Source organism: Bifidobacterium callitrichidarum, assembly GCF_003129905.1.
Taxonomy (GTDB): Bacteria; Actinomycetota; Actinomycetes; order Actinomycetales; family Bifidobacteriaceae; genus Bifidobacterium; species Bifidobacterium callitrichidarum.
In genome coordinates, this window is record NZ_QFFM01000015.1 from 1 (window position 1) to 82,333 (window position 82,333).

The following is an 82,333-nucleotide window of genomic DNA, read 5'->3' on the forward strand; positions in this document are numbered from 1 at the left end:
CCTCGGTGGACTCGGGCTCGTTGTAGGTCTCGTCGAACGCCATCAGGCGGCGCACTCCTCACACACCGGCTGGCCGTCCTCGTCCGTGTAGGCGAGCTGGCTGCGGTGCTTGACCAGGAAGCACTGGGAGCAGACGAACTCGTCACCCTGCATGGGGATCACGGTGACGGAGGAGTCCTCGTTGCTTAGATCGGCGCCCGGCAGCTCGTAATCCTCGGCGATGGCGTTCTCATCATCATCGATGTCGCTTGAGGAGTTCTGCGCGGACTTGCCCAGAGCCTGCAGCGATTCCTCGTCCTCATCCTTGTTGCGGGGGGAATCATAATCCTGAGCCATGATGGTCCTTTCGTAGGTGTTCGCAATTGTCGCGACGCTAAGGTAGCGCCCGTACTCGCCCATAGGGTACACGATTTGAAATACATGTAAAGTTCGACACGTGGGGCATACTTAAAAGAAGTATTGGTTTTGGTACGGAAAGCGGTGTGACTATGCCTGGTGAGCAGCCCGAAAAGGCCGGTTTCGTGCGCGTCAACGACTCCGGAGACCTCGTGTTTTCCGTGGGCGGACGACAGTTCTCCATCAGCGTGGACGACACGCTCGAACGCGCGATCCTGGAGGCCAAGCAGGTCAGGAGCGAAAAGCAGCGTGCGCCGCAGCCGCATCAGCAGGCCACGCTGCCCATCTCCCAGATCCAGTCGCTGATTCGCGCCGGCGCCGACCCCGCGCGCGTGGCCGAACGCTATCATCTCAGCGAAACTTTGGTGCGTCGTTTCTCCGCGGCCGTGGAGACCGAGAAGCAGTACGCCATCGAGCAGTTCCTCACCGTGCCCGCGCCGAAGGACAGCCGTGTACGCACGATCAGCGAATTGGTGGAACGCACGCTGGCCTCCGCGTCGATCGGCATGGAGTCGGTGACGTGGAAGTCCACACGCCGTGGTCTGGAACCGTGGCGCATCGTGGCGATCTTCACGTCCGCGGGGCGCGAGATCCACGCCGAATGGACGTGGAACATGCATGACAATTCCGTGGTGTGCCTCAACAACGCGGCACGCAAGCTGCTGGGCGAGCAGAACCCCGGCTCCCCCGCCGCCGATTCCGGACTGCGCCCCGTGACGGCCGAGCTGCCCGGCGATTCGGTGCGTTCGGCACGCATCGAACGGGCCGTGTCCGCATGGGCCGCGCCGATCGGTACGACGCCCGCCTCGCATCCGGCGGACGCTGCGGCCGGCACCGCAGAGACTCCGGGAGCCGCCGGCAGCGGCACAGTTCCTACGACCGGCGGCACTTCAGGCAGCACGACACCGGCATCGGCACCGTCCACCGGTTCGATGCCTCCCATCGATTTCACCACGACCGGATCGATGCCCGCCATCTCCCCCGCCACCGTTGGAGCCGCCAACGAAAGCGCCGTGGTACCGACCGGCACCACGGCAGGCACGGCTGCGGGCGTCCCGCCCACTGGCGAATCCGATGGAACCCGGACTGCCGAGAACACGACTCCGGCTAAACCCGCCAAGCGCCGCTCCGGCCGTTCCGCCGTCCCCAGCTGGGACGAAATCCTCTTCGGCGACTGAGTTTGTCGCTGTTCGACCGGTTCGTTTGCCGATCAATATTGCAACGTCGCGACACTCATCTTCTGGCTCCCCTCTCCGAGGGGAGCTGTCGTCGTTAGACGACTGAGGGGAGCACTACCGTCCGACGCTTAGGAGCGGCGATCAACGCAACTGCGAGCTGGAGGCCCGGGGTATGTGCTGTCAGACCGTAGGCTTGGCCGAACGGCCTTGAGTGTGTCGGACAGCACATACCCCGGGCCTCCAGCGGTCAGCTCAAATTAACAGGTCAGTCAGCCCAATCAGGCCAATCGATCCAATCACACCAAGTCAATCAGGCAAGGAATGTCCATCTCCAGCATGGTCTGCGATCCATGCACGCTCGGCAGACGGGTGGCCTTGTCGCTCTGCGTGCGCGAATCCACGAATGTCGCGGCACCGGCGGCCTGCACGATCACATCGCCGATCATCGGCTTCACACGGTCGGCCACCGGACCGAACAGTCCGCCCGCGAACGCCCGCTCGCGCGTACGGACCAGGGCCGTATCTCCCAGACGATCACGCCAACGTCCGGCGATCGCCTCGGCGCTCTCTCCGGGCGAAGCGTACAGCATCAGCGAACGCGGTTCCCCGCCGACCAGTTCCACGCCTTGGGCGAGTTCGGGTTCGGCCGCGATGTCCACGCGGCCGTCCGGGTCGGTCTGGACCATGCCATGATCGGCCACGATCACGATGAGCGTGCCGGCCGGGGCGCTGCGGTGCAAGAGGGCGAGCTGCGCGTCGATGTGTTCGAACGTGGCCACCCAGTTCTCGGAATCCCAGCCGTAGTTGTGCCCCACCTTGTCCGCGTCACGAATGTAGAGATAGGTCAGACCCGGCTGGCGGGCGGCGCGGGCGGCGGCGAGCACACGGTCACGCGGGGTCACGTTGGGCTGGTAGTCGGTGCCGCGCAACGCCGCCTCGGTCAGGGGCGAGCCGGCGAACTTGGGCAGGCCGGAGCTGGTGACGCGCACGCCCTGGGCGGCGAGCTTCTCGAACACCGTCTCCTCCTGTTGCAGGGAGTGCGGGTCGATCATGGGCGGCACCGGAATGTGCGGGTTGGCGGGCTTGGGGGCGAGCGCGTCCTTGAATTGGATGAGCTGGATGAGCTTGTGGCTGGCGGGTTCGAGCTGCGTGTATCCGGCCATGCCGGTCAGGCCCGGGCAGGTGCCGGTGCCGAACGCGGCCATGGCGGCGACCGTCGTGCTGGGCGCGCAGGTGGTGATGGGGCGCTGGTTGACGGTCTCGTTCATGAGCGAACGCAGGTAGGGTGCGTGGCCGAGCCGCATGGCGAGGTTCCAGTATCCCAGTCCGTCCACGAGCACCACGATGGCGGAGGTGACGGAAGGTAGGCCGAGCGCGTCCTGACAGGCCTTGGGGTCGGTGTGGACCTTAGTGGGGGTCGGGTGGCCGATGGCGGCGGACAGTGCGGGCAGTACGGCGGACAGGTGCAGCGCTCCCCCGCGCCCGCCTGCGGCATGGTCGGGCAGACCATCCCCGTAGGTCGCGGTAGGCACCAGTCGCAGCAGTTCGTCCATATCCGGCGTCTCAACACTCATAGTCTGCTATTCAAGTAGCACCCCTCAACCTCCGTCCCGCCGGACGTCCGCGTCGCCTCCCCCGTCCCATTCCATGCGGCACGCTAAACTGGGGCGCGTTCGAAAGGGAGTTTCATGGCATCACACCGCAAACCGTCCGTGCAGACCTATGACCCGCGTACGGTCAAGGAGCATATCGTCGAGACGCCGTTGAACGAGGAGATGAGCAAGTCCTTCCTCGAATACGCCTACTCGGTGATCTACGCGCGAGCCCTGCCGGATGCGCGCGACGGTCTGAAGCCGGTGCAACGACGCATCGTCTATCAGATGGGCCAAATGAACCTGAACCCGGACCGTCCGTACATGAAGTCCGCCCGCGTGGTGGGCGAGGTGATGGGCAAGCTCCACCCGCACGGCGATTCCGCGATCTATGAGGCCATGGTGCGTCTGGCCCAGCCGTTCGCGATGCGTCTGCCGCTGGTGGACGGCCACGGCAACTTCGGCTCGCTGGACGACGGCCCGGCCGCCTCCCGTTACACCGAGGCCCGTCTGGCCCCGGCGGCGCTCGGCATGAACGCGGACATCGACGAGGACACGGTCGATTTCACGCCGAACTACGACAACAAGCTCAAGGAGCCGACCGCGCTGCCGGCCGCCATCCCGAACCTTCTGGTCAACGGCGGCTCCGGCATCGCCGTGGGCATGGCCACGAACCTGGCCACGCACAACCTGGGCGAAGTGGTCAACGCCGCGAAGTTCCTCATGGCGCATCCCGAAGCCTCGCTCGAACAGCTCATGCGCTACGTGCCGGGCCCGGACTGGCCCACCGGCGGCACGATCATCGGCCGCGACGGCATCCGTGAGGCCTATGAGACGGGCCGCGGCACGCTCACCACGCGCGCGGCCACGCACGTGGAGCACATCACCGCCCGCAAGCAGGCGATCGTGGTGACCGAGCTGCCGTACATGGTGGGCCCGGAGAAGGTGATCGAACGCATCTCAGACGGTGTGAAGAACCGCAAGCTGGAGGGCATTTCGGGCGCGTTCGACCTGACGGACCGCCATAACGGCACGCGCCTGGTCATCGAAATCAAAACCGGGTTCGATCCGCACGCCGTGCTGGTGCAGCTGTTCAAGCACACGCCGTTGCAGGACAACTTCGCCATGAACAACGTGGCGCTGGTGAACGGCCGGCCGCACACCATGGGCTTGAAGGAGATGCTCCAGGTGTGGATCGACCACCGCCGCGTGGTGATCCGCCGCCGGTCCGAATACCGCAAGAAGAAGGCGCAGGAGCGTCTGCACCTGGTCGAGGGCCTGCTGCTGGCCATGCTGGACATCGACGAGGTGATCCAGGTGATCCGCACCTCGGATGATGCGGACGCCGCCAAAACCCGACTGATGGCCGTGTTCGACCTGGACGAGGTCCAGTCCCAGTACATCCTGGATCTGCGTCTGCGCAGACTGACCAAGATGAACCGCATCGAACTCGAGGCCGAACGCGACGATCTGAAGAAGAGCATCGAGGAGCTCACCCGTATCTTGGCCTCCGCCGAGGCGCTGGACCAGGTGGTCACCGACGAGATGGACCAGGCCGTGGCCAAGTGGGGTTCGCCGCGCCGCACGGTGCTGCTGGACGTGGATCCGGACGGCACGCTCACCCCGGTGGCCGCGCATGGCGCCGGCGCTTCCGGCGTCTCGCAGTCCGCGCTTGAGGCCGTCAAGGCCGCCAACACGATCTCCTCCGCCCAGGCCGATGTGGAGGCCGCCACCAAGGCCGCGAAGAAGAGCGGCGAGGAGAACGCCCTGGCCGGCGCGCTGAAGATCGAGGACGAACCGTGCGTGGTGGTGATGAGCGCCACCGGTCTGATCGCCCGCACCACGCCGAGCGCGATGGACGTGTACCATGCCCGGTCCGCGTCCGACAAGCGGCAGTCGGACGACCAGATCACCACGATCTTCCCCACGTCCACGCAGGCCACGTACGCGCTGATCACGTCGGCGGGCCGACTGGTGCTGGCCCATGTGGTCGACCTGCCGGCATTGCCCGCCTCCGACATCCTGTCCGCCAAGGGCGGGGTCTCCGCCGATGAGCTGGTCGCGATGACCGAATCGACCGACCCGATTCCAGGCGAGCATGTGGTCACGGCGATCGCCATGGAGCGACCGGACGGCTCCGATGGGGACAGCGAATCCGGCTCGAACGACGGCAACGCCGCCCCGCTGCCGTCGCTGGCCATCGGCACCCGCAACGGCGTGGTCAAGCGCTGGAACCGAGAGGCGCCCACCACGATGGATTCCTGGTCGGTCATCGACCTGAAGGACGACGACGAAGTGGTGTTTGCGGCCGTGGCCGAGGACGACGACCGTCTGGTGTTCGTCTCCTCCGATTCCTCGCTGCTCACCTTCGAGGCGAAGAACGTGCGCCCGCAGGGCCGCACCGCGGGCGGCATGGCCGGCATCAAGCTCGCCGACGGCGCCCGTGTGATGGCGTTCAACGTGGTGCCCGCCGGCAAGGTGGCGTGGACCTACGAGGAAGGCGAGAACGGCATGTCCTCCGCCTCGGGCGCGGTGGTGCTCACCGTGGCCGGCGACTCCGACGCCCTGCCCGGCACCGAAAACGGCGCCGCCAAGGTGACCCCGCTGGAGATGTACCCCACCAAGGGCCGTGCGACGGGCGGTGTGCGCTCGCAGCGCTTCCTCAAGGGGCAGAACACGCTGATCCTGGCATGGGTAGGCCTCTACCCGCTGCGTGCCTCGTCCTCCTCCGGCACCCCGGTGGAGCTGCCCAAGCCGGACATGCGCCGCGACGGTTCCGGTGTGGACCTCGCCGCTCCCATCGCCTTCATCGGCTGACTGATCAGACGTTTGCGCCGGGAGCCGCCGGCGCAATATCGACTGAAGTCGGAGCCCGTCCCCCGCGATGGGCTCCGGCTTCACATGCCCCGGCCTACACTGGATTGTTGAGGAGGTGCGCGATGAAGCTGTTGGTCGCCGTATCCAATGACCCGTTGTCCCGTGCGATTCGGGGCACGCTGCTCGGTGCCGGGCATGAGGTGGAATCGGCCGGCACGGGTGGTGCCGCGCTGGACGTGTTCCGGGAGGAACGGTTCGACGCGGTCGTGCTGGATGAGGGGCTGTTGGGCGACCCGATCGCACAGGTCATCGAATCGATGCACGACGCGCAACCGGACACCCGGATCCTGCTGCTCACCTCGACGCCGATGAGCAGGGCGACCGGCGAAGGCAACCGGTGGCGTGCTCTGCCGGATGAATACGCGCCCATTGAGCATGAGGTGCCGGTGGCGCGTGGCACAAGGACGAACGCCAGCGCGGACCCATCCCCCACTGTCCCGGATGCGGATACGGATGCAGGTCCCGATACGAACGCGGCGCGCACCGCATCGGCCCAGCTGCCGGATGCGGTGCTCAGGAAGCCATTCTCCGATACGGAGCTGCTTTCCTATGTCTCAGCCCTTGCCGCGGACTCCCCCAATCTGATCATCCGCGGCAATCTCACGCTGGACACCACCAATCGCAGGGCATACTACGCCTCCACGCACAGTCCGATCACGCTCTCACGTCTGGAATTCAGCCTACTGGAGGCGCTGGTGAAGGCCAACGGCGAGTTCGTGAACACCCGTGAGCTGGTCAAGTTCGTGGGTGGCCCGTATTTCGAGCAGCAGGGATTGCTGCGCAACGCGCTGTACACGCTCGATCAGAAGCTCACGCGCGCCGGGCTCATCATGACCCAGCGCGGCTCCAATTGGCGTATCCGGTAGCACATCAAGGAAATTCACCGTCACGTAACTTGTTTCCGATACGGAAAGTAGTATTGTTTTCCGTATTGGAAAAAGGTTTGGGTCGAGGCATAGGCCCATGGCCCGACTACGACCCTATGAAGGAGGTCATCGTGACGGATTCACGGGTTATGCAATCGGACACCGCCGATGAGGCACATGGGTCCCACTGGCACGGCGGCGATGTCCCACGAGCGCATGGCACCCCGGCCGCGCGGGACGGGCACGACATGTCAGAGGCATTGCAAGCCTTGGCATCGTTGGACACGGACCGTTCGAAGCTCGCTTCCTCCTATGACCGGACGCGCCCCACGACCGTCATCTGGGTGGCCATGGTGTATGGGCTGCTTACCCTGACGTATTGGATGATTCCGCAGGCCTACCTCAACCGGTTCCATCTGCCATGGAATCCCGCGTGGATCGTATTCGCTCTGCTGGCGGTTTCCGTACTGCTGGCGTGCGTCGCGATGACGCTCACCGCACACGCACAGGGCATCGCCGTGCGATGGATGCCGCCTGCACCCGTGACCGCGGACCGTCGGTACCGAATCGTGCTGGCCGCGCATTTCGCGGTCAATTTCATTCCACCCATTCTTGCCTTGGTCGTCGGCTATGTCACCGACGCATGGTGGTCCGCACTGGCCGTCGCCGCGTTTGGCGCCGCGATCAACGGGCTGGCGACGTATTGGGAGCTTGATGCGATGGTCCGCACGCTGAAACGACGCACGATCCCGCAGCAGGACACGGAGGCCCCTCATGGCATCGGATAGCCCGGAACCGGTATTCAACGAGGTGATCCACGCTCCGGTGCGGCTGCGCATCTGTGGACTGCTGGACACCTACGGCACGGTGCGGTTCGACGTTCTGCGCGATACGCTCGGCGTGAGCGACGCCACCTGCTCCAAGCATCTCAAGACCCTCGCCGACCACGATTACATCCGGCTCGACAAGAAGGCTGGCGACGGCGGCAAGGCGTATAAGGTCACCTGGGTCAGGTTGACCAGTGAAGGCAAGGCCGCGTTTCAATCGCATGTGGCCGCGCTGCGGCAGATCGTCGCCGGTCAGGCGGCAGGATAGCGGCCGTTTCGCGCTAGCCAACAGCTCGGCCTAGCGAATTTCGGACGCTCCGGACTTCGATAATCACGTATCCCTTGCGTAAGCCATGCCGGAAATCACGTTTCATGCATGGCCTGGCGCGAGCTTACCCAAAAATCACCCATCAATCCCGAATCGAGGCTTGATATGAAAGCCGTGCTCTACAAGGACCTGCAACAAATCCGCCATAACGGCGCGATGCTCGCCGTCACCATCATCGGCATCACGATGCCCGTGCTGCTCATCGCCTTCATCTCACCGATAGGGCTGGGCGCAAAGACGGCCGGCACCGTACTGCAATTCGCCATCCTGTCGTTCACGATGGGGCTTGCGCCAACGTTGTCGCTCGACGCGATCCGCGATGACCTGGGCAACGGCACCATCGTTACGGTGCGCGCCTGCGGACGGCCGCTCCGACAGTATCTGGCGATGCAACTAGCGTACGCAATCATCCCCGTCACCGTGCTCTCGCTGGCATTGATGACGTTCGCATACCTCGACGTTCCCATACTGCGCCCGACCATCGCGGGACCGCAGGGCATCGCCCTGGCCTTCACGCCGACGCTGGCCGCGCTGGCCCTGTATCTCTGGTCGATATTCGTCAAAGGAAAGGCATTGATCATGACCACAAACACACTCACTTCCGGCATCCCCGCCGGTGGTTTTTCCGATACCTGGACCGGCGCCGACACCGATTCGACTACGGCATCAGACACCGCCCGAACGGCCACGACATTCTCGCGCATGCCGCTCGCCGTCCGAGTCACCGACATGACCTTCGGATACAAGCGCAACAAACCCGTGCTCGAGCATATCAATCTCGATGTGCCGGCGGGCCAGTCGCTGGGCATCCTCGGCTACAACGGCGTGGGCAAGACCACCTTGTTCGGCGTCATCACCGGTCTGCTGCGACCGCAGGAGGGCTCCGCCGCCATCAACGCCGACGTATTCCATTCCATGCGCGAGGTGTTCCAGCTCACCGATTCGGGCAACCTCTCCCCTACGATGACCATCCGCGAGAACCTGAAGTTCCGCGCGATGCTCTATGCCACGCACGACGACCCACACCCTTTGGATCTGCAGCATCTCGACCAGCTGCCGATGATTCAGGCCTTCGAGCTCGGCGAGCATCTGGATAAGAAAGTCAAGGACCTTTCCAGCGGCCTCAAGAAGCGGGCGGGTATCGTGGCGGGCATGTTGTTCGATCCACGGCTCATCCTGCTGGACGAGCCGACCAACGCGGTGGATCCGGTCACCCGCCAGCTACTTATCGACCTGATGAGGCAACTCAAGGCGGATGGCCGCACGATCCTGACCATCACGCATGACCTCGATTACTGCTGGGAGGTGACCGACCGCGTGATCATTCTGAACGACAGGTATCTCATCAAGGACTGCAGGCTCGCGGATTTCGCCGGCATCGACGATTTCAAGCGGGCCGCCACGCTTGGTCGCGGGCGCGCTCATATCGATTTCGGATTGGGAAGGTAGGAGAGGTCATGAAGGCGATATTGTGGAAAGACTGGACGCTGCTGCGTACAAGCCGGCTGTACATGGCGTTCGCCGTGGGAATGTGGCTGTTCATACCGATTATGGTTGCCGTGCTGGCCGTCAGCTCACCGCAGGATGCCGCCACGGCCAGCGGCGCATGGTCCTTCGGGGAGTCACTGGCCGGGTGGTACGGATACATCGCCTCGATACTGGCGTTGGGCACACTGTTTTCCAACTCCACCACCATGGATTTCAACGCCGCGCCGCAGTCCGATGGCACGTTGGAGAACTGGCGAAGCTCCGGCCGACCGATGCTGTGGTACTGCGTGGCCAAGAGCCTGCTGCCGGTGATCATCGCGGAGTTCATGACCCTCACCAACGTGGGGTACCTGATCTGGGCGGGGCTTGACGCCTCGACCAACGTGATGCAGGTGATCTATGTCGTGGCAACCCCGGCCTTGCTGGCGTTCGCCGCCGAACAGCTGTATCTCGCCCTGCATGCCGGTTCGATGGGCTCACTGTCGTTGGCGACAATACTGGCGTCCGTGCCCATGCTCATCCTCACTATGCTGACGTTCTTGGTTTCCCGATTCTGGTCGCTGACGGCGCTGCTCATCTTCGCCCTGGCCGTCATGGGTGCGACCGTGATCTCCTGCAACCGCCGCTACCCGACCGTGCTGAGGCCGATTGGTTAACGCCAATCGATTGAGAACGATCACATGTCGTCGCTATTGCGTAACGGCTGACCAAAGACGGGGCTACAGATCCACGGGAATGCGGCGGTCACGCCAGTAGTACTCGTTGTCGTGCTCGTTGATCTCGCGCATGACGCGGCAGGGACTGCCTACCGCCACCGAGTTCGCGGGGATGTCCTTGGTGACCAGGCTGCATGCGCCGATGACGGCGTTGTCACCGATGGTGACTCCCGGCAGCACGGTCACGTTCGCGCCGATCCACACGTTGCGTCCGATATGGATGGGTTCGGAGAATTGCGCAAGCCGTTCGCGCAGGTCCGGCCGAATCGGATGCCCGGTGGTCACGAGCGTGACGTTGGGGCCGATCATGGTGTGGTCACCGATGAAGATCTCGCCGTCGTCCACGAGCGTCAGATTGAAGTTCGCGTACACCTGATTGCCCAGATGGGTCGAGCATCCCCAGTTGGCATGCAACGGCGGTTCGACCCACGTGTTCTCACCCATTTCGGCGAAGTACGTGCGCAGCAGCCGCTCACGCTCCGGGTCCACAGCGGGCAGTTCGTTGGTCCTGCGCAGGATGTCCCTCTGCTCCTGTTGGGCGACGTCCATCAGCTCGCCGTCCCAGAGATACACGTCGCCCGAATGCAGTACGTCAAGCACCTGCTGCGGTACGGTCATCATCGCTCCTTTACCTCGATGGATTTTTTGCTAGTCAGCCAAATCGATACAGCTCTTTTTCTTGACTCCCCTTGTCAGGGGAGCTGGCGACAAAGTCGACTGAGGGGTAGTTCGGTATGATTCATACCAACCTTGATGAGTCAAACCAAAATGAAATCAGGTTGATTGCAACATTGGCAGTTTCCGGTTCTCCAGCGTTGCGGAGAACCGGAAACGACACGTTCATGTCCAAGCCTGATTGAATCGTTGACGAACTTTAGCCGGTCCATCACCGTGGTGCCCGCTTAGGTATCCACGTGAGCACCCGCATCCGCGATTACAGTTCGGGCACGACCTCGATCTTGAGTCCCTGCATGCTCAGCGCGTATTCCATGGCCTCGTTGATCTGGTCGAGCGGGAATACGTTGGTGACCAGGTCCATGACGGGCAGGCCGCGGTCCTTGGCTTCCTTGAGGAATTCCTGTGCCTCGAGCCAGTCGCCGGCCTGGTACGTCCAGGAGCCGGTGAGCTTGATCTCCTTCTGGCACACGTCCAGATGCGGGTTATAGGTGGCGTCGCCGGTGTTGGTGAAGAAGCCGACCTCGCAGTAGGAGCCGCCACGACGGATGTACTTGAACAGGGCGGCGGCAGCGGCGGGCGAACCCGTGCACTGGAAGCCCATCTCCGCGCCGAGGCCTTCGGTGACCTCGCGCACGGCGTCGGCCGCGGCGTCGACCGAATTGTAGTCGGAGAAGTTCACGGTTGCCGTAGCACCGAGTCTCTTGGCCATCTCCAGTCGGGCCTCCTTGGCATCCACTGCCACGATGTTGCGGATGCCATATGTCTTGAGGAGCGCGACCAGCAGCAGTCCGATCGGGCCGCAGCCCTGGACCAGCACGTGGGAGCCGTGCTTGAAGTCGTAGATCTTCTTGGCTTCCTCCACGGCGTGCACAATCACGGCCGCCGGCTCGATGAGGATGCGCAGGTCGCGGTCGGGCATGTCGTTGACGTTGAAGATCACCGCGCCCGGATTGCACTTCATGTAGTCGGAATACCAGCCGTTAAAGAAATGGTTCTCGCCGGGCATCAGTCCGTGGATCTCGCCGTTCTCGCACAGGTGGATCATGTCCGCGCGGCGCTTGCAGATGGCACAGTGGCCGCAGGGGCGCAGGCCGGTGACGATCTTGTCGCCCACCTTGAGCGGTTTGCCGGAGTAATCAGTGGTCACGTTCTTGCCGATCTTGACGACCTCGCCGGTGGCCTCATGACCGAGCACGATGGGCGCGTAGCCGAACGGGTCGGCGCGGTACTCGGACTGGTCGGTGCCGCAGATGCCGCAGCCCTCGACCCGGACGAGCACTTCGTCGTCGTTGATTTCCGGCAACGGCAGCGTGCGCACGTCGATGTGCCTCGGCTCCGTCAGAACGGCGACGCGACCTTCCGCGGGGATGGTTGGTTCAGTGGTTTCGGACATTGTCATGACTCCTTTGTGATGAGGGAATGCCTTCATCACTTACGATAGCCCGCCCGACCTCCGATTCGTCGCATCGACACCGCGGCGTTGTTATCGACTTATCGAGCACGCCGGGCCGGGCGGCCGCCCTGGAACTGCCGCGCCACATGTGCGACCAGCGGCAACATCACAACAGCCAGCACGAACGTAATCGCTAGGACCGTTCCCGCCGGGCAGACGCTGTACAACCAGCCGTACACGATCTGCCCGAGAGGCTGGGCGCACATGCTCGTGGAGAGCGCGAGCGACATCACCTTGCCGGTCATGTCCTCGGGGCAGCCCATCTGGATCGCCGGCACGGCGATGAGGTTCGAGAAGATGATAGTGACCATGGTTCCGCAGGTGCTCGCCGTGAGCACCACAAGTCGCAGTTCCCCGCTTGCGGGAAGCATCATGACGAGCGTCTGAGGCAGGACGGTGAGCGAGAAGACGGCAATCGCCACCGGGAAGTGCCGCATGCACAGCGACCTCGCGGCCCGCCCTCCGACGAGCGCTCCGAACAGGCCGGATGCTCCCACGAAACCGTATGCAAAACCGTACGCCGTGGAGCCGAACCCCAGCACGGTCCGCACCATGTAGGGGAAGCCGACTTCCGCGTATCCCGTCACCAGAAAGTTGAGCGCGGCGCAGATCAGCACCAGATGCAGCATGTGGGGACGTTCGCAAATAAGGAAACGTCCAGCCGCGCGCAGGTCATCGAGTGCGGAGGCGCTCCCATCGTCACCGCGTTCGGGCGCGCCGAGCCGGATGAAGCATTCCGCGACGGCGGCCACGCCGAATCCCGCGATCGTGATGCCCATCATGGGCATCGCGCCCACCGCCGCGTAGAGCACACCGCCGAGCACGGCGGGCACGAGCGTGCTCGTCTGGTTCACCACGTTCACCACGGCCATGGCGCGGCGCATCACATCCTCGCCGTGGGAACGGAACATCTGCGGCAGCGCTGCCTGCACCGTGGGCGTCTCCATGGCATCGAGCACGGCGAGCATCACCTGCATCACGGCGATCGCCGCCAGGTTGAAGCCGGTGACCGAGAGGATCGCGGCGCAGACGAGCACCGTCGCGGCGGAGAGCGCGTCGAGCGCTACCATGACGGTCCGTCGGTTCGTACGGTCCGCCACCACGCCGCCGAGGGGCGAGAGCAGGATCGTGGGCAGGATGCTCGCCGTGAGGATGGAGGCGAACGCCGCCGCCGACCCGGTCTCGTCAAGCACCCACATGGACATGGCGAACCGCAGCATGAGATTGGCGAAGAGCGATATGCCGAGACCTGCGACGAGCAGGTGGAAATCGCGTACGTGAAGAGGGTCCGCGGCTTGGTTCATTCGTGGTTGTGCCGTGTATTCGGATGTGTTCGTCATCGTGGGATTCCTTTCCTTCCATTCAGACCGACCGTCGGTCTGGTATGGTGATAAAAAAATGCGCCAAAGCAAGGCACACACAAACGTCCTGTCACTTGGGCGCCAAAAACTACGAGCTGGTGTGCCCGGAGCATGGCCTATGCGGACACGGCTTCCCCCTCATGCGTCAAAGCCGTGAGCCCTTCGGCCACTCGCGGGATAAGAGTCTCGTCGAACACCGGCACGCCGATGGCGTCGAGCATCGTGGCGAGGCAGCGGATGCGGTGTTCCATGTCGGCATGGTCGGCGGGATAGAAGCAGGGCATGAGCCAGTAATTGCCGAGGAGCGCGAGCAGTTGCGCCGCCTCCTCGGGATACGTCGTGGGGATGGAACCATCCTGCACGCCCATATCGATGAGCGAGCGGAAGGACTCCGGCAGCCTCGTCGACCAGAAGCGCATGTTCGCGGTAAAGAACGCTGGATCCTTGAGAAGCGCAAGCTGGGAGCGGACAAGGTCCAAGTGGTCGGGGGCGTCCACGGCGGAAATGATGAGTGCGCGCAACTTCTCCAACGCGCTCATATCCTTGCGCCCGATGAGCTCGTCAAGGAGACGCGCGGTGACGGCCCACTCGTCGGCGTTCAGTTGGTCGAGGATCGCCTCCTTCGACTTGAAATGGTGGTAGAGCCCGCCCTTGGACAGTCCCAGGTCGTTCAGGATGTCTTGGATGGATGTCTTCTCATAGCCCTTTTCGGCGAAGAGCCTGCGGGCGGAATCGAGGATCCGCCGTTCGGTCTCCTCGGGATGCATATTGTGCGCCATGTGCCTGCCTTTCATACTCTGTCTCCGACAGGTTACAGACCGTCGGTCGGTTTGTCAAATAGTCGAAGACGCCGCTAAGCAATCACCTTAGATGCATCCACAGGGCTACGGCGGATACGGAAAGACCATGCGGATGATGGATTGCGATAGCATGCAGATATACGTGGTTAGAGCATGGAGGTTTGATATGGCTATGCTGACTGTCCCTGTGGATACCTTGGTCCCCATCAGCCGGTTCGCCCGTAGCACCGCAAGCGCCGAGCTCGCAAAGGTCGCGGACAACACGCCCGTCACCGTGCTGCGCAACAACGAGCCCGTATATTTCATCATCAACGAACACGGCTACCGTCATTTCCGTGAATTGGAGGATGAGGTCAAGGAGCTGCGCAACGCGGAGGCACGACGTCAGGCGTTGAATGGAGAATACACGCATCCCTTCAAGTCCGTCGATGACATGGATGAGTATTTCGATGCGCTCTGAACCGTTGTGCATCGAAACCATCAGGGCGTTCGATCAGGATGCGAAAGTCCTGAAGAAGAAGCATGTCGACTTCAAGCGAATGAAACCTGCAATCCGTGCGCTGGCGAACGGCGACACCGATGTGTTGAAGACGAAGTATCGCGATCACGCACTGACTGGGCAATAGAGCGGATTCCGGGAACTGCATATCGACGGCGATTGGATGCTTATCTACTTCATCGACGGGGACGAGCTGGCGCTCGTCCTGCCCCGCACCGGCACGCACGACGAGCTTTATTCGTCGACGACCCCGAAGACCTTCATGAGAGGGTACAAGGAAGCAGACAGACACGAGTTTGGAAACTGATGAACAAACAGCTGGCCATGGGAGCACTTATGAGTATCGGGAACTTCCGCAAGCAGGCGCAGGGGAAGCTCATCAAATTCGCCACGCGCATCCCGATCTTCATGTACCTGACCGACTACCGCGAGCAGACGCTCAAGGACGTCATCACGAAGCTGGAGCCGGAACCGTTCAAGAAGGTCACGGGTCTGACCAAAGATGATTTCGAGCTGCTGCTGAGTCTGAACGTGTTCAACCCGGCACGTATGAACGACGCCGTGTACAAGTTCAAGCGCTACGAGGACGACAGCTTCTCGTACGCCGGCATCGACAAGCACCAGCAGGATACGCAGGCCGGCCTGTTTGGCACCGCCATCCCGGCGTAAGAGTTCGAGGAGATATGAGCATGGCGAACGAAAAACAGCTTGACCCCAAAGATCTGAGCGATGCAAAGTCAATTTTGCACACTTTCGTCATTCGAGCGCGCCGTGTTCAAGAGCATTCCATGGTGAAGGATCATTCGGTTTACAAGTATCAGAAGCCGCAGCTCAAATGGGTGGCAACATCTACACGTGTATCGGTGGAGGTAAATCTTCCCGATAATGAAGAGGTCATGGAATCCTTGGTGAGTAGATTGCGGCCTTACATCCTAAGTAGTGAATCGATATTCCTTCCTAAGGTATTCACCAGTGTTCATACAGTCCTCAAAAATCAGGAAATATCCGAAGATGATTGGTCTTCGCTTCAGCGCTTCGAGGACGCTTTCAATCATGCCTACACGAGCAGTGACAGGATCCTTTACAAGAGTTTTGTCTCAAAGGACGACAGCGTCACAGAGCTGACCGACCATTGGCTAGCGGAAAGTTGGCTGTACATTGATTCGGTACACTCCGACCCTCATAAAGAGAAGAAACAGGGCTTGGCTTTTACCTATGCCCATCGGTATTTCGCCGCGACATCGTTTTTCTCATACTTGGCCATTCTGGTGGTCAAGTTCCTTGATTTCCTGAAGCATCTTTCCGCATCCCATGATCTAGGTATCCGACCTGATGCATGGACCGTGCCTGTGATTGTCACTAACTCAATCCTTTTTGAAGGAAATCCCGGGCAGCTTCGCATATATACCGGAGAGCCGGGGACACCCATGCCTTCGCTGGAAAACTTGGATCCCGAGAACATTCCAGGATTCCATGAGCTTGAAAAAACTGACGTAGCGGTCGGACCATCACCGGTGCCGGTCAATGTGAGACTTCTCGACAAGAACGGGAAACTGCTCGCAACAGTGCCGGCAAAAGGCCAAGCAAGCAACGGCATCTTAAGGGTTCTGCTTCAAGAATCTCTACTTATAGAGTTGGATGTCCTTTTTGGGGATGCTGATGCTGCAGGACAGAAGCCAATCAGCGTTTCGGGCGGTCGCATAATCATCCCTAAGGAAGGTGATGACGGTTCTAGCAACAATCTACTTCAGGCAATCCAGAAGTCCGATTCATTGAAAGTGACCTTGCTAAATGGCCCCGATGGAAGTCAACCGACATTATTAACGATTGGGAATATTGGAGCTTTGACCCAGAATCTGAATGGATAACTGTTCCTCAGTCATCCGGTAGCTTCAGCCGTTGGAATGATGCTCGTCATCGTGTCTGTGGCTCAGACACGATTCAGACACGATGACCCCTGAAAACAGGGAATACAACGATAATCAACGAAACTTGCGAGGGACGAACAATCCCTGTAATATCAGCGACATTGAAGCTAATGAAGTTCGGGAAGACCAGCGAAGCAACCTCTCAAAAGAACAAGGGGTTACTCAGTCGCTCCGCATGGATGAATGAACGACCGATTGAAGAAGCCGACTAAGAATTCCTAGCAGAGCGTAATCAGGGTAACCAACGTGACGAAAAACCGATGACGATCGCAAGGATGTGTCTTGTAATCGCAACGTGGTCCACAAGCGAACAAGCCAGCAATTAGTACTGCGCCCGCCATTGATGCATTCTGATGCAGTTCTCCCAAGTTCGTTTGATTTGATGTCCAGCGCATTACCTGAAGAACAATGATGGACGATACGACCACACCATTTGCGCTCGCCTGTCTGATTTTGCGGCAAAACAAGCAGGCTTATCGATCAGATTTATTTACCAAAAATCTGATCGATAGAAGCTTCTTGCCCAATGCCGACATGGAGCTATATTCATACGGACATTACGGCACCACGTTCTTCGACCCCTGCGATGGGACACAGGTAGCCACTCTTATCTGCGATGAATGTATGGAGGAACGCAGCAGCCGTCTTCTCTATATCGACAAGCAACGTCGTCTCAAACCATTCAATGCGGCAATGAGGGAGCTTTCGGAAACAATGGAAAGCCGAACGTGCCGGGCATATGCGCCACAGATATTGGCCGCTTCCCCGCAACGCATCGGCGATAAAACAACAGACGTCCAGGCACCGCAACATCGCGGACATGAAGTGGGGTTAGCATCGGGCGCGATATCCGAACATCGTCCGGTAACACGACACAGCGGCACGGCAATGCAGCGTAACAGACGCGGTATTGCGAGCGCGAGCCGGCACCGGACGCAAACAAACAACACAACGGAGGAATCGCACCATGAAGATGCTCACCGTAGGACCGAAGGACATCTATCAGTTCGCCACGGTCAAGGAATTTGCCGAAGCATTCAAGCTTGGCCCCACGGACCTGGTGGTCAGCATCGGCATGATTCATGACGCATTCCTGAAGCCGTATCTCAATGGCGCGAACGTGCTGCTGGTGGACAAGTACGGCAACCAGGAGCCGACCGACGTGATGATCGACGCCATCATCCAGGACGCCGGCCAGTTCGATTACGACCGCATCGTCGCCATCGGCGGCGGCGCGGTGATGGACATGTCGAAGATCGTGGCCGTGGCCGGTGGCGCCAGCATCGATGACGTGATCGACCATCTGCCCGATTTCAAGCGCAAGGTCGGTCTGGTGCTGGTGCCCACCACCTGCGGCACCGGCAGCGAGGTCACCGAGATCGCGGCCATCAACCGCACGCGCCTTGGCTGCAAGGCGGGCATCGCCGGACCGGAGATGTTCGCCGACCACGCGGTGCTCATCCCCGAGCTGCTGTACGGACTGCCCGATCACGTGTTCATGACCAGCTCCCTGGATGCGCTCGTGCATTCGGTCGAGTCCACGCTCTCCCCCAACTCCACGCCGTACACGCGCCTGTTCGGCTATGAGGCCATGAAGATGATCGTCAACGGTTATAAGGCGATTGTCGCCGCGGGCCCGGCCGGCAGCAGCGAACGCCGCGCCAAGCGCAACGAGCTGATGAACGACTTCCTCATCGCCTCCGATTACGCGGGCATCAGCTTCGATACGGGCGGCTGCGCCGCCGTGCACGCGCTGAGCTACCAGCTGGGCGGCAAGTACCATGTGCCGCACGGCGAATCGAACTACGCGATGTTCACCGGCGTACTGCGCAACTACATGGAGATCAAGTCGGACGGCGAGATCGCCAAGCTCAACGCCGTGCTCGCCGAGCTGCTTGGCTGCGATGTGGCCGACGTGTACGACGAGCTGGAGGCGCTCATCAACCAGCTGCTGCCGAAGAAGGCGCTGCACGAGTATGGCGTGACGCGCGAGGATCTGCCGGAGTTCACGGAGCGCGTGATGACCACGCAGGCGCGACTGATGCGCAACAACTTCGTGCCACTCGACGCCGCCCGCGTGCGCAAGATCTTCGAAGAGCTGTACTGAGTAATCGGATGCCTCCGAAGGTACTAGACCAGGGTCTTTCCCCCAATTCCTTTTTCGGGGGAAGACCCTTTTGTTTTATGCGACGACATCAGTACAGGCGCATGCCTTGGGGAACGGGGACGAAGCCTGCCTGGTGGAGGATACGGGCGAAGGGATGGCGGGCGTTCAGGGGCTCGCCGTTCACGTCGGAGAAGGTGATTGAGTCGGTGCCATCGCGTTTCAGGGCATAGGCCAGTTCCGCGCCGGCCTTGCGCAGATGCTCGTCCATATCGCCGGAAGACGGATGATCGAACACGGTCAGATGCTTGGACTTGACGGCCGCATACATCATCGGGCCTTGAGCTCCCAGCACCACCAGGGCTCCGGTGCGTCTGACCGGTTTGGTGGCGCTGGGAGCGACGGGCGGCCATGCGATTGCCGAGCCGGACAGATTCGCCGGGTCGAGGACGCTCAACGCCACCGCCGACCGGCCATGATGTTCCAACGGGTGACGCAGGGCGTCCACGGTCTCGCGCTCGGCGAACTGCGCCGCTCCGAATCCTCGGACGAACATGCCGCGGACCAATCTGCCGTGCTCCTCCATACGTTTGAGCACGGGATACAGCGCCGAGTATCCGCCCGGGACGTTCTCCCGGTCGATCAGCGGCTGGGCGATGATGCCATACCGGTCCAGTAGCACCTCCACTATGGCGAGGGCGTGTTCGGCTTCCCTTTGCGCCTGCATTTGCGCACGTGCCGATTGCGCGGCTGCCGATGAGTTCCGGCCAGTACCGTCATGCTTCATGCCGGCATCGTCATACCCTGTGCCATACGACTCGTTGTCGGCATACGTATCGGTCGCGTCAACGCCGTCCGCACCGTAGCCGGCGCCACTGATATCCGCAGCCGCCAATGACCACAGACCGGACAGCGACGTATCCGTGGTTGCACGGCGAATCGGCGCGACCCGGCCACGTCTGCGAGACACCGTCGTGGTTCGGCGACTCCCCTGCCCTGCCATCGCCAGCGAACGGACGGGCGCGAAACTCGAATTGGTGATCTTGCCTTGCCAGACCAGACTCCAGAGGGCGTCCCTAAACTGCTGCTCGCTCCACTCCTGCGGGATAATCTCGCCAGTGTCCGGATTGATATCCGGCTCGGCGGTCTCATTCCAGATACGCTTCGCCGTATCCATGAGCTGGCGTGCATGGAATGCTCCGCCGGATTGCAAGGCGGTAAGAATCGCCTCGGGCATGGTAGTGGAAGACATCCGCCCATCTGACGCCGTGTTTCCCGCACGGCGACGCGACCGCGCGGATCGATCGCCGTCACGCACCTGCGATGACGTGGATGCCGGGCCATCGGCCCTGTCATCCATTCCAACGACCAGTACCGAATCCGCCGGATGGAAGGCCACTTCCCCGGCTTCCAACGCACCGGTGGCCCCGGCTTTGGAGCCACCCCAGATCACGTCGCCCGAGGTGAGCAGTTCGTCCAGCAAGGAGGGCTGGTAGGCGCGTACACGGGCCGGGAATATGGCCGATTCCCAGAGTGCGGCCGGCAACGCCACGCCTTCCAGTTGTTCGATGACGCGCATGAGACCGTCCGCACCCTCGTACCGTTCTCCACCCACCGGCCCGACGCCCTGCCGATCGAGCAGGAACATCTGGTAGGCGTTCGGTTCCACCGGTTTGACGGCTTTCCGGGCCTTGGCCAGCGAGCGCGAGCGGATGCGTCGGAACACGTCCTTGTGCAGCCATTGTTCGGCGGATTGTTCGGCGGACTGCTCATCAGCGGGTTCGACGGCATCGATGAAATGGCCGTGGAGCAGTTCGCCTTGTGCGGCGAGCGTATCCAAAGTACGCACGGCGTCCGTGACGTTGATGCCGAGGTCGGCGATGAGCTGTTCGGCGGTGAATGGGCCGTGTGTTTTGGCGTATCGGGTCACACGGCCGGTCACGTCATCGGCAGCGAGTTCGTTCCAGAAGGTGCGCTCCCCCAGTTCCCGTTCGACTTCATGGATGACGTCGGGGTCCAGCACCTGGGCCATGTCCGTGGTGCCAAGCAACCGTTCGAGCACCTGCGGGTCGAGTGAGAGCAGTTGTGCGCTGCGTTCGGCCTGCGGCTGGTCGTACTGGTACATGACCGCGCCCACGAAGCCGAACAGGATGTTCTCGGCGAACGGCGAGGGTGATTCGGTCTCCACGTCCCTGACCGTGATGGTTCCGGTTTCGAGCCTGGTCATCACCTCGTTCAGAGCAGGCATGTCATAGACGGCCTGAAGGCATTCGCGTGCGGTTTCCAGCAGCAGCGGGAAGTTCCTGGCGGTGCGGGCGGATTGCAGGAGTTGTGCGGCGCGTAGTCGTTGCTGCCAGAGGGGTACGCGGCGTCCGGGGTCGGAGCGCGGCATGAACAGGGAGCGGGCGGCGCATTCGCGGAATCGGGCGGCGAACAGCACGGATTCGCCCACCTGACATTCCACGTCCGCCTTAAGGTCTTCGGGGTCGAAGAGGAACAGGTCGGCGGCGGGGATATGTCCTTCGCCGTCCGGTAGTTGGATCACGATGCCATCGTCCGCCGCATAGGCTTGACCATCGAAGCCGTACCTGGTGTTGAGCCGCCGGCTGATGGCCATGGCCCACGGTTCGTGCACACGGCGACCGAAAGGGCTCAGAAGCACGATGCGCCAGCCGCCGTCCTCGTCTCGCGTGCGTTCCACCACGAGGGTGCGATCATCCGGCACCACGCCGGTGACGGCTTGTTGTTCGGAGAGGAGACGGGCAAGGTTGGTGATGGCGTTGTCGTCGAGACCGTCGTGGCGGAGGCGGTGCTCGATTGTTGCAGTGAACCTTCCCTCAACCGAAAGTCCTGCGGTGGTCTCCCTTAGGAAGCGGCCGATGGTGCGGCTGAAACCGTAGTCACGTCCGGCTCCTTCGCCATGCCAGAACGGCAGACGGGCCGTCCGTCCGGGGGCCGGGGTCACCACCACGCGGTCTCGGGTGATCTCCTGAATCTGCCAAGTGGAGGTGCCGAGCGTGATCACATCCCCCACTCGGGACTCGTAAACCATCTCCTCGTCCAGTTCGCCCACACGCCGTTGTCCCTTGCCGGCGTCGGCTTCGGGAAGCACCACGGTGTACAGCCCGCGGTCGGGAATCGTGCCTCCGGATGTCACCGCGATCTTCTGCGCGCCAGGACGGGCGGAGATGACTCCTTCCCCCCGATCCCACATGAGCCGTGGCCGAAATGCGGAGAAGTCCTCGGTATTGTATGCGCCGGACATCATGCCGACCACCGCGTCGAACATGTCGCGCGGCAGTTCGGCGAACGGTGCGGAACGGCGGACGGTGGCATACCATTCGTCCGCATCGAGGTTGTGCATGGATGCGGCCGCCACGGTCTGTTGGGCCAGGATGTCCAACGGATTGCGCGGGACGGCAAGCGGTTCGATGTCCCCGGCGATCATCGATTCCAGGCTTGCCGCGCCGGTGACGATCTGCATTCGGGTCAGCGGATAGAACAGGGCGTGCGAGACGCCGCCCACCTGATGGTCGGCACGGCCCACGCGCTGCAATCCGGAGGACACGGATAGCGGCGTATCTATTTGGATCACCAGATCCACCGAGCCCATATCGATGCCCAGTTCGAGGCTGGATGTGGCCACCACGCAGCGCAGTTCGCCGCGTTTGAGCCGTTCCTCGATCATCTTGCGTCGGTCCTTGGAGACCGAGCCGTGATGGGCCATGGCGATGACGTCGTCACCCTCGTGGGAGCCGACCAGCATGGTGGTCGAGCCGACCACGGCATCGTAATGCGCAGAGAAACCCTCACGTCCTTCCGGCGAACCGGGACCGACCCCATCGCCGCCGGCCAGGAGCGCATCACCAGAACCGATACCGTCAACGACATCCTTCCCCGTCCCAAGACCTGCACCGTGGCTTGCGGAGCCATGCCGGTTTTCGGCGTACATGTCGTTGAGACGTGCGGTGAGTTTTTCGGCCACGCCACGCGAGTTCACGAATACCAGCGTGGTGTGGTGGGTCAGAATCTCATCCAGGATGCTGCGCTCCACCACTGGCCAGATGGAGCCTGACGTACGGCCCCCACGTGCGCCGACGATCGCGGAGGAATCGACATCACCTGCATTCCCACGCACAGACCAATCGACGTCGTCCGGAGACGAATCCCCGGCGAGCCCGGACCTTGCGGCCATGCCGGCGTCAGGGCGAACATCGGCGGGCACGATTCCCTTGCGTTCGGCGAGCCGTTGCATGGCCGGCGTGACGCCGCTGATGTGCGGCATGGCACGCGATTCGGCATCCACCCCGCCCGCACGTTGTCTGACGTTGACGGATTGCAGATCGCGCATGTTCTCCAGCGGTTCGACCATGCGCAGATCCATCGCCGGATGTCCGCCCGGATTGACGATGGTGACGGGCCGGCCGCCGCCCAGGAACCGGGCGGCCTCTTCGGGCGGGTTCACCGTGGCGGACAGGCCGATGCGTTGCAGACGGAAGGCCACGGCATCCACGTCTGCCCCTCGGTCCGAGGAGACTTTCCGATGGTCTTCGGCGATCAGCTCCTCCAACCGTTCGAGGCTCAACGCCAGATGCGCGCCGCGCTTCGTGCCTGCCACGGCGTGGATCTCGTCCACGATGACCGTGTCCACGGTGGAGAGGATCCGCCCGGCCTTCGAGGTGAGCAGCAGGTACAGCGACTCCGGCGTGGTGACGAGGATATCCGGCGGATGCGAGGCGATATGCCGCCGCTCCTGTGCGGTGGTGTCCCCCGATCGGGTGGCGATGGCGATGTTCGGGACCGACAGCCCCCGCACCTCGCATTGTGCGGCGATGCCCGCCAGCGGCCGCTCGAGGTTCTTGGCCACGTCCACAGCCAGGGCCTTCAATGGCGAGATGTAGAGCACCCGTACGCCCTTACGGCCGCGAGCCGAATGCGGGGCGGCCAATAGTCGGTCGATGGCGGAGAGGAACGCCGCAAGCGTTTTGCCGGAACCGGTGGGTGCAATGACGAGCACGTTGCTGCCGGAACGAATCGCCGGCCAGGCCTGCGCCTGCGCTTCGGTGGGCTCACCGAAGGCACGCTCGAACCACGCGCGGGTGGGTTCGGCGAACAGACGCAAACTTTCGTACATATGTTCGATTGTAGCGGGATGGGCGAACAAACGAAAGGCCCGGTTCGCGGATACGAACCAGGGCCTCGAAACCGGCAATCGGAGCCGGGAAAACCGGAAGGGCTCAGCTGAAGTAGGCGATGACCTCGTCGGCGGTGCCGTACGCGGACTGCGCGCCAAGCTTGGTGGCGGCGTACGCAGAGACGTAGGAGCCGATCTGAGCGGACTGCAACAGGGTGTAGCCGGCGGCGAGGCTGGCGAGCACGGTGCCCATGAACGAGTCGCCACAGCCGGTGGTATCCACGGCGTCCACCTGCACGGCGGAGACGCGGTGCCAGCGGCCGTCCTCAATCACAATGGATCCGGAGGCGCCGAGCGTCACGATGGCGCGGCCGAAGCCGTAGTCGGTGAATCGGGAGACGATCTCATACCAGTCGAATTCGTCGACGTTCTCGTCAGGCATGCCGAGCAGCTGGGCCACCTCATGCTGGTTGACGAGCAGGATGTCCGTGGCCTCGACCAGTTCGTGGGGCAGTTCGTCCATGAACGGCGAATCGTTGAGCAGCACGGTCACGCCGGCGTCATGCGCGGTCTGCGCGGCGGCGATGACGGTGGAGATCGGGCTTTCGAGGCACAGGCCCAGCACCGAGCATTCGGCGATGGTGGTGCGGTGGGACTGCACGTATCCCGCGGAAGCCTTGGCGTTGGAGCCGGGCGAGTAGACGATGGTGTTCTCGCCTTCGCTGCTGACGGTGATGAGCGTGGTGCCGCTGGGGCCTTCCACATGCAGGATGTCCGCCGTGTCCACACCGGCCTCGTCCAGCTTGCTCAGCAGGAAGTCCGCGTTCGCGTCATCGCCCACAGCACCCAGCAGCTGGACGTTTGCGCCGAGCTTCGCGGCGGCGGAGGCCTGGTTGGCGCCCTTGCCGCCGGGCAGCACCTTCAGTGCGCCGCCGTTGACGGTTTCGCCCGGGCCGGGCAGTCTTTTGGTGGTCACGGTGTAGTCGGCGTTCATGGATCCGACCACGATCACGGAACCGGTCGCCTTCTTCAGTGCTTCCAATCGATCGCGCACCGGTTCAGGCATCTGTTCATGCTCTTCACTGTTCTCCATGGTTGCCCAGCATAGTAGGCGGATGGGCCAAAGGCCGAATCCGCTTGGAATTCCAAGGCTTTCGGCACCCGTTCAAAGCCGGTCGAAAACCACTCGAAGACCATTTGGAAAGGCTCTGTTAAACCAAAATTGACATGAATCCCATTGGACTACCCCTCAGTCGGCTTCGCCGCCAGCTCGTCCCGCAATTAAGGACGAACTTCGTTCGCGTTCTGTTGGCTCGACTGTCGTCTCGCACATTGCCTGCAAACAGCTTTGCTGTTTGCTTTGCGGCAATGTCCTGACAAGGGGAGCCAAGAATAAGGGGCATGTCAATCTTGGTTTAACAGAGCCTTTGGAAAACCCGCCGACGATCACCAGGCACCCCACCGGAAGCCACCCGAAATCAACCGCGCAGCTTGCGCAGCCGCTCGTGCATGACCGTCATGAGCACCAGGAACAGCAGCAGGTACCACGGGTAGAGCGCGATGGAAACGTACTGCGCGATGAGACCGAACACGGGTGGCATGACCAGCGAGCCCATGTAGGCGCAGGCCATCTGCACGCCCACGATGGCCTGGGAATTCTCCTCGCCGAAGTACGTGGGCGTGGAATGGATGACGCACGGGTAGATCGGCGCGCAGCCGAGGCCTACCACCACCAGGCCGACCACGATGCCGAGGTGGTGCGGCAGCGGGATGAGCATGGTGACGATGCCGGCGAGCACCAGCACCTGACCGAGGCGGATCATCGCCGGGTCGGCGAGCTTCATGGTCAGGAATCCGGAAAGCGCGCGCCCCACGGTGATGCCCACGTAGAACAGGCTGGCCCAGCTGGCCGCGGTGATCTTGTCCACGCCGCCGTGGAGCACCATGTAGCTGGAGGCCCACAGGCCCGCGGTGGTTTCGATGGCGCAGTAGCAGAAGAACATGATGAGGATCTCCTTGGCACCGCGGATGGCGAGCACGCCGGCCACACCCAAAGGCCTGCGCTCCTTCTCGACGGCATCCCCCGGCGCTACCCCCGTCGTGTCATCGGCCGCCGCTTCCGCAGCCGTGCGTTTGCGGGACTTCCATAGCGGCAGGCTCAGCACCAGAATCACGGTCAGGATGACCTGCAGGATGGCGATGTACCGGTAGCCCCACGGCCAACCCTGACCACCCGAAAGCGCGAAGCCCATGATGTACGGGCCGATGGAGGCGCCCACGCCCCACATGCAGTGCAGCCAACTCATGTGGCGGCTTTCGTAATGCACGGCCACGTAGTTGTTGAGGGCCGCGTCCACGCCGCCCGCGCCAAGACCGTAGGGAACGGCGATGAGGATGAGCACCCAGTAGTTCGGGGCCACGGAGAAGCCGGCAAGCGCCATGGCGGTCAACGCCACCGAAACGGCGGTGACGCGGCCTGCACCGAACTTCAGTGTCATGCGGTCGGAGAGCAGTGCGGAGACGATGGTGAACATGGATATCACCGCGGAGATGCCGCCCGCCCAGGAGACGGGTACGGCAAGATCCTGACTCATGGTCGGCCATGCCGCGCCGAGCAGGGCATCAGGCAATCCCAAACTGATGAACGCCACATAGATCACGGCAAGCAGCAGACTGGCCATGGTTCAGTTCCTCCGATTTCAACTTCGTAGAGACGATCGCAAAACGACGTTGTGATAACGATGTCATCAGATTACCAAACGGTCACCAGCAACACGCGGACGAACGTACATATCCCCCGTCGCAAGCACGCACCACCCGTGATATCCAGTCCGTTCCACAGCCGACATGAGAACCCGCCAGGTGTAATCAATCCGCAATCAATCCGCAGTCAACCTGCAATCAATCCGGAACCGGGGAAATCCCGATACGCAAGGCTAGACTAGATATATGAGCACCCCACAGCAGCCGCAATATCCTCCATATGATCCAGGGCGGCATGCACAGCCGCAACGGCAGTATCCAGCCGGACCGGGCACCCCGTATGGCACTCCCCCGGGCTATGTCCCGCAGGAAGGTCCCGTTCCGCAATTGCCACCGATGCAGGGGATGCCGCCGAACCGGCCGCGCAGGAAGATGCCCACATGGCTGGTCATCACGATCGCGTTGCTGGTGGCGGTCGCACTTAACATCGCCATAATCTTCGGCATCACCAAAGGTGTGGCGCAGCTCATCCGTTCGGCCGGTGAATACGGCTCCACCAATAACGGCTTCACCGTGCACAGCGCCACTCCACCGCCGGAGCCGGCGGCCCGCCCCGATTCCGTAAGCGCCGCATTCGACAAGTACTACACGCAGCAGTACGTGTGGAAATCCTGCGATCAGGGCGACGGCTGCGCCACGTTCACGGCGCCGTCCGACTGGTCGGACCCGGATTCGAAACCCATCGAGCTGCACGCCGCCATCCATTTCGCCGAGGATTACGCGATGGGCACCCTGTTCATCAACCCGGGTGGACCCGGCGCCTCAGGCGCGGACTGGCTGAACGACTTCGTCGAATACACAGCCACCGATGACCTGCGCGAGCATTACGACATCATCGGCTTCGACCCGCGCGGCGTCGCCGACTCCACTCCCATCACCTGCGGCACCGATACGACGCTGCTCGACGACTATTTCCTCGCCGATCCGATTACCGCGGACAACCTCGACCAGAGCCGCGCGATCGCGCAACGGTTCGCCGACGCCTGCCGCACCTCGAGCGGCGACATCATCGACCATGTGGATACGCAGTCCGTGGCCCGCGACCTCGACATGCTGCGCGCCTTGGCGGGACAGACCAGACTGAACTACCTGGGATTCTCCTATGGCACGTACATCGGCTCCACCTATGCGGCCCTGTTCCCCAAGCAGACGGGCCGGATCGTGCTGGACGGCGCCATCAACCCCACCGAGGACTCAGCCACCTCGACCATCGAGCAGGCCGTGGGATTCGAAAAAGCGCTTGCCACCTATCTCAACGACTGCATCAAGAACGATGGTTCCTGCCCGTTCAAGGGCATGGATACCAATCAGGCGACCAAGGAGATCCAATCGTGGCTCGCGACGGCGGACACCAAGCCATGGCCCACGTCAAGCGGGAAGAGGGTGAACGGCATCACGATGATGTACGGCATCATTCTGCCCCTGTACTCCGAAGACAACTGGACGTACCTGACCCAGGCATTCAAGGAGCTCAAGGACACTGGCAAGGCGGACACCCTGTTGCTCCTGGCGGACACGTATCTCGGTCGTAATGAGAACGGCAAGTACACCGACAATTCAATGGAGGCCAATCTGGCCGTCAACTGCCTGGACGACCCGCCCACGTCGGATATGGCCAGGCAGGAGGCCATCGCCAAGGAACTGGGCGAGAAGGCACCCACGTTCGGCCGGTTCATGACGTACGGCAACATCGGGTGCGAGGCGTTGAAGCAGGACCGTTCGGGAATCGGGAAGCTCGATTATTCCGCTCCCGGAGCCTCCCCGATACTGGTGGTGGGTACCACGGGAGACCCGGCCACGCCTTACCAGGCGGCAGTGAATCTGGCGAAGCTGCTTGAGTCCGGCGTGCTGCTGACGTACAAGGGCGAAGGGCACACCGCGTATACGTATACGAACTCCTGCGTGGCCGAAACCGTGGACGATTTCCTCATCCACGGCAAGGTGCCGAGCAGCGATGTGACGTGTGGATAGCGAATCGGGCCGCGCTCATGCACGGCCCGATTCTTTCATACCTGGGATATCAGGTATCGATCTTGGAGCGGTCGAAGTCGTCCGCGTTGTCCACGATGAACTGCTTGCGCGGCGGCACGTCGTCTCCCATGAGCAGGCTGAAGATCTCGGAGGCCTGCGCGGCGTCCTCCATTCGGATGCGACGCAGCATGCGCGTGCGCGGGTCCATGGTGGTGTCTGCCAACTGGTCGGCGTCCATCTCGCCCAGACCCTTGTATCGCTGGATGTCGTCCGCGTAGCCGATGTGCTTGCGGTCGAGATCCGCGAGCTTGGTGGCCAGTTCGTCGTCCGAATACGTGTACAGGTATTCGCCCTTGTGCGAGCCGGTCAGCGCGATGCGGTGCAGCGGCGGCACGGCGGCGTACACGTACCCGTGTTCGATGAGCGGGCGCATGTACCGGTAGAACAACGTGAGCAGCAGGATGCGGATGTGCGCGCCGTCCACATCGGCATCGGTCATCATGATGATCTTGTGGTAGCGCGACTGTTCGATGTCGAAGCTCTGGCCGGAACCGGCGCCCACCACCTGGATGATGGCCGCGCATTCCTTGTTGGAAAGCATCTGCGTGATGGAGGCCTTCTGCACGTTGAGGATCTTGCCTCGGATCGGCAGGAGCGCCTGGAAGCCGGCGTTGCGCGCGGCCTTGGCGGTGCCGAGTGCGGAGTCGCCCTCCACGATGAACAGTTCGGCGATGTCGTCGTTGCCGGGCTGGCAATCGGACAGTTTGGCCGGCATCGACGCGGATTCGAGCGCGTTCTTGCGGCGCGTGACCTCCTTGGCCTTACGTGATTGGATGCGGGCGTGCATCTCGCCCACAATCTTCTCCAGCACGCGGCCGGACTGCTCCTTGTAGCCGCGCTTGGCACCGGTGATCATCTCGCCGAACTGCCTGTCCGTGAGCCTGGTGACGATCGGCTTGACCTGCGCGGTGCCGAGCACATCCTTGGTCTGGCCCTGGAACTGCGGTTCGGCCACGCGGGCGGTCACCACGGCCACCAGACCGGCTTGGATGTCGTCACGCTCGACCCTCATGGCGTTGTCCTTGAGGTTCACCTTGAGCTTGCGGGCGTTATCCTCCACGGCCTTGCGGATCTGCTTGGTGATGGCGTTCATGAAGCCGTCCACGTGCGTGCCGCCGCCGGGCGTCTCCACGATGTTCACGAAGCTGCGAATGGTGGTGTCGTAGCCGTTGACCCATCTGAGGGCGATGTCAATGCCGCAGGTGCGTTCGATCTCCTGGGCGTGCAGTTCGCCGCCCTCGCCCACGGCCTGGGTCTCCTCCTTGTAGGTGCCCTCGCCCTGGATACGCCAGATGTCCGAGATCGGCTCGCCTTTGGACAGGAAGTCCACGAAGTCCTTCACGCCGCCGGTGTGGCGGAATTCCACGACGCGCGGGTGGGCCGGCTGTTCGCCGAACGCGCCGTCCGCGATCTCGCCGGCAGGATCGAAGGAGAAGTCCTCGTCGCCGTTTTCGGTGGTGCCGGCTTCGTGGGCGTCGGTCTCGATATCGTCGGCCGCACCATCGGTCTCGGCGATGCCGTCGGATGCGGTCACCTCAGCGGCGACGTCGCGCACCTCGGCGGACACCGGCGCACCGGCATCGTCCGTAGGCTCGGCCGCGGCCGTTTCCGGTACGTTCTCGTCCACGATGGTGATCTTCAGGCCCGGTACCAGAAAGCTGGTCTGGCGTACGCGGTCCACGAGCTGTTCGTAGGAGAACTCCGCGGTTTTGTTGAAGATCTCGGGGTCGGCCCAGTAGCGGATGCGCGTACCCGTGGTCTTCGGGGAGACCTTGCCGATGATCTCCAGTTCGGTGGGACGGTTCTTGCGGGTGCGCTTGAACGGCGAGTCCGGTGACGGGTTGGCCGGGTCGGCGTCCGTGTACACGCCGGGATGGCCCTGATGGAAGGCCATGTGATGGGTTTTGCCGTCGCGGTCCACTTCGACGTCGAGTCGCGAGCTCAGGGCGTTGACCACCGAGGAGCCCACGCCGTGCAAGCCGCCGACCGCGTTGTAGGAGGAGTTGCCGAACTTGGCGCCGGCGTGCAGCTTGGTGAGCACCACTTCCACGCCGGACAGGCCGGTCTTCGGCTCCTTGTCCACCGGGATGCCTCGACCGTTGTCCGCCACCTCCACCGAGCCATCGGTGTGCAGGGTGACGGTGATGTCCGTGCAGAAACCGGCCAGAGCCTCATCGACCGAGTTGTCGATGATCTCCCACAGGCAGTGCATGAGGCCCTGCGAGTCGGTGGTGCCGATGTACATGCCCGGACGCTTGCGCACCGCGTCGAGGCCTTCGAGGACGGCAAGGTCCTTCGCGCCGTATTCTTCTGTGGCCATAGGTCCTTTTGTTTCCGAGTTCTATATGGCTGTGGCTTCCCGTTGAGGGGGAAGCCACAGCTAACGATCACTGATCCAGGAAGTCGCGCAGCGTCTGCGAACGGGACGGGTGGCGCAGCTTGGACATGGTCTTGGATTCGATCTGGCGGATGCGCTCACGGGTCACGCCGTACACGCGGCCGATGTCGTCCAGGGTCTTGGGCTGGCCGTCCTCAAGGCCGTAACGCATCTTGATGACGCCGGCCTCACGCGGGGACAGGGTCTCCAGCACCTGCTTGAACTGCTCCTGCAGCAGGGAGAAGGCGACCGCGTCGGACGGGGCGATGGCGTCGGTGTCCTCGATGAGATCGCCGAACTCGGAATCGCCGTCCTCGCCGAGCGGAGTGTGCAGGGAAATGGGCTCGCGGCCGTACTTCTGCACCTCCTGCACCTTCTCGACCGGCATGTCGAGCTCGCGGGCCAGCTCGTCCGGCGTGGGCTCGCGGCCGAGATCCTGCAGCATCTGACGCTGAACGCGGGAAAGCTTGTTGATGACCTCCACCATGTGCACGGGCACGCGGATGGTGCGGGCCTGGTCGGCCATGGCTCGGGTGATGGCCTGGCGAATCCACCACGTGGCGTAGGTGGAGAACTTGAAGCCCTTCTTCCAGTCGAACTTCTCGACGGCGCGGATGAGGCCCAGGTTGCCTTCCTGGATCAGATCGAGGAAGAGCATGCCGCGGCCGGTGTAACGCTTGGCGAGGGAGACCACAAGTCGCAGGTTGGCCTCCAGCAGGTGATCCTTGGCCTTCTTGCCATCGGCGGCGGCCCACTTGAGCTCACGCTTGCGCTTGAACTCCATGCCCTCGCCCTCGGTGTCCAGCAGGTGCTGGGCGTACAGGCCAGCCTCGATACGCTCGGAGAGGTCCACCTCCTGTTCGGCGTTCAACAGGCTCACGCGGCCAATCTGCTTCAAGTAGTCCTTGACCGGATCGGCGGTGGCGCCGGCGGCGATCACACGGCGCTTCGGGTTGCCCGCGGGGATGATGTTCTCGTCATCGTCGTCCGTGTCGGAAACCACGTAGGCGCCCTTTTCCTTGGGCGCTTCGGGGGTCTTGGGCTGGGATTCCTCTTCGTCCTCGTCGTCCTCGTCCTCAAGGTCCTCGTCCGCGTCGTCGCCGTCCTCATCGAGGTCGTCGTCATCGGCGTCGACGTCGTCCAGATCCTCGTCCAGATCGTCCACGTCAAGGTCGGCGTCATCCACGTCGGCGTCGGCGTCAAGCTCGTCGTCGTTCTGGGTGTCCTCGTCCTTGATGATGTCCTCGTCCTTCGCCTTCTTGGCGGCGGACTTGCGCGTGGTCTTCTTGGCCGGGCCGTTGGCGGCCTCAGTCTTGGTGGACTTCCTCCTGGTGGAGGGCTTGCGCGCGGCGGTCTTGGAGCTGGCCTTCTTTCCGGTGTCTTCGCTGGATTCGGTTGCCTGCTTGGTTGCCGTCGTTTCCTTCGTGGCCAAAACTTGCTCCTCCTGATCTCTCGCCGTGAAGCGCATATACCACATGGGCACACTTCTGGCAAGGGCAAATCGTCAACTATGTGAGTAAACCACCCTCCACGGACGATTATTCCCGCCGACACGGTTCACGACGTGTTGTTTCCGCCGCGCGCACACGCCCGTCACTGACCGTCCGGGATGCTACCGGCGGCCTGCCGCAAGGGCTCGCGCCTTGCACCATGCGGGTGCGATGCCCCGGTCCGAGGCTGAGAAGATCATCGCCGCCAGCGAACAATCCTCATCCAGCAACAGGCATTGCAGTGCGAACGCCGCTGCCTTGGGGTCCCCGAGCCACCCCAGCACGTACGCCACCACGGCCAGCGGTTGGATGCAGTACGGCACGGGCGAGGCCGCGGCCATCTCAAGCAGGATGTCCACCCCGGTGCGGCATCGATCCTCGTCCGGCACCAGTCCTTCGTCTTCGAACGCCCAAGTCAGCAGACGACCCATCGCCTTCTTGGTGCGCGCCCGGTGCGGTCTGGCGGCGAATTCCATGAGCTGACTCTTGGGGCAATGCCGCTCATCCACCACGAGCGAAAGGATGAGCGCGTCCCTGATCGCCAGCGTCTCGTGCATGCCGGCCACGAAGGCCATCAGTGTGGCGCGCCCCGGGCACCGCTCGCCGTCGAGCCCTTCGAGCCATTCGTCCAGCGGGCCGGCCACCCAATCGGCGTTGGCCTCCTGGATACCGCGTACCCTGCGATCCTCGCGGAACCGAAGGGCGAGCTCCTCCAGTTCGTCGTAGTCGAACGGTGGGATGCCGTCGCCTTCGTCGTTCTCCAGAACGAATCCCGCATCGCATGGTTCGCGATATCGCTCGTCGTGTTCGTCGTCGTGCCGTTCATCCGGCATCGGTGCCGGACGGCATTCGCAGGTGTGCGGATCGTGCGTCTCGTGCGGGCGCGTCCGTCGTCGTGTTCGTATCGTATGCGTGGGCATGGTGATTCGTCCTCCCTGACTATGGCGGCCTCCGGTGGCCGCAAGGTGATGGATGGTTGCGCGGATACGAACGGCCGTCGATAATTCGTCTGCGATTCGCCGGTGAAGCTCGCATCCGCCCGCCCGGCTGGGCGTGACCTCCACTATGCGCGATGACGGGCGCGCCGCACCGCGAAAAACGGTTCATGTGGTTCCGGGTTCCGCTCCCCCGGTTTTCAGCGGTTCTTGTGTTCTCCATACCCTGTGGATAAGTTAGAGGCATGTGGACAACCGATCATGACCTTGCCATCATCGAACCGCGCATCGCCGAACTGGTGCGTGAACTGACGGACGCGCCCGCCACCGGCGAAGTGGCCGACGCACTGCGACCGGTGATGGGACAGGTCGTCGATCAGGCCGTTGCCTCCAGCGAGGGAGGTAAACGACTGCGCGCGCTGCTCACACTCGCCGCGTTCGACGCGCTGCGAACCGACTTCCCCGGCTCGTTCGATGCCGAAGCCGATGACGACGCACGCCGTTCGATGGTGGATCTCGCCTGCGCCATCGAGGTGTTCCAGACGGCCGCGCTGGTGCATGACGACATCATCGACGAATCCGATCTGCGCCGTGGCAAACCCTCCGCCCACCGCGCGCTCGAACAGGCCGTGCACAGCGGCGTCATCGGCCGTGGTCTCGGTCTGATGCTCGGCGACATCCTGGCCACCGCGTGCATTGAGATCGCACGCCGGGCTTCGCGGGGTCTCGCCAACGCGGATGCCATCGACGAGGCCTTCCTTACCATGCAGCGCGAGGTCGAGATCGGGCAGGTTCTGGATCTGGGCGTGGAAATGACGCCGTTGGACGATCCGGCAGGTCTGGCGGATGCCTCGTTGAACGTGTTCCGTTGGAAGACGGCCAGCTACACCACCATCGCTCCGCTGCTGTTCGCTTTCCTTGCCGCAGGGTTCAAACCGGATGAGGCGCGCGGCCATGCGCTGGCCATCGGGCATCCGCTTGGCGTGGCGTTCCAGCTGGCGGACGATCTTCTGGATGTCATCGGTTCCAGCCGCAACACCGGAAAGCCGGTGGGCGGCGACATCCGCGAGGGCAAGCGTACGGTGCTGTTGGCGGATGCGTTGGGCGGTGCCGGAGCGGACGAACGTGGCGAACTCGTCGCCATGTTTTCAGCCGATCATCGTGATGAAGCTCAGGTGGCCAGCGCCATCGGATTGTTCGGTTCGACCGGCGCCATCGATCGTTCCCGCGAGCGCATCCATGCGCTTTGGCTCGCCTCGCGCGAGGCCATCGCCGGGCTCGGTCTCGACGACGAATGCGAGCGCCGATTAGCGGAGGCGTGCGCCAGGTTCATCCCCGAACAGCTGCGCTGACGCCATCCCCGGCGTAGTGCATCCGCCACGTCATACCTGATTTCCCTCGCCTGAATCCGCGTGAATTCTTTGCAACCGCAATCGTTCCGCGTAGCCCTGCCCATGTAGACTGAACGGTGTTCAGCAGTGACCGAAGGAACCGTGCAGCACAATATGAGTGAGAACGAGCCCGTACAGATGATCGAGGGACGCTACCGCATCGTGCGCAACATCGCCGAGGGCGGTATGGCGACCGTCTATGAAGCCGTCGATGAGCGCTTGGGACGCACCGTGGCGATCAAGGTCATGCACATGCAGCTCGCCAAGGGCCCCCACCGGGACCAGTTCGTGGAGCGGTTCCGCCGCGAGGCCAATTCGGCCGCGGCCATCGCCAACCCGCACGTGGTGCAGGTGTACGACACCGGCGAATACAACGGTCTTGATTTTCTGGTCATGGAGTACGTGCATGGCGTGAACCTGCGCCATGAGATGAACACGCAGGGCACCTTCTCCGTACGCGAGACCCTGCGCGTGGTGGCCGAGACGCTGGACGGTTTGGCGGCCGCGCACCGCATCGGCGTGGTGCATCGCGACATCAAACCGGAGAACATTCTGCTCAACGACCGAGGCCACGTGCAGATCACCGATTTCGGTCTGGCCAAGGCCGCCAGCCAAGCCACGCTGAGCTCCACCGGCATGCTGCTGGGCACGGCCGCCTATCTGGCACCGGAGATGATCGAGAAGAACCAGGCCACCGCTCAGGGCGACCTGTATTCCGTGGGCATCATGGCATGGGAGATGCTCGCCGGCAAGGTGCCGTTCGATTCCGACAATCCCGTGACCCTCGTTTTCAAGCACGTCCATGAGGATGTGCCGTCCATCGCAACCGTGTGCCCCGGCATCGACCCCGCCGTGGCGGCGTTCATCTCCCATCTGACCGCCCGCGCGGTGGACGCGCGCCCGTCCGACGGCATGGCGGCCGCGGAGGAGCTGCGTAGGATGGCTGCCAAGCTGCCGTTGGAAGCATGGCAGTACCGCCTGCACGCCGAACCGACGGACGGCAACCGCACCGACTTCACCGCTCCGGCCCTCGTGGGTACCGTGGCCGAACCAGCCGTTCCCGGCGAGCGGCCCTCCGCCGCCAGTGCCGCTACTAACACATCCGCGGCTCCGGTACCGACCACCGCGATGCCGGCCAATGGCGGTTCCGGCACGGCCAGCGGCACATCGGCACCGACCGGCATGCCATCCCCGGCCCTTCCCGCGCCGCCGGCACCACCTGTGGCGCGTACCACGGCCATCGATTCGAGCATGACGCAGGCCATGCCGCAACCGGGCAGCGAAACCCAGGTGCTCTCCCCCGTCGATGATCAGTTCACGCAGGCCATCGCCATGACAGACGGCGCACAGGATTCAGGCGGCGCCGCCCAGCATACGGACGGCATGGCCCCCGCCAAGAAGCCGTGGTGGAAGCGACCGCCGTTCATCATCACCATCGTCGTGGTGCTGGTATTGGCTCTCGTAGCCTCGGGCGGCGGCTGGTGGTGGTTCGCCGGTCCCGGCAGCTATTGGAGCGTGCCTCAGGCCGAGGACGTGACCTGCGCGGCGGATGAGTCGCAATGCTCGCTCACCGGCGCCGATTGGTCCACGTACGAAAGCACGTTGAAGGCGCTCGGCATCCCCTATGAGACCAAACAGGAATACAGCGACGACGTGGCCGAAGGCAAGATCATCGCCACGTCCGTGAACGGTTCGGATGCATTCGTCAACAGCCGCATCAGCAAGCGGCAGAATCAGAAGCTCACGGTCACGATCTCCCGCGGCGTGAAAATGGCCACCATCCCGGCCGACATCACGGACGTGAATTCCGCCAATGGCAAGAGCCCGCTCGCCGCGTTGAAGAAGGCCGGTTTCACCAACATCAAGCATGATTCGTCCAAGGACGAGTATTCGCTGGACAAGCCCGAGGGCACGCTGCTGACCATCTCCCCGGATCCCGGCACCACGGCTAAGCACAACGCCGAAGTGACCGTGACCCTGAGCAAGGGCCCGATGCCGGTGAGCATGCCGGACATCGTGGGCAAGACGAAGGACGAGATGCAGGCCGCGTTCGACGAGCTGAAGCTCACGGCCAACGTCACCGAACAGTACGACGACAAGGTGGCCGCGGGCGACGTCATCTCGGCCTCGCAGCAGGCCGGCGCGCAGCTCAAGTGGGGCGATAGCGTGGACGTGGTGATTTCCAAGGGTCCGGAGACCACGGTGCTGCCGAACGTGGTAGGCATGAAGTACGATGCCGCCGCAGCCCAGCTGGAAAAGCTCGGCTTCACGGTGAAGAAGTCCGCGCCGTTGGGCGACATCACCCATGAAGTGCGCGTCCAGAGCCCCAAGGCCGGAGAGACCGTGCGCATCCGCGACGAGAACGGCACCCCCACCGTCGTCACCCTGACCGTGGTGTGATAACAAATTGGCTCCCCTCTCTGAGGGGAGCCAATTATCTCTCGACTATTTCCTACTCAGCCTTGCCTTCGGCCTCTTCAGCGGCCTTCTGGGCCTTGAGCTGTTCCTTGACCTTCTGGGCGTATTCGTCCACGTACTCCTGGCCGCTCATGGCCTGGATCGCAGCGGACACGCGGTCGGTCAGCGAGCGCAGATCCTCATGCGTGATCTCGTCGGCGGCCTTCTTCTGCACCTCGATGGGCTTGCCGTACATCACCTGCGTGCGGCCCTTCTTCGGAATGGAGGTGCCGATGGGCTGCAGCTTGTCCGTGCCGATGATGGCGGTGGGTACGATCGGGCAGCCGGTCTCCAGCGCCAGTCGCGCCACGCCCGTATGGCCCTTGTACATGCGACCGTCGGGGCTGCGGGTGCCCTCGATATGGATGCCGAACAGGTGGCCGTCCTCGATGATCTCACGCGCATGCTCCAGCGCGCCGAGCGACTTGGAACCACCGGAACGATCCACCGGGAACACGCCCACGGACGTGAACCACCACTTCTTGAACTTGCCCTTCAGGCCCTTGCCCTCGAAATACTCGGCCTTGCCCATGAAATGCACCATGCGCGGGCAGGTGATCGGGATGAGCGCGTCGTCGATCACGGCCAGATGGTTCGCGGCGATGATGGCGCCGCCCTTGCGCGGCACATTATTGAGTCCGGTGGCGGTGGGGCCAAGACGATGGCGGGCGATGGGACCGAAGACCTTGACGAAGAACCAGTACAGCACTTGGCGTTTCCCTCCCTGCGCGGTTTGGGGCGACAGATTACAGTGGTATGTATGACTGACCTCAACAATACCAATGCGGCAGACGAGCCGACAGTCCCCACGCCGGATGATGGAGCAAAGCACGACGATTCGACTGGCGCCTCCGCCGGCAAGTCCTCCGGCAAGCCGTCGTCCGATCAGCAGTCCACCCCCGCTGACCTCGGCAATCTCGATGCGGCATGGGCCGCGTTCCAAGCCGAGCATGAGGCCGACCTCAACGATGTGGCGTCCTCGCGTCAGGCCAGGAAGTTCGAGAAGCAGGCGCAACGCCGTGAGAAGGAGGCGCTGCTGTCCGTCAACGATTTGGATCTGGGCACGTTCACCGACGATGCGCGCCCGTTGGGTGGTGGGTTGCGTGACCGTCTGCGCGGCGGCAAGCGCACGTCCCGCAACCGTCATGAGATTCCCAACGATCCGAAGAACGCCGGCAGCACGTGGGGCGATGGCGATGCCGCCCGTTCGGGTCCGCGCGACTTCACCGGCCGCAGCTGGCTCGACACCGATGATGTGATGGACGAGCAGGACGACGGCGGCTTCACTCCCCCGAACCCGGAGATCGGCCCGGTGCATGCCTCGACAGTGCTGTTGCTGGCGTTGCTCGTCATTGGTGTGGCGGGCACGGTGGTGATGGTGCTGGTCCCCTCGCTCTATGGGATTCCGGTGATCAGCGCGCTGCTCAACATCGTATTCGGCATCTGCACGGTGCTTGGTCTGGGCGGACTTGTCGTCAAGGTGCTTAACCGCAAGAACCGCCCCGGCGACAAGGGCGGCTATTTCGACGACGGCGCACGGGTGTAAGCGTACCCTAGCTCCCTCTGACGAGGGAGCTGTCGAACGAAGTGAGACTGAGGGAGAGAAGCCGGCGTCAGCCGTATGAAAAGGCATCGGCCATCGGCCGATTCGATTTTTCTAGCGACTGCGTCGCGCTTCTCTCCCTCAGTCAGCTTCGCTGACAGCTCCCTCATCAGAGGGAGCCAAGATATTTCATGACGCGAAGTCGATGGATTCCTGGAGTTCGGCGATCATGTCTTTGGCGGCGTCCAAGGCCTTGCGCTTGCCGAAGACCACATCCTGCTGATAGCGCACGATGATCTTGTCCAGTTCCGAGGCGCCGTTGGGTGTGATCGACGGCGGGTTCCCCAACGTCGGCTGGATCTTGTCCATGAAGTCCAGCGACGTACGGTCGGTTCCGGTCGCGTCCTTGGCGAGCATCCTGCGGATGTCGTTGTTGGCGGGGATGCCACGCTCGGTGCCCAGAATCGCGCCGGCGTTCTTGTCATTGACCAGGTAATCGACCAGCATGGCCGCCTCGGCCGGGTGCTGGCTGCCGGAGGATACCGCCCAATACATGCCGGGCTTCAGATACATGGTCTTCTCCCCCGGCGTGACCTGAGGCACCGGTGCCAACGTCATGTTGTCCGTGCCGGCCGCCTGCGCGTAGGGGGTGATCTGCGTGGCCTGCGTGATCATCATCGCCTGCTTGCCTTTGCCGAAGTCGGTGTCGTTCAGGGTGGCGGCGGTGTTCTCGCTCCAGCGCTCGGCGTTGCCTTCGATGCCGTTTTTGGCCCAATCCGCAGGCAGTTGGAGGAACGAGGCCAACGTCTCGGGCGAGATGGTGACGGCATTGCCCTTGAACAGGTTCTCCCCATGTTGGCGGGCCCACAATTGCAGACCGTAGCCGTTGTTCGGTGCGATGGCGCCTATCGTCTTGCCGCCCGATTTCTCGGTGACCTGCTTGGCGAAGTCCGAGAACTCGTCCCAGGTCCAGGTGTCGGTGTCCGGCAGCGTAAGCCCCAAGCTGTCCAACACGTCATTGTTGATGATGACGCCATACTGCGAGGTCGTCATCGGCGCGGCAACCTGCTTGCCGTCCACCTGGCCCATGGCCTTCAATGACGGGTCCATCGTGCTGAGATCCAGGTAGTCCGATGCCTTGTTGAGGTCGAGCAACGCATCCATCGACCCGTAGAACGCCAGATACAGCTCATCCATCTGCATGACGTCCGGCGCGTTGCCGCCGGCGGATTGCACGGCGAGCTTGTCCCAGTAACCGGTCCAGTCGGAGTATTCGGTCTCCACATGGATGTTGGGATGTTCCTTCTCGAACCCGGCGATCGCCTCCTCCGTGGCCTTGATGCGGGCGTCGCCGCCCCACCAGCTCAGACGAATCGTCACGTCGCCATTGGCGGGCACAACCGGCACGTTGGCAGCGCCGACCGAGCTGCCGCATGCGGTGGTCGCCAGTAATGTCACGGCTGCCAGGCCGGTCGCCACATATTTCTTCCACATACGCTTCATTGTCTACTCCTATACGGAGGCAGGGAACATGGATGTGTGCGGTATCAAGGCGCGTCGACGAAGGCGTACGAAGGTACGTCGAGGAGACGGCAACGCAGATAACGCTCCATCCATGTTTTCTGCCATCACTTTCCTCCGGTGGTGGCGATCCCCTGAACCAAATATTTCTGTCCGAACGTGAATACCAGGAACAGCGGAATCAACGAGACCACGCTCATCGCGAACATCGGGCCGTAGCTGGACTGGGACTGCGCATCGATGAAGGTGCGCAGGGCGATTGGCACGGTGGCCATGTCCGGCTTGGTCAGGTAGAGCAGCTGGCTAAAGAAGTCGTTCCACGTCCAGATGAACGTGAACACCGCACAGGTGCCGATGGCCGGCTTCATCAGGGGCAGCAGGATCTGGAAGAAGATGCGCACGTGGCCGGCGCCGTCCAGTTTGGCGGCCTCGTCGAGGTCATGCGGCAGGCCGCGCAGGAACTGGTAGAACAGGAAGGTGAAGAACCCGTCCATCGCGAGGAACTTCGGCACGATCAGCGGCACGAAGGTGTTGATCATATGGAGTGAATTCCACATGATGTACTGCGGGATCACGATCACGTGGATCGGGATCATCAGCATCAGGAGCATGAAGCCGAACAGCACCCCGCGGAACCGGAAGTTGAGTCGCGCGAAGGCGTAGGCGGCCATCGAGCAGGTGAGGATGTTGCCGATGATGGCGAACACCACGATGATCAGCGAGTTGAGGATGTACCGGCCGAACGGGTAGCTCAGCGCGTTCCATCCGGCCACGTAGTTCTGCCAGACCGGATGGGTGACCACGAGCCCCATGTTGGTGAAGATCTCGCTTTGCGGACGCAGGGAGCTGGCGATCATCCACAGAATCGGGTAGAGCATGATGATGGCGAGCAGCAGCACCACGATCTGCTTGATGACGGAACCCACCGTGCGTGCGACCGCGCGGCCTCGGCTGCCGTTCATGCCGGCGCCGGATCCCAGGTCGACCGCGGACCGCAGATTGGACTGCATCCTTGCCTGCTGTGCGCCGGAACGGAGCCGTGCGCGACGTTTCATAACCAATGCTCGTACGTCAGTCATCGTAATGCACCCAGAACTTGGAAAGAGCGAAGTTGATACCGGTGAGCACGGCCACGATCACCACCATGATCCATGCCAGCGCGGAGGCGTATCCCATGCGCAGGGAAGCGAAGCCCTGCTGGTAGAGATACAGCGTGTAGAACAGTGTGGAGTCGGATGGGCCGCCGGTGCCGCCGGAGACCACGTAGGCCTGCGTGAACGTCTGGAAGGAGTTGATCACGCTCATCACGAGGTTGAAGAAGATGATTGGCGAAAGCATCGGCAGGGTGATGGAGCGGAACTGACGCCATTTGCCGGCACCGTCCACACTGGCCGCCTCGTACAGTTCGCGCGGGATCTGGCGCAGGCCGGCGAGGAAGATGACCATCGGCGAGCCGAACTGCCAGATGTGCAGGGCCATCAACGTCCAATTGGCAGTGTCCGGGTTGGCTATCCAAGACATCGAGGTGTCGATGCCGAACAGGCCGAGGAAGGCGTTGAACAGGCCGTCCGAGCCGAAGACCATCTTCCACAGCACCGCCACGGCCACCGAACCGCCCAGCATGGAGGGCAGGTAGAACGCCGAGCGGTAGAACGCGAGTCCCCTCATGCCGCGATCGAGCAGCACCGCCAGCGCCAGGGCCGCCACCAGCTGCAGTGGCACGGAGATGACCACATACGTCAACGTGACCGTGAGCGAGTTCAGGAAGCGCGGATCGGCGAGCATGTGCCGGTAGTTCATGAGTCCGACGAACTGCGGCGGCTTGATCATGTTGTATTTGGTGAACGAGATTCCCAGCGAGTACAGCATCGGGATCAGACTCAGGAAAATCGCGCCGATCAGCCACGGCGCGAGGAATCCCAACGCCACCTTGGTGTCTTTCGGCTTGTCTTTCGGCTTGTGCCGGTTTTTGACCAGCGTGCCGAATTCCGCAAACGAACTCACAATGTTCCTCCCACGAATCTAAGCCGTCATCGGCCGAATCTGCGTCATAGCCTACTGCCGCAACATCCAGCGTTGCCACTTGTTGCCAAAGTTGCACTCATAGAGTCATGCCAATGACGCCACAACCCCTCTCATGGAATCACGGCATCATTGGCAATGCAATCCGGAGTGACTTCGCGATGCCGCTCAGGACCGGATACCGTCGAATACGACGTTCCGGGTGTGGCGAAGGCGGATGCTCATATGGTCCTCATCCGACGTCTTGCGGTCCGGTGCGATGGTGAAGCCGATGTTATGGAACGCCACATTCCGCACCTCGTATCCGGGCACGTCGAAGCCCTGCACATCGATGTCGCAGTCGATATCGCCGATCGAACCACCGGACACCGTGCTCGGGTCGAACCGGTCGAGGAGATGGACATCGCGGAATTCCATGTTCTCGAACACCGGCGGCACATCGGAACCCTCGCCGTCGTCGTTGTACCCCACCGAATGAATCATGATGCGAGAGGTCCTGCACTGGCGCATGCGCACGCCGCGCACATATCCGCCGCGCTTCTTCGTGGCCTTGACCTCCAGACCATAGGCGGTGCGGGACATGTCGCAGTCCCAGACCTCCACGTCGCTCACGCCTCCCGACATCTCGCTGCCGATGGCGATGCCCCAGCCGAACAACGAATTGCAGTCGAAGATTCGCACGTGTTCGGTGGGACGGTTGATGACGTTTCCCTCCGGGTTGCGACCTGATTTGATGGCCACCATGTCATCGCCGGTTTCGAACGCGCAGCCGAACACCGCGACGTTCGTGGAGGAGTCGGGATCGCAGCCATCACCGTTCCACACGGCGCGGGAGACGAAGGTGCAGTCGGAGACCGTGACGTGGTCGCTGTACACGAAGTGCAGATTCCAGGCCGGGCCCATACCGACGGTCAGGCCGCTGATGACGATGTTGCGTCCGTTGGACACGTTGATCAGGCGACCGCGTACTCGGCCGGCCAATGTGGTGGGTTTCTCGAACTCCGCGATCCTGTCGCCCAAGGCGATCAGCTGGTCCTTCAGCCGTTCCATTTCCTGGTCGATGGTGGACTGCATGAGTTCCACGCCGCCTCCGAGAATCGAGCCATGGCCGCGGATGACGATGTTCTCGCAGTTGTACGACGAGGAATGGTCGAGCACGCCGATGTTGAGCAGGCTGGAATACCGCTCCCCCTCGATACCTTCGAATCGGCTCCAGATGCGCGGCTCATAGTCGGCCGGGTTGGAGCTTCCCTGCAGCACGCCGCCATGTTCGATGACCAGTTCAGTGTTCGAATGCAGGCGCAGGGCGCCGGAGAGGAAAACGCCTTTGGGAATGATCACCTGATGCTCGGCGTCGCAGTCGTCCAGCGCGCGCTGGATGGCGGCGGTGTTGAGCGTGGCGCCGTCGCCCACGGCGTTGTACGGCGGCAGGCTCACGTCGAGGCGCTGCTTCACGGGGGCGGTGACGGCATGCTCCGTCAGCAGCGGCACGAATCGCCCGGAGCCGTCGGCATCATAGCCGACCTCCACCGTATGCGCGCTGGCGGGCTCGAGATCCTCGAAGGTGTAGTGCGTCAGGGCGAGTTCCACCGGTTCGCCGCCGTCGAGGGACACATGGAAGCGACGGTCGGGCGTCGCGTCGTCGGGCAACAGCCACCACACGGTCAGCGTGGTGTCCGTGACCAGTATGTCGTGGTCGAATTCATGGGTATCGGTTGTCATGATTTCATTCCTTCATCACGATGAGTCAATGATATGAAAAAGGTGGCGGAACCATTCCGTCCGCGGGATGCACCGCCAGGACTCACGGTCCCGCCACCTGGGTATCAGGTCAGGCCTGTGCCTGCGGCCAGCACTTCTCGTACGGCACGCCGGTGAGGCTTTCCACGACCTGCTTGGTCTCGCTGGTCACATCGGCCTTGCTGCCGCCGTTTTTGAGACGGTTGATCTCGTTGTTCAGGATGCCGTCGGTGCGCTTGTCGAGCTTGAAGGTCAGGGCGATAATCCAGGAGAGCACCAGACCAATGACCGTCCAGCCGATCATCACGAACACGATGCCGTTCTGCACGCCGGCGCTGGCGGTGGCGGCCTTGGAATCGAAGCCGACATACGCCAGGTAACCGCCGATGGCCATGGACACGAAGCCCTTCAGGATGCGGGCGATGAAGTAGGTGGAACCGGTGAAGATGGAGGTGCGGTTCTTGCCGGAGACGATCTCGTCGACGTCCGGGATGAACGGGAAGACCGTCCAGCAGGGGAACCAGATGAGGCCGCGGGCGATGAACCAGAAGATGCAGGCCGCGATCGCCACCACGACGAACTGTCCGTCATCCATCGTGGGCTGCAGCTTCCATGTGGCGAACAGGCCGCCGAGTGCGACGATGCCCAGTCCGAAGGCGAGCTGGAAGATGTTGCGGGGGCCGATCTTGGCGAACAGCAGGCCCCACACCGGCTTGAAGAACTCGGCGATGACGGCGAACGACAGCAGCATGGAGGCGAAGGCCGTGTTCTTGTCCCAGCAGAAGATCGCGAAGAACACGAAGGTCTGGCCGAAGATGTCCATCATGCAGTGGCTCAGCAGGTAGATGCCCATGAACTTGCGGAACGAGGAGATACGGAAGGTCGAGATGTAGTCCACGGCGAGCTTGCCGACGTTCCTGCACCAGCGGGAGAAGCTGAACGGCTGCTTCTGTTCCGCCTCGATCTTGGTCACGTCGTATCCGGCCTCTTCCGGCGTCATCTCCCATGTGGTGCGGGAGACGATGAACAAGACGATGGCGAACAGCACCGTGATACCGATGGCGAAGGTCTGGTAGGAGATGGCCTTGTCCTCGCCGATCGTCGACAGCATCCAGCCGCCGACCGCGGGAATGGCCACCGTGGAGACGCCCGACACGATCATGCGCACGGTGGACAGCAGCGTACGTCCGTTGTAATCGCTGGTCATTTCGGTGGGCAGCGAGGAGTAGGAGACCAGGAACATCTGCAGCACGACGATGAACAGCGTGTACAGCGCGAAGTAGGCCACGAACGGCAGGCTCGGGATCCACATCAGCGAGGTGATGAGCACCAGCGGGGAGGCCAGCAGCAGGAAGAAGCGACGACGGCCGAACTGGCGGCCGAGCTTGTAGCGATAGAAATTGTCGGACAGGGAGCCGAAGATGATGGACGACACGGCGCTGACGATGGTGGCGACGCCGATGATGCTCTGCGCCTGGGCGATGTCCAGTCCGGCGAACGTAGTCCAGAACAGGGCCAGATACGTGCCCGTCAGGGTGGTGGAACCGCCGCCGTAGAAATCACCGATGGCGTAGCCGAGCGCGCTGCCGATGGTGACCTTGCGCGTTCGCGGCAAGGTCGCACTGATTGCCTGAGACATGATTGCTTCTTTCTCTTTCGATTCCCCACAACTTCATTGACACTGTGTGGAATCCTCTGTGAACCAGAACACGATCAGTCTCGCAAGAATCGCGCGCCCGCATTTTTTGTTGCAAAAAGTTTCATTACGACTCATAATCAACCGGTGATGCACAAGAAAGTGACAATCTACGACATCGCCAAGGAGGCCGGTGTCAGTCCGGCAACGGTGTCACGGGCACTGTCCCGGCCGGGACTCGTGTCCTCCGTCACCATCGCCAACGTCCGGTCCGTCGCGGAACGGCTCGGATACGACATGCCTAGACGAATCCGGCAACTCGACGATGCGGCGGCAGCGACCATATCGGCGCAACGCACCGGTCTGGTCGCGGTCGTCGCGCCGGATATAGCCAACCCGTTCCAATCGATCTGCATCAAGGTGGTGCAGAACGTGATGGCCGCTCATGGGTACACGGTCATCGTCTCGGACACCATGGAGAACATGCTTGCGCATAAGTTGCTGAGCAACGTGTGGATGCAACAGATTGACGGAGCCGTGCTCATCGCCCCCAGGACCGGAGAGGTGGAGCTGCGCAAAATTGCCGATACCATGCCGCTGGCGATTATCAACCGCGCCGTGCCGGGCATCGATCAGGTGCTTTCCGACACGCGGAACGCCGTACGTCAGGCACTGCTCTCGCTGCAGGTTGCAGGTGTGTCCACCATCACGTATCTGGCCGGACCGTCATCATCCTGGTCCGACAGTAACCGGCACACCATCATCGTGCACGAGGCGCAACGGCTGGGCATGTCGGTCACGCAGATCCGTGCGACCCAGCCCACGATGGAAAACGGGTTCAAGGCCATCGGCAAATTCCTCAGACATCCCACGGACGCGCTGTTCGCCTTCAACGACATCATGGCCATCGGTTTCATGGCGGCAGCGCAACGCAATGACATCAATATACCGGCCGATGTGAAGGTGATCGGTTTCGATGATATTCCCATGTCCGCATTCACCAATCCGACGCTGTCCACGATTCATCTGCCGGTGGAACAGAACGCCCGCAACGCCGCCCGGTTGCTCCTGCAGCGAATCCGACGCTTCAATACGGGTGAGGCCCGGACTGTGATGGAGCAGGCGATGTTCATCGAACGCGGCAGCATCCACGCCACGAAGCCGCAAGCAGACTCAGCCGAATCGGTACCGACGGCGTGACGCAGCCGCATCGCAGGATTACGAAACAAAAACTCTGTTAAACCAGGATTGACATGAATCCATGCCTGACTACCCCTCAGTCGGCTTTGCCGACAGCTCCCCTGACAAGGGGAGCCAAGATAAGGGGCATGTCAATCTTGGCTTAACAGAGCCAAACATGACGGGCTCTTTCCCGCATTGATACGTGGGAAAGAGCCCGTCAGACCATAGACGAATCAATCACGCCTTGGACTTGGCGGTCTCGATCCACTTGTCGAGCAGGGCCTGGGCCTTGCCAGAGTCGACCGCGTCCTCGGCGATCTTGTACGCCTCACGGAAGCGCTCGGCGAGCGTGCCCTCGCCGACCAGATGACCGTCGGCCACGATGGCGGAGGCGGCGTTGAGCAGCGCGGTGGAGCGGGACGGCACGTCCTTGCCGGCCAGGAAGTCACGGAAGGCGGCGGCGTTGACCTCGGGTTCGCCACCCTTGAGGTCGGCGACGTCGATCTTGGCGAGACCCAGATCCACGGTCGGGTCGAAATCGGTTTCGGTGACCTTACCATCGCGGATCTCCCACACGGAGACCGGGCCGGTGGGCGCGAGCTCGTCCATGCCCTCGTGCGAGGTGTAGACCATGCCGGACTGGCCGGCTGCGGCGTAGGCGGCGGCCATGATCGGGCTCATGGCGCGGTTGGCGCAGCCGATGGCCACGTGCGCCGGCTTGGCCGGGTTGGTCAGCGGGCCGAGCACGTTGAACACGCACGGGATGCCGAGCGCGGCGCGCACGGGACCCACGAAGCGCATGGCCGGGTGGAAGGTGCGGGCGAACGCGAAGGTGATGCCCACCTCGTCGCCGACCTCGCCCACGGCTTCGGGCTTGAGGTCCAGCGGCAGGCCGAGCGCCTCGAGCACATCGGCGGCGCCGCACTTCGAGGAGGCGGCGCGGTTGCCGTGCTTGACGATCTTCACGCCGGCCGCGGCGGCCACCACGGAACCCATGGTGGACAGGTTCACCGTGGCGAAGCCGTCGCCGCCGGTGCCCACGATGTCCGTGGTCTCACCAGAGACCTTGAGCGGAATGGCGTGCGAGACCATGGCCTTGGCGGCGCCGGACACCTCCTCGGCGGTCAGGCCCAGCTGCTGCTGCATGGCGAGCGCGGCACCCACGGCGGCCGGGTTCGCGTTGCCCTTCATCAGATCGTCCACGAACCATTCGGATTCCTCGGCGCTCAGGTGGTCTCCCCCGACCAGCTTGGTGAGAATCGACTTCCATGTGATCTCTGCCATTGTTCCTCCTTGACGCACGTAGCGTCCGATAGCTAGTAACGCGGCTCATTGTAATGGCCATACGTTTCTCGAGACGCAAACTTCCATATTGCAAAATGCGGCAAAGGCTCTCCTCCGGTGGAGAGGAGAGCCTCATTCAGCGATTGTCTAGCAATCAGCAGTCATCGAAATTCACTCGGTGGTCTGCGGCCAGCACTGCTCGTACTTGATGCCGGTGAGCTGCTCGACGACCTTCTTGGTGTCGGGGTCCACATCCTTCTTCTTGCCGCCGGCCTTGAGACGGTCGATTTCGGCGAGCAGGACGGCGTCGGTCTTCTTGTCGAGCTTCATCGTGAAGGAGATGATCCAAGCCACGGCGAGGCCGGCGATGATCCACCAGACCAGCACGGTTCCGATGGCGTTCACGGCCTGCTCGGGCTGCGGCTTACCGGCCTTGAAGGCGGTCTCGACGAAGCCGTTGGCGCCAAGGTACCAGCCCCAGGCCATGGCGGACAGGCCGGCGGTGATCTTGCGGGCGAACTGCTGGAAGCCGATGTACAGGCCGCCGCGGTTCTCGCCGGCCATGATCATGTCGACGTCCGGGATGAACGGGAACACGTTCCACGGGATGAACCAGGTCATGGCGCGGAAGATGAGCCACCAGACCATGACCACGTACAGCGCGGTGTTCCAGGCGGCGGTGTTGTTCTGGGAGGCGGTCTGCCACAGACCCCACAGGCCCAGGAGACCGAGGATGGCACCGGCGAAGTTCAGGGAGAACATCTTGCGCGGACCGAGCTTGGAGAAGATCCAGCCGAACACGGGCTTGAGCGGTTCGCCGATCAGAGCCATGCCGAGCAGGGCGGTGCCAAAGGCGACCGGCTTGTTGAGGTTGTAGAGCACGAAGAACAGCCACACCTGGCCGAAGATGTCCAGGAAGGACTGGCCGAGCAGGTAGATGAGGATGTGCTTGCGGAAGGTCTTGTTACGCAGGGTGGAGAAGTAGCCGACGAAAATGTCGCCCACGCCCTTGAGCCACTTGCCGAAGTTGAACGGCTCCTTCTTTTCGGCCTCGATGGCCGCCTCGTCGAAGTCGGCCTCCTCCGGGGTCAGCTCCCAGGTGGACTTGTAGGCGATGAACACGAACACCGCGAACAGCACGATGAAGAAGCCCATGGCGATGGTGTAGGACGAGCTCTGCTTCTCACCGAGCGCCTTGAGGAACGCGGCGGCGCCCAGCGGAATCACGGCGGTGGAGATGCCGGAGAACAGCATGCGGGTGGTGGAGAGCATCGTGCGGCCGTTGAAGTCGGTGGTCATCTCGTTCGGAAGCACCGAGTACGGGGTCATGATGAGCTGGTTGGCGATGATCCACAGCGCGTACACCACGAAGTATCCCCACACCGGCAGTCCCGGAACGTACATGAGGATGGTAACCAGCAAGACGGGCACGCCCAGCAGAATCAGGAAGCGACGGCGGCCGAACCTGCGGCCGATCTTCCACTTGTACAGGTTGTCGGACAGCGTACCGAAGATGAGGGCGGAAAACGCGGCGAGCATCGTCGCGATACCGACGATGGACTGGGCCTGCGCCACCTTCAGTCCGGCGAATGTGGTCCAGAACAAGGTGAGGAATGTGGCGATCTGGCCGAAGCCGCCGCCGTAGAAATCACCGAACGCATATCCGATCGCGTTGATGAGCTTGATCTTGCGTCCCTGAGGCGCCTTAGCCTCAGGAGCTGCTGTCTGCTGTGCCATTACAGCATTCCTTTCTTTGTCCGGGCTTGGAAGATCAAGCCCGGTTTTCTTTTTCTTTCTTCTTCGGCTCCCCTCGCTGAGGTGAGCTGTCGAACGAAGTGAGACTGAGTGGAACCAGTGGGGGTTACTTGCCCCACTTGGCCTTCATGGCCTCGAAGATCTCGCGGTCGGTCGGGTGGTTCTCCATGTTCATGATGACGTACACGTCCTTCTCCCATTCGGGGTAGGTGAAGTCGCGCAGCCACTGGAAGTAGTGCGGTCCGTCGCCCACGCAGCGCAGGTAGCCCATGAGCTGTTCGGCCACCCAGGCGGACTGCTTGATGTCCGTCAGGCAGTCGTTGCGCCAGAAGCCGGCCCACTTGCCGTGCTCGCGGTCGCGCATCGCATGGTCGCCGGCGGTGAACTCGTCGGACGCCAGACCCGCGTCGTAGAAGGCGTGCTGCCAGTCCTCCTCGTATCCGGCGAGCAGGGCATCGCACACGTGCACGGAAGCGGCCACGCAGTGCTCGTAGATGCCGACCTCCACGCCGATGGAATCGCGGATGAGTTCGGCAGCGTCCTCCTCGCCGCGCAGTTCGGCTGAGATGGCGGCGAGCTCCACCTTGTCGGCGAGGTCGGCGTACCGTTCGACGGCCGGGGCGATGAGTCCGCGGTAGAACTCGATCTGCTCCTTGAGGTTCCTGCCGTCGTGCATCCAGCGCAGATCCTCGGCCGAGGCCTTGTTGTCGCGCAGCCACTGGGTGATGAGCATGCGCGGCACATGGTTGAAGTACTGCTCGCCGGCGTGGTCATCCCAGTTCGGACCGTACTGCACGGCGTCCTTCCAGTACTCCTCGTACAGGTCGAACACGGCGTCCACGTTGTCCTCGCCGTAGTAGTCGGCGATGTACTGCTTGGCCACCTTCTCGAAGTCGATGGTGCCTTCGCGCCAGATCGCGGCGATGAAGTTGAGGAAGTAGACGTGCGGCTTGACGTTGGAGGCGTTGACGATCCACACGTCGTCACCGCCGTTGACGATCACGTCCTCCAGCTCCTTGGCCACGAGCCTCGGGTCGTTGGTGATGTCGGTGGTGTGGTTGGCGGCCTGCAGGTCATAGAAGCTGGCATGGTAATAGATGCCGTTGTCGCCGTCGTTGGTGGGCATGGCGGGCACGCGCGGGTTGTTGTTCTCCTGACGGCGGGAGACCATGCGGCCGAAACCGTTGTCGGCCCAGATCTTGGCCACCTGCTTGGGGTAGGTCAGGACTCCGGCGCGGTAGAGCTCCATGGCCTCGCCGTACAGGTAGATGCAGCACTGGGCGCCCGGATCGGACTCCTGCACCAGGTCGTACTGGCGCTGGATGATCTCGGAGAGCAGCTTGCCGCGGGCCTCGTCGGTGGCGTAGCGCGGGTCGGCGTTCCAGAACGGCTGGTCGCCCTGGCCGCGGAAGCCGAGGGTCCACACGGTGCGCTTGCCCTTCTGGGCCTCGATGGCCTCGCGCCACAGCGCCTCGAACTTCGGCTCCTCCTCGGGCCACTTGGGCTGCACGCCCGGGTAGGCGGCGGCGAACATACGTGCGCCGAGCGGGCAGGCGTGGTGCTGGTTGATATAGAAGCCCATGTCCTGCGCGAGCTTCAGGTGCGGCTCGCCGCGCTGGCCGGAGCCGGGGATCACCATGTTGCCGCCGAGGCGGTACACGGTCTCGAAGGCCAGACGCCACGGCTTGTCCTTGTCGTTGTCGACCTGCCAGTCCTCCAGCAGCACCTCGTCGTTGATGAAGAAGCCCTTGTACTTGACGGCGGTCGGCTTCGAGGTGAGCGCGAAGTCGTCGGCCACTTCGATGGCGGGCACCGGGGTGAAACGCTGGTCGTTCCAGAACCAGAAGTCCTTGACGCCGAGCACCTCGCGGCTGACGGCGTACAGACCGTAGATGAAGCCGAAGTCGTCGCCGGCGTGGATCTCCAGATTGCCGTCGGAGACGCGCACCTCCCAGGTCTCGGGGTTGTGCGGACCCTCGACGAGCACGATGTCGGCGCCGGGCTGCTCGGACGGCGATACCGTGGCTTTGAGGTCGCGCTCGATGTCCTCGACCGCGTACGAGACGGCCTTGGACGGGACCGCACCCGTGACCTTGGTGGCGGCCGTGATGGAAATAGACATGGTTCCTCCAGGTGAACTTGTCCGTTTGCTGTATTTGCTGCGATTCCGGGCGCTTCCACGCTCCCCGCATCGCTGACATGATTCATGTTCGTCCATCGCGACCGGCCCGTTGCGGTTGTTGCCAAAGGTTGCCATAATGTTGTCAGCTCCGCCGATCCACGTCTCGCCGACTTCGACCGGCAACCGGCGGAACGTCCCGAGGAGGCGGCCATGGCACAGGCCAAGCACAAGGCGACCATCTACGACATAGCCAAGGAAGCGGGCGTAAGTCCCTCGACGGTCTCCCGCGCGCTGAGCCAGCCGGGCAGGATCTCGGCCAAGACGGAGTTCCGCATCCGGCGCATCGCCGAACAGCTCGGCTATCTGGCTTCGGACGACGACTCGTCGGACAGCCCGCTGCCGGCCACCGGCATGATCGCGGCCATCGTACCCACGCTGACCAACGTCCTGTACGCCACTGCCATCAACGCCATGCAGCGACGGCTCGAATCCAAGGGCTATGGTCTCATCGCCTTGGACACCGACCAGAAACCGGCGGTCGAGCGTAAGGCCATGTCCTATGTGATGCGCAACGTGGATGGTGTGGCGCTGCTTTCCTCACGGCTGAGCGAGCCGGATATCCGCCGTATCACGCTGGTCCGGCCGGTCATCCTGCTCAATCGCGCCATCCCCGGGCTTTCCAGCGTCACGGTGGATGTGGCGCATGCCATCGACGACGCCGTTCACGCACTCAAGGAGGCCGGCCACTCCTCCATCACCTACCTGGCGGGACCGGCCAGCTCATGGGCGAACGAGTACCGTCGCCGCTGCATCCGAGCCGCCGCGTTCCGTTATGACATGACCTATCGCGTGGTACGAGAATGCGAGCCGAGCGTCGCCGGCGGAGGCAAGGCCGCGGAACAATATCTCATTCGTCCCACGGATGCCGTGTTCGCCTTCAACGACGCGGTGGCGGCCGGCTTCATCGCCGCGGCCAGACGCAATGGGCTGCGCGTGCCCGAGGACGTCTCGGTGATCGGCTTCGATAACACGGAGATGTCCTCGCTGCTCTCCCCCACGCTGAGCACCATCGATATGAAGGCCGCGCAGATGGCCGTGCGCGCCGCGGACGCACTGGTCTCCGCCGTGCGCAATCCGGAAGGCAATCGCCCCGAGCCCATAACATTGACCGCAGAATTCCTGCAGCGCGATTCGGTGAACGGTCACAAGCGGTCCACGATGAAGATCGGCCCGTACGCGGAGATCAGGCGTTCGAGCGACAGCATCGTGCTCACCATGCTGTCCAACGCCTTCAACGAGACGATGCCGCGCATCAACGAATTCATGCGCACCCACCCGCACATCATCATCGATCCCATCGAGGGGCGCACGCAGGAGAATACGCTGTCCCTGTACTGGGAGCGTGTGATCAACCACCGTTCCGTGCCGGACATCATCAACGTGGAACGCACCGCATTGCCGCAGCTGGCCGCATCGGGCGCCCTGCAGGACCTGTCAGGGCCGGACATCGAGCGGGAGCTTGGCGCGAAGGTGGACCGCGCGGCATGGCAGTCGGCCCATTACGCCGGCCGGTTGTATGGCATTCCCGGCGACCAGTCGCAGACCGCCATGTTCTACCGGGCCGACCTGTTCCGCCATTACGGGCTCGAAGTGCCGCAGACGTGGGACGAATTCTATGAGGAGGGCGTGGCGCTGCATGCACGTAACCCGCAGCGCTACATGGGCGTCCTTGACACCACGGATGTGCAGCATTACCTCTCGTTCTTCCGTTCGGCCAGCGTGAGGCCGTGGACGGTTGAGGACGATTCGACCATCACCTTCCATATGCGCGACGATCTGGTACGGTCCGTGGCCGAGTTCATCCAGCAGTGCATCGACGACGGCGCACTCAGGGCGGAACCGATGTGGGACAACCGGTACATGCGCGCCGAGTCCGGCACCTATCTGACGGTGACGTATGCGAACTGGCTGGGCAAGATTCTCGCCGCCTCCTATCCGGCGGACAAGGGGCTGTGGAAGGTGACGCTGCCTCCCGCGTTCTCCGATCCGAGCCGGGTGTCCACGGCCGAGATCGGCGGATCCACCATGGCAATCAGCGCCGGTTTACCACCCGCGCGTCTTCAGGCCGCGATGGCGTTCATCCGTTGGTTCCAGCTCGACCCGGTCTCCGTCGAACTGCGCGCGCCGGGCGGCGTGTCCGCAGCGGCCGGCTATGTGGAGGATCTGACGCGGCGCGGCACGGTGGACCCGTACTTCGATCAGCCGATATACGACGTGTATGCCAAATCCGCGGCATTGGTGAACCGGGATTGGGACAATCTGCCGTTCTTCAGCCAGCTCGACGCCGAGTTCGCCCGTCTGATCGCCCCCTCGCTACGCCCTGGCGGCCGCTCCCCGGACCTGTTCGACGAATGGGAGCGACGTCTCAAGATCTACGCCGTCTCCCAAGGCTTCACCGTGCGGTGACAAATCCGTAAAAACAAATCGGCTCCCCTCTTTGAGGGGAGCTGTCGAACGAAGTGAGACTGAGGGGAGCACCACGGAATATCCCGTCGCCCCCCCCCCAGTCAGCTTCGCTGACAGCTCCCCTCAGAGAGGGGAGCCTTCGCGGCGCATAGCCGCTCACCTCGCCTGTGGAGGCAAGCGACCTGCACCTAACAATGCATCACTTCTCGTTCTGGCCGTGGCACATCTTGTACTTACGACCGGAACCACACGGGCACGGGGCGTTCTTGCCGGTACCCGGGAAGGTACGGCCATCAGCCCACGGCACGCGGAGCTCCTCGCTCTTCGGACGCTTGTTGGCGGGGACCTTGCCTTCGGCGTGGCTGATCGGGGCCGGGCCGGAGATGGCGGAGGTCACTTCGCCGGCCTCGGAGGCCTTGGCGGATTCGGCGATGGCCTGCTTCTCCTCTTCGTCCTCTTCCTCGACCTCGCCGGAAGCGGCTTCGGCCTCGGATTCGCCGTCCTCGTCCGGACCGGCGGCCACGGTGGCGGCGGAGTCGGCGCCCTCGGAGGTGGCGGTGACGCCGGTGGCGGATTCGGCGGCATCGACCGCGGCATCCTCATCGGCGGTGGAGGCGGCCACCTGCTTGACGTCGATGTGGAACAGCAGCTGGACGGACTCCTCCTTGATGGCCTCGATCATGGAGTTGTACATCTGGTAGCCCTCGCGCTGGTACTCGACCAGCGGGTCGCGCTGGCCCATGCCGCGCAGGCCGATGCCGTCCTTGAGGTAATCCATCTCATAGAGGTGCTCACGCCACTTGCGGTCGAGCACGGCGAGCACCACGCGGCGCTCCAGGTCGCGCAGGCCGGATTCGCCGATGGTCTTCTCGAGCTCGGCGTACTTCTCCTTGGCGTCCGCGACGATCAGGTCGCGCACGGCCTCGACGGCCTTCTCGGACTTGAGACCTTCGGCGGCCTTCTTGGCGTCCTCCTCGGTGACCTTGGTGGGTACCACGGCGTTGAGGGCCTTGAACAGGCCTTCCCAATCCCAGTCCTTCGGCTTGTCGGAGCCGTTGTTGGCGCCCTTGATGTAGGACTCCACGGTGTCGGCGATGAAGCGCTCGATGTCCTCGTGGATGTCCTCGCCCTTCAGGACTGCCTGACGCTCGGAGTAGATGACGGTACGCTGCTTGTTCATCACGTCGTCGTACTTGAGCACGTTCTTGCGAATTTCGTAGTTGCGGGATTCGACGGCCTTCTGTGCGGTGCGCACGCCCTTGGTCACGGACTTGGCCTCGATGGGCTGGCCTTCCTCCATGCCCTTGGCCATGACCTGGGCCACGAGCTGGGTGTTGAACAGACGCATCAGATCGTCCTCGAGGGACAGGTAGAAGCGGGACTCACCCGGATCGCCCTGACGGCCGGAACGACCGCGCAGCTGGTTGTCGATACGGCGGGACTCGTGGCGCTCGGTGCCAAGCACGTACAGACCGCCGAGCTCCTTGACTTCCTCGTGCTCGTCCTTGACCTGGGCCTTGATCTCGTTGAGGGTGCCCGGCCAGCGCTTCTCGTACTCCTCCGGGGTGTCCTCCGGGGAGTAGCCCTCGGACTTGAGCTTGGCGTCCGCCAGGAACTCGACGTTGCCGCCGAGCATGATGTCGGTACCACGGCCGGCCATGTTGGTGGCCACGGTCACGGCACCCTTGCGGCCGGCGACGGCCACGACGGCGGCTTCCTTCTCATGCTGCTTGGCGTTGAGCACCTGGTGCGGGATCTTGGCCACGTCGAGCAGGGTGGAGACGACTTCGGAGCTTTCCACGGACGCGGTACCCAGCAGCACCGGCTGGCCCTTGGCGTGACGCTTGGCCACGTCCTTGACGATGGCGGCCAGCTTCTCCTTCTTGGTGCGGAAGATGAGGTCGTCCTGATCCTTGCGGATCATCGGGCGGTTGGTCGGAATCGGCAGCACGCCCAGCTTGTAGGTGTTCATGAACTCGGCGGCCTCGGTCTCGGCCGTACCGGTCATGCCCGCGAGCTTGTCGTACATACGGAAGTAGTTCTGCAGGGTGATGGTGGCGAAGGTCTGGTTCTCGGCCTTGACCTCCACGCCTTCCTTGGCCTCGATGGCCTGGTGCAGACCCTCGTTGTAGCGGCGGCCCGGCAGGATACGGCCGGTGTGCTCGTCGACGATGAGGACCTCGCCGTGGGTGACGACGTAGTCCTTGTCGCGCAGGAACAGTTCCTTGGCCTTGATGGCGTTGTTGAGATAACCGATCAGGGCGGTGTTGGCCGGCTCGTACAGGTTGTCGATGCCGAGGAAGTCCTCGACCTTGGTGATGCCCGGATCCAGGATGCCGACGACCTTCTTCTTCTCGTCGACCTCGTAGTCCTCGTCGCGGGTGAGCTTGAGGACCAGCTTGGCGAACTGGCGGTACCAGCGGGTCACGTCGCCCTCGGCCGGGCCGGAGATGATAAGCGGGGTACGGGCCTCATCGATGAGGATGGAATCGACCTCATCCACGATGGCGTAGTGGTGGCCGCGCTGCACCAGGTCGGCCTTCTCCCAGGCCATGTTGTCGCGCAGGTAGTCGAAGCCGAACTCGTTGTTGGTGCCGTAGGTGATGTCCGCGTTGTACTGCTTGCGGCGCTCCGGCGGCTTCTGCTCGGTGATGATGCAGCCGACGGACATGCCCAGGAAGCGGTAGATGCGGCCCATGAGCTCGCTCTGGTAGCTGGCCAGGTAGTCGTTGACGGTGACCACATGCACGCCCTTGCCCTCGAGGGCGTTGAGGTAGCTCGGCAGGGTGGCCACAAGGGTCTTGCCTTCACCGGTCTTCATTTCGGCGATGTTGCCCCAGTGCAGGGCGGCGCCGCCCATGAGCTGCACGTCGAAGTGGCGCTGGCCCAGGGTGCGCTTGGAGACCTCGCGCACGGTGGCGAACGCCTCGGGCATGATGTCGTCCAGGCTCTTGCCGTTCTCGAGCTGCTGCTTGAACTTCGGGGTCTGCGCCTTGAGTTCCTCGTCGGAGAGGGCGGAGATCTCGTCCTCGAGCGCGTTCACGGCCTTAGCCACGTTCTCCAGCTTCTTGAGCTGGTGGCCCTCGCCCATACGCAGGGCCTTGTCAATAATATCGACCACTGGGTTTCTCCCTTGATTGGTTTCGGTGGTGTCCGCGTACCACGATACCGTCCGGGAGCGTCAGTCGCCGCGTTTTTCGACCATATTACGAAAAATGGGTCGCTCCCCTCGTTTGGGAAGCGACCCATTCATCAGCTATCGATGGTTATCCGGCCTCTGCGGCCGTCGGCATCAGTCCTTCTTGACGTTCTCCGGGGTATCGATCTCGAAGACGCCGTAGCTCCAGCCGTGACGGTGGTAGACCACGGACGGACGGCCGGTCTCCTTGTTGACGAACAGGAAGAAGTCGTGTCCGATCAGCTCCATCTCGTACAGCGCCTCGTCGATGCTCATCGGCTCGGCGATGTGCAGCTTGCGGCGGATGACGATCGGGGTGTCCCCAACCTGGACCTCCACGGATTCGCCGGGGCCGAGATCGGAAGCCACGGCGGCCTCCGGGCTGTTGTTCGGCTCTTCCTCGACCTCTTCGACCTCGGGTTCCGGAGCGGCCACGCCCAGATCCACCGGCACCGGGTTCGTGTAGCCGCGGCGGTGATCCTTGCGGCGGTCACGGGTGCGGCGCAGACGAAGGGTCAGCTTGTCCAGCGCCATATCCAGCGCGCTGAACTCGTCCGTGCTGGAGGCCTCGGCGCGCACCACGGTGCGGCCGGCGATAACGGTGATTTCCACGCGCTTGGCGGTATCGGCCTGGCGCGGGTTGCCCTCATGGGTCAGCACGATCTGCGCGCGCTGTGCGTCCGGGGCGATAGCGGTCACACGATTCATCTTGGTCTCGACGACATCACGGAACCTCTGCTTAACCTGCGTGTGGCGTCCGGTAACGACGATTTCCATGTTGACCTCCTATATGACTCAAGCGGTTTGGCCCGCTATATGCGTCCCGTACAGCATCATTACCGTGCGGGTAAGTTTCATTGTAGACGAACAATGGGTGAATCCTCGGCAACTCGCCCAGAGAAAACTCTTTCTTTCCCGACACGGTTCCGAAACATGCCACGACGTAGCCTGATGGGTCGATTTGTTTTCCCTAGAGGAAAGCCTTATACTTTCCTGTAAGGAAAATAAAATGATCCCGATTGACCAGCTGCCAACGATGACGGGTCTCGGATCAATGGAAAGGAAACCGCGATGAAGCGTTCTATTCCCAATGACGCGCACAAGGTCACCCATGCATCGCCCGGAACCGGCACGCCCATGGTCCTCCCCGACGCGACGGCTCCATTGACGTCCAATGAGGCTGCCCAGATCCTGAGCGACATCGAACGCGACCGTTCGTCATTGGCGTCCCGTCTGTCTCCTCCGCGATGGCTGTACCCGACAATCGCGCTGCTCGTGGCCTTCGATGTGCTGGGTTTCCAGATCAGCAGCGCGTTCGATTCCTGGACGAGCAACCGTCTTGCGGCGCTCCGGGATACGTACGATGCGGCAATCAGCCAGGCCTCATACCGGAACATCCCGGCCGGGGAAATCGATGACCATTTTCAGCCGTTGATTGATGAGATGCTGAGGTACGGCCTGTACAGCCAATGGTGCGCATGGCTATGCCTGGCCATTGATCTGATCTGCCTCGTCGTGGCCTATCAGATGATGCGCTGGCTGGCCAATATGCAAGGGGCGAACGACCGACGCAGCATCGGCATTCCTCTGCTGTGGCCCTGGTTCCTCACCTTCGGGGTGCGGCCGATGAATGTGCGGATGCATGTGCTGCATGCCGCGATGTATGTCATGCTCATTGCCTATGTGGGCTCGCTCGTTTATCTGAATTGGAGCGGCGACGACCCGTTCCGCACCGCATGGTGGACCATGGTGGCCACTTTGCTATGGTCGGTGTTCTTCGTGGCGAGCGAGACCCGTTACGACCGTCTTGCGTCTCAGGCGTTGGCGAAGATATAGCCATGCCATCGAGGAAGTCAAAGCAGGCACCGGTCGAACCGCGTTTCGACCCGGTGATTCACGAACCGATGCGGCTGCGCATCTGCGGCATCCTCGCCACAGTGGACGAGCTCCAGTTCGCCGCGATCAGGGACACATTGGGCATGAACGACGCGGCCTGCTCCAAACATCTGAAGACGCTCGCCGATTGCGGGTACGTCTCCGTGTCCAAACGGGAGGCGGACGACAGCCGCCACATGGTGCGATGGTATGCGATGACGCCGGCCGGACGTGCCGCATTCGACGCTCATCTCGCCGAGATCAAGCGCATCGCCGCCGGCATCGTCGATTAGCCGATGCTGTAGGCTCTGTTAAACCAAGATTGACATACCCCTTATTGGCTCCCCTTGTCAGGGGAGCTGGCGGCGAAGCCGACTGAGGGGTAGTCCAAGGGAGTTCACGTCAATCTTGGTTTAACAGAGCCTACAGAAAACCTCCCGGAATCATCGGAAGAGGCGGAATAGCGATGCATCGAACGAGAGGAATCGCAAAGAAGAAAAGAAAATGAGACCTCTTATACCCCGGGTTCTGTCGTCTGCAGCGCGAACGCCGCAGACGGATGGCCATCCATCTCGACCTGACGTCGCCGTCAGGCTCTAGCAGCCTACCCGATGGCATGGGCGAGCAGCCCTTACCGCCATCTGCTTGGCCTTGCTCCCGATGAGGCTTGCCATGCGGCCCACTGTTACCAGAGGCCCGGTGGTCTCTTACACCGCCGTTTCACCCTTACCCGTCGAGGACGGGCGGTCTGTTCTCTGCTGCGCTATCTCTCAGGTCACCCTGGGCGGACGTTATCCGCCATCGTGCTCTGCGGAGCCCGGAAGTTCCTCAGCCGATCCCAATGAAGATCACGGCCGCGGCCATCAAGAGGTCTCAAGCCGACAATTATACATAGGGCATGGAAAACGAACCCATTACCCCGGCAGGACACACAGGAGACAAGGAAAGCCGGCAGCGCCCCCAGCAGTTCAGTTGAGAAGTTCCGCGGCCACGCGACGGAGGGTTTCGGGACTGTGCCCTTTCCGCCCGCCGGCCGACCAGAAACGCCGTTGGCGTACCTGACGGTCAAGCCCTTTCGTCTTACGCGCCACCCGGCGGCCGAGCTCCCATGCCGCGTCCTCGAACACACCCCGCCGTTCGGCCTCGTCAGCCACCTGCTGCGCCAATGCACGGTCCACACCCTTGCGGGAAAGCTCCATCACGGCGCCGCGACGACCCATCATACGGCCGGCGCAGACCCGAATCACCGATTCGGCGTAGTCCTCGTCGTTCAGCAGCCGCACCGCAATCAGACGTTCGATGACGCACTCAACCGTATCCTCGGCATATCCCTTGCCCAGCAAACGGTCTCGCAATGCGCCGGACGAACGTGGCGCGGCATCCAACAGCCTCAATGCCGCGTCACGGCAGGAATCCTCGTCGTCAGCGTCATCCAAATCATCGGTGTCATGAGCGGCACCCGTCACCGGCCATCGACCGCTTGTTCCGCGATCGGCAGCCGACTCGCCATCAACGGATTCGAACCGTCGTTCCCCGGTAGCTTCAACGGGCGCACCCTCGAACATCCGCATGCGGGACGAGGTATCCGCCCGGTCATCAACACAATCCTGCGGAGCAATCGCGACCGGATTGCTCCGCAGGAACGCTTCGGCATCAATCATTATCAGGCCTGATCCGCGGCATCCTTGGCGGGCGCGGTCTTCGCAGACTTGGCCTGCTGCTTGGCTGCCGCAGCCTTGCTGTCCTTGGCGATGTCGGCGGCTGCGGCCTCGCTGGCGGCTGCGGCCGCGGTGGCTTCCTCATCCTCGGCGAACTGGTCGGAGGGGGCGATGAGGCCGAATTCGGCCTTGACCTTGTTCTCGATCTCCTCGGTGATGGCCGGGTTGTCCTTGAGGAACTGGCGCACCTTCTCGCGGCCTTGGCCGAGCTGGTCGCCTTCGTAGGTGAACCAGGAGCCGGATTTCTTGACCACGCCGACCTGCTGGGCCATGTCGATGACCGAACCTTCACGGGAGATGCCCTCGCCGTAGAGCATGTCGAATTCGGCGGACTTGAAGGGCGGGGCCATCTTGTTCTTGACCACCTTGACGCGGGTGCGGTTGCCCACCGCCTCGTCGCCGTTCTTGATGGTCTGGATGCGGCGGATGTCCATGCGCACGGAGGCATAGAACTTCAGGGCCTTACCACCGGTGGTGGTTTCCGGGCTGCCGAAGAACACGCCGATCTTCTCACGCAGCTGGTTGATGAAGATGGCGGTGGTGCCGGCCTGAGCCAAGGCTCCGGTCATCTTACGCAGGGCCTGGCTCATAAGCCGGGCCTGCAGACCCACGTGGCTGTCTCCCATGTCGCCTTCGATTTCGGCCTTGGGCACCAGTGCGGCCACCGAGTCGATGACGATGACGTCCAGCGCACCGGAACGGATGAGCATGTCGGCGATCTCCAGTGCCTGCTCACCGTTGTCCGGCTGGGAGACGATAAGCGAATCGGTGTCCACGCCGAGCTTGCGGGCGTAGGCCGGATCCAGGGCGTGTTCGGCATCGATGTACGCGGCCACGCCGCCTTTCCTTTGGGCGTTGGCCACCACGTGCAGGGCCAGCGTGGTCTTACCGGAGGATTCGGGACCGTAGATCTCCACGATGCGGCCCTTGGGCAGGCCGCCGATGCCGAGTGCCATATCAAGGGCGAGCGAGCCGGTGGAAATCACCTCCACGTTCTGTTCGGGCCGGTCGCCCAGCCTCATTGCGGAGCCTTTGCCGAAGCTTTTTTCCACCTGCGCCAGCGCGGTGTCCAGCGCGGCCTTGCGCTTGGGATCGATCTCGTGCTTGGCGGGGGCTGCCGGCTCCTTGGCCGTCTTGGTCTCAACTGCCATGATTTCTCCTTGTCGAAGTCGTGTGCGGACAGGTCACCTTCACCGTATGGCCGCATGTCGGAGACCGGACGCCGGACACGGTCCGGTGGTTCCAGCTTGTTCGGCGGTGTCACGCGGATTCGATTGGAACCGCGTGAGCCTTGCCGTTACGGTGTCAGCGAGGCATTCCACCGCACACCGGCGTGGCTGCCTGTCACTGGGGATAACTATAACCCCACAGGCGAACATTTGTTCGATTATGACGGATCTCGCAGCGAAGCAAGGCCCATGAACGCCGGAATCACAACCGACACGCTGATACGCCCGTACGGCACCGGCCGATTACGACAATCGACGATCTATCTCACGTGACTCAAGCCGCGGGCATGGGCGGCGCGTTGTGATCACTACCCCATCGCTTGGAATCCGGAATCTCCATCTGGTCGCACAGCACGTTCCACACCACGCGGGGCTCCTCCCCCGCATCCAACGCTTCGACGACGGTCATGTTCGCCAGTTTGGGCATACGCTGATCGTGCGCAATCGACCGCCCGTAGGTGCGGCCGAACACTTCCTCGAGCAGCTGCCAGAATTCCCGTTCACGCATACCCGCCAGTCTGCCACCACCCGGCGGACAGGCCTTCGGTCACAATCGGCATAAGAAAAAGCCCGCCGAGCCACAATGGCAAGGCGGGCTTGATATCAACTCAATCACTACGCCACAGGCGCCGATCAGGCAGCCTGCACGGAATCGAGGTAATCGGCCACCATGCGCAGCATCTGCGCGGTGGACACGCCGAGCGAGTCGGCGATCGAGCTCAGCAGTTCGGAGCTGGCCTCCTTCTGGCCACGCTCCACCTCGGACAGGTAACCGAGCGACACACCGGCCTTCTCGGACACCTCACGCAGCGTGCGGTGGTCACGTGTGCGCAGATCGCGCAGGACATGGCCGATCGCGCCACGCAGCGACACCTCGCGCGGTTCCTCCGCCACGGGAGCCGATGCGACGGCCGCATGCTGCGGTTTATACGAGGCATCCTCCTCCTGCCACATGCGGTCACGCGCGGCCTGACGCTCGTCCTTGGCCTTCTTGGCGGCCTGGGCCTTGAGCACCTGCTGCTGGGCGAACATCACCGCACGGCGCTGCGCCGGGGTCAGTTCACGCATACGGGCCATGCCCGGCTGCACAGCCATAGGCTTCCTGGCGGCCGTTTCCATCTGCTCGTTCATACGGGTCATTGTTTCGACTGTCATAGCCCCTCCAATAGTCGGTTCGTTATGTCCTACTGGATACAACACCACCCGCACCCGGTTTTATTCCTGAAAACTTGCTGTGAATAGACTCAAGTTTTGCTTGGCATGGTCAATCGTCGGCGCGCCGGCCGACTTCCGAATCGTTCGCCTCGCCGCGCGTGATGAACGGCATGCAGGCCAGTGCCGCGAGGAACAACGCCACGGCATAGACGAACATCCATCGGTATTCGCCCGCCATCTGCTGAATGAAGCCGAAGATGGTGGGGCTGATGGCCGCGCCGAACGAGGTGGCGAGGTAATAGTAAGAGGTCATGGCACCGGTGTGTTCCACGCCGCCGAGCTCGGTGATCCACGGCAGGGCGTTGACGATGACCAGGATCCAGAACACGCCGAACACGAACGCCAGATACGGCACCATGAACGGCCTGCCGACCCATGGCATCGGCGCGAACAGGAGCGCCGACAGCGCCAGCCCCGTACTCATGGTGACCTTGCGTCCGAACCGGCTGCCGATGAATCCGGCGGGGATGGCGAACGCCAGCATGCCCACCGCGTACCAGACCAAGTTGCCTCCCGCGGTACCGGCGTCCATGCCCAGGTCATGCGTGGCGTACAGCGTGAAATAGGTCTCCACGGCGTTGCCGCCCATGGTGTAGAGGAACAGAACCAGCAGGATGAGCGCGAAGCTGCGCCGTCCCTCCCCGTCCAGCTCCAGGCGGGGCGCCACGGCGGTCTTGAATTCCTTCCATGAGACGAACGGCAGCTGTGCACGTTCGCCGGGAGCCGTCACGAATTCCTCGTGTTCACGCACCAGATGCATGAGCGCGGTGATGGCGGCGACCATGATCACGGCACCGGCCACGAACGCGGCGGACATGCCGAACCGCTTGTACAGCAGGCTGCCGCCGGCCAGTGCGATCACGTTGCCGATGGAGCCCATGAAGTTGATGATGCCGTTGGCCTTGCTGCGCAGGCGCGAGTCGGTCACATCCGGCATCAGCGCCACGATGGGCGCGCGGGAGGTGGCCATGATCAGTGCATACGCGACGATGGAGGCCACGGTGAGCGGCACGTTCGGGGCCACGGAGATCAGTACCAGGAACAGCGCGCCGAGCGGTATGGAGACCAATGCGAACGGCAGTCGGCGGCCCCACCGGGTGCGCACCTTGTCCGAAAGGATGCCGAAGAGCGGCTGGATGGTGAAACCGCAGAAGTTGTCGATGCCCATGATCAGGCCCACCACGGCCGTGGGCAGCATGAGGTCCTTCAGCTTGAGCGGCACGTAGGCGTTGTACAGGGCCCAGGCCGCGGAGATGGCGAGGAAGCCAAAGCCGATGGAGAAGGTCTGCGCGTAGTCGAGTTTCGGTTTGGCCGATGCGGCTTCGCTGCCGGTGCCGGTGTTGTGGTTCTTCTGGGTCATTGCATTCACACCTTTGTTCTACTTGCCCGGAGGGCCGGCGTCATTGCCGGCCGGTGACGACGCGGTGAAGCGTCGGAAAACAGTGGAAGCGGACACAAGGCCCGCAAACGGCATCGAACGACCAGACGACCCGATGCGCATGGCCGTCACTGGCTGTCGCGGATTCCCAGTCGGTCGGCCAGGTGACGAAGTACGTTGAGCACGGTCGCGAGCCGCACCTCCTCGCGACTGCCGGTCAGGTGCAGTTCGAAGGCGCGCACCGAGCCGTTGGAGTCATTGCTGGAGCCGCCTTCGTCATCATCATCGGAAGCGCCGGATACAAGCGTGGCGGGCAGGTACAGGCCGATGTACACGAGTCCGGCGGGCTTGTCGCCGTCCGGTCCGGGACCGGCGACCCCGGTGGTGGACAGGCCTATGACGTTGCCCGCGTATTCCGGCTGGTCGTACAGTCGCGCGGTGGTGACGGCCATCTGACGGGCGACTTCGGGATGCACGGCGCCTTCGCGGGCCAGCAGTCCACGGTCCACGCCGAGGATGGAGGCCTTGGCTTTGATGTCGTAGGTGACGGCCGAACCGAGCAGTACGTTGGAGGCTCCGGGGATGCGAACGAAGGCGTCCGCGAGCAGGCCGCCGGTCAGGGATTCGGCGCAGGCGATTTTTGCGCCGTGTGCCTCGCAGGTTTTCAGGATGGCAGCGGCCAGCGCGTCGCAGGACTCGCGCAGGCTGGAGCTTTCGGTATCGGGAATGGTCATGGCGTGGCTCCTTAGTTGGCTACGGGGATATGTGTATATACGCAAATGGGGCGCGGCAATGATGTGCCGCACCCCATGATCAAGGTTTTCTTACACCAAAATCGGCATGAATCCTGTTGGATTACCCCTCAGTCGGCTTCGCCGCCAGCTCATCCGCACAAAAGGACGAACTTCGTTCGCGACCTGCCGGCTCGACTGTCGTCTCGCACATTGCCTGCAAACAGCTCCGCCGTTTGCTTCACGGCAATGTCCTTCAAGGGGAGCCAGGAAAGAAGCCTCAGGCGGTCTTCTTGGAGCCGATGAACGTGTTGTACAGGTACACGCCGCCGGAGTAGAGGCACAGCACGAGCGCCACGTAGATCACGGCATAGGTCAGGAAGTAGTAGGCGGTGAGCCAGAACGGCGTGGTCTGGCCGGCCTCCAGGGACCAGAACGGCAGCAGCAGCATAGACAGGCCGACGCACTGGAACACGGTCTTGAGCTTGCCGGGCCAGGCGGCGGCGATGACCTTGCCGCCCGGGCGTTCCATGACGAAGAAGCGCATCACGGTGATGCCGATCTCACGCACGAGGAACAGGGCCACCACGACCCAACCCCAGATGACGTTGCCGAATTCATGGAAGGCGGCGGCCACGATCAGTGCACCGCAGGTGAGCAGCTTGTCCGCGATCGGGTCCATGAGCTTGCCCATTTCGGTGACCTGGTTGTACTTGCGGGCCATCCAGCCGTCGATCTTATCGGTGCAGGCGGCGATGATGAACAGCACGCCGGCCACCCAACGCAGGGTGAGGTTCTCGGCACCCCACGCGCCGGCCATGATGTCGAGCACGAGGAAGATGATCACCAGCACGATGCGGGAGTAGGTGACGAGGTTCGGCGGGGCGTTCCATCCGTCGAAAATGGACGGTTTGGACGATGACTGCTTGTCCACGGTGTTTTCACTCATAGTGTTCACGTTACCCCCACACTTCTACCTTGGGTGAACGCAGGCTGGGAATCGTCTTGGGAACCGCGGGAAAATCATTCCCCGCCGAGTTCGCCCTGGCTGGGTGCGGAGGGTTCGAGCGAGCTGGTCTCGCCGCGGATGAAAGCGAGCACCTGCGGCAGGTCCTGCGGCTGGACGAGCACCTCACGGGCCTTCGAGCCCTCGGACGGGCCTACCACGCCGCGGGTTTCCAGGAGGTCCATGAGGCGGCCGGCCTTGGCGAAGCCGACCCTCAACTTGCGCTGCAGCATGGAGGTGGAGCCGAATTGCGAGGTGACCACAAGCTCGGCGGCCTGCAGCAGCACGTCCATGTCGTCGCCGATCTCCTCGTCGATATCCTGACTGTCCTTCTTCTCGGCGTCCTTGGCCATCTGCTCGATGTCCTCGCGGTACTTGGGCTTGCGTTGGGTGCGCACGAACTCCACGGCCTTGCGGATCTCGGATTCGGAGACCCACGAGCCTTGCACGCGGATCGGCTTGGCGGAGCCCATCGGCAGGAACAGGGCGTCGCCCTGGCCGATCAGCGTCTCGGCGCCGGTGGTGTCGAGGATGACTCGGGAATCGGTGGCCGAGGAGGTGGCGAACGCGAGGCGGGACGGGATGTTCGCCTTAATCAGGCCCGTCACCACGTCCACGGACGGGCGCTGGGTGGCGAGCACCAAGTGCACGCCTGCGGCTCGCGCGAGCTGGGTGATGCGCTGGATGGAGCTTTCCACGTCGTTCTTGGCCACCATCATGAGGTCGGCCATCTCGTCGACCACCACGAGGATGTATGGATACGGCGCCACCTTGCGCTTGGAGCCGAGGGGCGCGTGCACCTTGCCGGCGCGCACGGCCTCGTTGAAGTCCTTGACGTGGCGGAATCCGAAGTATTCGAGGTCGGAGTAGCGGGCGTCCATCTCCTTGACCACCCATTCGAGGGCTTGCGCGGCCTTCTTCGGGTCGGTGATGATCGGAGTCAGCAGGTGCGGGATGCCGGCGTACGCGGACAGTTCCACGCGCTTGGGGTCCACCATGATCAGGCGCACCTGTTCGGGCGTGGCGCGCATGATGATCGAGGTGAGCATCGAGTTGATGAAGCTGGACTTGCCGGAACCGGTGGCGCCGGCCACCAAGAGATGCGGCATCTTCGTCAGGTCGGCGGTTACGAAGTGGCCCTCCACGTCCTTGCCGATGCCGCTGAGCATCGGGTTCGGATCGTTCATGGCCTTGTCGGAGCGCAGCACGTCGCCCAGGTGCACGATCTCACGATCCTCGTTCGGGATTTCGATGCCGATGGCGGATTTGCCGGGAATCGGCGAAAGGATGCGCACGTCCGAACTGGCCACCGCGTAGGCGATGTTGCGCTGCAGGTTGGTGACCTTCTCCACCTTGACGCCGGGGCCGAGCTCCACCTCGTACTGGGTCACGGAGGGGCCGCGCAGGAAGCCGACCACCTTGGCGTCCACGTTGAACTGTTCGAACGTGGAGGTGAGCGCGCGAATCACACGGTCGTTGGCCGGGGTGCGCATGGCGTGCGGCTGGCCCTTGGCCAGGAGGTTCAGGTCAGGCAGCTGGTAGGGACGGCTGGCGTCGTCGTCCGGGTCGGTCCCGTCCGCTTCTCCCCCGGCCGGGGCGTCGGCGCGGGGCACTCCCTGGCCGACCCCGCTGCCGTCCGCGTCCGCACCGGCATAGGCTCCGGTGGCACCGCCGACGACGGTGACGCGCGTGGCGTCGTCATCATCGTCCGTAACGCCCGGAGCGGCAGGTTCCCCGCCACTCACCACGGACGGTACGACAGTGCCCGCCGCCTGGGCCGCACTGGGCGCCCATGGGTCGTCCGGCAACGCACCGCCCGGCATGGCGACCGTCGAGCCGCCGGAGACGACGCGCGGACGGACCGCAGGCTCCACCGGGGCAGGCTCGCTCACATGGGGGCGTCCGTCATAGGCGGAGGATGCGATGGTGCGACCGACCGATGGCCCGTCGCCGCTGGAGACGGTACGGGCCACACCATCGACCACCGGGGTCTCCGCAGTGGCACCGTGACGGCTGGCTGCCGTATCGAACGGATCATCGGCGGCGTACCGGTCGAGGCGGGAGTCGCCGTCGTCCTTGGACTTGCGGCCGAACAGCTTGGTAAGGAAGCCGAACATGCCCTCGGACTGCTGGCCGTCTTCGGGCTCCTCGTCGGTGCCGTCGTGCGCGGGCACGCCGTCGGCGAAGGAAAGCGTGCCATCCCCCACACGCACCTCGTTCGGGAACTGGCTGTGTTCGGTGTCGCCATCCTCCCCCTTGGACTTCGAGGAGAACGGCTTACCCTGGATCTTGGCGGCGAGCGCACGGGCATTGTCCGGCAGATCGGTGACGTGAGTGCCGGTGATCAGGAGCAGCGAGAACAGCGCCACGATAACGAACACGATGATGGCGAACGCATTGGAAAGGCCCCACGCCAATGGCGAGCCGAGGAAGAAGCCGAACAGGCCGCCGGCGGACTGCAGCACGGTGATGTCGAACTGGGTGTGGTCGGCGGCGAGAGCCACGTCGATGATCGAGCAGATGGACCACAGCAGCAACACCCAGCCAGTGACCACGCGGGGGTTGTTGGATCCATGGCCGGAGTTGCGCATGAGGCGGATGGCCACGCCCGCGAGCAGGACCGGCAGGATCACGCTCATCACGCCGAGGACGCCGGATGCGATGGCGTGCAGGAGTTGGCCGAACGCGCCGTGCACGCGGAACCATTCGGAGGCACAGAAGAGCACGGCGAGCACGAGCATCACGAAGCACAGGCCGTCGCGGCGGTAGACGGGATCGTATTCGCCCACGCCGGAGACCGCCCGCACGCCCGAGCCGAGGGCGCGTGGCACGGCAAGGAGGACCTTCTTCCAAACGGGTTCGAAGTCAAGGTCGGGCTGGACTTTGGTTTCGCCGTCGTGAGGGTCGTCGCCGCCACGTGTTTTGCGGGATTTGGTGTTGTCTGAGGATGCTGTTCGTGCCATAGCGCATCCGATTCTACTAGGACGGGCGTTCATGGCCGCCGTTTGGCCGGTGCGGGCGCGGCGGGCGTGCTTCTGGGTGCGGATATGGGCTGCTCTGCGGCCGTCATGCCTTATCATGGGTTGCATGACACCCGCAGAGCGTGCGAGCGCAGTCGCATTTGCACTCAAGAACTGCGCATTGGAGGCGATGATGCCCGGCGAGGCGACGTTGCGCGCCGCGGTGGCCTACGAGCAGGGCATTGAAGACGTAAGCCATCTCATCGACGTGGCCGATGAACAGACCGCCATGCGATTGCATGTGGCGGAAGGCAAGGGCGGAGATCGCCTGTCGGACGGCAGTCTGGACGACCATGCCACGGACCGGGCGGATGCGGTGTTCGCACGCACGGTGCTGCTGGCCGAACGCCGGTGGAACCCGTCGGGCGACCTGGACGAGCTGGTGGCCATTCACAAGGGCCTGTTCGAGGGCGTGTTCGATGACGCGGGCAAATTGCGCACCGCGAGCACCACGCGCGAGGTGACGAACGACCGTGCCCTGGCGGCCAATCCGGAGGCGTTCTTCCCCGCGGTGCTCATCGAGACCGGCGCGTTGAACATCGCCACCGAGCTGGCGGACAAGCGCAACCTGCATGCGATGGACCGGGACGTGTTCGTGCATGCGTTCTCGGTGATCTACGACGAACTGGGCTATCTGCATCCGTTCCGCGGCGGCAACGCGATGGTGCTGCGCATCTTCGGCTCACGGCTGGCGCATGACGCCGGTTGGGATCTCGATTGGGGCGAGGTGACGCGCGAGGCGTACCGCACGGCCAAGCACACGGCGTATCGCGGTGATCTGAGCGCGTTCGAGCGTCTGTTCGATGGGATGCTGCGGCCGGCGAACCCGACGCGCGTGTTTCTGATCGCCGGCTGGGATCAGGGTCCGGCGCACTGATTGTTCTTCGGGGCCTCTTCGGGCCTTTTAGGGCTCCCCTCAGTCGGCTTTCGCCGCCAGCTCCCCTCAGAGAGGAGAGCCATGACATCAGCGATTCCACACGAGCACAGGAGTTCCTCAACTCCCTCGGGGAGGGGAGCCAATCAATATCTATCGCCGCTTACGCTTCAATGTCGCCGAGGTGGTGCTGCACGTATTCGTCGGCGTGGGCGTCGATGGGATCGTAGTCGCCGGCGTCCGCGTGGGCGATGATGGCCATGGCGTTGTCCACGAGCTTCGGGTTCAGGGCCTGCAGCCAGTGGATGCGCGGGTCGCGGCCGAACCATCCCATCTGCTTGCGGGCCAGCCGCTTGGTCTTCTGCGCGATGTCCGCGAAGGCGTCGTATTCATCCCAGATGCCGTCCAGCAGGTCGATGATCTGCTGGTAGCCGAGCGCGCGCACGGCCGTGGCGCCCAGATGCGGGCGCAGTCGTTCGACCTCCTCGACGAAACCGTTGGTCATCATCTGCTTGGTGCGGATGTCGATGCGTCGGTCCAGGTCGGCGCGATCCAGGTCAAGGCCGATCTGGACGGAGGGGATCACGTAACGGTAGCGCGGCAGGCTTGCGGAATACGGCTTGCCGGTCAGTTCGATGACCTCGAGCGCGCGGATGGTGCGACGCGGATTGCGCGGGTCCATACGGGCGGCGGCCTTGGGATCCTTGGCCCTGAGCTCGTCGAACAGGGCTCCGGCACCTTCGGCCTTCTCGCGTTCCTCCAGACGGCCTCGGACTTCGGGATCGGTGCCGGGGAAGGTGATGTCGTCGATGGCGGCGCGGGCGTACAGACCGGAGCCGCCCACCAGAATCGGACGGATGCCGCGCGACTGCAGGTCGGCGATGGTCTCGCGGGCGAGCTGCTGGAAGCGCGCCACGCTCATCGTGTCCTCGGGATCGATGATGTCGATGAGGTGGTGGGGTACGGCGGCCTGCTCTTCGGCGGTGGGTTTGGCGGTGCCGATGTCCATGCCGCGGTACATCTGGTAGGCGTCCGCGTTGACGATTTCGGCCCGCTCCCCCTGTTCGGCCAGGCGGCGGGCGATGGCGATGCCCAGTCCGGTCTTGCCGGATGCGGTGGGGCCGACGATGGATACGACGCGCTGAGTCACTTCTATTCCTCCCAACATGACTCCCCTTAAGTCCGCCCATACGGCGGCCGGCTCCCCTCAAGACCCTCAAGACCCTCAAGGAGGGGAGCCGAGAATACTTTCAGTGGCGCACGGAGTAGGTCTGTCCGGCGGCGGGATCGGGGTCGGCGAGCAGGTTGTGTCGGCCGGCGTGGGTCACGGTCACGGTCACGAAGTCGCCAATCTCCGGCACCGGATAGCCTTCCGGCACGCCGATGTGAACCAGCACGCCGGTCTTCTCGCGGCCGGTCACGCGGTGTGTGTCACCATCCTTCTTGCCGATCTTGCCGGTGATCATCACCTCGACGTCACGGCCTTCGAACGTGGCGAGGTTCTCCTCGGTGATCTGCTCCTGCAAGGCCACCAAACGGTCGAACCGCTCCTGCACGATGTCGCGCGGAATCTGCGGCATGGATGCGGCCGGCGTGCCGGGGCGCGGCGAGTAGATGAACATGAACGCCGAGGAGAAACGGGCCTCGCGCACCACGTCCAGCGTGGCCTGGAAGTCCTCCTCGGTCTCCCCCGGGAAGCCCACGATGATGTCCGTGGAGATCTGCGCGTCCGGCATGGCCTTGCGGATACGGCCGAGGATGTCGAGGAACTTGGCGGAACGGTAGGAACGGCGCATCGCGCGCAGGATGCGGTCGGAACCGGACTGCAGCGGGAAATGCAGCTGGTGCATGATGTTCGGGGTCTCGGCCATCGCGGCGATCACGTCGTCGGTGAAGGCGGCCGGATGCGGCGAGGTGAAGCGCACGCGCTCCAGTCCTTCGATCTCGCCGCAGGCGCGCAGCAGCTTGCTGAAGGCGTACCGGTCGCCGATGCCGTAGCCGAACGAGTTCACGTTCTGGCCGAGCAGCGTGACCTCCTTGGCACCGTCCGCCACGCACTGTCGAATCTCGGCGAGGATGTCGCCGGGGCGGCGGTCCTTCTCTTTGCCGCGGGTGGTGGGCACGATGCAGAACGTGCAGGTGTTGTTGCAACCCACGGAGATGGCCACCCAGGAGCTCACGCGGGACGCGCGGGCGGCGGGCAGCTGGCTCGGAAACTCCTCAAGCTGGTCGGCCACGCGCACCTGCGGCTTGTTGGTCAGACGGTTCTGTTCGAGAAGCTTGGGCAGGTCCTCGATGTTCTTGGTGCCGAACACGGCCGCCACCCACGGCTTGCGTTTGGCGATGGTTTCGCGGTCGAGCTGGGCCATGCAGCCGCCCACGGCGATCTGCAGGTTCGGGCGCTGCAGCTTGATGCGGTTGAACAGGCCAATGGTGCCGTACATGCGTTCGGCGGCGTTCTCGCGCACCGCGCAGGTGTTGAGCACGATGACATCGAAGTCGTGGCTGTCAATCTGCTCCTGGGTGGCCGGCACGTATCCGTTGGCCTCAAGCACGCCGGCGATGCGCTCGGAATCGTGCACGTTCATCTGGCATCCGAGCGTGTGGATGTGGAACACGCCCTTGCCGCGGTCCCCCACGGCCGGCATGGGGTCGGGGCCGTCGGCGGTAATCGAGGCGCGCTCCGCCTCGGTCATCATGTCTTCGTTCATAAGGCGGCATTGTATAGGCGGGGTTCGTCATGGGCGGCGCGGAGCTGCACGCGCCGCCGTGGACAGAGTCCGTACATCTTGAGGAGATTGTCCGGCGACGTTCAGGTTCGCCTGCTTCCGACGGGTAATATTGGTGGCCGTGATACTTGACCGACATAATCGACTCAACACCGCCGACATGAACGCGCGTCTGAAGATGCTGGATCTGCCGGGCGGACGATTCAACGCAGACGACATCACCGAATTCATCGACATCATGCAGGTCTATGAGGGTGCGATGTACGAGATCAGCACCAAGTTGGAGATCCTCGACGATGAGTTCCAGGTGCGGTTCAGCCACGACCCCATCCACCACATGGAACGCCGGTTGAAGTCGGTGAATTCCATCATCGGCAAGCTGGAGCGCAAGGGCCTGCCCGTCACGGTGAACGCCATCAAAGACAACCTGTTCGACGTGGCCGGCATCCGTGTGATCTGCAACTACCGGGACGACGTGTACTCCGTATCCAACTACCTGTCCTCGCAGTCCGACATCCAGGTGCTGCGCGTCAAGGACTACATCAAGAACCCCAAGCAGAACGGCTACCGTTCGCTGCACGTGATCTACGCGGTGCCGGTGTTCCTCTCCTCGGGCGCGCACTACACGCCGGTGGAGGTGCAGTTCCGCACCATCGCCATGGACTACTGGGCCTCACTCGAGCATGCGCTGCGCTATAAGGCCGATCTGCCGGACAACAAGCTCAACGAGCATTCGCAGACGCTGCTCGACTGCGCGCGTTCGCTGCAAAACATCGAGGTGCAGATGCAGAACATCCACCGCGACATCAACGGCGCGCCACAGGTGGGCGAAGCGCCGAAGACCTCGGACTGATGCCTACGGCCGGCCTCATGGTCGGCCTTTTTCAATCCCGCTTCAGGAATTTCGGCAGTTTGGCCGGTGCCTGCGCGAGCAGGGTGCCGATGAAGATGAGGGCGCAGCCGGCGTAACCGCGCGGGGTCATGACCTCGCCGAGGAAAATCGCGCCACCGACGGCGGAGAAGAACGATTCAAGACTCATCAGGAGGCTGGCTCGGGTCGGCGGCACCCACTGCTGGCCCACCACCTGCAGCGTGTAGGCGATGCCCACCGAGCCGATGCCCGCATAAAGGATCGGCATCCACGAGTGCGAGGCGCCAGCCCAGTCGACCGAACCTTCGATAAGCGAACCGGCCCAGCTCAATACGGCGGTGGTGCAGAACTGTCCGAACGAGAGCTTGATGGCGTCCACCTTGGCGCCCAGTTCGTCGATGATGAGGATGTGCGTGGCGAACAGCACGGCAGTGAACACCAGCAGGATGTCCGCGAGTCCCAGTGAACCGAATCCGTCCGTGATGCACAGCAGATAGAAGCCGGCGATGGACATCACCACGGCCGCTCCTACCAGCACGCCGATGCGGCGGCGCAGGAACACGAACGCCAGCAGCGGCACCATCACGATGTACAGGGCGGTCAGAAATCCGGCACGTCCGGCGGACTTGCCGTAGAGGATGCCGTACTGCTGCAGCGTACTTGCGGTGAAGAGCACCACGCCGCAGATCACGGAGACGATGATGGGATTGGCGAGCCATTCCTTCCATCGCGGGGCGGTACCGGTGGCATCGCCCGAAGTCAGTGCATTCGCAACGGAACCGGCGGCACTGGAAGGTCCCGCTGGTGCCGCACCGCCTCTCCCCCGCTGCCACAGCAGAATCGGCACCAGCGACAGCGCGCCCAACGTGAATCGGGTGGCGTTGAAGAACATCGGCGACATCGAATCCATGCCCTGGACCTGCGCCACAAACGCGAACCCCCAGATCAACGCGGTCAGCAACAGACAGAACATACCCAGGAACTCTTGTCTTCTCATGGTGTCCCAACCTAACCCGCCCGTGTGACGGGCATGAAAAAGCCCGGCCACATTGTGGTCGGGCTGTCGTTGCTGAATCCTGTTGAGAAATCTCGCTGCTAAGAAAGCAACCTCCGGGACTCCCCTCAGTCAGCTGCGCTGGCAGCTCCCATCAAAGAAGGGAGCCTTCGCGGCACAGCCGCTCACTTCGCCTACAAACAGTCCACCGGACTGTTTGCTTTACGGCTCAGCCCTCAGAGAGGGGAGCTGGAATATCGTCAGTCCCTGCTGCCGAGCAACTGGAGGATGTACAGGAACATGTTCACGAAGTCGAGGTACAGGTTGAGGGCGCACAGGATGGACACCTTCTTGACCATCTCGGGTCCATGCGATTCGTACTCGGTGAGCAGCGCGCGCGTGGACTGCGCGTCGTAGATGGTCATGCCGGCGAAGATGACCAGGCCGATGGCGCACACGATGCGGGTCATGCCGTCCACCGGCAGGAACATGAGCACGAGCTGGGAGACGATGAGCACCAGCAGCGCGACCATGAGAATCGGGCCCGCTTTGAGCATGTTGAACTTGGTGGTCAGGCCGAACATGGTGAGCGCGAAGAAGAACGCGGCGGTGATGCCAAGCGCGATGCCGATGGAGCCGAGATCGTAGACCATGAAGATGGAGCTCAGCGTGAAGCCCATGAGCGCGGCGTAGACGTAGAACATCACGCGGGCGGTGGAGGACTTCATCTTCGTCACGCGCATGCCAAGCACCACGGCGAGCGCCACCTGCGCGATGCACAGGCCGACGAGGCCGACCATGCCGGTGGCCATGAGGAAGGAGTAGTAGGCGCCGGTGATCTGGCCGAGCACGGCCACCACGGCGGTGACGATCAGGCCGATGGTCATCTCGCCGTAGACCTTGGTCACGGAGACGCGGCGGGCCTGCTCGTAGTTGTAGGCCATGGTGGTGTCCATGGCGGCGGTGCCGGAGCCGGCCGGCGCGTATTGGTAGCCGGCGTTCTGCGGGGCGTACTGGTAGTTCTGCTGGCCGTACTGTCCGTAGTCGGCCTGCGCATACTGCTGGCCGTATCCCGCCTGCTGCGCGGCGTTGTAGTCGGGGGTGTTGTATTGCGGGTTGTATTGCCCGTTATTGCGGGGCTGCTGACCGAATGTCATGATCGCTCCTTTGATTCGTTCCCGACCATACTAAGGGAACGAAGCTTACGATTTCATGAAAACATCTTCCGAGAGCGTAAAACGTCGTTTGACAATGACGCTTGACCGGCTTTTGCCGGATAACGAAAGGCTCTGTTACACCAAGATTGACATGAATACCATTGGACTACCCCTCAGTCAGCTTCGCCGACAGCTCCCCTGACAAGGGGAGCCAAGAATAAGGGGCATGTCAATCCTGGTTTACAGAGCCTGACGGAAGGCGTTTCGGCGCTTGGCCGGTCCTTGTCAGGGATGGGCCGAGGCAGGCCAGGCGCAATGAACGCGACAACGGCAGTCGCCGGCCTGATGGTGGGCGACTGCCGTTGTCATATGGATGAGGGCCCCACGCGGGTGCACTGGTGGAGGAAAGCGGGCTACTTGGTCAGGTCGTAGATGGTGACACCATCCACGGTCTGAGCCTCGAAGTTCTCGGCCACCCAAGAGGCGATCTCGCTGGCGGCGTCCGAACCGCCCATCTGGTTGCCGCCCATGCCACCACCGGAGATGTAGTAGTGGATGAGTCCCTGCTTGACGTAGCTTTTGAACTGTTCCAGCGTGGGTGCGGGGTCGGAGCCGTTGAAGCCGCCGATGGCCATGACCGCTTCTTCGCTGGCGAGCTGGTAGCTGGCCGCGTTCTGCGATCCGGTGGTGGCCGCGGCCCAACGGTACTTGCCGGCGTTCTTCTGGAGCATGGAGACGATCTCGCTGCTGGCGGTGCCTCCGCCGAGCAGTCCGCCGCCCATGCCGCCGCCGTTGCCGCCGGGGCCATGCTGCAATTGGCTGCCGGACTGGCCGTCGTCGGAGGAAGAGTTCGAGTCGTCGGACTGACCATTGTCACTGTCCGAACCATCGGACTGGCTGCCCGACTGTCCATCGGACTGGGACTGACCGTCACCATCCGAACCGTTCTGCTGGGACTGGCCCGGCATGCTCGGCGGCGCCTGGCCATCGCTCTGGGTGCCGGACTGACTATCGTCGCCCTGGCCATCGGACTGCGACTGGCTATCAGAGGATTGACCATCGGACTGCCCCGGCATGCCCATGCCGCCGGGACCGCCCTGACCGTTCGGTCCGCCACCCATACCACCACCGGGGCCGCCACCCATACCGGTGGAGCTGGTGACGTTTGGGCCGGCCGTGACGATCGAGCCCGTATGTCCGGTGGACACGGTGTATGCGGTCCAGGCCAGCGGGCCGGCGTACAGCGCCACGGCGGCCATCACGATGCCGACCACGCCCATGACGCCGATGACACGGTTCACGCCGGGGGTGCGCAGGAAGCGGAAGTCGCGCATCGGCACCGCGGCCACGGCCGTGCAGGCGAGCAGCAGTCCGGCGATGAAGCCGACGAACAATACCGCCACCTTGAGCCACGGCAGCCAGGTGGACCGGCCGAGCAGTTCCACAGCCCAGAACGTATTCACGAAGACCAACACCGCGGCCACGGCGCGGGCCCAGAACGTGTCTCGCTTGGACCACAGGCCCATGATGACGACGGCCACGAGCGCGGCCACGGCGGGCGCGAGCGCCACGGTGTAGTACTGATGGAAGATGCCGGCCATGAAGCTGAACGTGAGCCAGGTGACCACGAGCCAGGAGCCCCAGGCGAGCACACTGGCGCGGCGCAGATCGGTGCGACGGCTGTGGCGGGCCACGATGAGTCCGATGACGATGCCGGCGAAGGCCAGCGGCGCGAGCCAGGCGATCTGGCCGCCGTACTCGCCGTCGAACAGACGGCTGATGCCGGTCTGTCCCCACATGCCGCCGCCGTTGCCGCCGCCCGAACCGCCGGGCACCACGGCGCCGTTCTCATTGCCGGTGATGCGGCCGAGGCCGTTGTAGCTGAACGTCAGTTCGAGGAAGGAGTCGGTCTGGGAGCCGCCGATGTACGGACGGGAACCGGAGGGCACGATGACCGTCAGGGCGACCCACCAGCCGGCGGAGACGACCAGCGCGGCCACGGCGACGAGGCCGTCCACGATGCGGCGGAGGAACTTGGTGGGCGAGGCTAAGAGGAAGGCGAGCGCGAATCCGGGGACCACCAGGAACACCTGCATCTGCTTGGTAAGGAAGCCGAAGCCGATGCACACGCCGGCGAGCGCCATCCAGAGGGTGCGTTTGCGGTTGCCGGCGCGGGCGTCCGGGTATTCGAGCGAGCGCATCACTGCCGCGGTGGCGCTGGTCATGAGCAGCACGAGCAGGGCGTCCGGGTTGTTGAAGCGGAACATGAGCGCGGCCACAGGCGTGGTGGCCAAGGTGAGTCCGGCGATGATGCCGGCCCAGTTGCCCCACTGGCGTCGGATGGCGGCGTAGAGCACCCAGACGCTGGCCATGCCGCACAACGCCTCAGGCAGCAGGATCGCGAAGGAGCTCAGGCCGAAGACCCGCACGGAGAGGGCCATGAACCAGATGGATGCCGGCGGCTTGTCCACGGTGATGGCGTTGCCGGAGTCGAGCGATCCCCATAGGAATGCCCACCAGTCCTTGGAGCCGGCCTGGGCGGCGGCCGAGTAGAACTCGTTGGCGTAGCCGGAGGCGGTGAGGTTGACGAACATGATGATGGCGGTCAGGCCCATCATGCCGCCGAATCCGATCCAGTCGGCCGTGGTCCGTCGTTCGGCCACGCTGGTGCGGATCGTACGCACGGCGTGCGTGTCCACGAACCGGCCGCCCGGCATGGAGGAGAAGGCGGGGAGTCTGAACCGGCCGCGGGCCCGTGGGGTCGAGGTCGGTATGCTTGCGGTGCTCATAAGGGGTGACGATGTCCTTTCGGTTGTTCGGGCTGTTCAGGCTGTCTGCACTGTTCGCGCCGACTTGGTCTCAGGCCGCGGTGGCCAGGCGCATGCGGTTCAGGGTGCCGTTCATGCGCCACATGCCCTTGAGGTCCTTCTTGACCGTGTCCGGGATGTTGACGGTGGTGCCCGGATCCTCGATCCAGTGGACGGGGAATTCGTACATGCGCATGTTGGTAGCCTGGGCCAGCAGCAGCATTTCGGTGTCGAAGAACCATTCGTTGTCCTGGATGTAGGGCAGCAGGTGACGGGCGGCGTCCGAGGTCATGGCCTTGAAGCCGCATTGCGCGTCGTGGAAGGCGGCGCCGAGCAGGACGCGCAGCATGCCGTTGTAGGTGCGGGAGATGAATTCGCGTTTGGCGGAGCGAACGACCTGCGATTCGTCGAACAGACGGCAGCCGAAGGATACGTCGGCACCGCCGTAGAGCAGGGATCCGATGAGCACGCCGGTCTGTGCGATGTCCGTGGAGAGGTCCACGTCCATGTAGGCCACGGTGCGGGCCACGGACTCGCCCCAGGCGAGCTTCAGTGCGCGGCCGCGGCCCTTGGCGGCGATGCGGATGGCGCGCACGCGGTCCGGGTATTGGGCTGAGAGCCGGGAGGCGATGGACCAGGTGTCGTCCGTGCTGGCGTTGTCCGCGATGACGATCTGCCAGGTGTAGGCCCATCCTTCGATCTGGCTGGTGGCCAGATGGTTCATGAGGGCGAGCACGGAATCGGCGAGCTGCTCCTGCTCGTTGTAGACAGGGATCACGATGTCCGCGTCCACGGTGCGGGGTTGGCCGACGCGCTCGGCGATGGTGGAGGCCGGACCTCCGGTGATCGTGGAGGCGGGGGCCGGGGCGTTGTTCGTAACGGTGAGGAGCTTGTCGTGGCCGTTCGTGGCCAGGGGCTGCGATGTCGCGGCAGCGGGCGTTGCGCTTGCGGTGTTCATGACTCTTATGAAACCGCCGGTTTCCTAGCGCCGTCTTAGCCGTACGTAAAGCTTTTCGGGCAGTCACGGAAAAGCGGGCTCCACGTTTCCTGAATGCTTTCTGGACACGTGGAGCCCGCTACTGCTTTGCGGGACGCCGATGACGTCGTCCGGCAGCTCCCCTCAGCCGGCTTCGCCGCCAGCTCCCCTCAGAGAGGGGAGCCAGAACGATGCCGGCATCCGTTCATATAACGTAACGGGAGTCATGCGTAAATGAAACCGCGAGAACGATCAATCATTGAGATGCTGGACGGCGTAATCGGCTTCCTCGGCGGTGAACTTATCGCCGTATTCGCTGGTGAGCTGGTCGCGGATGGCCTCGGGGGACATGGCCATGGTCTCCTGGTAGCTTTTCGCCTTCGCCAGCGCGTTCGCGTTCCAGTCGGCCTTGACGTTGTCGATGGCGTACTGGGCGGCTTCGGCGGAGAACTTGCCGCCGTATTCGCTGGTGAGCTGGTCGTAGATACCCTGCTTCGACATGTGCATGGTGTCGGAGTAGGACTTCGCCTGGCGCAGGGCGGACTGGTAGTCGGCGGGGACCTGCGGGGTCTGCTGGGTGTCGTTCTGTTCGGTCTTGGTGTCGGCACCGGCATTGGATTGACCGTTATCGGTGGCGGCCTGGTCGTTTTCGGCCTCGGACTTGGGGCCCTGGCTGGTGGTGTTCTGCGCGGACTGGCTGCCGGTGTCGCCGGAGGTGCCACCCATCTGGCTGCCGACGGCGGCGAGCAGGATGACGACGATCACCCAGAACCACCATCGTTTCCATATCGGCTTCTTGGTTTTCCCGGCGGGGACGGGCTGAGGATGCTGGCGGGGCTGCTGGACGGGTTGCTGATCGGTTGGCGCTGTCATGGCTTCTTCTTCCTTCTTGAAGTTCCCGCGGCCACACCCCTGCCTGTGGTCATGGATGCGGACGCGGGACGATTGCCTATCCCCTGCGACGCTACCGAATCGCAGGCCGTCCCGTCAGTGGACGAACGGTCATTCCCCGCTGCCCTTTCGGGCAGGATCGGGCCTCCCAAGGTACCCGCATGTCCAGTAGCGCCCGGATGCGGGCCGCCATACAGTGGGAGGCATGACGAATCCGCAACGCTCCCCCATGCCCGCGTCCGACCGTCCCCGGACGACGCGGCCGAGCCCCGCGCGCCCGACCCCGAATCCCGGAGACGGCGCCGGGCGCTCCGGTCGTATGTTCCGCAATGGCAAGGCCGCGGACATGGACGACGTGCCGGTGAGGACCCAATCCTGGTGCACGGTGGTCATGGTGCCGTTGGCGAGCTTCATGTGCTTGGCGCAGACCTCGTTCTTCGCGCAGAACTTCGAACAGGACTCAGCAGGCTTCATGCTCATGGTGCTGTGTTCGCTGGTGGCGCTGCCGTCCGGCTTCCTGCTGCTTGCCCGGGTCGAGTATCCGGAGCCGACGTTCTGGATCGCCTGTGCCTTGGTAGCGGTGTTCCCCTTCGATTCGCTGGTCGTGCTCATGGCGCTGACCTCGCTGCTGGCCCGTAGATCGGCCCGGAAAATCAGTGTTCGCGCGGCGATTGCGGGCACGCTGGTGACGGTGTGGTCGCAGGTGCGTGACGCCCTGCAGCCGCCGCACGCCTCGATCTGGCA

Annotated in this window: 61 protein-coding genes, 1 other RNA gene and 2 pseudogenes; 24 read left to right on the forward strand and 40 right to left on the reverse strand. The window is 63.1% G+C overall.

Features of this window, described 5'->3' with window-relative positions; translation table 11 throughout:
* Nucleotides 1-42: 42 nt before the first annotated feature.
* On the reverse strand, nucleotides 43-336 hold the full coding sequence (locus DF196_RS08050) for a DUF4193 domain-containing protein (RefSeq protein WP_109057341.1): 294 nt from the start codon (nucleotides 334-336) through the stop codon (nucleotides 43-45).
* A gap of 152 nt (nucleotides 337-488) precedes the next feature.
* On the opposite strand from DF196_RS08050, the gene sepH reads away from it, so the two are divergent.
* Nucleotides 489-1,574, forward strand: a complete 1,086-nt coding sequence (sepH, locus tag DF196_RS08055) for a septation protein SepH (RefSeq protein WP_109057342.1) — start codon at nucleotides 489-491, stop codon at nucleotides 1,572-1,574.
* A 296-nt stretch (nucleotides 1,575-1,870) separates the two neighbouring features.
* Here sepH and DF196_RS08060 read toward each other — a convergent pair whose 3' ends face one another.
* Nucleotides 1,871-3,148: an alkaline phosphatase family protein gene (locus DF196_RS08060; RefSeq protein WP_109057343.1), complete on the reverse strand. Its 1,278-nt coding sequence runs from the start codon at nucleotides 3,146-3,148 to the stop codon at nucleotides 1,871-1,873.
* Between the two features lie 114 nt (nucleotides 3,149-3,262).
* Here DF196_RS08060 and DF196_RS08065 point away from each other — a divergent pair, with 114 nt between their 5' ends.
* The 6 genes from DF196_RS08065 to DF196_RS08090 all read left to right on the forward strand — a co-directional run bounded on the left by DF196_RS08065 (nucleotide 3,263) and on the right by DF196_RS08090 (nucleotide 10,208).
* Nucleotides 3,263-5,983 (forward strand): DNA gyrase/topoisomerase IV subunit A, encoded by a 2,721-nt coding sequence (locus tag DF196_RS08065; protein ID WP_109057344.1) that lies wholly within the window; start codon nucleotides 3,263-3,265, stop codon nucleotides 5,981-5,983.
* A gap of 122 nt (nucleotides 5,984-6,105) precedes the next feature.
* Nucleotides 6,106-6,909: a response regulator transcription factor gene (locus tag DF196_RS08070; protein ID WP_109057345.1), complete on the forward strand. Its 804-nt coding sequence runs from the start codon at nucleotides 6,106-6,108 to the stop codon at nucleotides 6,907-6,909.
* 131 nt (nucleotides 6,910-7,040) lie between these two features.
* Nucleotides 7,041-7,697, forward strand: coding sequence for a hypothetical protein (locus DF196_RS08075; protein ID WP_146194736.1), 657 nt, complete (start codon nucleotides 7,041-7,043; stop codon nucleotides 7,695-7,697).
* On the forward strand, nucleotides 7,684-8,004 hold the full coding sequence (locus tag DF196_RS08080) for a transcriptional regulator (RefSeq protein ID WP_109057347.1): 321 nt from the start codon (nucleotides 7,684-7,686) through the stop codon (nucleotides 8,002-8,004). Before DF196_RS08075 ends, DF196_RS08080 begins: the two co-directional genes overlap by 14 nt.
* 165 nt (nucleotides 8,005-8,169) lie before the next feature.
* The gene (locus DF196_RS13910; RefSeq protein ID WP_241519649.1) at nucleotides 8,170-9,513 is read left to right on the forward strand and encodes an ABC transporter ATP-binding protein; all 1,344 of its coding nucleotides are present in this window, start codon (nucleotides 8,170-8,172) and stop codon (nucleotides 9,511-9,513) included.
* 8 nt (nucleotides 9,514-9,521) lie between these two features.
* Entirely contained in the window at nucleotides 9,522-10,208 is a 687-nt protein-coding gene (locus tag DF196_RS08090; RefSeq protein WP_109057348.1) for a hypothetical protein, read from the forward strand.
* Between the two features lie 63 nt (nucleotides 10,209-10,271).
* Here the strand turns inward: DF196_RS08090 and DF196_RS08095 are convergent, their stop codons facing one another.
* From DF196_RS08095 to DF196_RS08110, 4 genes are all read right to left on the reverse strand, one after another.
* A complete protein-coding gene (locus tag DF196_RS08095) occupies nucleotides 10,272-10,889 on the reverse strand; it encodes a sugar O-acetyltransferase (RefSeq protein WP_421728466.1) in 618 nt (205 codons plus the stop codon).
* 313 nt (nucleotides 10,890-11,202) lie between these two features.
* Complete coding sequence (locus DF196_RS08100) at nucleotides 11,203-12,339, reverse strand: zinc-dependent alcohol dehydrogenase (protein WP_109057350.1); 1,137 nt, start codon at nucleotides 12,337-12,339, stop codon at nucleotides 11,203-11,205.
* Between the two features lie 98 nt (nucleotides 12,340-12,437).
* Nucleotides 12,438-13,739 (reverse strand): MFS transporter, encoded by a 1,302-nt coding sequence (locus tag DF196_RS08105; RefSeq protein WP_109057351.1) that lies wholly within the window; start codon nucleotides 13,737-13,739, stop codon nucleotides 12,438-12,440.
* A gap of 137 nt (nucleotides 13,740-13,876) precedes the next feature.
* A complete protein-coding gene (locus DF196_RS08110) occupies nucleotides 13,877-14,539 on the reverse strand; it encodes a TetR/AcrR family transcriptional regulator (RefSeq protein ID WP_109057352.1) in 663 nt (220 codons plus the stop codon).
* A 187-nt stretch (nucleotides 14,540-14,726) separates the two neighbouring features.
* Here DF196_RS08110 and DF196_RS08115 point away from each other — a divergent pair, with 187 nt between their 5' ends.
* The 6 genes and pseudogenes from DF196_RS08115 to DF196_RS08135 all read left to right on the forward strand — a co-directional run bounded on the left by DF196_RS08115 (nucleotide 14,727) and on the right by DF196_RS08135 (nucleotide 19,094).
* A complete protein-coding gene (locus tag DF196_RS08115; protein ID WP_109057353.1) occupies nucleotides 14,727-15,020 on the forward strand; it encodes a prevent-host-death family protein in 294 nt (97 codons plus the stop codon).
* Nucleotides 15,010-15,366: pseudogene (locus tag DF196_RS14060) on the forward strand (type II toxin-antitoxin system RelE/ParE family toxin). The gene DF196_RS08115 and the pseudogene DF196_RS14060 overlap by 11 nt, the downstream one beginning before the upstream one ends.
* 29 nt (nucleotides 15,367-15,395) lie before the next feature.
* The gene (locus DF196_RS08125; protein ID WP_241519650.1) at nucleotides 15,396-15,728 is read left to right on the forward strand and encodes a hypothetical protein; all 333 of its coding nucleotides are present in this window, start codon (nucleotides 15,396-15,398) and stop codon (nucleotides 15,726-15,728) included.
* 20 nt (nucleotides 15,729-15,748) lie between these two features.
* A complete protein-coding gene (locus DF196_RS08130) occupies nucleotides 15,749-16,927 on the forward strand; it encodes a hypothetical protein (RefSeq protein WP_146194737.1) in 1,179 nt (392 codons plus the stop codon).
* 468 nt (nucleotides 16,928-17,395) lie between these two features.
* Nucleotides 17,396-18,073: a hypothetical protein gene (locus DF196_RS13275; protein WP_146194738.1), complete on the forward strand. Its 678-nt coding sequence runs from the start codon at nucleotides 17,396-17,398 to the stop codon at nucleotides 18,071-18,073.
* Nucleotides 17,955-19,094 carry a 4-hydroxybutyrate dehydrogenase gene (locus DF196_RS08135; RefSeq protein WP_109057355.1) on the forward strand — a complete coding sequence of 380 codons (1,140 nt, stop codon included), beginning with the start codon at nucleotides 17,955-17,957 and terminating at the stop codon, nucleotides 19,092-19,094. The genes DF196_RS13275 and DF196_RS08135 overlap by 119 nt, the downstream gene beginning before the upstream one ends.
* Before the next feature lie 88 nt (nucleotides 19,095-19,182).
* Here DF196_RS08135 and DF196_RS08145 read toward each other — a convergent pair whose 3' ends face one another.
* From DF196_RS08145 to DF196_RS08155, 3 genes are all read right to left on the reverse strand, one after another.
* A complete protein-coding gene (locus DF196_RS08145) occupies nucleotides 19,183-24,225 on the reverse strand; it encodes a DEAD/DEAH box helicase (protein ID WP_241519651.1) in 5,043 nt (1,680 codons plus the stop codon).
* 103 nt (nucleotides 24,226-24,328) lie between these two features.
* Entirely contained in the window at nucleotides 24,329-25,291 is a 963-nt protein-coding gene (locus DF196_RS08150; RefSeq protein WP_109057356.1) for a ribokinase, read from the reverse strand.
* Nucleotides 25,292-25,703: 412 nt separating this feature from the next.
* Nucleotides 25,704-26,906: an MFS transporter gene (locus tag DF196_RS08155; RefSeq protein WP_170115017.1), complete on the reverse strand. Its 1,203-nt coding sequence runs from the start codon at nucleotides 26,904-26,906 to the stop codon at nucleotides 25,704-25,706.
* Between the two features lie 418 nt (nucleotides 26,907-27,324).
* On the opposite strand from DF196_RS08155, the gene DF196_RS08160 reads away from it, so the two are divergent.
* A complete protein-coding gene (locus DF196_RS08160) occupies nucleotides 27,325-28,959 on the forward strand; it encodes an alpha/beta hydrolase (RefSeq protein ID WP_158276297.1) in 1,635 nt (544 codons plus the stop codon).
* A 49-nt stretch (nucleotides 28,960-29,008) separates the two neighbouring features.
* On the opposite strand, the gene DF196_RS08165 is transcribed toward DF196_RS08160, so the two are convergent.
* From DF196_RS08165 to DF196_RS08175, 3 genes are all read right to left on the reverse strand, one after another.
* On the reverse strand, nucleotides 29,009-31,339 hold the full coding sequence (locus tag DF196_RS08165; RefSeq protein ID WP_109057358.1) for a DNA gyrase/topoisomerase IV subunit B: 2,331 nt from the start codon (nucleotides 31,337-31,339) through the stop codon (nucleotides 29,009-29,011).
* 67 nt (nucleotides 31,340-31,406) lie between these two features.
* Nucleotides 31,407-32,828, reverse strand: a complete 1,422-nt coding sequence (locus DF196_RS08170; RefSeq protein ID WP_109057359.1) for an RNA polymerase sigma factor — start codon at nucleotides 32,826-32,828, stop codon at nucleotides 31,407-31,409.
* Nucleotides 32,829-33,008: 180 nt separating this feature from the next.
* Nucleotides 33,009-33,806 (reverse strand): DUF4192 domain-containing protein, encoded by a 798-nt coding sequence (locus DF196_RS08175; protein ID WP_241519652.1) that lies wholly within the window; start codon nucleotides 33,804-33,806, stop codon nucleotides 33,009-33,011.
* 260 nt (nucleotides 33,807-34,066) lie between these two features.
* Between DF196_RS08175 and DF196_RS08180 the strand changes: the two genes are divergently transcribed.
* Together DF196_RS08180 and DF196_RS08185 are read left to right on the forward strand one after the other, a co-directional pair.
* Complete coding sequence (locus tag DF196_RS08180; RefSeq protein WP_109057360.1) at nucleotides 34,067-35,173, forward strand: polyprenyl synthetase family protein; 1,107 nt, start codon at nucleotides 34,067-34,069, stop codon at nucleotides 35,171-35,173.
* A 153-nt stretch (nucleotides 35,174-35,326) separates the two neighbouring features.
* A complete protein-coding gene (locus DF196_RS08185) occupies nucleotides 35,327-37,612 on the forward strand; it encodes a Stk1 family PASTA domain-containing Ser/Thr kinase (RefSeq protein ID WP_109057361.1) in 2,286 nt (761 codons plus the stop codon).
* 52 nt (nucleotides 37,613-37,664) lie between these two features.
* On the opposite strand, the gene DF196_RS08190 is transcribed toward DF196_RS08185, so the two are convergent.
* The gene (locus tag DF196_RS08190; RefSeq protein ID WP_109057362.1) at nucleotides 37,665-38,378 is read right to left on the reverse strand and encodes a lysophospholipid acyltransferase family protein; all 714 of its coding nucleotides are present in this window, start codon (nucleotides 38,376-38,378) and stop codon (nucleotides 37,665-37,667) included.
* Nucleotides 38,379-38,429: 51 nt separating this feature from the next.
* On the opposite strand from DF196_RS08190, the gene DF196_RS08195 reads away from it, so the two are divergent.
* Nucleotides 38,430-39,215 carry a hypothetical protein gene (locus DF196_RS08195; RefSeq protein ID WP_109057363.1) on the forward strand — a complete coding sequence of 262 codons (786 nt, stop codon included), beginning with the start codon at nucleotides 38,430-38,432 and terminating at the stop codon, nucleotides 39,213-39,215.
* A 186-nt stretch (nucleotides 39,216-39,401) separates the two neighbouring features.
* On the opposite strand, the gene DF196_RS08200 is transcribed toward DF196_RS08195, so the two are convergent.
* The 5 genes from DF196_RS08200 to DF196_RS08220 all read right to left on the reverse strand — a co-directional run bounded on the left by DF196_RS08200 (nucleotide 39,402) and on the right by DF196_RS08220 (nucleotide 46,134).
* Complete coding sequence (locus DF196_RS08200) at nucleotides 39,402-40,706, reverse strand: ABC transporter substrate-binding protein (protein ID WP_158276298.1); 1,305 nt, start codon at nucleotides 40,704-40,706, stop codon at nucleotides 39,402-39,404.
* Nucleotides 40,707-40,840: 134 nt separating this feature from the next.
* Nucleotides 40,841-41,788 carry a carbohydrate ABC transporter permease gene (locus tag DF196_RS08205; protein WP_241519653.1) on the reverse strand — a complete coding sequence of 316 codons (948 nt, stop codon included), beginning with the start codon at nucleotides 41,786-41,788 and terminating at the stop codon, nucleotides 40,841-40,843.
* A 16-nt stretch (nucleotides 41,789-41,804) separates the two neighbouring features.
* Entirely contained in the window at nucleotides 41,805-42,737 is a 933-nt protein-coding gene (locus DF196_RS08210) for a carbohydrate ABC transporter permease (protein ID WP_109057366.1), read from the reverse strand.
* 186 nt (nucleotides 42,738-42,923) lie between these two features.
* Nucleotides 42,924-44,477 (reverse strand): glycoside hydrolase family 28 protein, encoded by a 1,554-nt coding sequence (locus DF196_RS08215; protein ID WP_109057367.1) that lies wholly within the window; start codon nucleotides 44,475-44,477, stop codon nucleotides 42,924-42,926.
* Between the two features lie 109 nt (nucleotides 44,478-44,586).
* A complete protein-coding gene (locus DF196_RS08220) occupies nucleotides 44,587-46,134 on the reverse strand; it encodes an MFS transporter (protein ID WP_109057368.1) in 1,548 nt (515 codons plus the stop codon).
* A gap of 147 nt (nucleotides 46,135-46,281) precedes the next feature.
* On the opposite strand from DF196_RS08220, the gene DF196_RS08225 reads away from it, so the two are divergent.
* Nucleotides 46,282-47,331, forward strand: a complete 1,050-nt coding sequence (locus tag DF196_RS08225) for a LacI family DNA-binding transcriptional regulator (protein ID WP_109057369.1) — start codon at nucleotides 46,282-46,284, stop codon at nucleotides 47,329-47,331.
* 219 nt (nucleotides 47,332-47,550) lie between these two features.
* Here DF196_RS08225 and trpD read toward each other — a convergent pair whose 3' ends face one another.
* From trpD to DF196_RS08240, 3 genes are all read right to left on the reverse strand, one after another.
* The gene (trpD, locus tag DF196_RS08230) at nucleotides 47,551-48,597 is read right to left on the reverse strand and encodes an anthranilate phosphoribosyltransferase (RefSeq protein ID WP_109057370.1); all 1,047 of its coding nucleotides are present in this window, start codon (nucleotides 48,595-48,597) and stop codon (nucleotides 47,551-47,553) included.
* A gap of 171 nt (nucleotides 48,598-48,768) precedes the next feature.
* The gene (locus DF196_RS08235) at nucleotides 48,769-50,334 is read right to left on the reverse strand and encodes an MFS transporter (protein WP_109057371.1); all 1,566 of its coding nucleotides are present in this window, start codon (nucleotides 50,332-50,334) and stop codon (nucleotides 48,769-48,771) included.
* 124 nt (nucleotides 50,335-50,458) lie between these two features.
* Nucleotides 50,459-52,474, reverse strand: coding sequence for a glycosyl hydrolase 115 family protein (locus tag DF196_RS08240; protein WP_158276299.1), 2,016 nt, complete (start codon nucleotides 52,472-52,474; stop codon nucleotides 50,459-50,461).
* Between the two features lie 210 nt (nucleotides 52,475-52,684).
* Between DF196_RS08240 and DF196_RS13280 the strand changes: the two genes are divergently transcribed.
* Nucleotides 52,685-54,940 carry an extracellular solute-binding protein gene (locus DF196_RS13280; protein WP_158276300.1) on the forward strand — a complete coding sequence of 752 codons (2,256 nt, stop codon included), beginning with the start codon at nucleotides 52,685-52,687 and terminating at the stop codon, nucleotides 54,938-54,940.
* Between the two features lie 199 nt (nucleotides 54,941-55,139).
* Here the strand turns inward: DF196_RS13280 and secA are convergent, their stop codons facing one another.
* Together secA and hpf are read right to left on the reverse strand one after the other, a co-directional pair.
* Entirely contained in the window at nucleotides 55,140-58,061 is a 2,922-nt protein-coding gene (secA, locus tag DF196_RS08260) for a preprotein translocase subunit SecA (RefSeq protein WP_109057374.1), read from the reverse strand.
* Nucleotides 58,062-58,232: 171 nt separating this feature from the next.
* Complete coding sequence (hpf, locus tag DF196_RS08265) at nucleotides 58,233-58,895, reverse strand: ribosome hibernation-promoting factor, HPF/YfiA family (protein ID WP_109057375.1); 663 nt, start codon at nucleotides 58,893-58,895, stop codon at nucleotides 58,233-58,235.
* Between the two features lie 294 nt (nucleotides 58,896-59,189).
* Here hpf and DF196_RS08270 point away from each other — a divergent pair, with 294 nt between their 5' ends.
* Nucleotides 59,190-59,954 carry a hypothetical protein gene (locus DF196_RS08270; RefSeq protein ID WP_109057376.1) on the forward strand — a complete coding sequence of 255 codons (765 nt, stop codon included), beginning with the start codon at nucleotides 59,190-59,192 and terminating at the stop codon, nucleotides 59,952-59,954.
* Between the two features lie 2 nt (nucleotides 59,955-59,956).
* Nucleotides 59,957-60,286, forward strand: coding sequence for a transcriptional regulator (locus tag DF196_RS08275; RefSeq protein ID WP_170115018.1), 330 nt, complete (start codon nucleotides 59,957-59,959; stop codon nucleotides 60,284-60,286).
* A gap of 208 nt (nucleotides 60,287-60,494) precedes the next feature.
* Here DF196_RS08275 and rnpB read toward each other — a convergent pair.
* The 10 genes from rnpB to DF196_RS08320 all read right to left on the reverse strand — a co-directional run bounded on the left by rnpB (nucleotide 60,495) and on the right by DF196_RS08320 (nucleotide 70,233).
* Nucleotides 60,495-60,869, reverse strand: an RNA gene (gene rnpB, locus DF196_RS08280) — RNase P RNA component class A.
* Nucleotides 60,870-60,961: 92 nt separating this feature from the next.
* Nucleotides 60,962-61,654 carry a regulatory protein RecX gene (locus DF196_RS08285; protein ID WP_421728467.1) on the reverse strand — a complete coding sequence of 231 codons (693 nt, stop codon included), beginning with the start codon at nucleotides 61,652-61,654 and terminating at the stop codon, nucleotides 60,962-60,964.
* Between the two features lie 2 nt (nucleotides 61,655-61,656).
* Nucleotides 61,657-62,862, reverse strand: coding sequence for a recombinase RecA (gene recA, locus DF196_RS08290; protein WP_109057377.1), 1,206 nt, complete (start codon nucleotides 62,860-62,862; stop codon nucleotides 61,657-61,659).
* The gene (locus DF196_RS14260) at nucleotides 62,852-62,941 is read right to left on the reverse strand and encodes a hypothetical protein (protein WP_476538338.1); all 90 of its coding nucleotides are present in this window, start codon (nucleotides 62,939-62,941) and stop codon (nucleotides 62,852-62,854) included. Before DF196_RS14260 ends, recA begins: the two co-directional genes overlap by 11 nt.
* Nucleotides 62,942-63,214: 273 nt before the next feature.
* Nucleotides 63,215-63,448 carry a DUF3046 domain-containing protein gene (locus tag DF196_RS08295; protein ID WP_109057378.1) on the reverse strand — a complete coding sequence of 78 codons (234 nt, stop codon included), beginning with the start codon at nucleotides 63,446-63,448 and terminating at the stop codon, nucleotides 63,215-63,217.
* Between the two features lie 125 nt (nucleotides 63,449-63,573).
* Nucleotides 63,574-64,095, reverse strand: a complete 522-nt coding sequence (locus tag DF196_RS08300; protein ID WP_109057379.1) for a helix-turn-helix domain-containing protein — start codon at nucleotides 64,093-64,095, stop codon at nucleotides 63,574-63,576.
* A 109-nt stretch (nucleotides 64,096-64,204) separates the two neighbouring features.
* On the reverse strand, nucleotides 64,205-65,515 hold the full coding sequence (locus DF196_RS08305; protein ID WP_109057380.1) for an MFS transporter: 1,311 nt from the start codon (nucleotides 65,513-65,515) through the stop codon (nucleotides 64,205-64,207).
* A gap of 146 nt (nucleotides 65,516-65,661) precedes the next feature.
* On the reverse strand, nucleotides 65,662-66,237 hold the full coding sequence (locus tag DF196_RS08310) for a CinA family protein (protein ID WP_109057395.1): 576 nt from the start codon (nucleotides 66,235-66,237) through the stop codon (nucleotides 65,662-65,664).
* Between the two features lie 307 nt (nucleotides 66,238-66,544).
* Nucleotides 66,545-67,213 (reverse strand): CDP-diacylglycerol--glycerol-3-phosphate 3-phosphatidyltransferase, encoded by a 669-nt coding sequence (pgsA, locus tag DF196_RS08315; RefSeq protein ID WP_170115020.1) that lies wholly within the window; start codon nucleotides 67,211-67,213, stop codon nucleotides 66,545-66,547.
* A gap of 74 nt (nucleotides 67,214-67,287) precedes the next feature.
* Complete coding sequence (locus tag DF196_RS08320) at nucleotides 67,288-70,233, reverse strand: FtsK/SpoIIIE family DNA translocase (RefSeq protein WP_109057382.1); 2,946 nt, start codon at nucleotides 70,231-70,233, stop codon at nucleotides 67,288-67,290.
* 187 nt (nucleotides 70,234-70,420) lie between these two features.
* Here DF196_RS08320 and DF196_RS08325 point away from each other — a divergent pair, with 187 nt between their 5' ends.
* On the forward strand, nucleotides 70,421-71,167 hold the full coding sequence (locus DF196_RS08325; RefSeq protein WP_241519657.1) for a Fic/DOC family protein: 747 nt from the start codon (nucleotides 70,421-70,423) through the stop codon (nucleotides 71,165-71,167).
* Between the two features lie 160 nt (nucleotides 71,168-71,327).
* On the opposite strand, the gene miaA is transcribed toward DF196_RS08325, so the two are convergent.
* Both miaA and miaB read right to left on the reverse strand, forming a co-directional pair.
* Nucleotides 71,328-72,314: a tRNA (adenosine(37)-N6)-dimethylallyltransferase MiaA gene (miaA, locus tag DF196_RS08330; protein ID WP_109057384.1), complete on the reverse strand. Its 987-nt coding sequence runs from the start codon at nucleotides 72,312-72,314 to the stop codon at nucleotides 71,328-71,330.
* 100 nt (nucleotides 72,315-72,414) lie between these two features.
* Nucleotides 72,415-73,875, reverse strand: coding sequence for a tRNA (N6-isopentenyl adenosine(37)-C2)-methylthiotransferase MiaB (miaB, locus tag DF196_RS08335; protein ID WP_170115022.1), 1,461 nt, complete (start codon nucleotides 73,873-73,875; stop codon nucleotides 72,415-72,417).
* A gap of 178 nt (nucleotides 73,876-74,053) precedes the next feature.
* Here miaB and DF196_RS08340 point away from each other — a divergent pair, with 178 nt between their 5' ends.
* Nucleotides 74,054-74,746, forward strand: a complete 693-nt coding sequence (locus tag DF196_RS08340; protein WP_170115024.1) for a GTP pyrophosphokinase — start codon at nucleotides 74,054-74,056, stop codon at nucleotides 74,744-74,746.
* A 31-nt stretch (nucleotides 74,747-74,777) separates the two neighbouring features.
* On the opposite strand, the gene DF196_RS08345 is transcribed toward DF196_RS08340, so the two are convergent.
* The 5 genes from DF196_RS08345 to DF196_RS08365 form a co-directional block, all read right to left on the reverse strand.
* Nucleotides 74,778-75,737 (reverse strand): DMT family transporter, encoded by a 960-nt coding sequence (locus DF196_RS08345; RefSeq protein WP_109057387.1) that lies wholly within the window; start codon nucleotides 75,735-75,737, stop codon nucleotides 74,778-74,780.
* Between the two features lie 281 nt (nucleotides 75,738-76,018).
* Nucleotides 76,019-76,915 (reverse strand): Bax inhibitor-1/YccA family protein, encoded by an 897-nt coding sequence (locus tag DF196_RS08350; RefSeq protein ID WP_109057388.1) that lies wholly within the window; start codon nucleotides 76,913-76,915, stop codon nucleotides 76,019-76,021.
* A 413-nt stretch (nucleotides 76,916-77,328) separates the two neighbouring features.
* A complete protein-coding gene (locus tag DF196_RS08355; RefSeq protein ID WP_170115023.1) occupies nucleotides 77,329-79,704 on the reverse strand; it encodes an ArnT family glycosyltransferase in 2,376 nt (791 codons plus the stop codon).
* A 70-nt stretch (nucleotides 79,705-79,774) separates the two neighbouring features.
* A complete protein-coding gene (locus tag DF196_RS08360) occupies nucleotides 79,775-80,680 on the reverse strand; it encodes a dolichyl-phosphate beta-glucosyltransferase (protein WP_109057389.1) in 906 nt (301 codons plus the stop codon).
* A gap of 270 nt (nucleotides 80,681-80,950) precedes the next feature.
* Nucleotides 80,951-81,571 carry an Ltp family lipoprotein gene (locus tag DF196_RS08365; RefSeq protein WP_193852570.1) on the reverse strand — a complete coding sequence of 207 codons (621 nt, stop codon included), beginning with the start codon at nucleotides 81,569-81,571 and terminating at the stop codon, nucleotides 80,951-80,953.
* 364 nt (nucleotides 81,572-81,935) lie between these two features.
* Between DF196_RS08365 and DF196_RS08370 the strand changes: the two are divergent.
* Nucleotides 81,936-82,333 (forward strand): annotated as a pseudogene (locus DF196_RS08370) (sensor histidine kinase); the annotation flags it as partial.

Coding starts and splice junctions, on each gene's coding strand:
- DF196_RS08050 (WP_109057341.1), bottom strand. CDS start 336: ATGGCTCAGGATTATGATTCCCCCCGCAACAAGGATGAGGACGAGGAA.
- sepH (WP_109057342.1), top strand. CDS start 489: ATGCCTGGTGAGCAGCCCGAAAAGGCCGGTTTCGTGCGCGTCAACGAC.
- DF196_RS08060 (WP_109057343.1), bottom strand. CDS start 3,148: ATGAGTGTTGAGACGCCGGATATGGACGAACTGCTGCGACTGGTGCCT.
- DF196_RS08065 (WP_109057344.1), top strand. CDS start 3,263: ATGGCATCACACCGCAAACCGTCCGTGCAGACCTATGACCCGCGTACG.
- DF196_RS08070 (WP_109057345.1), top strand. CDS start 6,106: ATGAAGCTGTTGGTCGCCGTATCCAATGACCCGTTGTCCCGTGCGATT.
- DF196_RS08080 (WP_109057347.1), top strand. CDS start 7,684: ATGGCATCGGATAGCCCGGAACCGGTATTCAACGAGGTGATCCACGCT.
- DF196_RS13910 (WP_241519649.1), top strand. CDS start 8,170: ATGAAAGCCGTGCTCTACAAGGACCTGCAACAAATCCGCCATAACGGC.
- DF196_RS08090 (WP_109057348.1), top strand. CDS start 9,522: ATGAAGGCGATATTGTGGAAAGACTGGACGCTGCTGCGTACAAGCCGG.
- DF196_RS08095 (WP_421728466.1), bottom strand. CDS start 10,889: ATGATGACCGTACCGCAGCAGGTGCTTGACGTACTGCATTCGGGCGAC.
- DF196_RS08100 (WP_109057350.1), bottom strand. CDS start 12,339: ATGTCCGAAACCACTGAACCAACCATCCCCGCGGAAGGTCGCGTCGCC.
- DF196_RS08105 (WP_109057351.1), bottom strand. CDS start 13,739: ATGACGAACACATCCGAATACACGGCACAACCACGAATGAACCAAGCC.
- DF196_RS08110 (WP_109057352.1), bottom strand. CDS start 14,539: ATGGCGCACAATATGCATCCCGAGGAGACCGAACGGCGGATCCTCGAT.
- DF196_RS08115 (WP_109057353.1), top strand. CDS start 14,727: ATGGCTATGCTGACTGTCCCTGTGGATACCTTGGTCCCCATCAGCCGG.
- DF196_RS08125 (WP_241519650.1), top strand. CDS start 15,396: ATGAGTATCGGGAACTTCCGCAAGCAGGCGCAGGGGAAGCTCATCAAA.
- DF196_RS08130 (WP_146194737.1), top strand. CDS start 15,749: ATGGCGAACGAAAAACAGCTTGACCCCAAAGATCTGAGCGATGCAAAG.
- DF196_RS13275 (WP_146194738.1), top strand. CDS start 17,396: ATGATGGACGATACGACCACACCATTTGCGCTCGCCTGTCTGATTTTG.
- DF196_RS08135 (WP_109057355.1), top strand. CDS start 17,955: ATGAAGATGCTCACCGTAGGACCGAAGGACATCTATCAGTTCGCCACG.
- DF196_RS08145 (WP_241519651.1), bottom strand. CDS start 24,225: ATGTACGAAAGTTTGCGTCTGTTCGCCGAACCCACCCGCGCGTGGTTC.
- DF196_RS08150 (WP_109057356.1), bottom strand. CDS start 25,291: ATGCCTGAACCGGTGCGCGATCGATTGGAAGCACTGAAGAAGGCGACC.
- DF196_RS08155 (WP_170115017.1), bottom strand. CDS start 26,906: ATGGCCAGTCTGCTGCTTGCCGTGATCTATGTGGCGTTCATCAGTTTG.
- DF196_RS08160 (WP_158276297.1), top strand. CDS start 27,325: ATGCAGGGGATGCCGCCGAACCGGCCGCGCAGGAAGATGCCCACATGG.
- DF196_RS08165 (WP_109057358.1), bottom strand. CDS start 31,339: ATGGCCACAGAAGAATACGGCGCGAAGGACCTTGCCGTCCTCGAAGGC.
- DF196_RS08175 (WP_241519652.1), bottom strand. CDS start 33,806: ATGCCCACGCATACGATACGAACACGACGACGGACGCGCCCGCACGAG.
- DF196_RS08180 (WP_109057360.1), top strand. CDS start 34,067: ATGTGGACAACCGATCATGACCTTGCCATCATCGAACCGCGCATCGCC.
- DF196_RS08185 (WP_109057361.1), top strand. CDS start 35,327: ATGAGTGAGAACGAGCCCGTACAGATGATCGAGGGACGCTACCGCATC.
- DF196_RS08195 (WP_109057363.1), top strand. CDS start 38,430: ATGACTGACCTCAACAATACCAATGCGGCAGACGAGCCGACAGTCCCC.
- DF196_RS08200 (WP_158276298.1), bottom strand. CDS start 40,706: ATGTGGAAGAAATATGTGGCGACCGGCCTGGCAGCCGTGACATTACTG.
- DF196_RS08205 (WP_241519653.1), bottom strand. CDS start 41,788: ATGAAACGTCGCGCACGGCTCCGTTCCGGCGCACAGCAGGCAAGGATG.
- DF196_RS08215 (WP_109057367.1), bottom strand. CDS start 44,477: ATGACAACCGATACCCATGAATTCGACCACGACATACTGGTCACGGAC.
- DF196_RS08220 (WP_109057368.1), bottom strand. CDS start 46,134: ATGTCTCAGGCAATCAGTGCGACCTTGCCGCGAACGCGCAAGGTCACC.
- DF196_RS08225 (WP_109057369.1), top strand. CDS start 46,282: ATGCACAAGAAAGTGACAATCTACGACATCGCCAAGGAGGCCGGTGTC.
- trpD (WP_109057370.1), bottom strand. CDS start 48,597: ATGGCAGAGATCACATGGAAGTCGATTCTCACCAAGCTGGTCGGGGGA.
- DF196_RS08235 (WP_109057371.1), bottom strand. CDS start 50,334: ATGGCACAGCAGACAGCAGCTCCTGAGGCTAAGGCGCCTCAGGGACGC.
- DF196_RS08240 (WP_158276299.1), bottom strand. CDS start 52,474: ATGTCTATTTCCATCACGGCCGCCACCAAGGTCACGGGTGCGGTCCCG.
- DF196_RS13280 (WP_158276300.1), top strand. CDS start 52,685: ATGGCACAGGCCAAGCACAAGGCGACCATCTACGACATAGCCAAGGAA.
- hpf (WP_109057375.1), bottom strand. CDS start 58,895: ATGGAAATCGTCGTTACCGGACGCCACACGCAGGTTAAGCAGAGGTTC.
- DF196_RS08270 (WP_109057376.1), top strand. CDS start 59,190: ATGAAGCGTTCTATTCCCAATGACGCGCACAAGGTCACCCATGCATCG.
- DF196_RS08275 (WP_170115018.1), top strand. CDS start 59,957: ATGCCATCGAGGAAGTCAAAGCAGGCACCGGTCGAACCGCGTTTCGAC.
- DF196_RS08285 (WP_421728467.1), bottom strand. CDS start 61,654: ATGATTGATGCCGAAGCGTTCCTGCGGAGCAATCCGGTCGCGATTGCT.
- recA (WP_109057377.1), bottom strand. CDS start 62,862: ATGGCAGTTGAGACCAAGACGGCCAAGGAGCCGGCAGCCCCCGCCAAG.
- DF196_RS08295 (WP_109057378.1), bottom strand. CDS start 63,448: ATGCGTGAACGGGAATTCTGGCAGCTGCTCGAGGAAGTGTTCGGCCGC.
- DF196_RS08300 (WP_109057379.1), bottom strand. CDS start 64,095: ATGACAGTCGAAACAATGACCCGTATGAACGAGCAGATGGAAACGGCC.
- DF196_RS08305 (WP_109057380.1), bottom strand. CDS start 65,515: ATGACCCAGAAGAACCACAACACCGGCACCGGCAGCGAAGCCGCATCG.
- pgsA (WP_170115020.1), bottom strand. CDS start 67,213: ATGAGTGAAAACACCGTGGACAAGCAGTCATCGTCCAAACCGTCCATT.
- DF196_RS08320 (WP_109057382.1), bottom strand. CDS start 70,233: ATGGCACGAACAGCATCCTCAGACAACACCAAATCCCGCAAAACACGT.
- DF196_RS08325 (WP_241519657.1), top strand. CDS start 70,421: ATGATGCCCGGCGAGGCGACGTTGCGCGCCGCGGTGGCCTACGAGCAG.
- miaB (WP_170115022.1), bottom strand. CDS start 73,875: ATGAACGAAGACATGATGACCGAGGCGGAGCGCGCCTCGATTACCGCC.
- DF196_RS08340 (WP_170115024.1), top strand. CDS start 74,054: ATGAACGCGCGTCTGAAGATGCTGGATCTGCCGGGCGGACGATTCAAC.
- DF196_RS08345 (WP_109057387.1), bottom strand. CDS start 75,737: ATGTTCTGTCTGTTGCTGACCGCGTTGATCTGGGGGTTCGCGTTTGTG.
- DF196_RS08350 (WP_109057388.1), bottom strand. CDS start 76,915: ATGACATTCGGTCAGCAGCCCCGCAATAACGGGCAATACAACCCGCAA.
- DF196_RS08355 (WP_170115023.1), bottom strand. CDS start 79,704: ATGAGCACCGCAAGCATACCGACCTCGACCCCACGGGCCCGCGGCCGG.
- DF196_RS08360 (WP_109057389.1), bottom strand. CDS start 80,680: ATGAACACCGCAAGCGCAACGCCCGCTGCCGCGACATCGCAGCCCCTG.
- DF196_RS08365 (WP_193852570.1), bottom strand. CDS start 81,571: ATGACAGCGCCAACCGATCAGCAACCCGTCCAGCAGCCCCGCCAGCAT.